This is a genomic window from Pseudomonas sp. GW821-FHT10C09 (assembly GCF_059415465.1).
Window position 1 is genome coordinate 56,301 of sequence record NZ_JBWKNG010000015.1, and the last position, 113,361, is coordinate 169,661.

Here is a 113,361-nt window from a genome sequence, read left to right on the forward strand (position 1 = left end):
CCAGATCCTATCGGGTCTGGCGTTTTTTTATGCCTGTCATTTTCTTCCAGGCGACACGCCTCAGCCTGCCTTTGCGCCTTGCACCTGTTGGTCTGCATGGTAGGACGAACGCACCAGCGGGCCGGAGGCGACGTTTTTGAAGCCCATTTTTGTGCCTTCTTCAGCGAACCAGGCGAACACGTCCGGGTGCACGAAACGCTGGACCGGCAAATGGCTGCGCGACGGTTGCAGGTACTGGCCGAGGGTGAGCATATCGACGTCGTGCTCACGCATTCGCTGCATGACCTCGATCACTTCCTCGTCGGTTTCGCCAAGGCCGAGCATCAGGCCGGACTTGGTCGGTACGGACGGGACCAACAGCTTGAACTTCTGTAACAGGTCCAGCGACCACTCGAAATCCGAACCCGGCCGCGCGGCTTTGTACAGGCGTGGCACGGTCTCCAGATTGTGGTTGAACACATCCGGCGGCTGCGTCGCGGTGATCGCCAGCGCAACGTCCATGCGCCCACGGTAATCCGGGACCAGGGTTTCCAGCTGCACGCCCGGCGACAGCTTGCGGATCTCGCGCAGGCAATCGACGAAGTGCTGGGCGCCGCCATCGCGCAAATCATCGCGGTCCACTGAAGTGATCACCACGTACTTCAAACGCAGGTCGGCGATGGCCACGGCGAGGTTCATCGGCTCATCAGCGTCCAGCGGTTTGGGCCGACCGTGGCCGACATCGCAGAACGGGCAACGGCGGGTGCAGATGTCGCCCATGATCATGAAGGTTGCGGTGCCGCCGGAGAAACATTCGCCGAGGTTGGGGCAAGAAGCTTCTTCGCAGACGCTGTGCAGCTTGTGTTTGCGCAGCAGTTGCTTGATTCGGTCGACCTCTGGAGAGATCGGCATGCGCACGCGGATCCAGTCGGGTTTGCGTGGGAACTCATCGGTCGGGATGATCTTGACCGGGATCCGCGCGACCTTTTCCGCACCGCGCAGTTTGACCCCGACTTGCATTTTCGCGGGGGCGGGGATGGTTGATTCCACAATTGGGTTCATGAGTGTTTTCTTTCTTCGAGAGGCAATGGCGAGCCAACACACCGTCCAATGTGGGAGCGAGCCTGCTCGCGAATGCTGACTGACATTCAACATTGATGTCGACTGACGCTCCGCATTCGCGAGCAGGCTCGCTCCCACAGGGTTTACGGGGTGGCTGATCAGTCGCGGTAGACCGGGAAGTCGCTGCACATCGCAGCCGCTTGTTTGGCGACTTGTGCCTCGACATCGGCATCACCGAGGTGATCAAGCAAGTCGCAGATCCATCCCGCCAACTCGATACTCTGCGCTTCCTTGAAACCACGGCTGGTGATCGCCGGCGTGCCAATGCGCAACCCTGAGGTCACGAACGGTGATTGCGGGTCATTGGGCACGGCGTTCTTGTTCACGGTAATGCCGGCACGGCCTAGGGCGGCGTCGGCGTCTTTGCCGGTCAGGCCCTGACGGATCAGGCTGACCAGGAACAGGTGGTTGTCGGTCCCGCCGGACACCACGTCGAACCCACGGTCGATAAACACCTTGGCCATGGCCTGGGCATTGCGAATCACCTGCGCCTGATAGGTTTTGAAAGCGGGCTCAAGCGCTTCCTTGAAGCACACCGCTTTGGCCGCGATCACATGCATCAGCGGGCCGCCCTGGCTGCCGGGGAACACCGCGGCGTTGAGTTTTTTCTCCAGTTCCGGATTGGCCTTGGCCAGGATCAGGCCGCCACGGGGACCGCGCAGGGTCTTGTGCGTGGTGGTGGTGACAACGTCGGCGAAGGGGATCGGGTTCGGGTACAAACCGGTCGCCACCAGCCCGGCGACGTGGGCCATGTCGACGAACAGCAGGGCACCGACTTTGTCGGCGATCTGACGGAAACGTGGGAAGTCGAGGGTCTTGGAGTAAGCCGAGAAGCCGGCAACGATCATCTTCGGCTTGCACTCGATGGCCAGGCGTTCGACTTCGTCGTAATCGATCAGCCCGGTTTTAGTGTCGATGCCGTACTGCACGGCGTTGTACAGCTTGCCCGAGGACGACACTTTGGCGCCGTGGGTCAAGTGACCACCGTGGGCCAGACTCATGCCGAGGATAGTGTCGCCAGGCTGGATCAGGGCCAGATATACCGCACTGTTAGCCGAAGAGCCCGAGTGCGGCTGGACGTTGGCGTAATCGGCGCCGAACAGTTGTTTGGCGCGATCAATGGCCAGCTGCTCGACCACGTCAACGTGTTCACAACCGCCGTAATAACGCTTGCCCGGATAGCCTTCGGCGTACTTGTTGGTGAGGCCGCTGCCTTGCGCTTCCATCACTCGTTGGCTGGTGTAGTTCTCGGAGGCGATCAACTCGATGTGGTGTTCCTGCCGTGCGTCTTCGGCGTTCATCGCTGCCAGCAGTTCGTCGTCGTAGCCTTTGATCTGGTCGTGTTTGCTGAACATGGTGGTGTCCTTTTTCGGATTCGGGAAATGCGTGGGGAGATTCAAGCGTCGGCGTGTTCTGCGGTCAGGCGTTCATAGGCGTCTTGATTCAGCAAATCGCTCAACGCCTCGACATCGACCGGTTTGAAGCGAAAGAACCAGCCTTCGCCCAGTGAGTCTTCGTTGACCAATTCCGGTGAGGATTCCAGCGTCGCGTTGACCTCGACCACTTCACCGTCCAGCGGCATGCTGATACTGCTGGCCGCTTTTACCGATTCCAGTACCGACACTTCAGCGCCTGCATCGAAGACGCCCAGTTCAGGCACCTGAACAAACACCACATCCCCCAGCGCCTGCTGGGCAAACACAGTGATGCCCACGGTGACCAGGCCATTGCTCTCAAGGCGCAGCCATTCGTGATCAACGGTAAAACGCAATTCGCTCATACCAACTCCTCATTGTTCAGACCCATCCGCTGCTGGTGGCGGATGACGTTTACAGGCTCGTGCGGGGCAGCGAGCGCGGTTGGGAGAGTGATAGCAAGGGCGGTGCCAATGTTGGTTAGGTGTTTTAAATCAATGGTTTAGTAGGCTTTTGAGTGAAAGGACTGACGCCGTCTGTATTGAAATCAATACGGGCAGGAGAGGTGTAGCGAGCAGGGCAAGAAAACACGGGGTGGAAGGGGTGCGTCTTGAATTCGATACGCTGTATCGATTTGCAAACACTACGTCTGCCACACCCCACAACCCTGTGGGAGCGAGCCTGCTCGCGAAAGCGGTCTGTCAGTCGACAGTGATGTTGACTGTGACATCGCATTCGCGAGCAGGCTCGCTCCCACAGGGGACGTGTGTTGTATTCAGGATTTGGCGGGAATGCCGTATTTGCGCAGCCGAATGGCGATGGCGCTGTGGGAGGTTTGCAGGCGGGCGGCGAGCAAGCGGCTGGACGGGTAGCTGCGGTAGAGCTGTTCCAGCAGGTTCTTTTCAAACCCTTCGACGGCTTCTTCCAGGCTGCCGACTTCACCGTCATTCTGGCGCTCCACCGCCGTCCTCGCGATGTCCAGATCGTCGATGTCCACCAGCGGGTTTTCGCAGATCGCCGCCGCGCGGAAAATCACGTTTTGCAGCTGACGCACGTTACCCGGCCAGCGGTTGCCGAGCAGGGCGGCGAAGGTACTTGGGGCCAAACGGCAGACCGGGCGCTGGATCTGTGCGCAGGCCTGTTGCATGAAGTGATTGGCCATCAACAGGATGTCGTGACCACGCTCGCGCAGCGGCGGTACTTGCAGGTTGAGCACGTTGAGTCGATAGAACAGGTCTTCGCGAAAGTGGCCTTCGCTGACCATTTTTTCCAGATCGCGGTGGGTCGCACTCAGCACCCGAACGTTGACCTTGACCTCGCGATCACCCCCCACCCGGCGGAAGCAGCCGTCGCTCAAAAAACGCAGCAACTTGGCTTGCAAGTAGGGCGACATCTCACCGACTTCATCGAGAAACACCGTGCCCTGGTCCGCCAGTTCCAGCAGGCCGAGTTTGCCGCCGCGCTGGGCGCCGGTGAACGCGCCGGCGGCGTAGCCGAACAGTTCGCTTTCGGCGAGGCTCTCAGGGAGCGCCGCGCAGTTGAGGGCGAGAAACGGCGCCTCCCGACGTGTGCTGATCGCGTGGCAGGCGCGGGCCACCAGCTCTTTGCCGGTGCCGGTTTCGCCCTGGATCAACAGCGGCGCATCGAGAGTGGCCACGCGTTGGGCGCGGGCCTTCAGCGTGCGGATCGCCGGGGACTCGCCCAGCAGCGCATCGAACCCTTCGGCATGGTCATGGTGCAACGCCGACAGGCGTTCACCGATGCGGTTCGGGTGATACAGGGTCAACAGCGCGCCGGCGTCGGTGATCGGCATCGCGTCCAGCAGCAACGTCTGGCCGCCGAGGCTGACCTCGTGCATCGGCAGGCGGAAATGGTGTTCGATCAGCGTGTGGTGCAAGGACGGATCATCAAACAACGTGGTCAGCGATTCACCGGCCGGTTCGCGCCCACACAACGCAATCAGCGCCGGGTTGGCCAGCAGCACGAAACCGCGTTTATCCACGGCCAAAACAGCGTCGGTGCTGGCGGCGAGCAAGGCATCGAGCTGCAAACTGCGGCGTTGCCCCGGGAGGATGTCGACCATCGTTACCGCTTGCACGCCCTGTACGCCGAGAAAGGCCTCGCGCAACTCTTCCAGCACCTCGGCACCGAGGGTCGGCGCATCGATGTAGACGTTCGGCGGCACCATCTCGACGGCGTCCAGATTGAACCGGCGCCCACCGAGCAGGGCCAGCACTTCCTGGGTGATGCCGACGCGATCGATGAAGGTGACGTGGATGCGCATAACGGGCCTGCAAGGGTGGTGAGCGGGGTGGTTACGTCAATGAGTATGCCGGGCGCTGCTCGGGTGTGGCGAGCGGAGATCAGCCATTGGCGGTTTTGCGCGCACTGGCCGCCAGATCCTCAAGGAAGGCCTGGAGGATCGGTGGCGGGGCCGTGCCGCGTCGGGTAATCACGTCAAACGGCGACACCAGTTGCAGGCTGTTCGGTGCCAGTTGGTGCATCTCCCCGGTCTTGATCCACTGGGCGGCGAAGTGCGCCGGCAGAAAGCCCAGGTAGGCCCCGGAGATCAGCAAAATGGCCAGCGCCTCGATGTTGTCCACGGTTGCGGCGGCTTTGCTGACACCCAAATGTTCGAGGTCGTATTGCTGCATGTAGCCACGCACGACAATCCGGCTCGCGGCGATTTCTTCGAGCAGTTCATCACCTTCGGCCTTGTTGCCATACAGCGGATGCCGGCGCCCGCAATACAAGCCCAATGCCTCTTGATACAGCGGTGTGTGCAGCAGCCCCGGCACATGGATCGGGAAGTGCCCGATGGCCAAGTGCAGTCGGCCGTCTAGCACCCGTTCTTCGAGTTCGGCGGGGGTGCCGACGTAGACGTTGAGGTGCACGTCATGTCCCCGGGACACGAAGCGCTGAGTGGTGCGCGGCAGCGGTGAATCGGGGTCGGTGATGGTGGTGTCGATGATCCCCAGGTTGAGCTTGCCGCTGATGTGCTGCTTGAGCACGTCGGCGTCCATGCAGAAATTTTCCACCGCCGACAGCAGGCGCTGCGTCGCTTCATGAATCGCCACACCTTGTTCGGTCAGGCGAAACCCGCTGCGCCCGCGCTGGCAGAGTTTGACCCCGAGCCGGGTTTCCAGATGAGTCATCTGTTCGCTGATCGTCGACTGGCCGGCGTTCAACGCCGCCTGCGCGGCGGAAAAGCCCCCGCACCGGACAATCGTCGCAAACACCCTGAGCAGTTTCAGATCGACATCGTGTAGCTGGATCACCTTGGACCTCCCGCACGTGGATGCATCGGTAATGCCGATATGAGTATCTGATGTTTAGCATTTTTTCCACGAAAACCTGCGCCCATAGTCATTCCAACGGCGGTCGCCTTGCAGTCCGCCCAGCCGATAACAAAAAGTGGAGAGGCTTGAAATGTCGAATAACGGTTATGAATCCGGTCGCCTGAACCTGCCATTCGTAGGTCATTGCACCTTTGGCAAATCCCCGGTGTGCACCGATTGGGACGCACTGGATGCCGACGTCGCGGTACTCGGCGTGCCCAACGACATGGGCACCCAGTGGCGCTCCGGCGCACGCTTCGGACCACGCGGGATTCGCGAAGCATCGACGCTGTTTTCCTTCGGCCACGCCGGCGCTTATGACCATGAAGACGACGTGATGTACCTGACCGCCGCCGACGTGCGCATGGTCGACGTCGGTGACGCCGACATCGTGCACACCGACATGGTCACCAGTAACGAAAACACCGAATACGCCGTGCGCAAGATCCTCGATGCCGGCGTCATGCCGGTGGTGCTCGGCGGCGACCACTCGGTACACGCACCAGTGATCAAGGCCTTCGAGGGCCGCGGTCCGATCCACATCATCCACTTCGATGCCCACCTCGATTTTGTCGACGAACGCCACGGTGTGCGCTACGGCCACGGCAACCCGCTGCGCCGCGCCTCGGAAATGAACCACATTGTCGGCATGACCCAGATGGGCATTCGCAACGTCTCGTCGTCCAACCGCGATGACTACGAAGCGGCCCACGCCGCCGGTTCGAAAATCCTCTCTGTACGTGATGTTCGTCGCCTCGGCGTCGAGGGTGTATTGGCGCTGATCCCGCAGAACATCAACTACTACATCACCATCGACATCGACGGTTTCGACCCGTCCATCGCCCCTGGCACTGGCACCCCGAGCCACGGCGGTTTCCTCTACTACGAAGTGCTGGAAATCATCCAGGCCCTGGCCAAACGCAGCAAAGGCAACATCGTCGGCATGGACCTGGTGGAGGTTGCACCGGTGTATGACCCGAGCGGCATGACCTCGATTCTGGCGGCGCAACTGCTGCTTAACAGTATCGGTTTCATCTTCCATGAACGGGCTCAGGCGAAGCACGCCGTGAGCGCAACCACCACCGAATCGGCGTGAACTGACCGCCGCACAGAGGGCATGAAAAATGGACGCGAGTGTTAAGCAGTACCTGCAGAAATTTGGTGTTTCCGAAGCAACCCAGACCTTCCTCAGCAAGGTGCAGAAAATGTTCATCGGTGGCGCTTTTGTCGAGGCCAGCGATGGACAGACTTCCGACGTCATCGAGCCGTCGACCGAGGGCCTGATCACACGGATTCCGATGGGCACCACCGAGGATCTCGACCGCGCCGTGCAAGCCGCTCGCGCGCAGTTTGACGGCGGCGCCTGGAGCCAGGCCAAACCGGTGGAGCGCGAGCGCTTGATGCAACGCCTGGCGGACCTGATCGAGCAGAACGCCGCAGAACTGGCGGAAATCGAATCGATCGACATGGGCAAGTCGGTCGCGTTTGCCAAGGACGTCGATATCCAGGGCACCGTCGATACCCTGCGCTATTTCGCCGGGTGGGCGACCAAGCTGCACGGGCGCACCGTCGAGCCTTCGCTGCCGGGCAACTACCTGGCGTATACACGCAAGGAAGCGGTGGGGGTGGTCGGCGCGATCGTACCGTGGAACTTCCCGCTGCAAACCATGGCCTGGAAGCTCGGCGCTGCGCTGGCCACCGGTTGCACCGTGGTGGTCAAACCCGCTGAACTGACTTCGCTGTCAGCCCTGCGGTTTGCCGAACTGGTGCAAGAAGCCGGGATTCCCGACGGCGTGATCAACATCGTTTCGGGGCGCGGCAGCGTGGTCGGCGCGGCGATGGCCACGCACCCTGGTATCGACAAATTGACCTTTACCGGCTCGACCCCGGTCGGCCGTACCGTCGGGCGCGCGGCGCTGGACGAAATGAAGCGACTAACCCTGGAACTGGGAGGAAAATCACCGGTAATCGTGTTGGCCGATGCAGACATTCCAGCGGCGGCGCAAGCGGTCGCCAACGGTGTGTTTTTCAACTCGGGCCAGGTGTGCGACGCCGGTACACGCGCCTATATTCATCGCAGTGTCTACGACGAATTCCTGCGCGAACTGATCGCCTACACGCGCACGCTGAAGATTGCGCCGGGCCTGGATCCAGACTGCTTCATCGGCCCGCTGGTCTCGGCACTGCAAAAGCAGCGGGTCACCGAGTACATCGAAACCGGCAAGCAGGAAGGCGCCGAACTGGTTTACGGCGGCCAGCCCGTCGATGGCCCTGGCTTCTTCGTCGAGCCGACCATCTTCGCCCATTGCCGCAACGACATGCGCATTGTCCAGGAAGAGATTTTTGGCCCGGTGCTGGTCACCGCACCGTTCGACGATGAGGAAGAGGCGCTGGCCCTGGCCAATGACTCGGTGTACGGCCTGGCCGCCGCGCTGTACTCCAATGACCTGGGCAAGGTGCACAGCCTGATCCCACGGTTGAAGGCTGGTTCGGTCTACGTCAACGCCCACGGCACCCTCGACCCGTCGATGCCGTTCGGTGGCTACAAACAGTCCGGTTTCGGCAAGGACTTGGGCGCCGAGCAGCTCGATTACCTGCTCGAGACCAAAGCCGTCTGGATCACGTTGCCTTAAGCACGCAGCACCAGTAGTGAGGGAGCAAGCTCCCTCGCCACAAGGTGCTCATCGCAGGGAATGCAGTTCCGTCATGATCTTCCAACAATAAGAGTCCATCATGAACACTGACGCCAAAGCCGCTCCTAGCGTGTCGCTTCTCGACGACAAACCGATCGTCGAAAGCCATTCGATCGACTTCATCCCGGAACACGAACGCACCGACAAACTGTCGAGCCAAGGCCCGTTCTGGTTCCTCGGCAATTTCACTTTCTTCACCATGACCATCGGCTTCGTCGGCCCAAGCGTCGGCCTGACCGCGCTTTGGACCACACTCGCCGGCACGCTGGGCATCATGTTCGGCACGCTGTTCATGGCGTTCCATGGTTCACAGGGCCCGCACCTGGGCTTGCCGCAAATGATCCAGTCGCGGGCGCAGTTCGGCTATCGCGGTGTGATCCTCGTATTGCTGGCGACGCTGTTTGTGTTTGCCGGGTTCAACATCGTCAACCTGGTGTTGATGATGCAGGGGTTGCACACGCTATTCGGCTTCCATCCCTGGGCGATTGCGGTGGCGGTGACGATCCCGGCAGCGGTCCTGGCGATCCTCGGTCATGACTGGATGCACCGCAGCTTCAAATGGGCGTTGTACCTGTCGATTCCGCTGTATGGCCTGGTGACGCTGGCGGTGATGATGGGCTGGGTGCCGGATGCCGCGATGCCGGTACTGGCTGCCGGTGAAGTCGCGCCGGCGCCGTTGGGCTTCAACTGGACCGGTTTCATCGCCCAGTTTGCGGCGGCGGCGAGTTACAACATCGCCTACGCCCCGTACGTGTCCGATTATTCCCGTTACCTGCCGAAGAACACCTCCAGCGGCAAGCTGATTGCCGTGGTGTTTCTTGGCGCATCGTTGTCCGGCGCATGGATGATTTCGGTCGGTGGCTGGTTGGCTGATCACCTGCATTCCACGGACGTGCTGGTCGCCCTCGGACAGGTCGGCAACGTCGTCTCGCCACTGATCGGCACCGCGGTGGTGGTGATCACCATCCTCGCGTTCCTGCCGGTGATCGCGATGAACATCTACAGTGCGAAACTGACCACGCTGACCTGCGTCGACTCCATCAAGCACATCGAACCGACCCGCAAGGCACGCATCCTGGCGATCGGTTTTGTGATCCTGCTGCAGCTCGGCGTGGCCCTGAGCATCCAGAGTTCGGGCAAAGGCTTGTCGGTGCTGGGGATCTACCTGGTGGTGATGCTGTACTTCCTGGTGCCCTGGACCTCGGTCAACCTGACGGACTACTTCTTCGTGCGCAAAGGCCGCTACGCCATCCCGCACTTCTTCATGCCCCACGGCAACATCTATGGCAGCTGGGGCCTGCGTGGCATCGCCGCGTACGCCATCGGTTTCGTGTCGATGATCCCGTTCTTCTACATCTACGACGGCGTCGAGCAGCGCGAAGTTTATGTCGGCCCGCTCGCCAAAGCGTTGGGCAGCATCGACATCGCCTGGCTGGTCGGGCTGATCGTCTCGGGGTTGGTCTACTACTGGTTCAGCCGCTCGATTGATCTCAAGCGCGAAGAAACCGTGATCCAGCACATCGAGAAAACCTCTCCGCAATACACCACTGGCGACTCGCTGACCTTTCGCTCGACGCCTGTTTTCAACGAATCGGAAGCCGGGAGATAACCATGGCGACGCAAAAATACGACTACATCATCATTGGCGCCGGCTCCGCAGGTTGTGTGTTGGCCAACCGCTTGAGCGAAGACCCGGCGACTTCGGTGTTGGTGCTGGAATTCGGTGGCAGTGACCGCAGCGTGGTAATCCAGATGCCGAGCGCCTTCTCGATCCCGATGAACACCAAGAAATACAACTGGCGCTACGAAACCGAGCCAGAGCCGTACCTCAACGGACGGCGCATCCATTGCCCACGAGGCAAGGTGCTGGGCGGTTCGTCGTCGATCAACGGCCTGGTCTACATCCGTGGCCACGCCTATGACTTCGACGAGTGGGAATCCCTCGGTGCGCAAGGCTGGGGCTACCGCAATTGCCTGCCGTACTTCAAACGGGCAGAGCATTACGAGGAGGGAGGCGACGGCTATCGCGGCGGCACCGGGCCGCTGCACACCACCAACGGCAACCACATGAAAAACCCTTTGTATGGGGCGTGGGTCGATGCCGGTGCCGAAGCCGGTTACATCAAGACCGAAGACTGCAACGGCTACATGCAGGAAGGGTTCGGCGCCATGCACATGACCGTGAAAAACGGCGTGCGCTGCTCCACGGCCAACGCCTATTTGCGCCCGGCCATGGGCCGTCCGAACTTGACGGTGATCACCCACGCGATGACCCGGCAGATCATCCTTGAAGGCAAACGCGCTGTCGGTGTCATGTATGACCACGATGGCCAGACCCACCAGGTTTACTGCAACCGCGAAGTGCTGATTTCCTCGGGCCCTATCGGTTCGCCGCACTTGCTGCAACGCTCCGGTATCGGCCCGGCCGACGTCCTGCGCAAAGCCGGGATCGGCGTGCGCCATGACCTGCCGGGGGTAGGGGAGAACCTGCAGGATCACGCCGAGGTGTACATCCAGTTCGGCTGCAAGGAACCGGTGACCCTCAACAGCAAAATGGACCCGCTGAGCAAACTGATGATCGGCCTGCGCTGGCTGCTGTTCAAGGACGGGCTCGGCGCCACCAACCATTTCGAGGCCGGTGGTTTCATTCGCTCGGACAAGGGCCTGCGCTGGCCGGACATCCAGTTCCACTTCCTGCCCGCCGCCATGCGTTACGACGGCAACAAACCGATCAAGGGCCACGGCTTCATGGTGCTCACCGGGCCGAACAAACCCAAGAGCCGCGGCTATGTGCGCGCGGTGTCGGCCGACCCGTACGAGCATCCGCAGATCCAGTTCAACTACCTGCAACGGGAAGAGGATCGCGAAGGCTTCCGCCGCTGTATCCGCCTGACCCGGGAGATCATCGGCCAAAAAGCCATGGACCGTTTCCGCGACGGCGAAATCGCCCCCGGCCCGCTGGTGAACACCGATGAAGAGCTCGACGCCTTCGTGCGTGACAACCTCGAAAGCACCTACCATCCCTGCGGCTCGTGCCGCATGGGCGAGGACGACATGGCGGTGGTGGATTCCGAATTGCGTGTGCATGGCATCGCCGGGTTGCGCGTGATCGACTCGTCAGTGTTCCCGACAGAGCCGAATGGCAACCTCAACGCGCCGACCATCATGCTCGCCGAGCGCGCCAGCGATCTGGTGCGCGGGCGCAACATGCTGCCGGCCTCGGATGCACCGGTCGGTCTGGTGCAGGATTGGGAAAACAGCCAGCGCTCGACGCTGCCGGGGCGCAACGTCCGGGTTTAATGACGTTGTTTTTTGCTCAACAACAGCCAGATCGACGCAGTGTCGATCTGGCTGTTTTGTGTTTTTGAGGCTGGTTTTAGCGGTAACGGCCTTGTCTCGCATCGTCTCCTATACTGTTGCGCGTTGGCAGGTTCAACACCGATCCTGAATGCCGTTGGAGACGCACCCAGTACTCCGACGGTTTTCCCTACGACCCCACAGTAAGGAGAACGAACATGGCAATCCGCATTGGCGACGAGGCACCGGACTTTACCGTCGAGAGCACCGAAGGCACGCTGCATTTCCACGAATGGATTGGCGACAAGTGGGCCATCCTGTTTTCGCACCCCAAGGACTTCACCCCGGTTTGCACCACCGAACTGGGCTATATGGCCGGGCTCAAGCCCGAGTTCGACAAGCGCAACACCAAGATCGTCGGCCTCAGCGTCGACCCGGTCAGCAACCATGCAAGCTGGGCCAAGGACATCGAAGAAACCCAGGGGCACGCGGTCAATTACCCGATGATCGGTGACGAAAACCTGGTGGTGGCGAAGCTCTACGACATGATCCACCCGAATGCCAGTGGCGGCACCCGCACTGCCGTCGACAACGCCACCGTGCGTTCGGTGTTCATCATCGGCCCGGACAAAAAGGTCAAGGCCATGCTCATCTACCCGATGAGTGCCGGGCGTAACTTCGATGAAGTACTGCGTCTGCTCGATTCCCTGCAATTGAACGCCAGGCACACCGTCGCCACACCGGTGAACTGGCGTCCGGGAGAAGACGTGATCATCCCTACCTCAGTGTCCGATGAAGACGCGCGGAAAAAATACCCGGACGGTTTCAAAACCATCAAGCCGTACTTGCGCACTGTGGCGCAGCCGAAGTAATCCAACTGTCGAGGGATCTCCAAAATGGTCGTACAAGCCCTGCGCGTCGACGCCAGTCATCTCGACAAGGTGGCGCGCCTTTTCGACGCCTACCGAGGTTTCTACGGCCAGCCTTCGAACCTGACCCAGTCCCGGGATTTCATCGCCGAACGCATTACCCGCGACGAATCGGTGATTTTTCTCGCCGAAGACGCCACGGGCCACGCGTTGGGTTTCGTGCAGTTGTACCCGACGTTTTCCTCCATCGACGCCCACCGCACCTGGTTGCTCAGCGACCTGTTCACCACCCCCGAGGCCCGTGGGTCAGGGGTGGGGACGTTACTGATGAACACCGCCCGTGAGTTTGCGGTGTTGAGCGGTGCCAAGGGCATGGTGCTGGAAACCGCCACGGACAATGTGGGTGCGCAGCGGTTGTATGAGGCGTTGGGGTATGTGCGTGATGGGGGGTATTACACGTATTTCCTTGATTTGAAGGGCAGACTATAGAGGCACAGGCCGGTGGATTCAGGCGATGTCGTAGGTAAAGGCCTAAGTCCTTGTAGCTGGCGGGAAGAATGTAATTAAACAAGCACCGTAAGACATGTGACGGTTTTCAGAAAATCCAAGAACCATCCCACAAGGTTTGAGGGTTGGCACTCGGAAGCGAGGCGGGTAGGGTGTTGGCTGCAACCCTGTAAAAGAGAGTCGACTGTCTGGGGGGTAGAGGTGCCCTTCATCTTGCCAGCAACGACAGCGAGCCACTTACCGATTAAACTGCTAAACATCGGACCCGGAGGTCACAATGAGCGCCGAACTTTCCCCTATCGTTTCAGAGTTTGAAACCGAAGAAAAAGCTGTCAGTTATGACCATTGGTTTCGTGCCAAAGTGCAAGCCTCGCTCGATGATCCACGCCCGAATGTCCCACACGATCAGGTGATGGCTGATATGCGAGCTTTGATCGAATCCAAGCGCAATAAACGCGATGCTGGTTGAGTGGCGGCCCGAAGCTCGGGCTGAACTCTGGCAAATCCTGGATTACATCGGCGACCGCCACTTTGTAGCAGCAAGTGAGTTGTACCAGGCCATTGAAGTTGCTACCTCAGCGCTTCCCCAACATCCCTACCTTTATCGATTTGGTCGTGTACCCGGTACGCGGGAAATTGTTGTACACCCCAATTACTTGGTGGTCTATCGAGTGACGGATCGAATTGAGATTGTGACCGTATTACATGCCAGACAGGAATACCCCTGACATTTGATCAGGTTGTTTTCTATGGCCGTTGCACTCAATAGTTCCGTTAATTTGGCTGCCCGCAAGTTGTAATAAAAGTGCTTCTCCAGTTGATTCAATCCAACCTCCACCAACATCACGGCAACGCCCACTCCTCACGAAACTGCTCGTACTGCACCTCCGGCATCTGCACCAGCAGCGGCGACTCGCGAGGGTCGAGCCACTTGAGCAACGCAGCAATATCCCCCTGATCCATGGCCGTACAGCCCGCCGTCGGCGAAGCGGGGCCGCGCCAGATGTGGAAGAAAATGCATGAGCCCGAACCCGCCGTGGCCGGGGTGTTGTGCTCGATGAAAATGCCTTGGCGATAACCCTCTTCGTTGCGCATGTGCTCCGAGCTGTTCCAGTCTGTAGCCATCGCTGCGCCGTCGACCAGTTTGTTGTACTGACTGGATTGGCTGTCATCCACGCATTCGAGGGTCGGTGTCAGCGCGAGGTAAGGCAGGTGGCTGTCGACAGTGGTGTCGAAACCAAACGCCGTCCCCAGTTTGAAGATCCCCGCGGGTGCTTTTCCATCGCCTTCGCGTTTGATCGGGCCTTCAACATCACCCAGCCTGCTCACGCCTTTGCCCCAGCCCATACCGTTTTTGCCGACGACGACGGGAAAGGCATCGCCGTACTTTCGAAAGGTTTTCCCCTCACGTTCATAGCGCTGCGCGGTGCCCTGAATGTCATCCCAGTTTTTGCTGGTCACCACAATCAACTGACCGCTGCTGCCGATAGTGTCGCTGGCGCTCATCGGTGTAATCGGGAAGTCCATCACATCCTTCGGCGCGCCCTCGCCACTTAACGTGAAGTGCCACCATTCCTTCGAATACCCGGCAAACCCTTCTTTCTCCATGGCGCTGCTCAAGCGTTGGCGGTTGTCCTTGGCGGTGGCGTTGATCGTCGGGTTGGCGGTATGTGCGCGCTCGTCGAAGCAATCGAAACCGGTGCCCATATCCAGGGCGCCGTCGTGCCAGCGCTGTTCATAGGGCGCGGTGCAATCAACTTGTGTCGCCGTCGCAGTCCAGATGTCGGCCGGCAGCGCATCGGGGCCGATCAGCGTCAGGTCCACGGTTGAGCCCTTGGAGTGTCCCGACACCCGCGCCACATAACCCAGGCGCCAGAAGTCCTGCTTGTCCACGCGTGGATAGAACTCGGCCTTGTGCGGGTCACCCGGTTCTGTCGCGAAGCGCCCCATGTCGGCGACGGCGCGGCTGGGTCGATAGCAGTCGAATACCTTCAAACCGTAGCCTTGCGTGCGCAGTTCCGCCTGGACCCGGGCGAGGGCCTTGGCGGTATCCACGGACAACAGGCATTCGGCAGCCTCGTAACCGTCGAGCCGGTGCCCGGTGAAATTGTGGGCGCTGGCGTAGCGCATGTCCTGTTCGATGCTTGGGTCGATGGTGCGCAAATACACCATGTTCGCAGGTCTTGGTTCGGCACTGGCGATGCCGCAAATGACAAGGCTTATCAGTGCCGCCAAGACGCGATTCCGTACGCTTGTCGCCTTCATACAATTTAAATAAATACGTAACAAGATTTCACCATTGGACAGGCAGGGTAACGGGGCGGCGTGTCAACGATGTCACGGGCCTCAAGGACTTATCAATGGCGCCGGGCATGAAGTTGAATCGGGCTTCGAATAATAATGAGGTGCTATGACTGTTCTGGTTACCGGCGCTGCCGGTTTTATTGGTTATCACACGGTTAAACGGCTGTGCCAGCAAGGTCTTGACGTCGTCGGTATCGATAACCTCAACGACTACTACAGCGTAGAGCTCAAACAGGCACGGCTCAAGGAGCTGGAGTCGTTGTCGGGTTTTCGTTTTCAGCGACTGGATATTGTCGATAAAGCGGCCCTGATGGGGCTCTTCCAAGAGCATCGATTCACCGAGGTCGTGCACCTGGCCGCTCAGGCCGGCGTTCGGTATTCGCTGGACAACCCCGATGTCTACGCGCAATCGAATCTGGTGGGCTTTGTGAATGTGCTGGAAGCCTGCCGGCACCATCGCCCCGAGCATTTGATCTATGCGTCGAGCAGCTCGGTGTATGGCACCAACAGCAAGATGCCGTTCAGTGTCGAAGACGCCGTCGAGCATCCGGTTTCGCTGTATGCCGCCAGCAAACGTGCGAATGAACTGCTCGCGCACAGCTATTGCCATCTCTACGGAATTCGCGCCAGTGGGCTGCGGTTTTTCACCGTTTACGGACCCTGGGGCCGGCCGGACATGGCGCTGTTCAAGTTCACCCGAGCGATGCTCAACGACGAACCCATCGACATCTATAACCACGGCGAAATGGCGCGGGATTTCACCTACATCGATGACATCGTCGAAAGCATCGTGCGCCTGCGGCCCAAACCGCCGACGGCGGACAGTGCCGGCGAGGGCGCCAACCGAATCTTCAACATCGGACGGGGCGAACCGATGCCGTTGCTGGCGTTCGTCGAGTGTCTGGAAAACGTGCTGGGCATCAAGGCACGGCGCAACTATTTGCCGCTGCAAGCGGGCGATGTGATCAAGACCTGGGCCGATGTATCGGCGTTGGCAGACTGGGTCGACTTCCGCCCGCGCGTGGCGGTCGAGACCGGTGTGGCGGAGTTTGTGAAGTGGTACCGGCACTTTTATCAGCGATCAAGCGTTCACCCTTGATACCAACCATTAGCGGGGGGGAGAACCCTATGAGCCAAGACATCTTCGTATCGGTCCTGATTCCGGCGAAAAACGAAACCAACAACCTCAAGCCCTTGATTGAGGAAATCCGTGCGGCGTTGGCGGATGAAGCGTACGAAATTATCGTCGTCGACGATGGCAGCACAGATGCCACCCTGCACGAACTGCAGCAGATCAAAAACAGCGGTTTGAGCACGCTGCGCATTCTGTGCCATGAACGTTCGTTGGGCCAAAGCACCTCGCTTTACCATGCCGCACTTGCCGCGCGCGGGCAGTGGCTGGCGACGCTCGACGGTGACGGCCAGAACGACCCGGCGGACATCCCCGGCATGTTGCAACTGGTGCGTGGCGGTCACGGTCCGGTCGACGTTCAACTGGTGGCCGGTCACCGTGTTAATCGCCGCGACACCGCCAGTAAACGCTGGGCCTCGCGCTTCGCCAACGGACTGCGTCGGCGCATGCTCAACGACGCCACACCGGACACCGGTTGCGGGCTCAAGCTGATCGAGCGGGCGGCGTTTCTGCGCTTGCCGTACTTCGACCACATGCACCGGTTTTTGCCGGCGCTGATCCAGCGTCACAACGGCCGAATGATCGTCCACCCGGTCAACCATCGCCCGCGTACCGCCGGGGTGTCCAAGTACGGCAACCTCGACCGGGCGCTGGTGGGCATTCTTGATCTGGTCGGGGTCTGGTGGCTGATCAAACGCACGCGCCTGAACACCAAGGCGCAGGAGATCGAAGGATGAACCTCTCCCGCGAAACCCTGTGGCTGGCGGTCGGTTTCATTGGCCAGATCGCCTTCACCGGCCGCTTTGTCCTGCAATGGTTGTACAGCGAATACCAGAAGCGCAGCGTGATCCCGACGAGTTTCTGGTACTTGAGCATCGTCGGCAGCACGCTGCTGCTCGCGTATGCCATTTACCGCCAGGACCCGGTGTTCATCGCCGGTCAGGCATTTGGCTCGATTGTGTACCTGCGCAATTTACAACTGATTGCCAAAAACACCCCGGCGAAGGAATGAGTCATGCGTAGAACGCTATCACCCGGTGTCGAGTGCCTGGGCCTGATGTTGCTGGCCCTGCTGCTGATCGGCGCAGGGTTGGGGCTGCGTCAGCCGCAGAATGTCGACGAGGAACGGTTCCTCGGCGTCGCTCTGGAAATGTTGCACAACAACGCGTGGCTGATTCCGCACCGGGCGGCAGAGATCTACGGTGACAAGCCGCCGATTTTCATGTGGACCGTGGCGCTCTTCACTTGGCTGACCGGCAAACCTGCAATCGCCCTTTATATTCCTGGCCTGTTGTCCGGCGTGACTGTTACGGCGGTGGTCTACGATTTGGGCCGACGTCTGTGGAACCAGCGCATCGGCCGGATCGCGGCTCTGTTGTATCTCGCTACCTATCAAACCTACAGCATCTTGCAGACCGGCCAGATCGACAGCTTTTTGGTGCTGTTCACCTCGGTCGGCCTCTACGGTCTTGCGCGTCACTTGTTGCTCGGCCCGGCCTGGCGCTGGTTCTACATTGGGTGCGCCGCCATGGGCGTGGGCGTGATCACCAAAGGCGTCGGGTTTGTCCCGGCGCTGATGTTGATTCCGTATGCCTATGCGGTGCGCAAAGACTGGCCCGGCGTGGTGGCGATGCCGGGCGAGGCGCGCAAGTGGTGGCTGGGATTGGCAGTGATGTTGGGCGCCACGGCGATCTGGTTGCTGCCCCTGGCGTTGTCCATCGTGCTCAATGGCGGCGCCGATGAAATCGCCTACGCCAAGGAAATTCTGTTGCGTCAGACTGCGGGGCGATATACCGCGGCCTGGGACCATCGCGAACCGTTCTGGTACTTCTTCGTTTACGTGATCCCGCAATACTGGCTGCCGCTGGTGCTGGCGCTGCCGTGGCTGGTGCCCGCGTGGCGTCGGCAGTTGCAAAAGCACGACGGCCGGGTGTTGGTGCTGCTGGGTTGGGTCCTGCTGGTGGTGCTGTTTTTCTGCATCAGCAGCGGCAAGCGCAAGTTGTACATCTACCCGGCGCTGCCAGGGTTGGTGTTGGTGGCGGCACCGTTGATTCCGTGGTTGCTCAAGCGTTGGTTCAGCCAGCGCCCGCGCGGTCGACAGGTGTTCCAGGCGGTGGCCGTGATCTGGTTTGCGCTGTGGTTCGCCCGTGGTTTCATCGAACCGGTCAGGGATGGGGTCAACCCGCATAACGCGATCATGGCGCAGGCTGCGACCCTGACCGGCGGCGCAGAACTGGTGCTGGTCGACTGGCGTGAGGGTCACTGGCTGTACGCCCGGCAACCGATTGTGCATTTCGGCATGGCCGGCTCCTCGATCGAGCAAGCGGCACAATGGCTGCGCGACCATCCCAAGACGTACGCGCTGGTCCCCGACGAGGAGCTGGAGAAGTGTTTCAACGCCCAGACCGCCCGTGAGTTGGGCGAAACCTCGCGTGCCCAATGGTCGGTTGTGGGGGCCGATGCGGATAACGGTAAATGTCATCCGTTGCCACCCGCCAACGTCTATCACTTCACCTGGAACGAGCGGGTCAATGAGTTGAAAGCGGCGCTGCGCTGACGGCGCCGATCCATTTGTTCACGGTGGGCGCCTGCCACTGCTCAAGCGCATCGATCAGCGCCGCCGGATCGGTGCTGAAGATCAGCATGTCGCGGTGTTCGGTTTTCATGAAACCTTCGTTCACCGCATGCTCGAGCAGGCTGCGCACCGGGTTGAAAAAATCACCAATGTTCAGGCAGGCGACACCTTTGTGGTGTTCGCCCAACTGAGTCAGCGTCGCGACTTCAAACAACTCCTCAAATGTCCCCAAGCCTCCCGGCAATGCGATGAACGCATCGGCGCATTCGCTCATGCGTGCCTTTCGGCTGCGCATGTCCTGGGTGACTTCATGCCGGGTCAGTCCTGGGTGCAGATGCCCGAGGTCGGACAGCAGGCGCGTGATGATGCCGACCACTTCACCACCGCCGGCGAGCACCGTGTCGGCCATCACGCCCATCAGGCCTTTGTCGGTGCCACCGTAGACCAGGCGAATGCCGCGCCTGGCGATTTCCCGGCCCAAGGCTTGGGCGCCCTCGACGTACGCGGGATTGAAACCGGTGTTGGAACCGGAGAACACGGCAATGCTGCGAAGTGGGGGAGGTGTCGGCATCGGATTTTCCTGGGAGCTGGATCAGCGCACAGGGTGTCGTCTCATCGGTCCGGGTAAAAGAGCCAAGAATGACCTGTTGAAGCGGGCCATGTTTGTCGCGACGTCTACAGCAACTCCAAAATACGTTTGCCCAGTTGTTCAGCCACCGCTTGCGAATCGATGTTGGCGAACCCGAGCAGCAGCGCCGATTCGGTCGTTTCATGCAGACGAAAGTCGGACAAGGCTTCGGCGTAGATCCCCGCCTGTTGCAGACGCTCGACCAGTGCGCGGTCGGACGTTGGCGCGGTCAGACGCAGAATCAGGTGCATGCCGCCCGGCAGCGCATCGATGCGAATGCGATCGCCCAGGACTTTCTTCAGCCCGCGCGCCGTGGCCTCGCGGCGTTCACCGTAGAGTTTGCGCATGCGCTGGATATGGCGAGCGAAATGTCCCTCGGTCACAAACGTGGCGACGATGGCCTGGGTCAGTTCCGGGCAACCACCGAGGAAGACCTGACCGACCTGTTCGAAGCGTTCGACCTGCGCCTCCGGCACCACCAGGTACGCGAGGCGGATGCCGGGAAACAACACTTTGCTGAACGTGCCGCAATAGAGCACCCGACCGTCGCGATCCAGGCTCTTGAGCGCCGGCAGCGGACGGCTGATGTAGCGGTACTCACCGTCGTAGTCGTCCTCGACAATCCATGCTTGCTGACGGGAGGCCCACTCCAGCAATTCGAGGCGACGTGGCAACGACAGCGAGACGCACAGCGGGCTTTGATGGGCCGGTGTGACGACAGCCGCGCGGGCGCCGGGTGTGCGCTGAATCCCTTGCGTGACCTGCATGCCGTCCGCATCCACGGGGACCGGGGCAACCTTGATTTGCAGGTATTCCAGCAATTGCCGGGTAGGCAGGTAGCCGGGGTCTTCGACGAGCACGCGGTCACCCGGTTTGAGCAGTGCATGAGTGATCAGCGACAGCGAGTTTCGGTAGCCAGAAGTGACAAACACCTGCGCGGGCGAGCAAGTGATGCCGCGCGCCACTTGCAGGTAAGTGGCAATCGCCGAGCGCAGCGAGTCCAGCCCGTACACCGACGGGTTGGCCATGTCCGCCATCTGCGTGGCGCGAACACAACGAGCGCCGATTTGCGCCCAGACTTTCCTCGGGAAGGCATCCAGCGCGGGCAGGGCCATCTGGAACGGCAGGATAGGCGCCTTGTGCCGGATGGACTGGCTGCTCGCCGGACTGGTGGTTTGCGCCGCCCGCGCAGACAGCGCCTTGACGTTGATGCCCTCCGCCACAACCGTGCCGGCCTGACCGCGAGACTGGAGGAACCCTTCGGCGGTAAGGAGTGAATACGCGGTATCGATGGTGCCCCGCGCCAGTCCCAGTTCCTTGGCCAACGCCCGTGCGGCGGGAATGCGTTCGCCCGGCAGGAGCAAACCGTCGGTAATGGCGCTGCGGAACCGCCAGTAAAGCTGGCGGTAGATCGGTTCGCTGGAGGCCGGGTCTAGGGGTGAAAAGCGCTTGATCTGCTGGTTCATGGCTTCATATACCGCTCTCGATCAATGTGTTGCCTTTCAAAGTGCGCCCCTATTTTTGCCCGAGGAAGTTCAGGGTCATCGAAGCGCGGAAAAATGCGCTTCCACGGCTTGGTCTGTCTTGCTCCTGGCCAGCGCTACAGCCTGCGGACCCAAAGCGGTGCCTTCAACAGAGAAGAACGTTAGTGCATGCAGTCCGATCATGCCCAGAACCGCTTTGAGGTACGTCGTCAGGAAGTCTGGCTGACGCGGGTTTTCCCCTGAGAATCGCCCGCCCGATGACACGCCGATATAGACGGGACGGTCGCGTAGCACACTGGTTTTGCCCTGCGCGCCGACATTGAAGGTGCGGCGAACGCGAGCGATATGGTCGATCCAGACTTTCAGCGCAGCAGGGACGGTGAAGTTATGCATCGGGGTGCCAATGACCACGATGTCGGCACTTTCCAGCTCATCGATCAGCATGTCCGATTGGGCCATGGAACCTTCCCGGGACACATCGGCGGACGATTGTTGGGACAGTGCGTAATGCTCGTCGACTTGCGGTATGGCGTCGCCGCTCACCACCCGGTTGATCACGGTTGCGGTGGGATGGTTCTTCAGCAAATGAGCAATGATGTGGCTGGACAGGCGATAGCTTTCGGAAACCGCCCCGCGAGGGCTGCACGTTACGTGGAGGATGTTCATGGTTGGCCCCTTGATAAATGTACGTAGTCGAGGGGCCATTCTAGGCAGTGGATGACCCAGGCCAAAGGTCCAAGAAATGAGTAATGGAATGGACCATGAGCGGGTGGTTATGGCCCATGACGCAAGGCCGATCATGGACCTTATCAATTAGACCAAGACGCCGCACGATGGAGTCCCTTACAGCACACACGAAGGATTCATCATGAGCAACCGTCTCGACTACTCCAAGGCTGCACCCGATGGCTACAAGGCTTTTGGCGGGGTGTATGTCTACCTGCAAAACAGCGGTCTTTCCCACGAACTGATTGACCTGGTCTATCTGCGAGTGTCGCAAATCAATGGCTGCGCCTACTGCATCGACATGCATTCTCGCGATCTGCTCAAGCTCGGCGTCGCCGTCGAAAAACTGGTGTTGGTGCCGGTTTGGCGCGATGCCGGTGCGGTGTTCACGGCCCGTGAACGTATTGCACTGGGTTGGGCGGAAACGGTCACCCGTGTCGCTGAAACAGGCGTTCCCGATGCTGAGTATGAAGCGGCGGCGGCCGAGTTCAGTGATAAGGAATTGGCGGATCTGACGTACGCAATCGGGCTGATGAACGCCTTTAACCGATTCGGCGTGACGTTCCGTTCCACCCCCGCAGCGGCTCAACAGTAGAGCGCTCTCCCGGTTTCGCCAGGCGAACACGCCTGGCGATTCAACTTCTCTCACAGGACACTCAACATGGCATGGGCACTGCTCGGCATCGCTGGCATTCTCGAAATCGCATTCGCGTTCTACATGAAGGGCTCGGAAGGGTTCACACGGTTAGTCCCTGGACTATTGGCGGCCGCCACGGGCCTGTCGAGTGTCTTTCTGCTTTCACTCTCGCTACGGACATTGCCGGTGGGAACGGCTTACGCAGTCTGGACCGGTATCGGCGCGGCGGGCACCGCGATTCTGGGCATGGCGCTGCTGGGGGATGCCACCACGGCGCTGAGGATCGCGTGCATTGTGCTGATTCTGGCCGGTGTTATCGGGCTCAGGCTGGTTTCTGGAAGCTGAACCCGGTACCGGATTTTTTTCGCGGATAAGGCAAACTGCTGGCCCCGCTGGCGCAAAACAGTCGCCAAAATCACTTTATTTTCAGGTGGTTAGGCGGAATGCAATTGCGCAATGTAGCGATCACGATGATCTCGTTTACCCTGGCGAGCATGGCCGGCGCGGCCCAGGCCAGGGAGTTGGTGGCCAATGACCGATACATGTGCGACTGGGGCGCCGGGACGGCGGCCAGGGCCCAGGAACTGAAGTTGGCCGGGGTGTCGCTGTATGCCGCTCGCAAGAAGGTACAGACCTACAAGTTCAACAAACCGTGGATGCACATGATGGCCATGGGCATCACCGAGCAGACGTACGACAGCCCGTCGCGGTTCAAACCGGCGGCGGTGCGGCAGAGTTTTTATGAAGAGTGCATTCGGTACAAGTTGGCGCGCAAGTAAGTACTTCCGATGAGACGATGATCCTGTGGCGAGGGGGCTTGCCCCCGTTGGACAGCGCAGCTGTCCCATTTTTTTGGGCCGCTTCGCAGCCCAACGGGGACAAGCCCCCTCGCCACAAAAGCTCCCTCGCCACAGATTTGATAGGTGCCGAACCTTTTATGGCGTTACTTCAAGCACTGCGCCCCGGCCCTGGCCACTTGCGCATCCTGTTCGGACTTCACCCCGGACACGCCCACCGCGCCGATCACCTGGCCGTCGTGAACAATCGGCACGCCACCTTCAAGCGACGTCAGCAACGGCGCCGATAAAAAGGCGAACCTTCCCCCGTTGACCATCTCTTCATAACCCTTCGATTCCCGCCGGCCCAACGCCGAAGTACGCGCTTTTTCGGTGGCGATGTAGGCGCTGCTGGCCGCGCACCCGTCAAGGCGTTCGAGCGCCAGGGGATGGCCGCCGTCATCGACAATCACAATGGTCACGGCCCATTGATTGTTCTGTGCTTCAGCGCGGGCGGCGGCGAGGATCTGGCTGACTTCGGCCTGGCTCAGTACGGCTTTACTCTTCATGGCAATGGCTCCTAAGGGTGATCAGGGCAGGGCGGCTTCCACCAGTTCTATCCAGTGCCGGACCGGGGTTCGACCCGCGCCGTCGAGGTGGGACTGACAGCCGATGTTGGCGGTGACAATGATTTCGGGATGCCCGCTCTCCAGCGCATTCAGCTTGTTGTCGCGCAGTTGCCGGGACAGTTCCGGTTGAGTCAGCGAATAGGTGCCCGCCGAGCCGCAACACAAGTGGCCGTCGGGCACGGGTGTGAGGTTGAAACCCAGACGTGTCAGCAGCGCTTCCACCGCGCCACCGAGTTTTTGCGCGTGCTGCAAGGTGCAGGGGCAATGGAACGCCAGGCGCTGGTCGCTGTGGATGCCGAGGGTTTCCAGAGGTTCATCGCGCAGCACTTCGACCAGGTCCCTGGCCAGTGCGCTGACCTTTTTCGCCTTGTCGGCATAGGCCGGATCGCTACGGAGCAAGTGGCCATAGTCCTTGATGAATGCACCGCAACCGCTGGCCGTTTGCACGATGGCTTCAGCACCGTTTTCAATCGCCGGCCACCACGCATCGATATTGTGCCGTGCACGATCGAGGCCGGCCGTCTGGGCGTTGAGGTGATAATCGACGGCGCCGCAGCACCCGGCCTCGCGGCTCGGTAGGACGCCGATGCCGAGGCGATCCAGCACCCGTGCAGTCGCAGCGTTGGTATTGGGTGATAACCCCGGTTGCACGCAACCTTCCAGTATCAACACCTGCCTGGCGTGGCGCACCGTCGGCCGCGGTTTGGCCGGGTACACACGGCGAGGCAACTTGGCCTGCAAGATGTTCGGCAACAAGGCACGGAACACCTGACCGCTGCTGACCAGTACTTTGAACAATCCCGGATTGGGCACCACGCGGCGCAACCCTTCGCGCAACAAGCGTTGCTCGAGCGGGCGCGGTACGGCGGCGTCCACCACTGCGCGACCAATGTCGAGCAAGTTGTGGTAATCGACGCCGGAGGGGCAGGTGGTTTCGCAGTTGCGGCACGACAGGCAACGGTCCAGATGCTGCTGGGTTTTTTGCGTGACTTCATTGCCTTCCAGCACCTGCTTGATCAGGTAGATGCGACCTCTCGGCCCATCCAGTTCATCGCCCAGCAACTGATAGGTCGGACAGGTCGCATTGCAAAAACCGCAGTGCACGCAGGTGCGCAGAATGCTTTCGGCTTCTTCGGCGCGGGGCAGTTGGCGGGCCTGTTCGCTGAGTGTGGTTTGCATGGGTCAACACTCCGCGTACAGGCGACCGGGGTTGAAAATGCCCCGCGGGTCAAGTTGCTGCTTCAAGTTCTGGTGGTAGCGCATCAGTGCAGCCGGCAATGGCTGGAACGGGCTGTCGATCAGGCCGTGGCTGTAACAGGTCACATGCCCGCCGACCTCGCCGACGATCTTGCGAATGAACGCTGCCTGCGCCTCGGACTTGAGCCAGCGTTGTGCGCCGCCCCAATCGATCAGTTGAACGCCGGGCAGGGACAGTCGGGGCGTGTTATGGGGCAGGGACAAGCGCCAAAGGGGTTGGTCCTCATCAAAGAAACTCAGTCGATGTTCGTTGAGGTCCGCCCAATAGCCGGCGTCCAGCAACTCGCCGCCCAATCGGTCATGGGCCGCCGTCACCGAGCCTTCGCCGCCTTCAAGCCGCAGGTGCAGGCGTTGCCCGTCGTGGCACGCGGCGCTGATCGGCAAGGGCTGCTGGCCCCATTCCGCGAGGCGCAGCAAGGCGCGGTCGCTGTCCATGTCCAGGCTGATGCTCAGGCACTGACGCGGTTTGGGCAGCACCTTGAGCGACACTTCAGTCACCACCCCCAGCGATCCATAACTGCCGACCATCAAGCGCGACAGGTCGTAGCCGGCGACGTTCTTCATGACTTCGCCACCGAAGCGCAAATGCTTGCCGTGCCCGGTGATCACCCGCGTGCCGAGGACAAAGTCCCTGACCGATCCCGACCACGGGCGCCGAGGTCCCGACAAGCCGCAGGCAAGCATGCCGCCGACGGTGGCGCCTTCGCCGAAGGAGGGCGGTTCGCACGGCAGCATCTGTTGTGCGTCATCCAATACCTCAGCCAGTTCTGACAACGGTGTGCCGCAGCGGACGGTGATCACCAGTTCGGTCGGATCGTAGCTGACGATGCCTCGGTGGGTGCGCGTGTCGAGCACTTCGCCGGCGACGATGCGTCCAAGGAACGCCTTGCTGTTGGAGCCCTGAATGCGCAACGGCGTGGTGTTTTGCAGCGCCTGGTTGACCTGCTCCAGCAGCGCGGCACTGTCATCCATGTCGTATTCGCTACGCATCAGAAGCGCTCCAGATCAGGGAAGGGCAGTTGCCCCATATGCACGTGCATCGCGCCAAACTCGGCGCAGCGGTGCAGGGTCGGAATGTTCTTGCCGGGGTTGAGCAGGCCGCCCGGATCGAAGGCGGCTTTGACCGCATGGAACACGGTCAGCTCATCGCTATTGAACTGAGCGCACATCTGATTGATTTTCTCGCGACCCACGCCGTGTTCACCGGTAATGCTGCCGCCGACCTTCACGCACAACTCGAGGATCTTGCCGCCCAGGGTTTCGGCGCGGTCGAGTTCGCCCGGTTGATTGGCGTCGAACAAAATCAGCGGGTGCATGTTGCCGTCGCCAGCGTGGAACACGTTGGCCACCCGCAGGCCATATTCATCCGAGAGTGACGCGATAGCGCGCAGTACACCGGGCAGTTCGCGGCGCGGGATCGTGCCGTCCATGCAGTAGTAGTCCGGCGACAGGCGTCCCACGGCCGGGAAGGCATTCTTGCGCCCGGCCCAGAACCGCACGCGCTCGGCTTCATCGCGGGCCTGGCGGACTTCGGTGGCGCCGGCCTGTTCCAGCACCAGGCGCACGCGGTCGCAATCATCGTGGACGTCGGCTTCAACGCCATCGAGTTCACAGAGCAAAATGGCTTCGGCGTCGACGGGGTAGCCAGCGTGGATAAAGTCCTCGGCGGCGCGAATCGCCAGGTTATCCATCATCTCCAGGCCGCCGGGGATGATGCCGGCAGCAATGATGTCACCCACCGCGCGCCCGGCCTTTTCCACGGAATCGAAGGCGGCCAGCAGCACTTTGGCGGTTTGCGGTTTGGGCAGTAGTTTGACCGTGACCTCGGTGATTACCCCGAGCATGCCTTCAGAGCCGGTGAACAAGGCCAGCAGGTCAAGGCCGGGCGAGTCGAGCGCGTCGGAGCCCAGCGTCAGGTGTTCGCCCTCGACGGTCAGGATGTCGACCTTGAGCAGGTTGTGCACGGTCAAGCCGTACTTGAGGCAATGCACACCACCGGCGTTTTCGGCAACGTTGCCGCCAATGGAGCAGGCAATCTGCGAGGACGGGTCCGGCGCGTAGTACAAGCCAAACGGTGCAGAGGCCTGGGAAATGGCCAGGTTGCGTACCCCCGGCTGAACCCGCGCAGTGCGGGCAGCGGGGTCGATGTGCAGGATGTTGTTGAAACGCGCCATCACCAGCAGCACGCCTTTTTCCAGCGGTAATGCACCGCCGGACAACCCGGTGCCGGCGCCACGGGCAACCACCGGGACGTGCCGTTCATGGCAGACGCGAAGGATGCCCTGGACTTCGTCGAGGTGGCGCGGCAACACCACCAGCAGTGGCGTCGTGCGGTACGCGGAGAGCCCGTCGCATTCATACGGTTTGAGTTCTTCTTGCTGATGCAGGATGTCCAGATCCGGCAAGCGCGCTCGTAGCGCCTGGAGCAGGGCGGCTTTGTCGACGTCGGGCAATACGCCGTCGACGCGTTCATCGTAAAGAATATTCATAGCCTGATCGCGACCCTCGGTTGTTTTTATTAGAGGTCAGGTTTCGATGATAAGTCCCTCGCCAACGTTAGCTCAGTTGCGCACCAGAGCCGATTTGATTTTGATCCACCCCAAAAGAAAACGGGCGCCTTCAAGACGCCCGGTTCAATGTTCAATGTTGGACACCGTGAGAAACTCAAGCTTCGTTAGTGGATAAATCCTTGGCCCTGTCCATGACAACGATGGCGTCACCTCCGCCCAAGGACCTTGCCCCATGGGGCCAACGTGCTTTGACGAATCGATCTTTGCCCACCCAGGTCAGGCATACCTTGTCCGTTTGATTGCCACCGAGAATTCGATACGCACCACTGTCCTCACCCGTGTAGAACCCGACGTGCCCCTTGCCGCTGCTTTTCGATTCGCGCCAGAACACCATCACTGCACCCAGTCGCGGCTCCGTGGCGTCGCCAAATTTCTCCCATTGCCGTGCACCCAGAGGATTTGAAGGCAGCACTTCATCGGGCAAGGTCGAACCGATGCAATGCGCGACAAATCGTTTTTAATGGGGTTGGGGTTGCCGGCTCGAGTGCTGTGGCTAGTGGTGCGGGCCGCATATCTCGGTGCTTGTGGGTGGTAGAGGAGAGGGCGCCTGAACGGTAGGTCAGGTTGTTGTTCAGCAGTGTTTTGAGGTTATTTTTGTTGAGTTTTGCAAGTGTCTTGTTGACGTTACAAGTGCGTGATGATGTGTTTCAAGTTTGAACTGTTTTAGTTTGGGTTGCCTCGAACTTGTTCCCGTCGGGATAAACTTTTCTGTGATTGTTAATCGCTGTCTGGATTCAATTCCCGACCTTATCGTGCGACGTGCTGAAAACGGCTCGACTGTCGTGAAAACGACCTGTTTACGCTGATCGCGAAGCATCGCTACTTTTCTGTTGAACGACTGTTCAGCTTCGACTATGTTGATGTCCACCTCCCCGGCTGGTAGCGCGGGCTTGCGTTTCTTCAATTCGAACGAGGCACTGGCATGCGGTTTTCACCTTTTGTTGAGCGGATTTCAGGCGACGGTGTGGCCGCCTGGGATATTCACAATGCAGCCTTTGAAGCCCAGCGCCGTGGCGAGGATGTGATCATTCTCAGTGTCGGTGATCCGGATTTCCCCACGCCCGATTTCATCACCGATGCCGCCATAGAAGCATTGCGCGAGGGCGACACCCACTACACCGAGATCGCCGGTCGCCAGGCCTTGCGCGAAGCCATCGCCAACCGTTACAGCCCATTGTTCGGCCGTGAGGTGCAAGCGTCGAACGTGATCGTTGCGGCCGGGGCGCAGAACGCGCTGTTCATCACCTCGATGTGCCTGCTCAACACGGGCGATGAAGTGATTGCGCTGGACCCGATGTACGTGACGTACGAGGCCACGCTCAAGGCCTCCGGTGCAACGCTGGTGCGGGTGCCCTGCTCGGCGGACTCCGGGTTCAGGCTCGATGCCGCCGTGCTGGCCAAGGCCATTACCCCGCGCACCCGGGCGATTTTCTTCTCCAACCCGAACAACCCCACCGGCGTAGTGCTCAACCGCGAAGAGCTGCAAGCCATCGCCGACCTCTCCATCCAACATGACCTGTGGGTGGTGGTCGACGAAGTCTACGAAAGCCTCGCCTTCGAACGCGAACACCTCAGCCTCGCGGCGTTGCCGGGCATGGCAGAGCGCTGTGTGGTGGTCGGCAGCCTGTCGAAATCCCATGCCATGACCGGCTGGCGGATCGGCTGGATCGTCGCCGCGCCAGCCCTTATCGCCCACGCGGAAACCTTGGTGCTGAGCATGCTCTATGGCTTGCCGGGGTTTGTCATGGAAGCTGCACTCAAAGCGGTGCAGGCCCACGAAGACGTGACTCACGGCATGCGCGACATCTATCGCCGTCGGCGTGATCTGGTGGTCACGAGCCTGTCGAACTGCCCGGGCATTTCAGTGCTCAACCCTGATGCCGGCATGTTCGTATTGATGGATGTGCGTGACACCGGGCTGACCTCGCTGGAGTTCGCCTGGCGCCTGTTGCGCGAGGCGCGCGTGTCGGTCCTCGATGCAGCCGCGTTTGGCGAGCCGGCGCAGGGTTTTGTGCGGCTCTCGTTCACCCTCGGTGAAGAGCGACTGGCCCAGGCCTGTCAGCGGATTCGCGATTTTGTCCTGGTGCTGAAAGGTGAAGCGCCTCGCCCCGTAATCAGCCCCGTGACCAGCCGTGTTACCTGCGAGGCCACCGTTGCTCCGGTCACCACCAAGACCATGATTGAAGTCGATGGCCTGCACAAACGCTTCGGCAATATCGAAGTGCTCAAGGGCGTCTCGCTGACGGCCCGCGAAGGCGATGTGATCTCGCTGATCGGCGCCAGCGGCTCGGGCAAAAGTACCTTGCTGCGCTGCATCAACATGCTCGAAGTGCCGGACCAGGGACGCATTCTGGTGGACGGCGAAAGCATCAAGCTCAACCACGACCGTCCCGGCGCGCCGCTGGTGTCCGACGCCAAGCAACTGGTGCGGATCCGTTCGAGCCTGGGCATGGTGTTTCAGAATTTCAACCTCTGGCCCCATCGCACGGTGCTGGAAAACCTCATCGAAGCGCCGACCCAGGTCCTGCGTGAAAGCCGAGCCGAAGCCACTGAACGGGCTGAAGCTTTGCTGGAGCGCGTCGGGCTTGCGGCCAAGCGCAACGAGTACCCGGCGTTTCTCTCCGGGGGACAGCAACAACGGGTGGCCATCGCCCGGGCCCTGGCCATGCGGCCCAAGGTCATGCTGTTCGATGAACCCACCTCGGCACTCGACCCGGAACTGGTCGGCGAAGTGCTGCGGGTGATCCGCTCCCTCGCGGAAGAAGGCCGGACCATGATCCTGGTGACCCATGAAATGGCCTTTGCCCGCGATGTTTCGTCCAAAGTCGCCTACTTGCACCAAGGGCTGATCGAGGAAACCGGTTCGCCGGATGAAGTGTTCGTACACCCACGCAGTGAACGTTGCCGACAGTTCGTCAACGCACATCAGACTCGCTAAAAACATCATAAAAAGACGGGGAAAAATCATGGGAAATCGACGTTTGGCAAACTGGTTTACCGGCGCGGCCTGCTTGTTGCTGGCTGGCATGAGCGCGGCGCAAGCCCAACCGATCAGGTTCGCGGTCGCAGCCGAACCCTATCCGCCGTACACCGAGAAGCAGGCCAACGGTGAGTGGAAAGGCTTCGAAGTCGACCTGATCCACAAGCTGTGCAGCGAGATGAAAGCCGAGTGCGAGATCAAGGAAGTGGCGTGGGACGGCATCATCCCTTCATTGCTGGCGAAGAAGATCGACGTGATTTTTTCCTCGATGTCGGTCACCGAAGAGCGCGAAAAACAGATCGCTTTCAGCAAGGCTTACTACGACTCGGTGATCGCGATTGTCGGGCCCAAGGACGCGTCTGTTAAGAAGTACCCGGATGACCTCAAGGGCAAGACCATTGGCGTACAGAACTCCACGGTGAGCGCCAGCTACCTGAAGACGTACTACTCAAACATTGCCGACGTGAAGTATTACGACACCCAGGACTCGGCCAACGCCGACCTGATTGCCGGTCGCATCGACCTGATGATGGCGGACGGCACGGCCATGGCGGCGTTCGTCCAGACCCCGGATGCCAAGGACCTGGCCTACCTCGGCGCAGTGCCTTACGACCCGATTTTCGGCAAAGGCGTGGGCGCCGGTCTGCGCAAGGACGACACCGAACTCAAAGCCAAACTCGACACGGCCATCAAGACTTTGCTGGCGAGCAAGGACTATGACGACCTGTCCCAACACTACTTCGGCACCAGCGTGAAACCGGCGTTCTGACCTGAATAAAGATCCTGTGGCAGATGCAAAACCCTGTGGGAGTGAGCCTGCTCGCGAAAGCGGTATGACATTCACTAATGATGTCGACTGACACATCGCCTTCGCGAGCAGGCTCGCTCCCACTAGGTCCGGTGGTGCTTTAACTGGAGAGTGAAATGCCGGCAATGTTCGATTTGATCAATTTCAGCGAACAAGGATGGGGCAGTGCGCTGTTGAAAGGGCTCTGGATGACCCTGCAGATTTCCGCCGGGGCGTTTGTGCTTGGGCTCCTGATCGGGCTGGTGGTGGCCTGCCTCAAGCTGGGCGCACCCAAACCGATCGCGGCACTGATGCGCGGCTACACCACATTATTCCGCGCAGTGCCGGAGTTGTTGCTGATCCTGCTGCTGTACTACGTCGGTTCGATGCTGCTCAATTCGCTGATGGCGCAAATGGGCTACGACAGCGTGAATGTCAGCGGTCCGCTGGCGGCGATAGTGGTGCTGGGGCTGGTGCAGGGCGCGTACGCCTCGGAGATTTTCCGGGCGGCGATCCAGGCCATTCCGTTCGGTCAGATCGAGGCGGCCAAGGCGTTCGGCTTGAGCGGCTTCGGCCTGTTCCGGCGGGTCACGCTGCCGATCATGGCGCCTTACGCCATGGCCGGGATGGCCAACCTGTGGATCAACCTGATCAAGGACAGCGCCTTGATCAGCGTGGTCGGCACCAACGAGCTGCTGTACACCGCCAAGCAAGGCGCGGGCTCGACGCGTCACTACCTGTTGTTCTACCTCACCGCCGCGGCGCTCTATTACGCGGTGACACTGGTGTCCAACTACCTGTCTGGACGGCTTGAGCGACGGATCCGTCGCTGGATGCCTTTGGCTGAGTAAATGAAATGATTCCAGCGTGGATAGTTGAATACGCGGCGCTGTTGGGCCGGGGGCTGCAAACGACCATCACCATTTTGTTGATTTCCAGCGTGTTCGGTTATGCGCTCGCGGTGCTGGTGGCGCTGGCGCGGATCTCGAAGAACCGGGTGATCGCCAAGGTCAGCCTGTTCTACACCAGCGTGACCCGCGGTACGCCGTTGCTGATCCAAATCTACATCTTCTACTACGGCCTCGGCAGCCTGTTTGCGCAGTTCCCGTTGATTCGCGGCAGCTTCCTCTGGCCGTACCTGCGCGACGGTTACTGGTACATCGTGTTTGCCTTGGTGGTGTCGGTGGGCGCCTATGTCGGCGAAGTGATTCGCGGCGGGCTGCTGGCGGTGCCCAAAGGTGAGATGGAAGCCGCGTCGGCGTTTGGCATGACCCCGCGCCAGTCGTTGCTGCGGGTGCGTTTGCCCAGGGCGTTGCGTCTGCTGTTGCCGACGCTGGCCGGGGAGACGGTGATGCTGCTGAAGTCCACCGCACTGGCCTCGACCATTGCCATTGTCGATCTGTTGGGCGCCGCCAATGTGGTGCGGGCGCAAACGCTGCAAGTGTATCAACCGTTGCTGTTGGTGGCCGGCGTGTATGTTTGCCTGACGTTCATGATCGAAGCGTTGTTTGCCTTTGCCGAACGGCGCGGCACGCCCGTGCGCAGGTCGGTGTAATGAGTACGCCACGGATTGTCGACCGGTCGTTGCAAGGCATTGGCCTGTGCACCTTGGGTTATACGTTCCTGGCCCTGCAGGACGCCGCCATCAAGTGGCTGGTGGCGGATTATTCGGTGGTCAGCATTCTGTTCTGGCGCGCCCTTGTGGTGGTGCTGGCCTGTCTGTTGGCGGGGCGCTTGCGTCTGGTCCAGCGCGCCTGGCACTCGCCGAGCCGACGCTTGCTGGTGGTGCGCGGATTGTTGTCGATTGTTGCCTGGGTGCTGTATTACACGGCGGCCCGGGACCTGACCCTGGCGGAGATGACCACGCTGTATTTCTCGGCACCGATCATGGTCACGGTGCTGGCGGCGGTGATTCTCAAGGAGCGCGCGAGCGGCTGGCAGTGGTTCAGCCTGATCATCGGTTTTGTCGGCGTGATCATCGCTTGCCGCCCGAGCAACCTGGTCGATCCGGTGCCGGTGGTGCTGACGTTGTTGGCGGCGATGTGCTGGGCGTTCACCTACATTCAGTTGCGCCAGGTGGATGAGCAGACGTCCGTGCTGGAGCAGATGTTGATCACCAACGTGGTGTTCGTCATTTGCATGGCGGTGGCGTTGCCCTGGACCTACACCCCGGCCCCGACCCCGGCCTGGCTAGGGATGCTCGGCGCCGGACTGGTTGGCGGCATTGGCCAGTTTCTGCTGTTCGCCAGTTTTCAGCGGGCCACCGCTACCTTGCTTGCGCCGTTCGAATACACCGGCCTGATCTGGGCGTTCCTGTTGTCGAGCCTGATCTGGGGCACGCTGATGGACGTGTCGCTGATGGTCGGTGCCGGGCTGATCGCCGTCAGCGGCACCCTGGCGATGATCTTCGGCCGTCATCCCTCACAAGACGTCGTCGGTGCTGAATGCTCCGTGTCGCAGCCCCTTTATCCAGCAGCGACAGATGTGGAGGCCGTTGGCGGGGCTAAAAGTTTCGGGGTTCAGGCACCACTCGATCCAGAGTCCGTCGAGCATCGCCGATAAACCGATGGCGGCCAGGCGCGTGTCGTGGATCACGAAGCCTTCGCTGGCGGCCATGTCGTCCAGCAGTTGGCGGAGCAGATCGAGGTAAGCGCGGTAGCTTTTTTCGTGGGACTGGCTGACATGTTCGGAGTGCCGGATCAGGCTCCAGAACACCACCCAGACCCCGAGCAATTGCGGGTCCATGACTCGAGGCGAGAACGAGCCGGTGAGGAACGCGTCCATCTTCTGCGCGGGTGTGCCGGCCCGCTGGATTTCCTGGAGCAGGGCAGTGGTCAGTTCGCTGGCGATCTTTTGGTAGGTGTCGGCAATCAACGCATCAATGCTGCCGAAATGGTGATTGAGCAACCCCACGGACACGCCGGCCTCGGTGGCGATGCGGCGCACGGAAATCCCGGCGTGACCGTCGCGCACCAGGCAGCGCAGGGTGGCGGCCACCAGCATTTCGCGACGCTCGTCCGGTTCGGCGCGGCGGTTTTTTGTGGAGGGGATTGTCAAAAGGAATCCTTGGGTGCGTTGCCTGGTGGCGAGCTTAGTTGAACGTGCGTTCAATCTCCAGTTCGACCTGGGCAATGTGTCGGTTTTTAACGTTCGTGACGCAGGAGGACAAGCAGATGGCGCAGGATGTTTCGTTCAGTGTGCGCAACAACAACGGTGACGCGGTGCAGGTCAGCGCGTGGCGCTACGGCGGCAATGGCAGCGGTCCGACCGTGCACCTCCAGGCCGGAGTACATGCCGATGAGATCGCCGGGATGCTGGTGTTGCATCTGCTGATGCACAAGCTTGAAATCGCCCGGGCCCAGGGTCGTCTCAACGGCAGCGTGACAGTGGTGCCGCAAGCCAATCCGCTGGGCATCGGGCAGTTTCGCCAGGGACGCCTTCTCGGTCGTTATCACGACGCTACCGGGCATAACTTCAACCGCGGGTTCGACCAATCGGCCGCCATGACCCAACCCTCGACCAATGTCCAGGAATGGCAAAAGAAACTTGTTGAGCTCGCGGCCCCGGCAGACGTGATGCTCGACCTGCACACCGATGACGAAGCATTGCCCTACCTCTACGTTCACCGCCGTTTCTGGCCCCGTGGCCGCGAACTGGCCGCTGCGATGAAGATGGACGTGGCGATCATCTGGGATGACGGCGGCGATGGCTCTTTCGAAGAGACCATCATTGCGCCGTGGCTGCGCGACGGCGGCACCGAGCAGCGCATGGCGGCGACGCTGGAGTTGCGCGGGCAGGGTGACGTCAGCGACCGCTTTGCCGAGCAGGACGCCGAAGGGTTGTACGTTTGGCTATGCGGCTGCGGGGTCATCGATGAGGCGCAGGCACCCGCTGACTGGCCCGTCGAGGCCATGGAAATGGGCCACATGGAAACCATTCTGGCGCCGCAGCCCGGCGTGTTGATCTTTGAAAAAGAACTGGGGGATTTCGTCGAAGAAGGGCAGCGCTTTGCGCGGATACTGCGGCGACCGGGCGATCCATCGTCCGAGGTGGTTTTGGTGGCCGAACAAGCGGGGCGCATGGTCACCCGCTATCGCGATCGGCTGGTGTCGCAAGGCATGGTGGTGGCGAAATTCACCGGCAGCCGGGTCTCGCGCAACTGGAGCGGCGGGTTGCTCGATCCGAACTAACAGTGGGCAGCCGTCATGGATGACGGCTGCGTCTGAGGCCTAAGGCTTGCGGTCCGCCAGTTGTTCCAGCAAGTCGGCCGACGGGATGAAAAACAAGCCGCCAGTGACCGCGGTGCTGAAGTCCAGCAAGCGGTCATAATTGCCCGGTGGTCGGCCGACAAACATGTTCTCCAGCATCTGTTCAAGGGGCTCGGGTGAACGGGCGTAGCCAATGAAGTACGTGCCAAACTCGCCCGCACCGGGTCGGCCAAAGGGCATGTTGTCGCGCAGGATCTTCACTTCTTCACCGTCCTTGGTAATCGTCGTCAAGGCACTGTGCGAAGACGTCGGTTTGACCGCGTCATCGAGCTCGATGTCGGACAGTTTGGTTCGCCCGATAATGCGCTCCTGTGCCTCGACCGACAGCGAGTTCCACGCGGTCATGTTGTGCAGGTACTTCTGCACCAGCACATAGCTGCCGCCACTGAACGCCGGATCTTCATTGCCCACCAGCGTGAAGTCGAGCGCCTTGCGGCCGACCGGATTTTCGGTGCCGTCGACAAAGCCAATGATGCTGCGCATATCGAAATAGCGAAAACCCTGCACTTCATCGACCACTGAGATGGCGTCTGCGAGGGCGGCGCGCAGCTGCGTCGCCAGTTCGAAACAGAGGTCCATCCGTTCAGCCCGAATGTGCAACAACAGGTCGCCGGGGGTTGCCATCGCGTGACGTCCCGGCGCACCAAATTCGCGAAAGGCGTGCAGTGAGGCCGGGCGAGGGTTGCCGAACAGGCTGTCCCACGCGCTGGAGCTGAATCCACAGATGCACGACAAATTGCCCGAAGGCACCCGTTTGCCCACCGAGCGTGTCAGGGCCGCGATGTCTGCGCACCAGCCCCGCACTTGATCGGCAGAGTCATCACCGGGCGCCAAGGTTGCCACCATGAAAATCGCACTGCTGGTGATGGGGCTACAGACCGATTGAGGCTCTGGCGTTTGATTGTTCATTGGGGTCAGGGGTGTCATTTGAGCTCCGGTCCCGAGGCATTCAAATACGCGGCATCGCTGCCGAGCGTGGTGGCGAGAAAGTCGGCGAACGCACGCGCCGCCATGCGCGTCGTGCGTCCCAGTGGAAAGTAGGCGTGTACGGGCAAGTCTGCCATTTTCCACTCCGGCAGCAATTGCACCAGATCACCGCTGGCCAGTTCCAGGGCGCTGGCCCAGGACGTCGTTGACACGATGCCGAGGCTGCCGGCGGCCGCAGCCAAGGCGCCTGCGGTGTCATTCGTTGAAAACTGTGGCGTGAGATCGACGGAGGCAACGTTACCGTCACGTTCAAACTGCCAGGACGAGGCCTGCGCACCGGCCGGACCACCGACGATCCGGTGATGGGCAAGGTCGCTCGGCAGGGTTGGGGTTCCGTGGCGCGCGAGGTAGGCCGGGGACGCGACGATCACCCGATGCATGGTGCCAATCAATTTGGCGGTTCCAGCGAGGTCAGGCAGGTGCCCGACACGGATGCCGACGTCGACGGCTTCCTTGACCATGTCCTGCCATTGGTCTTCCAGCAGGAACTCCAGGTGCAGCAAAGGATGGCGTTCAGTAAATGCCGCCAGCCTCGGAATGACCACGCGAATGCCCATCGTCGACGGCATCCCGATGCGCAGCAACCCGCGTAACTCGCCGGTCTCGCGCACGCTGTTCTCGGCATCGTCGACGGCGGCGAGGATCGGCTCCATGCGCGCCAGAAATTCCAGTCCGGCTTCAGTCGGCACCACCGCCCGAGTGGTACGCGACAGCAGCCGTGCGCCCAGGTTGGCCTCCAGTTCGGCAATCATTCGCGACACCTGCGACTGCGCCAGCCCGCTTTCACGCGCGGCCGCCGAGAAGCTGCCGAGCCGTGCGACGCGGGTGTACAGCCTCAGGGAGAGGATGTCTTTCAAGGGCATGGCAGCGTTCCTGTTGTGGCGAGCAAAGGCATTAATGCTGATTCGAGATAAATCTTAGCTTGATTCGACGGCTACCGGAGGATCTGGCCGGGCGGGATAGTGAGACACCTGCTGCCGCAACGCGGCTAATTCCACAGCTGATTGATGGAGATGACCATGGACTTCCTACAGACCCTGACCCAACGCAATGTGGCGTTCGCCGCGGACGGTTTCGCTGCCGATTTGAAGATCATTCCTTCGCAACAGACGCTGATCCTCGGTTGCGTCGATCCCCGCGTCGACCCGATGGATGTGCTCCAGCTTGAGCCCGGTGAGGCCGCGGTGATCCGTAACGTCGGTGGCCGCGTGAACCCGGCGCTGTTTGAGACGATGGCCATTCTTGGCACCGTTTCGCGTGTTGGCGGCGCGGCAGTGGGGCAAGGCTGGAACCTGATCGTTCTGCACCATACCGATTGCGGCATTCGCGGTTGCTACCACCATGCGCCGCAATTGCTGGCCAAACACATGGGCGTCGCTCCACAAGAGTTGGCGGCGCTGGAAATTGATGATCCCTATAAGGCAGTAGCCATCGACGTGGCAGCACTGAAGGCCAATCCGAACCTGCCGGGTGGTTTCACGGTGACGGGGTTGGTGTACGACGTGACGACCGGGCTGATCGAAACGGTGGTTCCTTCAGGGTTGCTGCGCCCCGAGTAATGGAGATGGATGTAAACTGCGCGCCTGATACGCAACAGCCCCTTTTCACCTCAAGCGCGAGAACCCCATGGCTAACCAAGACATCACGTTCATCCCTGATCCAGACCAGGATTCCATCTCCTCCGACGTTGCCGGTTTTGGTGGGCTGTTGGTCTCCACTCAGATCCCAACCCGCGCTGACGGCAGTCTGGAACTGGGCGGCATCGTCGAGCAGAGCGAATGCACGCTGCAAGCGCTCAAGTCAGCACTGGAAGGTGCCGGCAGTTCGATGGATCGGGTGTTGCACCTGACCATCTACCTCACCGACATGGCCGACCGCGCCGCGTTCAACGAAGTCTACAAGCGTTTCTTCGCCAAGCCTTGGCCGGTTCGCGCCGCTGTGGGCGTGGCCGCTTTGGCGGTCGAAGGCATGCGTGTGGAAGTCACCGCGATGGCGGCGAAGGCCTGAATGATTGAGCGGGATTGAAGGCTGTAGCTTTCCAATCCCGCTCAATGTTTACGGCTGGTTTGGCAGCGGCGGGGTGCGCGGCGGGATCATGCGTTTCGACCCGGTGGCTTCAAACGCCGACGCCAGGCGCAGCAGCGACGAATCGTCATAAGCACGACCGGCGAACGTCAGCCCGACGGGCATGCCGATGTCCGGCATCACGCCCATCGGCACGGTGACCGTCGGAACGCCGAGGTGGCGGATGGCGAGGTTGCCGTTGGCGACCCAGATGCCATTGCTCCAGGCAATGTCCGCAGATGCCGGATCGACATCGGCATTCGCCGGGCCAACGTCAGCAACCGTCGGGAACAGCACCGCGTCCAGCCCCAAGCGATCCATCCATTCCTCAAGATCGATACGCCGCGTGTGTTCCAGCCCGCGCAGGCCATCAGGCACCGTGGTGATCTCGTTCCACGGCGTAATCCCGCGCTCGGCCATCCGCACATATTCGTCCATGCCGGCCGCCAGGTCGCCCTCACGGTTGGGCAGCGTGCCGGGGTCGTGCGGGAAAATCAGCGGTCCGTCGACGTCGACCAGGCGGTTCAGTTTCGGGTCGCCATTGGCCTGAAGGAAATCATCGAACGCCCAGGCCGTCAGGTCCCACAACTCATGGTGCAGGAACTCCTTGGAGACGATGCCGCGATTGAACACGGTCGGCGCACCCGGACGATCGCCTTCGCAATTGGAGACCAGCGGGAAGTCGACTTCGACGACTTCGGCGCCGGCCGCTTCGAGGGCCTTGCGAGCTGCTTCCCAAAGACCGATCACCGAGTCGCGGGTGTTGATGCGCTGCCCGGTCGGCCCGCCGATACCCGGTGCCTTACTGGTGCCCGCTTCGAGATCTTTGTTGATGTACATGCGCGGCACGCCAAAACGCTTGCCGGCCAGTGCCTTGGGTTGCGCGGCCAGTTCATGGTAGGAGGCAGGACGCACCGAAGTGACACTCGGAATCGGCACCCAGGGTTGCATCCGCCACAGATCGCCGCGGGTGTCCGGGTCTTCTGCCACGACCACGTCGAGCACTTCAAGCAGGTCCGCCATGGTCCGGGCAAACGGCACGACGACGTCCATGGTCGGCGTCAGCGGCCAGTTGCCGCGCACCGAAATCACCCCGCGCGAGGGCGTATAGGCGCACAACCCATTGTTCGACGCCGGGCCGCGTCCACTCGACCAGGTCTCTTCCGCAAGGCCAAATGCTGCGAAGCTGGCGGCGGTTGCAGTGCCGGCACCGTTCGACGAGCCCGAGGCGAACGGCGCGGTGAGGTAGTCCGCGTTGTACGGGCTCTCGGCACGGCCATAGACCCCGCGCTGCATGCCGCCATTGGCCATGGGCGGCATGTTGGTCTTGCCCAGGCAGATGGCGCCGGCACCGCGCAGGCGTTCGATGGTGAACGCATCGCGATAGGCAATCAGGTTGGCGAAGGCCGGACTTCCGGACGCGGCGGTCAGCCCCTTCACCAGATAACTGTCCTTGGCTGTGTAGGGGATGCCATCGAGCGGGCCCAGTGTCTCGCCTTTGGCCCGGCGGGCGTCGGACGCTTGCGCTTCCTGGAGCGCGTCGGGGTTGCGCACCACCACCGCGTTGAGAGCGGTGGATGTGTCGGCGCCGTCGTAGGCATTGATCCGGGCGAGATAAGCCTGCACCAACTCGACTGCCGTGGTCTGGCCGGATTCAAGCGCAGCACGCAGTTGCGCAATGGAAACCTCAGTGACTTCAATCATGCTGTGACCGCCGGCGGCTGATGGGAGACGTGGAATTCAGGGGCATCACTTATCTGAAAACGGGTGTTCATATTCGATTCTCATTGCACTGCATGACGCGGGGCAGGGGCTGGACGGGTGACCTGAGCGTTGCATTTTGGCATTAAGCCGGTGGCAGAGGAAACGCCGTCTCGGGCAAGTGAAACTAAATCGGGATAACACCGGCGCAAGTTTTTTGTAGGTGGTACCAATTGGCCATCATCTCCATTAGAGTGTGCGCCGCCCGAGAGACGGATCCCGGGCACATTCTCATGGAGTTTTTCAGTGAAGTACCTCAGTAAAGTTGTTGCCGTTGCTCTGTTCGGTCTGGTTTTGGCGGGTTGCACCGGTGCCCCGATGAAAACCCAGCACTATGAAGCCAGCCAATACACTGTCATCGGCCACAGTGAAGCAACTGCCACCGGCCTGTTGCTGTTCGGCGTCATCCCGATCCAGCAGAACAGCCGTTTTGTTCGCGCGCAAGACGCAGCGATCAAAGCCAAGGGCGGCGACGCGATGATCAACACTCAAGTGCAGGAAAACTGGTTCTGGGCCTGGGTCCTGACCGGTTACACCACCAAGATCTCCGGTGATGTGGTCAAGCTGAAAAACGTTCAGTAAGCGCAGAACCCTGCCGATTGGCGGGGAGGCATTGACGTGAAAAAGCCCGGTTTGGCCGCAATTTTGTTCACTCAAGAAAATCTTGAGACAAACGCAAACGTGTGGCGAGGGAGCAAGCTCCCTCGCCACAGATTCGGTGCGTGAACAGCATCACGGTTTATCCGGGCTTTTTCGTGGGTGGCGTTTGGCAGCAGATGCGCGACTGAATAACAGGTTGAACGCAACTTTGGTCCCATGGCCTATGCTGACGGTTTTTCGACAAGCCGTTAACGGACCAGGGGGCATGGATGGAACATCGGTGTGAAGTGGCGGTACTTGGCTTGGGCGCGATGGGGGCTGCCACGCTGTACCAGTTGGCAAAAGCCGGGATCAAGGTGACTGGCGTCGACCGCCACCATCCGCCTCACACCCAGGGTTCGAGCCATGGCGATACGCGGATCACCCGCCTTTCGGTTGGCGAGGGCGCCGAGTATTTGCCCATCGTGCGCAATTCTCACCGGATCTGGCGGGAACTCGAAGCGCTGTCCGGCGAGTCGTTGTTCGAACAGTGTGGCGTACTGGTCATGACCTCCAGCCCCGACTATGACGCAGACGATCAACACGACTTCACCCACCGCACCCTTCGTCTGGCGAAAACCCATGGCATCGAGCATGAAGTGTTGTCGGCCGAGCAGATTCGCCAACGCTTCCCGCAGTTTTCTCCTGTGCTGGACACGGCTGTCGGCTACTTCGAACCGAGCGGCGGGTTTGTCCGGCCTGAGCGTTGTATCGCGGTGCAACTCAAGCTTGCCGAGGAACGTGGCGCGACGCTGTTCAAGGGTGAAACCGTTCTGCAGATCACCTCGGATGAGCGCGGCGTCACCGTCATCACCGACCAGCGTACGATCCTCGCCGACAAAGTGGTGATCAGCGCGGGCATGTGGTCGGCAGGTTTGCTCGGCAAGCCGTTCGACCGGTTGCTGAGGGTGTGTCGCCAGAAGCTGTTCTGGTTTGAGTTGGAGGAGGGCGCCCGGTTTGCACCGGTGTCACCGACCTTTATCTGTTATCACGGTGCCGGCGATGAAGCCTCGAACTACGGCTTTCCACCGTTACCCGGCGAGGGCAGTCTGAAGGTTGCCACGGAGCAATATCGCGAAGAGTCCTCACCCGATACGCTGGACAGAACCGTCAGCGACGCCGACGCGCGAGCCATGTTCGACACCCACGTGCGCGGCAAGATTGCGGGTGTCAGCTCGCGGCTCGTCAAGTCGGCGGTATGTACCTATACCGTCACCCCGGACAGCCATTTCATCATCGATGAACATCCGACACTGAAAAACACGCTGGTGGTTTCTGCCTGCTCGGGGCATGGCTTCAAGCACTCCGCGGCATTGGGAGAGGCGTTTGCGCAGTGGTGCATTCGGGGCCACAGTGATCTGGATTTATCGGCGTTTTCGTTGAAGCGGTTTGAGAAGGCTATGGGTTGAGGCTGCGTCAGCTCCCGGTCAGTAGCCGCTCGACCTGAGCCAGTTCCCACGCGCTGAGAAAACTGACCGGGTCGGTGCCGAAACGTTGCCAGCTGTCGAGATCACCCTCGCGGCCATCGGGGCTGTGGCAACGTTGGCACCGACGCAAATGGACGCCGTCGACGTCGAGGGTCAGGCGCCAGCCTTCGATGTCGATCTGCACCTGGCCGGGCCCGGAAGGTTCATCGAGGCGCCGCAAAGGGTGGATGCCCAAGGCGGCATCGCGCAATGTCTGGTAAACCTCGCGGGCGGTGAGAGGGGGCACAGGTGTCTCCAGTGAGCTATGGGGCAGGCGCTGATGTGTTCGGCACAGGATAAAGACTGCGCCGGAGGCTGTCAGCGGATACCCCGCAGTTTCCTAGGCGACGGTGTGCGGGTGCCGCGTCGATTGACCCTCTTCCTCCCGGAGCTGAGCGCTCATGTCGTTGCAGCTTTGTGACCAGTCTGTCAGCCATGCCGGCATCGGTGGCGACTGCTCCGCCAATCCTAGCTCCCGGGCAAATTCACCCGGTGCAACCGTGCTTTTGCCCGCGCGAAACAGACCGCGCATCACCACCACGCCGACCACCTGTCCTTTGCTCACGAAGCGGTGCTCCATAAAGCTCCACTTATCGTCCCAGCCCAGCATCCGCGTGTGGATCTGGAACGCTTCGAACAGCCGCAACTCACGACGGAATTTGCCCCAGGTGTCGCCAACGATCGGCACCGCCTTGTGACGCAACGCCACACGAAATGCCCCGCTGCGCAGCACATAATCCATGCGCCCGATATCGGCCAGGGTGAAATAGCGTCCATTGGTGACATGACGGTTGAGGTCGAGATCGAGCGGCCAGACGCGCATCTGCACAACGGTGGTGGTCATCGCGCCGACCGGCTTGCGCCACGGACGACGAAACAACATGAGGAACAATCGAAACCAGAGATTCATAAGTACGCCGATGATTGAGTGACCGGTGCACTGTAGGCAGCAGAGATCGAGTAAGGTAGGTGCACAAATGACTTTTTTCATGCGATATGCGCATTCGGATCATTTATGCACGTCACGCTTTTACTGGCCAATCAATGCTCTGCCGCCAGCGCTACGATGGCGCTGGAAGTGCTCAGCGCCGCCAACCTGTTTGCGGACACTGCCGAGGCGCCGTTTCAAGTGGTCATTGCCTCGCTGGACGGTGAAGAGGTTGGCGCGTGGGGAGGACAATCGCTGCGCGTGGACCGGTCCATCGACCAGATTGCGCGAACCGATCTGGTGCTGATCCCCGGTTTCCTCTTCACCCTGAAGGACGCCTTGCCGGCCTTTGGTGCCTATGGTCCATGGCTGCGTCAACAACACGCCCGGGGCGCGGTGGTCGCGTCGATGTGTACGGCAGCGTTCATGCTGGCCGAAGCGGGCATGCTCCACGGCATTCGGGCAACCACACACTGGGCCTTTGCGGACTTGTTTCGGCGTCGCTATGCCGACGTCTGCCTGGAGGACACGCAGATTATCTGTGAGGACAATCGCGTGGTCACCAGCGGCGGAGCGAGTGCCGCCATGGATTTGTTGCTGCACCTGGTGCGCCGGTTCGCTTCACTGGAACTGGCGCAGAAATGCGGCAAGTACTTGCTGGTCGACAGTGTGCGCAGTGAGCAGTCGGTGTATGTGATGTGGTCATTGCCGAAGAACCACGGCGACGTCGACATCCTGCAGGTTCAAAACTGGCTGGAACAACACTTCGACCAGCCACTGCTGATTGATGAAGTCGCCCGGCAGTTCGGGTTTGGCGTCAGAAACTTCAAGCGGCGTTTCAAGGACGCCACGGGGTACACGCCCATCACTTACCTGCAAACGCTGAGGCTGGAGAAGGCAAAACAGTTGCTGGAGACCACCCGAATGACCCAGGACAGCATCACGTACGCCGTGGGCTACGAAGATGGCAATTCTTTCCGTAGACTTTTCCGCCAGCGAGTCGGTTTGCTGCCGGCGGCCTACCGGAAGAAATTTCAACCGGGTGCGCATTGATTCTCTCGCGCCGGGCCATAAAAGATTAGGAACAGAAGATGAAGAAAGCCGCCGTACTCACTTTTACCTTGCTGCTCACTGCAGGGCTGCCCAGTGTCCAGGCACACGCGGCCGGCGATGCTGAAGCGGGTGCGACACTGTTCAAACGAATTTGCGGGGGCTGTCATCAGGTCGGGGAGTCGGCGCGAGGTTCATTTGGTCCGCAGCTCAACGGCATTTTTGGCCGGCACTCCGGTAGCACCACGGATTACCAGTATTCCGACGCGATGAAATCCGCCGGCATCGTCTGGACCCGTGAAACACTGACCGCATACCTCGAAGCGCCGAAAAAAGTGGTCCCCGGCACTCGCATGATTTTCTGGGGGCTCAGTGATCCGGAGAAGATCGAAAATTTGCTGGCTTACTTGCAAACTTTTCAGCCGCAGTGACGCATTCCGGCTTTTATTGCGCAACCTGTTGAGGCAACTATCGATTGTGGAATCAACCGTCGTCCGGAAGGTCATGCGCTAATTCAAGCATCTTTTCCCACATTTCTATTTGTTCTGTTTTCTCTTCATGTCTGTAAAAGTAGATTAATTTTTTTATGACTTCTTTGTTATGTCTTGCGATGTTGAGAGCTATGTGCAAGAGGATGCTGTCATGCTCCTCTCCCGTGTTGTCTTTGTAGATTCTCATGGCGAACCAATACAGGTGTTCGGCGAATTCTATTACCCACTGCACCCCATGCAGCCCCGGTATTTCGGTTGCGAACTGGGGATAGAGTATTTTTTCAAATGTTTGTGTGCGGAGGTTTTTCAGTATTTCCGTGGAGGTTTCCTGAGTGAGTTCCTTGTTTTTTATCAGGTTGTTGATTTCCTCGTTGAGTTTTTCAAACCAAGGGCTCTGTGTAATGAGGGGGTTACATCATAGGATGAATTTGCCTGGCCTCGAAATACGGGTGTGGGAGGGAATAATGGTGGGTCGTGACGATGCTTGGTGATTTCAATGCCTAGCTGTTGCCATTGATGAAGGGCGACCCATGCATGCCATGGTGAGTCCATTTTGATAGTTAATTTTTCTTGCGCCAAAAAGTTAACAAATAGCTTGTTGATATTGTTTTTATGTTTGTTGAGGCGGTTTTGAAATTTTTTGTCTACGGTTTTTGGGACATGCACATCGGGCCCAGTTGTTCCAGGTTGAGGTTGTGATAGTCAACATAAAAATCTTTTTCCCAGTTTCCACTGTTCATGATCAATCCCTCACCCCCGCGGATCTCCTGGCAAATAATGCCCCGTTACCTTGAAATACGCTGCAGATGTCCTGTCTCCCGGCGCACCGTCTACCTTGACAAATATTCCCGGGAACGTGTTGAGCCAGCGCTGCAGGTTTTCTGCCTTGGCCTCGGCCTCAGGGTTGCCCGGCCTGGTGGCCGAATATTCAACGATGATTGGGCCGTCCTGCGGAGCAGGAGAGGGCTGATCCGGGAAATCGATATAGCCATTCTCAGCCATGCGCCGTAGCAACACCGCTGCACCGCATTGCGCCGACTTTGCGGTCTCCGACCAAGTACCGTCACCCACATACTTGCCGCCTTGGTAGTGGTTGCTGAAGCTCCACAGGTAGGGCGTCAGCACATGGGGGTGATACAGCCGATAACCGATGCCGTTATACAACTCCAGTTGATAGAGCGTACCGGGCAGCGTCCAGTCGGTCCTCGCGTTCTGCTTGCGTAGCGTCAAGGCATCAACGGCACTGGTTTCCCACGTGAAAGGCGGTGGACCAAGAGGCCTGCCTGCGGGCACGTGGACCGTGCGTGCTTTCAACGGGTCGCCATTATGCAAGTGCTTTTGGAAGTTTTGGCTGGACTCCATGTTGTGTACGACTGCGATAAAACCCCACGGAATGTCCATGCTTTCGGCCACACCCTGATACTGTTCGCGGTGTTCGTAAAGACTGTTTACCAGTGCATTGACGTCATTAAAACGTGTCGGGTTTATCAGGCAGCTATTAAACAGCTGCTCATATTCCATTTTTAGCGCAGGGGTAAGGCTGAGTTTGGCCATGGTCTATACCTGCTTCACTTCATGGTTTTGAATGGTATGAGTCCAACCCGGAGGATAGCGAGTTCCTGGAATAGAGATGGAACTGAAGAGAAGTAGCTATTTAGCCCTCGGTCGGCTTGGCTAGCATAGCGTGTACTTCATCAAGTTCCAGTCGGGTTATCTGTTTTGTTTGTTATCGGCTTTATGTGTGTCAGGACGTTTACACATAAACGTGTTTTTCATCGGATTCAAACTTTCGGCTCTAACGTATTTAGCGAAAAAGTATAAATGTGCCTGCGTGCTCGCCTATTGTGGATGAACACTATTACGAATAGCTCGCGCCAGGGATATAAAAAATGAGCATTACGTTTGTTGTTTCGGGCCATGGGAATAATGCCTCCAACAGCGGTGCAATGTTGCAACTGCCTGCCGGATTAACCGAGGGTACGGTGAGGTATTCAGTTCAGGTTGCGGTGCGTCGTGGTACCGGTAGCGAAGTATCCCTCAACGTCGATCCGGAAAAAGACGTAATGGCTGTGCATATCGCCAACGGCCCCGTGCTGATATTGAATCCGGAGACCGCGCGCGAATTGTTTCTTTCACAGCAGAGCTCAGCATCTCGCGGCGCTCAGGGCACTGATAGTGTGCGCATACCCGTGCAACTGGCATGGGATGGCCAGGACGAAATCCAGGGGCAGACCCGCGGCCCCTCGCGGGGGCCGCTGGGCAAAGTGCTGGTGAAGCTGATTCAGATCATCACCGGTGTTGGCAAGGACTCCGTCGCGAATGCTGCCGCCACGCTGGCAGCGGACAGGGTCGACAAGCAGGTTGACCCAGGTCTCTACCGGCTCAATGCCAAGGTGCTTGACTCACTCAAGGGCAGCGCGCCGGCCACCGGGATCGTCATCGACGATAAACCGCTGTTGGTACTGTTGCATGGCACCTTCTCCAATACACAGGGCACCTTCGGAAAACTCTGGACCGGCCATCCGTCGAAGGTCGTGCGAATCTTCGGCGCCTACAGCGGCGTCTATGCACTGGACCATCCAACCTTGACCGCCAGTCCCATTCAGAACGCGATGGAATTGGCCAACGCGTTGCCCAAAGGCGCGGTCCTGCATTTGCTTTCGCACTCGCGGGGAGGGTTGATCGGCGAGGTACTGGCCAAAGTCTGCAGTGGCGGTGCGGATCTACTGCAAAGCTTCGAGGACCTGGCCAAGGGCGATGAGTACAAGGCTCAACGCGAAGACCTGCAACTGTTGATCAGTCTGGTCAGCGACAAACGGATCAAAGTCTCGCGTTTCGTGCGGGTAGCCTGCCCTGCACGCGGTACGCTGCTGGCGTCGAACAGGTTGGATGCCTACCTTTCGGTGCTCAAATGGAGCATGGAACTGAGCGGCGTGCCTGTGGTGCCCGAACTCATCGATTTATTGGCTGAAGTGGCCCGCCGTCGCTCCGATCCATTGCTCATGCCCGGGTTGGCCGCACAGATGCCCGACAGCCCGCTGGTTCAGTGGCTGCACCTGATTCGTGCGCCGGTCGACAGTGAGTTGCGAGTCATTGCCGGTGACATGGAAGGGGACTCGGTAGTCAGTTGGCTCAAGACCTTACTCTCTGACACTTTTTTCTGGACCGATAACGACCTGGTGGTGCAAACCAGCTCGATGTACGGCGGTGCGCCGAGGGCCAGGTCGGCGAGTTTCCTGCTCAACCAGGGCGGCACCGTTTCGCACTTCTCCTATTTCAGCAACGAGCGCACCGCGTCAGCCATTGTCGAGGGCCTGACGCTGGACGAACCAAGGGATTTCACGCCCATCGGACCGCTGTCCTGGCAAGGCCGGGATGCCAGTGGACGGCGCGGTGGAGGCAGCGACATACCTGCGGCGCAGAAGCCGGCGGTATTCGTGTTACCGGGCATTCTGGGCAGTAATCTCAAAGCAGGCGACCGACGTATCTGGCTGGGGCCCTGGTTAATCAATGGCCTCGATGAACTGAGCTACAAGCAAGGCATGGAGGACGATGTAGAACCCGATGGCGCAGTGGGCATGGTCTACGAGGACTTGATTAAATTCCTTGAGGCAACACACCAGGTGATTGTGTTTGCTTACGATTGGCGCGTGCCGATGGAACGGGAGGCCAAACGACTCGGGGATGCCGTGGAAAACGCGCTCGACGCCAGGTCCGCTACGCGGCAACCGGTAAGGATGCTGGCGCACTCGATGGGCGGCTTGCTGGCACGGACGATGTTGCTCAAGTGCCCGCAAGTCTGGGCGCGAATGATGGCCGATCCACAAGCTCGGCTGTTGATGCTTGGCACACCCAATGGTGGTTCCTGGGCACCGATGCAGGTGCTGTCGGGGGACGATACCTTCGGCAACAGCCTGGCGTTCGCCGGGGCGCCGTTTACACCGCAGAAGTCCCGGGCACTCATGGCAACCTTTCCCGGATTTATTCAATTGCAGGCCAATCTGCTCGACCCGGTGCTCAACCTGACCGATGCCGGGGTCTGGGCCGATCTGTCCAGCAAGGACCAGCAGTGGCTGAAGGCGCACAGCTTTTGGCACAAGCTGCGCATCCAGCAGGATTATTACGACTGGGGCGTGCCAAGCAGTGATGTTCTGAAGGTCGCGGCAGCGTTGCGCAAGGCATTGGATGATCAGGATCTAAGCGCCTGGAAGGACAAGCTGTCTATGGTTGTGGGCGAAGCGAAATTTACCCCCGATGGGTATACCGTCAGTGCCGAAAAGGGTTTCGGTTATCAAGATGCGGAGGACGGCGGCGATGGCAGGGTAACGTTGCACAGCGCTCTGTTACCTGGGGTGCAAGCCTATCGATTGGCCTGTGCTCACGGTGACTTGCCAAAGCAGAGTGCGGCATTTCCGGCATTTCTTTCCTTGCTGCAAACCGGTCGTACCACCGAACTCACGGTGTTGGATCAGGCAGTCAGCCGAGGTGGCGTCCCTCAGCGGTCGTTGCCCTACGTGACGAGCAGGCCGGTGCGCGGTGACCGGATCACTCTGCCGGTCAGCGTCGAGGATGTCTTCACATTGTACAGCCCGACGATCACCCCGACTGCGCGCGAAGAACTGCCGCCGCTGCCCGTGACCGTGATCAACTGCAACCTGAAGTTCACCCGCGATCCGCTGATCGTCGGTCACTACGCCAGCGCCGGCCTTACTGGCAGCGAACGGGTAGTCGATGAAATGGTTGGCGGCTTGCTTGGCGATGCCTTGAAAATGAGCCTCTACCCCTCGGCTCCTTGCAGCAATCAGGTGTTCATGAATATCGCCGCGAATGGCGAAAATCCACTGCAACTGCCGCGTCCGGAAGCGGTTGTCGTGGTGGGCCTGGGACAAGAGGGCAAATTGAGTTCCAACAACCTGCTGGAGACGGTTCGCCAGGGTGTTCTGGCCTGGGCCCAGCGCCTGGCCGAACAGCACCGCGGTGCACCGGTGCAGTTCGAAATCGCCGCTGCGTTGATTGGCAGCGGCGGGGCCGGTATGTCCCCGGGGCAGTCAGCGGGGTTAATTGCCCAAGGGGTACGCGACGCTAATAACCGGCTCAAGCAGAAGGGCTGGCCGACTGTCAGTCACCTGCACCTGACCGAACTTTACCTGGATCGCGCCACCGACGCCTGGCGCGCCGTGCAGGTGCTGGGTGTGTCACGGCCAAAAGATTTCCTGGTGACGCCGACCATCAAGTCCGGCACCGGATGGCTGCGTCGGCCGCTGGAGGGCGGCTACCGAAGCACTCGCTACGACTTCATTTCCGCCGTCACGCAGTACGATGAAAATCAGCTGCCGATGATTGCCTATACCCTGGACACTCGGCGCGCCCGCGCCGAAGTGCGGGCGCAGTCGATGCAAGTGGCGTTGCTGCATGAGTTGGTCGGCGCCTCGTCCAACCAGCCCTCCGCCGGCGGCGCTATCGGTCAGACCCTGTTCAAATTGCTGGTGCCACTGGAGATGGACGCTTACCTCGGTGGCACCACGGAAATGCAAATCGAGTTGGACAGTTCCACGGCGGCCATCCCCTGGGAGTTGCTCAATACCGAGCGTGATCCGGATCGATCCACCTCAGAAGAACAGGTCCCCTGGGCGATCCGCAGCAAACTGCTGCGCAAGCTACGGACCGAGAGCTATCGTGAACAGGTGCTGGACGCCACAACCGACGCCTACGTTTTGATCATTGGCGAGCCGGTCACCGATATCACGCGCTATCCGAGACTGCCTGGTGCGCGTGCCGAAGCCCACGCCATCACGGCCCTGATGGAAAACTCCCTGCCGACTGGCAAAGTGCATTCGTTGATCGCCGAGGACACCGAACCCAGCGTCACAGTCGATGCCTTGGCAGTGACCAGTGCCTTGCTGGCTCACGACTGGCGAATCGTGCATATCGCGGGCCACGGTGAGCCGCCCAAGTTCCAGGCGTTGCCCTTGTCGGACATTGATGCGCCGGCCCAGGCAGGGGAAACCCAGCCCAAGATGCTGGATCCGCGGGGGATCGTATTGTCCAACAACATTTTCCTCGGCCCGCGAGAGATGAAAAGCATGCGCGTGGTGCCCGAGCTGGTATTCATCAACTGCTGTTATTTGGGGGCGATCGACCCGACCCAGTTGTTGAAGACGGCGCACCTGAGTTACGACCGTACTCGTTTCGCCGCTACGGTGGCCGAGGAGCTGATCGCGATGGGCGTGCGTTGCGTTGTCGTCGCGGGCTGGGCGGTGGATGACCGGGCGGCCAGTCTGTTTGCAACCCAGTTTTATAGCCAGTTGCTCAACGGCATCAGATTCATCGATGCCGTGGCATCGGCGCGCAAGGAGGCTTGGCGGGCGGCCCCGGAAAGTAATACCTGGGCAGCTTTCCAGTGTTACGGCGACCCGGACTGGGTGTTCGCACGCGTACAGGAAGATGCCAATCAACCTGCTGCTGCACCCGACCAAGGCTTCGACAGCATCGCCTCACCACAGGCCTTGGTACTGGCATTGGAAATCGCCATCGATGACAGCCGCTACAAGAAGGTACCCAAGGTGCAGGTCATCAACATGATCGAAATCCTGGAAAGCCGTTTCGGCCACCTATGGAACGAGATGGGCGCAGTGTGTGAGGCGTTCGCTCAGGCCTGGGCCGAAGCCGGGGAAACCGAACGGGCGATCGACTGGTTCGAGCGCGCCATCGGTGCCAACGACGGCGGTGCCAGCTTCAAGGCCAGCGAGCAGCTGGGCGATTTGCGGGCACGTCGAGCCTGGTTGCAAGTGAATGCCGCGGCGAAAAAATCCCCCCAGGAGTTAAGTTCGGCGCTGAACTCGGCGCGCAAGCAGACGGGTGGTGCGATCAATCTGCTGACCCGCGTGTGCAAGTTGCAACCGACCTTGGGGCGTATCAGCCTTTGCGGTACGGCGTACAAGCGACTGGCCTGGATCGAGGTGCTGTCCAACGACCCGCAGGCAGAGAAAACGGCCTTGCAAAAGATGGAGGAATATTTTGCCGAGGCTGAGCAGCGTGCCACTGTCAGTGACCCGAGCCGCGCCTATGAGCCGGCCCTGGAACGCGTCGCTGCACATCTGTTTATCGCTGCGCCAGCGTCAGTCGAAGCTGACATCCTGCGAGTCCAGGCGCAACTCAAGCCCTGGGTGGAAAGCAGTCCGGATTTCCAGAATGTGGCCGCGTTGATCCTCTCCGGTCTTTACCTGGCCTTGGCAAACGGCAAGCTGAAGATCAATAGCGCCCGGCTGCTCAATGAGTTTGCTGATTTGAAGCGCAGAGTGCCGGCCGTGCTGAAGTGGCGAGAGGTGCAGATGCAGGTCGATTTCGTTTTGGACCGCTACACGTCCAAGGCCGGTAAAGCGGAAAAATCGGCAGTGACGGCGTTCAAGGAAAAGATGATGGATTGGGTGATCGCGCAGGATTGAAGTGCTCGATCGCCTCGAACGTGAATCCGGCGCTCACGCGCCCCGGCTCATTGACGGCTATCACTTCGGCCGCTCGGCCACCAACAGCAACGACTGCGGTACCGGGCTTTGCGGGTGCTGCGGCTCCTGCAAGGCAACCAGCCGAAAACCGGCCATGTCCAGCGCGTTGAGCCAACTGGACAAGGTGCGAAAGTACCAGGGCATGGGTTGCCACTGCCCCTCGAACCCGGCGAAGGTCTCTTCCCGCCAACCATCCTGATAATCGCCGGCCGCTGCGGTCCACGGATGCAGCGTCTGGATCACCAGCGTGCCGCCAGGGACGAGCAGGGCGTTCATGGCCGCGAGCAGCGGGATGATGTCCTGGTGCAGCAGTGCGAAGTTGGCGCAGATCAGGTCGTAGTCGCTGCCGACGTCGACCTTCGCCTCCGCCAATTCTTCATAACTCGCCACATGGACTGGCGAAGATCCCGCCGCCCGCGCCGCCTCGACCAGTGTTGAATCACCGTCCACGCCGACCGCCTCGATGCCCCGGTCCGCCAGCGCACGCAACAACCAGCCCTCGCCACAACCCAGGTCGAGCACGCGCTCAGGCTGACGGCCCATCACCGCCAACAGAATGGCCTGGTCGGTAACCTGCTGGCGGCTTTCGATGGCGCCGGTCCGTATGGCCTCGATCCAGGATCGGGCGTTGTGGTGCCAGCTTTGGAGGAGGGTGGATTCGGGGGCGGGCATGTTGATGTCCGGAGCTGTGGATTGGATGAGAGGATAGAACATGTGCTTTACGTTAGGGATGCTAGTGTCTGCTGTCGGGTGTGGGCTCGATCGGTCGTTCGGGTTCGTTAACGCTTTGCATGCATCAAACCAAGGGAGCCTCAGGATCATTTATGGACAATAAACTCACCTCAAAGACAGCGATCATCACAGGGGCAGCCCAAGGAATCGGCGCCGCGATTGCACAACTCTTCGTGCAGGAGGGCTGCTTTGTTTACGTCACGGATATAAACGACGAACTCGGCAGAACGCTTGCAGACACTCTCGGTGATCGTGCCAGTTATCTGCGTCTTGATGTGCGGCGGGAAGATGATTGGCAGCGAGTGACCGCGCACATTTTGAAGGAGCGCGGCAGGCTGGACGTCCTGGTGAACAACGCCGGGATTACCGGGCTTGAAAAAGGTGCCGTGCGGCACGACCCGGAACATGCGCGACTGGAAGACTGGCACGCCGTGCATCAGACCAATCTCGACGGTGTATTCCTCGGTTGCAAGTACGCCATCCGTTCAATGCGAAATACAGGATCAGGCTCCATTATCAATATCTCCTCTCGCTCAGGCCTGGTCGGCATTCCGGGCGCTGCAGCGTACGCATCGTCCAAGGGCGCGGTTCGCAATCATACAAAAACGGTGGCGCTCTACTGCGCCGAGCAAGGCCTCACAGTTCGGTGCAACTCGATTCATCCGGCAGCCATCCTCACGCCAATGTGGGAGCCGATGTTAGGCACCAACGAAGGTCGTGAAGGACGAATGGCCGCACTGGTCCGGGATACTCCGCTTAGACGGTTTGGCATGCCCGAAGAGGTGGCAGCCATGGCGTTGTTGCTCGCCTCGGATGAAGCGACGTACATCACTGGCAGTGAGTTCAATATTGACGGCGGGCTATTGGCAGGTTCGGCGGTGACGCCAACTCAAGTGGATGACGGCGCAGACTAGCGCCGTGCATGGAGGGTCGAACTCATCCGAGAATCAGACGACTGGATAGGGGGGGCAGCCCGTACGTCAACGCAAAACTCCAAGGCCGGTGACAAGGGGTATAACTATCAGAACAAAGACCCGATCATCAGACCAGGCCTCCAAAGGCTGTGCCCCGGCACGGAGCGATGTGATGAGTTCCAGAGCATGGCGATGGGCTCGCAAGAGCCTTCTTGGCTACATCGAGCTGGCCTTGCTGGCCGCTCCACTGTGCGCCAGCGCCATGTTCAAGTGCCAAGCCGAGGACGGCGCCATCAGCTACACCAGCCAAGCCATCACCAACGCCCGCTGCACTCGCCAGAATGACAAGGCCGGCGCCGGTGTCAGCGCCAAGGCAAGTGCCCTGCCACAGCTTGCGCAGGACGACGATTCAGGCGCAGTGCGGGTTCGGGTGTTCACCTTCATGCACAAGGGTATTCGTCAATATGTGAGCCGACGCCCTGTCGGGACCTCCGCACGGGTCGATGTCCTTGAGCTCTATGTCATCAAGGGCTGCTACCTGTGCATGGCACCGAAGGATTTCAAGGTCGCCTCACTGCGCCTGGACACTGATTCCTATCGGCGGGAGATCGAAGCCGCTTCGGGTCTTTATGGTGTCGACAGGGCACTGGTCCGCGCAGTGATACATGCCGAATCGGCGTTTCGCCCCAACGCCATTTCCGAGGCCGGCGCCCAGGGGCTGATGCAGTTGATGCCCGCCACCGCCGAGCGCTTCGCTGTAAACAATCCGTTCGACGCGCGACAGAACATTCGTGGCGGCGTGCGCTACCTGGCCTGGCTGCTCAAGCGCTTCAACGGCAACCAGATGCTGGCGTTGGCAGGTTACAACGCTGGCGAAGCGTCCGTGGTCGAGTACAACGGGGTGCCTCCCTATGCCGAGACGCAATCCTACGTCACCCGCGTGCAGTCCTTGACCGAACGCTATCGCAACCATCGCTAGTACCGTCGGCCAGAAACAACGGTGAAAGGGCTCGGCAGCCATTGCGGGTTCGCAGCGCCTGTATCCCATAAATGCGGACCGTCTGTGTCTATCGGCACGACTGCCAGATTGTTACGGTCTGCATTTATGGTATTTCGCTGAGGCAACAATGGATCTCACTGCAATCCCGTTCGGTACCACCGATTGGTCAACGATAGAGCCGGTGGCACATGCCGGTCAGACGGGCACAGCCTATTGGCGGACCTGCCAGTTTGGTTCAGCGCGTGTGCGGATGGTCGAGTACAGCCCTGGTTATTTGGCCGATCACTGGTGCTGGAGGGGGCACATCCTGTTGTGCCTGGAGGGGCAGTTGCATACAGAACTGGAGGATGGTCGTCAGTTCACATTGACGCCGGGCATGAGTTATCAGGTGGGTAATAATGCTGAGGGACATCGGTCATTCACCACCACCGGGGCGAAGTTGTTCATTGTGGATTAGTCGCGGGGGTGGACTTGCTGACGCACTACCTCAGGCAAATGAAATCCTGTGGGAGCGAGCCTGCTCGCGAAAGCGGTGTGTCAGCCAACATCAATGTTGAATGGGCTACCGCCTTCGCGAGCAGGCTCGCTCCCACGGGTTCTTTGTGTTTTTGGAGAATTAAACCGTAATCTTTATCGGTTAAATCGCTCTGCCAATCCGTGCAGATACTCCGCCATTTCCTCCAGATCCTGGCTGATCGCAGCGCCTTGTTTGGCCTGTCCGGCGCTGTGATCACACAGTTGAGCGATCCGCGTGATCTGTTGATTGATGTCTTCCGTCACGTGGCTTTGTTCTTCCGAGGCCGACGCCATCTGTTGGCTCATGCCGGTGATTCGGCTGACGGCTTCACTGATGCCGACCAGCGCCGACTGCACCGCTTCGACACGCTGCATGCTGTCGCGGGAAATCTGCTCACCCCGGCTGGCAGTTGATACGGCGCGATCGGCGCCGATGTTCAGTGACGCGATGATGCCGTGAATCTGTTCAGTCGAGGTGCGGGTGCGTTGTGCCAGGGAGCGCACCTCATCGGCCACCACGGCAAAGCCTCGCCCTTGTTCACCTGCCCGGGCCGCCTCGATCGCCGCATTGAGCGCCAGCAGGTTGGTCTGTTCGGCGATGGACGTGATGACATCCACGACACTGCCGATGGCTTGCGTCTCGATCGCCAATGCGTTGACTGCCTGGCCGATTTCGTTGACGGCGTCGTTCATGGCCTGCATAGCGCTCAGGCTTTGCCCGGCAAGCTCACTGCCTTCCCGAGTCAACTGGTCGGCTTCGGACGCGGCATTCGCCGTGTTCATGACGTTTTGCGTGACTTCCTGGTTCGTTGCCGCCATCTGCGAAATGGCCGCGGCGGACTGATCCGTTTCACTGCGCTGGCGGTCCAGCGACTGCGCTTGCGCACCCGAGAGTTCGGAGGACTGGGCGGCTTTGGCTTTTACATTGATCCCGGCATCGACCAGTCGGGTCAAGGCTGTTTGCAAACGTGCTTCCTCGCTCAGCATGGCCATGTCCAGTCGACCCTGGGGGCCGTGGTTGTCGCTGAAGGTGAGCGCGACCAATGGATCGGAAAATGCTTTCGGGTGCTCGGCCAGGGTGCGTTCGATGGCTTTGCGGTGACGGGATTCGATCAGGTACCAGGCAACTATCAGGCTCGCCACCAGAACACCCTGGGCCGCCGATTTCGGTAGCCACTGGTCACCCAGCATAGAAACCACGCCAGCCATCAATAATGGCCAGCCGTGTTGTATTGGCCGGAAAATCTTCGCGCTCAGTGAAACGATCGGCTTGCCGGCCCGCATCCTGGCATAGAGTTCCGAGGACCGACGGACCTGATCGCGGGTGGGCACCGAGCGAACCGACTCGTAACCACTCATGCGCCCGTTTTCGTAGATGGGGGTGACGTAGGTACTGACCCAATAGAAATCACCATTTTTCGCGCGGTTTTTCACAATACCCATCCAGGGTTTGCCTTGCTTGATGGTGTGCCACATATGAATGAATACCCCGGGTGGCATATCGGGGTGTCGGATCAGGTTATGCGGCTGGCCGATCAGCTCGTCGTTGGTGAAACCGCTGATGGCAACAAACGCTTCATTGCAGTAAGTGATTCGACTATCAAGGTCGGTAATGGAGATCAACCGTTGTTCGGCAGGGAAGACTCTTTCTTGCTCGGTTACGGGCAAATTCACACGCATAAAACGCGATCCTTCTTCGGATTATTATTATGTTTTGGAGGTACGAAAGAGGCGTAGCGCCACTACGGTCAATGACGTGTTTTACGCGTATTCATGTGTGACCGACCATTCATTCGACGACACCTTCTTTTCATTTCATGACACGCCTGAACCGCTGATCGATCCTTCGTCGCCCCCCGAGTGCGGGCACGCTTCAAGGGTGTTTACTGCCAGTCAGGCCCGGTCAGTACAGAGAGGAATTCGTGATGAACAACGAGCAGCCAGCACCCGAGACAAAAGGCGTTGCGGTGCAGTTACTGGCAACGATTGATTTGGGTCCTGAGATCGAAGGCATGGCAGGGCGCCAACTCAGAATGCGCAAAGTGACCATCGAGCCTGGAGGCGTTTTCGGGCCGATTCATAACCATATAGACCGACCCGGCACTGTCTACATCCTGCAAGGAACGATCACCGATCATCGCAATGGCGTCGCCACGGACTACGGGCCGGGAGTGGGCTGGCCCGAAGACAGAAACACCACGCATTGGCTCGAGAACAGAGGAACGATGACGGCGGTGGAGATCTCGGTCGACCTTGTGCGGCAGGACTAAGCTCTGCTCCGCCATCCTCAAAACGTTGCAGAAGTGAGGTCTTGGGCCGCTATTGATTTTTGCACTCCGCCACCACCACCTGGCAGGTCTTCGGCGTGCCACCGGAGCGGCCGGCATAGCGTATGCAATTGTCCATGGATTTCTTGCGCGCCATGTTCAGGGTGTCGCCCCAGGCCAGCCCACCCTCGCCGGAAGAGGGTAGTGCTTTTGCATAGCAATTTGAGCCAAAGCTTGAGAGCGCATAGGGATCCCTGTGCACTTTTCTTGAACATCCTGTTGTCAGCGCCAGGCTGATGGCGAGCAGGGAGAGCAGGACCCATGACCAGCAGTGGCGCGCTGTTTTTTTGGTCATCCTGTTTCCCCTGATCGAGAGGCGTGTTTAGGGTCTTGCTCTATTCAGATTAGACGGTGTAGCACCCTTGGTGTTGCCTTATGCCCGTTTCAGCTCATCGTCCGTGAGTCCCAGTTCTTCCAGAATGTCAGGGCGCAACCGTTGCACCGGCGATTTGCTCATGTGCTCCTTGAGATCGGCCACGGCAGTGCTATCAACGCTTGAGGGATTTGCCGCTTGCAGTGCCACGCGGGTTTTCGCGAACGCTTCATCAACGTTGTCGGCGATCTTGTTGGCGCCGCTCACATCTTTGAGGTGCTGTTCGGCCATGACCGCCAGTGTCCGCTCAGACACTTTTACGGTTTGCATCTGCATTTTGGGGGCTTCGGGTTCACCACTTAAAGTGGTGGCGTCTTTTACTGGCTTGTCGTCGGTGCGCCTTGAAAGCGGTGCAGTTGGAGGGTTCTTTGCACTGATCAACATGATGAGTAAATCCCTGATTGTTGTTGGTAGAAGGGCCAGGGCAATTAGCGTGCCGCCGCTTTCAGTCGCCTGTTTGCAGGTTGCGAGGGGAGTTTTCAGCGACTGCGCGGTCAACCCTTGCCGCAATGCGGCATGCGCTGGCAGTAAATTTCGACAGGCTGCCTGAACCGGGCTTTACTGGAGCAAGGTGTGCAGATTGCCTGCAACCGGCAAGTACTGACTGGCTCCCAAGGTCAGCACTCCCCCCGTCGAGGTTGAGGACGAGCCCTTTGTCCATGCCCTGGTTCTTCGCCGCACTGTTTCTCGCACTGCTGGTCGTCGGCTGTACTCCCACGCGCTTGCCCCACGAATTCAGCGAGGCAATTCCTGCCAGCGAATCGGCGTTCGGACGCTCCCTCCAGACCCAGGCCGCCCCGCACGAGGGGCGCTCGGGTTTTCGCTTGCTGCCTAACAGCAGCGAAGCGTTCCGGGCGCGCGCCGAGCTGATTCGCAATGCGCAGAAAAGCGTCGATCTGCAGTACTACATCGTGCACAACGGTCTCAGCACCCGGGCACTGGTGCGCGAATTATTGCTGGCCGCCGATCGCGGCGTACGGGTGCGCATATTGCTCGATGACACTGCCAGCGACGGCCAGGAAGAAGTCATCGCGACCCTGGCCGCGCACCCCAACATCTATATCCGCGTCTTCAACCCCCTGCATCTGGGGCGCAGCACGATGGTCACCCGAACCATGGGCCGTCTGCTGAACCTGTCCCAACAGCACCGGCGCATGCACAACAAACTGTGGCTGGCCGACAACAGCGCAGCCATCGTCGGCGGACGCAATCTGGGCGATGAATATTTCGATGCCAAGGCCGATCGCAACTTCACCGACATGGACCTGCTGTGCGTCGGCCCGGTCGCCGCGCAGTTGGGCCGCAGCTTCGATCTGTACTGGAACAGCGCCCTGAGCCAGCCGATCAGTGACCTGGTGCTCAGCAAGCCAACCGCCGAAGACTTGCTCAAGAGCCGGCAACGCCTCGAGCAATCGCTGCAGAACACCCGCATCGAGAACCGGGCTTTGTACGATCACCTCATGACCTACCGGACTCAGCCGCAGCTCGAGACCTGGCGCAAGCAGCTGATCTGGGCGCACAGCAAGGCGATGTGGGACGCACCGAGCAAGGTCCTGGCCGACGACGAACCGGACCGTGCGTTACTGATGACCACACAACTGCGACCTGAGCTCGATACCGTTCATAAAGAGCTGATCCTGATATCCGCCTATTTCGTCCCGCAAAAGGCGGGCATGCGCTACCTCCTCGGGCGTGCCGATGCCGGTGTTGATGTGCGCTTGCTGACCAACTCGCTGGAAGCCACCGACGTGCCGGCGGTGCATGGCGGCTATGCGCCTTACCGCAAGACCCTGCTCGAGCATGGCGTGAAGCTCTATGAACTGCGGCTCCAGCCGGACGACCCCAGCGGAGGTTCTTCCCGTGGCTTCAGCGGTGGCTCGGACTCCAGCCTGCACACCAAGGCCATGATCCTGGACAAGCAGAAGGTGTTCATCGGCTCCTTCAATTTCGATCCGCGCTCGGTGCTGTGGAATACCGAAGTCGGGGTGCTGGTCGACAGCCCTGAGCTGGCCGGCTACATGCGCGAGCTAGCACTTGAAGGCATGGCGCCCGCCGTGAGCTACCAGGCTCGCCTGGAAAACGGCGAAGTCGTCTGGCTCACTGAAGACGACGGCCGCCTGCATACGTTGCGAACGGAGCCGGGCGGTCGTTGGCGCAGCTTCAAGGCCTGGCTCAGCGACAAGATTGGCCTGGAGAAAATGCTCTAGATCGAGGGCGCAACATCCTTGTAGGGCCGCCAATGTCGTCCTATCGTTAACTTTCACATTCCGGGGGGGGCGTTCTGTGTGCGTTGTACAACTGCGCCACTCCACCGTGTGCGGTGATGACAGTGGTGCGAAGTGATGGAAACTCAGGAAGGAGGTGGATCATGAATCGCAAGTATTCTTTGTCTGTCCTGACCACACTGGTCATTGCCGTTGGCGGCTACTGGGTGCCGACGCTGGTCCATGCGACGGACCAGGCTGACCAGCGACAGGAGTCGCGCGATACCAAGCAGGAAGGGCGAGATGCTGCCCGGGAAACCAAGGAAGCGTGCAAGGAGGGTGATGAAAAGAGTCGCAACGATTGCCGTCAGGACAAGCGCGACACCAAGCAGGACACCCGCGATACAGCGCGTGATATCAAATACTGACCGCTGACGGAAATCCTGTTTCCGTTCATCCGGTAACGACTGCCCCGGCGTTAGTTTGGCGTTTGACGCCGGACGGCAGCCCCGCAGAACTGCAGCTAAGCTTCCTTGCGCCGGGGCGTAAATGTCGCCTCGGGATGTCAATGCCTGGCAAAGGGAGCCGCCCGCCATGAGTGTCGAACAGCGTCGCTACAGTCCGCCTACCATCCTGGTGGTCGATGACACACCCGATAACCTGATGCTGATGACAGATTTGCTCAAGGATCGCTACCGGGTCAAGGCCGCCCATAGCGGTGAGAAAGCGTTGCGAATTCTGCAGGGCGACACACTCCCGGACCTGATCCTGCTGGATGTAATGATGCCCGGGCTGTCCGGCCACGAAGTGGCGGACCAGATCAAGCGCGACCCGCGCATCCGCGACATTCCGATCATTTTCCTGACGGCCATGGCCGGGACCGAGGACGAGATCCATGGCCTGGAACTGGGGGCCGTCGACTACATCACCAAACCAATCCGGCCGGCGCTGGTTTTGGCGCGGGTGGATACCCAGCTCAAGATCAAGGCAGCGGCCGACTTTCTGCGCGATCACAACGACTACCTTGAGCAGGAAGTGCAGCGCCGGACGCGTGAAGTGATTGCGATCCAGGATGTGGCCATCCAGGCCATGGCGTCACTGGCGGAGACGCGCGATAACGAAACGGGCAACCACATCCGGCGGACCCAGCATTACGTCAAGGTGCTGGCAGACCATCTGCGTGATCATCCGCGTTTCAGTCACTTTCTCAGCGACGAGACCATCCTGTTGCTGTTCAAGTCGGCGCCCCTGCACGACATCGGCAAGATCGGCATTCCCGACCATATCCTCCTCAAGCCGGGACGCTTCACCGAGGAAGAGTTCGAGATCATGAAGACCCATACCACGCTGGGACGTGACGCGATCCAGCATGCCGAGGATGCGCTGGGTATTCGCGCCGACTTCCTCAGTCTGGCCAAGGAGATTGCCTACAGTCATCAGGAAAAATGGGATGGCAGCGGCTATCCGCAGGGGCTGGCTGGCGACGACATCCCCATCAGCGCCCGGATGATGGCGGTGGCCGACGTCTATGACGCGCTGATCAGCCGTCGTGTCTATAAATCGGGGATGCCCCACGCGCAGGCTGTCGAGATTATCCGGCAGGGGCGAGGCACGCACTTCGACCCGGACATCTGCGATGCCTTCCTGGTTTGCGTTGAACAGTTCCAGGCCATTGCCGAGCGTTTCGCCGATACCGATCAGGACATGGCCGTCCAGCGCGCAGCGCTGGAACGCATCGGCCAGACCCCGTGAGTCCGCGACTGCACGTCCGCTTTGCCAGTGTTTTCATCAGGTTCACGAGGTTAGGTCATGGCTGGATTGCGTACCCTGCTTGAGCGTCTTGCGCTGCTGCACAAACTGATCCTGGGGTTCGCCGCGCTGCTGCTGTTGGTGTTGGTACTCGGTGTGCAAAGCCTGCGTACCCAGCAGTCGCTCAAGCACGACATGCAGAACCTCTATCTTCAAGAATTGGTCGGCATGGAGCACTTGTATGAGGCACGGGTGCAACTGCCTCATATGCTGCAAGCCTTGCAGCGAGCGGTGGGCACCGACAGCGCGCAGATCCGTGTCGAATCCCTGCAGCGCATGCGCGACACCCAGAATCGTCTGCAACAGGCACTGGCCCAAGCCAAAGTGACCCTCAGACGCCCGGAAAACCTGGCGCGCCTGGCGGAGCTGGACGTGCTGCTGCAACAGTTGCAGCGTGATAGAGAGCAGGCCTTTGTCATGATCGATCAGGGCCGGCAGGCGCAGGCGTTGTTGCTGCTCAATAGCAATGAATTCCAGCAACTTGACCAGCAGGCCGACGCACTGTTGAACACGGTTGCGCAGATCAAGGGCGACACGATTCGCGACACGGCCAAGGACATTGCCGATTATGCCGAGCGCAGTACCAAGCTGACCTACGTGCTGTTGTTCGGTGGCTTGTCGCTGGCGCTGCTGTTGTCCTGGCTGGTCAGCCAGTCGATCCGCAATCCGCTCAACCGGGTGCGGGTGGCGGTGGATCAGTTGGCTGCCGGGGAGCTCGATAAGCCGATTCCCCATACCGACCTGAACAACGAAACGGGCGATCTGGCGCGGGCCATTGCCACGCTGCAGACGCAGTCCCGACAACTGGAGCGTCAGCGCTGGATCAAGGCGCATACCGCTCAATTGCAGGTCGATTTGCAGCAGGCAGAAACGCCGGCCGAGCTGGCGCAGGTATTCCTGCAACACATGGCCAGCCCGCAGGGCATCTGCCAAGGGGTGCTTTACAGCGCACACGAGGAGGCCGGCAAGCTGCTGCTGATGGGGCGCTATGCCACCGATTCCGAACGCCCGCCGGAGGAAGAAGTTCTGTTCGGCGATGGCCTGTTGGGTCAGTGCGCGGTGGATCGCCAGCCACGTCAGCTTCAGGCGCTGCCCGAACATTACTGGCGTTTGCACTCGCCGCTTGGCGAAACCCCGGCCAGTTGCTTGCTGTTGCAACCCATCATGCGTGGCGAGCGGCTGCTGGGCGTACTCGAGCTGGCCGGACTGGTGCCGCTGGACGAGCGCGAGATGCAGTTGTTGCAGGAAGCCATCCCGCGTCTGGCGGCGAACATGGCGATTCTGGAGCGTAATCAGGCGGTCAAGACCCTGTTGGCAGAAACCCGTCGCCAGGCCAGTGAAGTGGCGGAACAAGCGTTGCAACTGGAGGAACAGGCGCAGGCGCTCGAATCCCAACAAGTGGCGTTGCGCGCGACCGAGGCCTGGTATCGCGGGATTATCGAAGCGGCGCCGGACGGCATGCTGGTGGTGGATGCCGACGGGCATATCCTGCGAACCAATCGTCAACTGGATCAGCTGTTCGGCTACAACGCCGGTGAGTTGATCGGCGAGGCCATCGAACGCCTGGTGCCGGTGGCCAGTCGCGGGCGTCACGTGGCGCTGCGCCAGGGATTCACCGCCCACGGCGACACTCGCCAGATGGGGGCCAACCTGGACGACCTGCAAGGCGTGCGCAAGGACGGCAGCTTCTTCTCGGCAGAAATCAGTCTGTCGCATTTACCGAGTCTGGAAGGAGGCGGAATCTGCGTGTGCGCTTCGGTGCGCGACGTCAGTGAGCGCCGTCAGTTGCAGGCGGCGCTGAAGGCCAGCGAGGCACAGTTGCGCGCCGTACTCGACAACAGCCCGGTGGCCATGGTGATCAGAGATGTCGATGGCCGTCCGACTTACTGTAATCCGCAGTTCGACAGTCTGTTCGGGACCCGCCTCGATGAACTCGGGGGGGCGGACCCTGCGCTGTTCTGGGTCGATCCGCAGGCACACCAGCGCTTTCTCGAGGCGGCGTCGCAAGGCGCGGTGCTGAACTTCGAGGCCCGGCTGCAGCGTGCCGGGGGCGAACACTTTGACGTACTGGTGTCGGCCATCACGCTGACGCTGGGGGAGCGGGGCATGGGGGCCAACTGGTACTTCGATATCACCGACCGCAAGATCGCCGAGGCCGAGGTGCAGCGCGCACGCGAGGCCGCAGAAGAGGCGACCCGGGCCAAGAGCAACTTTCTGGCGACGATGAGCCACGAGATCCGTACGCCGATGAATGCCATCATTGGCATGAGCCACCTGGCCTTGCGCACCGAGCTCGACTCGCGCCAGCGCAATTACATTGAAAAGGTCCATCGCTCGGCGGAATACCTGTTGGTGATCATCAACGACATCCTCGATTTCTCCAGAATCGAGGCCGGCAAAATGCACCTCGAGCACATTCCCTTCCACCTTGAAAACGTGCTCGACGGCTTTGCCAACATGATTGGCCTGAAAGCTGAGGACAAAGGGCTGGAACTGCTCTTCAACATCGCGCCCGAACTGCCGACCGCGTTGATCGGCGATCCGTTACGCCTGGGGCAGGTGCTGGTCAACCTGGGCAACAACGCGACGAAGTTCACCGAGCAGGGCGAGATCGTACTCGGGGTAGAGCAGCGGGGCGCCGTAGGAGAGCAGGTGCAACTGCATTTCTGGGTGCGTGACAGCGGAATAGGCATGAGCGCCGAGCAATGCTCGCGCCTGTTCCAGCCGTTCAGTCAGGCCGATAGCTCCACGACCCGTAAATACGGTGGCACCGGGTTGGGGCTGGCCATCTCCCGGCATCTGGTGGAGTTGATGGGCGGGAACATTTGGCTGGAGAGCGAGCCGGGCCAAGGCTCCACGTTTCATTTCGAGGTGAGCCTGGGCGTGCAGCGCGACGGCTCGTTGCGGCGCATGATGACCGCCGACGAACTGGTGGGTAAACGTGTGTTGGTGGTCGACGACAACGCCAGCGCACGTGAGATTTTGTCTGACATGACGCGCAGTTTTGGCGTGGAAGTGGACGTTGCGCACAGTGGTCGGGCCGCACTGGACTTGTTGGTGGAGGCCGAAGCCAAGGCGCTGCCCTATGACCTGGTGCTGATGGATTGGCGCATGCCAGGCATGGACGGCGTGGCGACGGTGCGGCAGATGCACGCGGCCAAACTGGCGCAAACGCCGTCGGTGATCATGGTCACCGCGTTCGGTCGCGAGGAGGCCCGAGAAGAGGCCATCCGGCACGGCATTCAATTGCCGGTGGTGCTGACCAAACCGGTGACGCCGTCGACGTTACTTGAGGCGTTGGGCAGCGTACTGGGCAACCGTCCTCAGACCGATAGCCGGGCCAGCGAGCGCCTCGGCCAGAGCGCCAGCGCCATGGCCAGCCTGCGTGGCGCGCGCCTGCTGCTGGTCGAGGACAATGAGCTGAACCGTGAACTGGCGTGTGAACTGCTGGAGAGTGCCGGGATCGAGCTGCGTCTGGCCATTCACGGCGCAGAGGCGCTCGAACAGCTGGCGCGTGATGACGACTTCGATGGTGTGTTGATGGACTGCCAGATGCCGGTAATGGATGGCTATACCGCGACCCGCAAGATACGCGAGCAGCCACGTTGGGCGAATTTGCCGGTGATCGCGATGACGGCCGACGCGATGGCGGGGGACCGTGAGCGGGCGCTTGATTGCGGGATGAACGATCACATTTCCAAACCGTTGAACGTCGAGGACATGTTCGCCACATTGGCCAAGTGGATACACCCAGGACCTGGCCGTGGCGCGCCGTCGGCCGACGTTTCACCGGGCACCCCGTTGACGGCGGGCCTGCCAGCCAGTCTTCCTGGCATTGATTTGAACGCGGGCCTCGGCACGTGCATGGGCAAGGTCGAACTCTACCTGCGCCTGCTGCGCAAGTTTCACGCCAGCCAACAGGCTTTTTGCGCCGAGTTTCAGGCTGCCCGAGGGCAGGGCGATTCTTCGGTAACGGTCAGGCTGGCGCATACCTTGCGGGGCACGGCGGGCAACATCGGTGCCGTTGGCGTGGCCAATGCCGCCGGCCAACTGGAACAGGTGTGTCTGAGCGCAGGCGTGGAACAGGACGTGTCGGATCGACTGGCCGAGGTCGAACGCTGCCTGACACCCGTGCTGGAAGGGCTCTCGGTGCTCACAGAACCGCCGTTGGCGGAAGAAACCACGGTGCCACTCGACAGCGAATGGCATGCGCAATTGGCCCACGTCCGTTATCTGCTGGCCGAGAGTGACACCCAGGCGCTGACAGCCTTGCACAAGCTCCAGGCGCTGACGTCCGGTTCGCGGATGACCGAGCAGTTGCATCGGGTGGTCCAGCAAGCCGAGTGCTTCGATTTCGATCAGGCGCTGGAGTTACTTGAAAACCTGCCCTGATCATCCGCTGCCCAGCACTAAAAGTATTTATGGCGGTCAATAACCCCCGCATGACCCACATCGGTATTTTGATCAAGGACTGTGAACGCATGCTCACCGCACTATAATCCGCCATCGCCTCCATCTGGTTCCGTAAATCGGGACTCGCCATTCGTTTATCCCTTAATAAAATCGAAGAACTAACGCATGTACCTACGCAAAATTGCAGTTGGGCTGTCAGCCCTTGTTTTGCTCTCGACCGGGGCGCAAGCCCGCAGCCTGCTGGATCTCCTCAAGCCGCCCGCCCAGCATCAGGAGCAAGTGTCCCGCTCGGGTTCGATCAGCCAGGGCGCGGCGCTGGACCTCTATTCAAACAAACAGAAACAGGCCTCGTTCGACGGCTGCGCCGACCTGTTTCCGGCCGCAAGGCCGATCAACATCGCCACGGTGCCTGCCACCATGAACCCATTGGCGTTGTGTTCCGACAACTTCGCGGTGCTGTACTCGCAAACCAGCAAGACGCCATTGGTGGTGGTTGAGCGACTGAATGCCGCCCAGCTGCAGGACGCCAAAGGGGAGGAACGCACCAACCAGTTCTACCCCGACCCACGCATCCCAAAGGGTGGGCGGGCAGAGTTGAGTGACTACCGCAGCCAACACCCGGCCGTGGACCGTGGTCATCAATCCCCGGCCGCCGATGCGCCGAACCCCAATGCCATGGCCCAATCCTTTGCGCTGTCAAACATGGTGCCGCAAGACCCGACCAACAACCGCAAGATCTGGAGCAAGGTCGAGTCGGATGTCAGGAAGTTTGCCAAGCGCGCCGATGGCAACGTCTTTGTCTTTACCGGTCCGATCTTTGACTCGGGCCACAGCACCATTGGCGACAACAAGGTCTGGGTGCCGACGCGCCTGTTCAAGCTGGTTTATGACGCCTCGTCGAAGCGCGCCTGGGCGTACGTTCTGCCCAACGCAGAAACCCGTATCGAAAGACCGATGGACTACGAGACGTTCGTGAAAACCACGGGGCTTAAGTTGCTCGGTAACTTGCCGGTCACAGGTTCCGTCGGGCGCACTTGATCGCTTGCGTTAGACCGTTAACCCTTGCTGTTCGATGATGGACGCTGACTGCAAAGAATGAACATGTCACTGCCGTCATCGAACAGGTAGCGCGTTTCGGACACTGAACGCATCCAGTAACTGACGCTGTTGTCCGAGCGAAAAATAAACATCCCCAGCGCGCCCGACAGTTCAGGAATCGGACTCTCCGCTTCGCCCTTGGCGGAGCGCTCCACAGTGATCTGCAGGCGCTGGTCCTGTTGTTGCACCCCAAAGGCACTGTTGCGGCGCAGCGCGCCGATTTCAGCTCCCGAGTCGGCATCGATCAGTCGGGCCACCATGCGCATGTGGCTGAGGCCGGACGGCCGCAAGTCCAGCCTGAAGCGCGTCGTCAACCACGCAGGACGCACTTCGGACGGCACTTGATGCGCGCTTTCTCCCGTGCACCAAAGGTCCGGATTGGCCTTGTGTTCGCCGGTCAGGCGCCCAAGCGCCACACCCGACAGACCGACGAGGACGAAGGCCAGGCACCAAATTGTGTTTGCGGTGCGTCTAGTCATGTTGTTGGACGCCAATGCAGCGACTGCTGGCCGTTTCCAGCTCGCCATCGCAGAGAATCTGATCCGCCCCTTGACGCGACGGCAACAGGTACAGGTGGATGTTTTGCGCCGAGAGGCCTAATAACCCCGCGAGTTTTCGACTGTCCTGCACCATCAGTTGCAGATGTGATGTTGCCGGAGGTTGTACGTCCTGAGCCGACAGATGCACGCGCACGTCATCGACGGTGACGGGCGCGGCGAATGCAGGTGGTGCCGCCTCGGGAGAGGGTGCCAGCCAGGTTTTTCCCGACAGAAATGCAAGCACGCCCCAAAGCGGCAGTGCGAGCCACAGGCCCCAACGCTTTTGTGATGTGATCGGGAGCACGGACAGCGGCCGTGAATCGGGTCTGGCTGATGCAGGCAATGGCGGTTTGTCCGGTTCGTCCTCTGCATCGGCCATAGTCGATTCAGGAGGCGCAGCAGGGACGGGCGCCTCATCGCCAGCCACCACCTCGCTCTGGGCAGGCGCCGTTTTCGCTACGGCTGACAACTCCTCGACCCTCACGCCATCGGCGAGCTTGTAACCAATGCGTGGCAAAGTCTGGATGAATTCGCGATCGGGCTGCAGTTTCTCCAGGGCCAGGCGCAATTGCCGGACCACTTGGGCCAGGCTGTTGTCGGTCACCTCCAGGCCATATTGCCCCCATGCCCCTGCCATCAATTCGCGCTTGCGCACCACCGCGCCATCCGACCGGAGCAACATGGCCAGGCAGCGGCTGGCGATTGCACCGATGCGCAACGGCTCTTCATCGGCGTCGACGCGAAACAACAGGAAGTTGTTCTCGTCGAACACCAGGTGTTCATCAATCAGCAATTGGCCCATGGCGAGCTTCCGTGCGTGGCAGGACGGCAAGTCGGATATGCGTCGTCGACCTCTAGAGTTAAGCGGCCATTCCTTGCTTTGGCCAACCTCTGCGCGAAACAGATACCGAAATCACCGCCTCAGGACCAAATTCAGGCCAGCGCAGAATCGGGCAGGGTCTCACTGGCAAAGCGGTCGCGCCCTTGCTGCTTGGCGTGATACAGCAGCCGATCCGCACGGATCAGCAGGTTTTGAACGCTTTCGCCGGGGCCGCTCCAGGCGCTGACACCCAGGCTGCAGGTGATGCCAAATTGCTTCCCGGCGTACTCGATCGTCGAGGTGCGCAACGCGTGCAGTAAACGATTGGCCATCTGTTGTGCGCCCGGCAGATCGGTGTCCGGCAGCATGATGAGGAACTCCTCTCCGCCGATACGGGCCACCAGATCCTGTTGCCGTACTGTCCGGCTCAGCAACTGCGCGAGAAACTTCAACACCTGATCTCCGCCGTCATGGCCGTGGGTATCGTTGATCTGCTTGAAGTGGTCGATGTCCAGCATCAATACGCAGACCGAACCCGGTTTGCGCGTGGCGCGCGCCAACTCCATTTCAGCCCGTGTCATCGCCGCACGGCGGTTGTAAAGGCCGGTGAGAAAGTCGCGGGTGGCCGCCCGATGTTGCTCCACGCTGGCGTCCATCAGATACGCCACCAGCGTGCAGATCAGCAGCAAACAGGCCAGTACTGCAATGGTCAAAAACAATCCGAGGCCGTTCAGGCTCAGGAACTGCGACATAAAATCCGGAGCCAGCGGATCACTGTAGATCCGCATTTGCAGCCCGTGGTGCAGGTTTGCAAAGTAGCGAAAGAAACGCTCTTCGCCTTGCGCCTGAGCAGGCAACGAAATCGACCAGGCCGCCTCCGTGGCCGGCAGGTACGTTGCCTTGCCGGCGGTGAAGTGGATGTCGAAATACAAGGTTGGCCCCTGACCCTGCGACAGGGCGACATGCACGACAAGTCCCTTGGCAATCGCTGAGCCCATCGCCTGGGGCGGCAGCAGCGGCTGCGGCTCCAAGCGGGTTTGCGTTTCCTGGATCACCGCGTAACGCCCGTCGCAGGTATAGCCCAACTGTTGGCGGCTGGTCATGTGGATGCCGCCGTCCTTGAGGCGGATGCGTGGCGCCTGTGGCTTGGGCATCGGCGCCAACTGGTGAATCGGCACCCGCAATGTGTACTGCGAAAGCCCTTCGACATCCGCCGACTGGGTCGCCGTCGAGCGCTGCTGCCCGGCAATGAATTCGTCTGACAGGCAGCCTTTTGGCGGCGGATTGGCCATCAGCATCGACTGCTGCAATTTATGGGTTTGCAGACTGTTCAACAGACTGGAATAACCCCAGGCGCTGCGTTGCGCGAGCAGTGCTTGCTGACTTTCCAGCAGCATGAGGTATTGGCGCTGATAGCGATCGACCACGGCAACCACGATAAGCAACGACAAAACGGCCACCGTTATCCAGCAAATGCGCTTGATAGCCTGCGCGTGCCTGACGACCCAGCTCATGATCTTTACTCCGATGTGCCAAACGGCACCGTTTGTATCGCCTTGGAAGCCGTCAACCGACCCTTGCCTCGAGGGACTCCTCGGCAACGGGGTCGGCATAGCGTTCGGCGATCTGTTCAAACTCTTTTTCAATGACGATGAAGGCGGCCGCCACATCCGGATCGAAATGCCGGCCGGCACCGTCGCGGATGATCGTTGCCGCTGTCTCGTGGCACATTTGCGACTTGTACACCCGTCGACTGATGACCGCGTCGTAGACATCGGCGACCGCCATCAGCCGGGCGCTGACCGGAATGGCCTCGCCGGCCAGGCCATTGGGGTAACCGCTGCCATCCCATTTTTCGTGGTGGCACAGCGCAATTTCCTTGGCGATGCGCAGGAAGGGCACTTGCGCCCCCAACATGTCCTCGGCATGCACCAGCGCTTGATAACCGAGCTGCGCGTGGGTCTTCATGATTTCGAATTCGGCGGGCTCAAAGCGTCCCGGCTTGAGCAGAATATGGTCGGCAATACCGACCTTGCCGATATCATGCAGGGGCGCCGACTTGAACATCAGCTCAATGCTCTGATCATCCAGATGCGCGCTGAATCGCGGGTGATCGCGCAATTTCTCCGCCAGCAACCGGACATAATGCTGCGTGCGTCGCAGGTGGTTGCCGGTCTCGTTGTCGCGGGTCTCGGCCAGCGACGCCAGGGCCAGGATAGTCACGTCATGGGTGGCTTGCAGTTCACGGGTTCGCGCCAGGACTTCCTGATCTAGGTAAGTATTCTGCGAACGCAACAGGTCGGCTGTGGCCTTGAAGCGCAACTGCGTCTGCACCCGCGCCAGCAGTGTGGGCGGGTTGATCGGCTTGAACAGGTAGTCGGTCGCGCCAAGCTCGAACCCCAGGCACTCATCTTCGTCCTGATTCCGCGCGCTTAAAAACAGGACCGGCACATCACGTGTCTTGGGATCAGCCTTGAGACGACGGCAGACCTCATAGCCATCGAGGTCGGGCATCATCACATCCAGCAGAATCAGATCGGGAATCGCCCGATCGATGATCTGCAACGCCTGGGCACCGCTGGTCGCCACGCGCACGTGATAGAGCTCAAACAACAGCTCACTGATCAGCTGCAGATTGGCCGGCATGTCGTCGACTACCAGCACGGTGGGTCTAGGGGTTGAGCTGTTCAAATGGACGTCCTCGTGACGGGGTCACCGGCTGGGTCGGTCAAGCAGTCGGGCGCAATCCCGAAAGCGCGACGGGAATGCACGGTCCGTCGCTTCTGCCAAGTGACTGCAGTAACGCATGCCGCCCACACCGCTGCTCTGAAATGGCCTGAACTGAAGCCGCCGGGCGCTGAAAAACGCTGAAAACTTCTGATCAGCCCGTGTTAGCCGGCGGTTGCACAGCCCGTAGGGCCTCTCTCAGGCAGGCCTGGGCCCGGCCGAAATCGAATTGTTTGATCGCGCCTTCCAGTGACGCAAAGCGATAGGCAAACACGCCGCGCAACACGCTGGCATGGGCGGAAAAGTAGGGCACTGCCTGCGCATCAAAATCCCCCAGCAGGGCGTCGAGGTCTTGGCAGATCCGCTGCAACTCGACAACGTCGACCGCTGTCGGCGCAGCCTCGACTGCGCATGGCAACTTCTGCTGCAGTTGCCCCAGCAATGCCTTCAAGGGGACGGACAACGTCTGCAAACCGATGCGCAACTCATCGATCGGGCGCTTTGCGCGCAGTGCCAACTCCAATGCATTGGCCGCTTGTGCGACGGCGTCGGCGCCGATGGTCGCGGAGGCGCCTTTGCAGCTATGGGCCAACAACTCGGCTTTGACCAGCTCGCCCGCCGCCAGCGCTGCACTCAACTGATCCAGCAACGGGCTCTGGTGGTCCAGGTAGCGGTGCAACAGATCCACATACAGGTTGTGCCGGCCGAGTACCCGTCGGAGTCCGGCCACCGTATCTACGTCATCGAGTTTCAAACCCGCATCGGCGTCGCTCATCCCGGACTGCGGCGTGACGGCGCGTTGTGGCTGGGCCGGCGTTTTCGTCAGCCAGCGTCGGAGTAGGGCGTAGAGCGTCTGCGGCTCGAAGGGCTTGCTGACAAAGTCATTCATGCCAGCGGCCAGACAGGCGTCATGATCACGCTGGCTGGCGTTGGCCGTCATTGCGATCACCGGCAGTGTGCCCAGCCCCGGCCGTTGGCGCAGCAGACGGGTGGCCGCCAGTCCATCGAGCACCGGCATCTGCATGTCCATGAACACCAGGTCATAGCGAACGTCCGACAACCGGTTCAGCGCCTGACGGCCATCCGTCGCGATATCAACCCCACACCCCACCGCCTGCAGCAATTCGGCGGCCACCTGCTGGTTCAGTTCGTTGTCTTCAACCAGCAAGACACGGGTCCCTTCGGGCGCACTCCAATCGCTGAAAGGCTCCCGTGCGGTCGGGCCATCAATGACAGTGCTGCGGGACAACTGCAGGCGAACCTCAAACCAGAAGTTGCTGCCTTCGCCCAACACGCTCTGGACGCCGACCTGGCCACTCATCAACCCGGCCAGTTGTTTGGCAATTGCCAGCCCCAGGCCCGTACCACCAAAGCGGCGTGTGGTGGAGGCGTCAGCCTGCTGGAAGCTCTGGAACATGTGTTTTTGCTGCTCGGACGAGAGCCCGATGCCGCTGTCGGTCACGCTGAAATAAAACAAAGCGTCATCCGCGCCGGCCTGACGCAGGCTCACCTCAACCCGGATCTGCCCACGTTCGGTGAATTTCACCGCATTACTGAGGTAGTTGAGCAGTATTTGCCGCAGTCGAAGCGAATCGCCACGCAAGCATTCGGGCACGTCGGCACCGATGTTCAAGCGCATATCCAGGCCTTTCTCGGCAATGCGCGGGCGCACCTGATCGAGCGCTTCCTCCAGCAACTGGACCAGGCTGAAGTCGCGGACCTCCAGCTGAAGCTTGCCGGCCTCGATCTTGGAAAAATCCAGAATGTCGTCAATGACCCCCAGCAAATGCCGGCTGGAACGTTGGACTTTGTGCAGGTAGTCGCGCTGACGTTCGTTCAGTTCTGTCTTCAACGTCAGGTGCGTCATGCCGATGATGGCGTTCATCGGCGTGCGAATCTCGTGGCTCATGTTGGCGAGGAATTCGGCTTTGATGCGTGCACTTTCCTCGGCCAGTTGCCGCGCCTGCAGCATCTCGTCGGCGGCTGCTTGTTGTGCGGAAATGTCTTCGATGATCCATATCGAACCGCGCGACTGGTTTCCGGACGCGATGGCGCGGGCACTGACGCTGGCCCAGAAGCATTGGGCGTCCTTGCGACGAAGTTGAATTTGCTGCTGATAAATGTCGCCGCGTTCCAGCGCCTCGCGGACCTGCGTTTCCAGCGTCATCAGTGTGTGCGCCGACATGACCTGATCCAGCCAGATCAGCGGGGAGCACTGCAGCTGCTCGCCCGGCACGTATCCCAGGAGTTCATCCAGCCGTGAATTGGCCTGCGTGATCAACCCGCCCTGTACCAGTGCAATGCCATACGGCGCCGAGCTCACAATGGCCTGCTGCAGTTCGTGAGCTTCACGCAGGCTACGTTCTTCAGTTTTGCGCTGGCTGAGATCGCGAAACGCCACGCACAGGCATTGCCCGCGATCTTCGCGCGCGGGCAACAGGCACAGGCGCATCTCGGCAGGAAACTCGCCACCATCGGCACGACGGGCAACCAGCTCGACGGTGTCGAGCACGTTGTTGATACGCACCCGCTCAAGCAAGTGATCAATCGCCTCGAGTTGGTTGTCGGGCACCAGCGTGCGGTAACTCTGGCCCAGCAAGCTGCCGGGGGCATAACCAAAGGTCGCTTCGCTTTCCTGATTGGCGAGGATCACGCCGTGCTCGTCGAACACCAGTAGCGCTTTGGGGGCAAACTCGACAATGCCGCGATACCAGCTTTCAGTGGCTTCCAGGGACTGTTGGCGCTGTTGCAGTTCTAACGCCTGTATTTCCAGTTGCCGGGTCTGCCGATGAGCCTGCAGCAACAACTGCAGATTGTGAGTTCGCTGCTGCAGCAAACTGAGCAAGGTGCCGAGCCGGTTGGGCAAGTTGTCGAGTAACGTCAGCTGGGCGGGATCCGGGCGATGAGCGAAATCGAGCTCCAGGCTGGCCAACTGTTGCCCTTCTTGCAGCAGTGGCAAACTGAAATGCACCTGGCCAGTACGGGGCGTGAAGGGCACGGCGTCGAATAGCAACACGGCCTTGCAACCCAGGTATTCGCCCAGCTTTTGCTGCAACGTTTCGGCAAAAGCCTCCCGACTGGCACATAACTGCAAGGCTTGCACCAGCTCGCCGAGGTGCCCCTTGACCCAATGCTGGCGGCGCAGTTCTTCATTGACCTCGACATAGGCATCGAAAGCGTCGGCGAGGGTCACGACTTCGGCAAGCCCCTGGCGGTGCGGTGGTTCCCCGAGGGCTTCGCCGGCATGCAGGCGGCGCATGCGCTCGGAAAGACGCAACAACGGCATCACCAACTGGCGGCGCAGGATGACCAGAAAGGCCAATCCTGCGCCCAACGAGATCAGTTGCATCAGGACATTGATGTGGCTGGCCAGCTCGGCATTGTGCCGGGCTGTCTCAAAGTCGCTATTAAAACGTTCGGTGATCGAGAGTCTCAGCTGATTAAGCGCGACGGCAAAATTCCACTCGGAGTTGATGTAGGAAGTCGTGGCAAGCAGTGACACGCCCCCTCTGTGGAAACTCTCCTCCATGGCCGCGCGCTCCATGCCCGTCTGCTTGAGATCCATGTCCTCGACCTTGGCCAGTAATCGGTCCTCTGAGTCAGTCAGGCCAATTGCTCGAAAATCCATCGCCGCGTCGTGGAATGTCCGGCCGTTTTGCCACTTTTGGTTGTATTGGGTGAGAAACAGCTCATCGCCGGTGCCGACATAGAGCCTCGCCAGTTGCGTCAGTTCGCGGTTGAGGGTCGACATTCTGGCAACGCCGGTGATCGTCTGGTGGCGTCGATCAGTGGCTTGCTCGGCCTGTTTGCCGAAGTACTCATCCAGAGCCACAGTCGTCAGGCAGGCCACAAGTGCCATGCCAAATCCTATCGAGATGAGTTTGCTCAGACGTTCCAGGCTCATGGGGTCTCCTGCGACAACAGCCCCGGACATGCGCCGCAAGCTTGGGTGTGCAGTAAACCGCCACGCCTTCAGCGGTGCTGTGAAAACAGCTGATTCAATCGTATCGGTTTGATGAAAAACGCTGAAAAGGTGTGAAGTGCCGGGTTGGCAGTGCTAAAGCCACGTATTCACCACCCGCCGATCCAGTTCCTCCCAATCCGCCATGCCCAGCACCCGCATGGTGTTCAATCCGCGTAAATAACCGCGCAACTGATTGGCCGTGGCCCGCGCGAGCTCCGGCTCGGGCGGGATTTCGCCCATCAGCACGGTTTCGTATTGGACCAGGTAATCGGCCACCCGCTCACGGAAGTCGGGTAAAACCGCGTCGCGGATCAGGTCAAAAGTTCTCAAGGCGTGATCCTCATCAATCTTTGCTGGTGGTAATTGAGTGTGCATCCATCTGCGTGGCGCGCAACTATCGCTAGACGTAATAGTGACCATTACCAAACACAAGTTCTTCTTTGTCGACAATAGCCGGAAAATCGCCTCCATCGAACACGCGGCTGAAAAAAAGCGCGTGATGAACCGAACATTTGTTTTCAGGAAGAGACCGATGCGTCCTTTATTCGTATTTGCCACGGCAGTTGCTTCAGTGTTACTCGCCGGTTGTGCGTCCGCACCGAACGACCCGACCCTGACCTTGCAGACCCGCAAGACCCCAGCGCAATACGCTGACTGCGTCGTCCCGAAATTGCAGGGCAGTGCGTTGAGCCCGACCGTCTCGCAGACCTCGCGCAGCTACCGGATCGTGGTGCCGAGCAAAGTCTCGACGGACAACGTGCTGGAAGCCTACAAGGCCGGTGACGGCGGCAAAGTGTTCATCTATGAACGCCATTTGCTGGCGTCGAGCTTCCTGCCATCAAGTTTTGAACGCGCCGCACAGGATTGCATCTGACCCGGATTGAAAGCGTTTTTTACAGAGCTCCTTTGGTTGGCCGCAACCAACCAATTTTCTTGCCCCGCACCGCATTTCGGTGACGGGGCTTTTTTTGGTCTGAAATTGAATAACCCCGTGAGTGAAATAATAGCGTTCACCCCCGTGCTGCTATCTTCTTATCACCTTGCGAATGTGTGATTTCAGAGGAGGTGCAGCATGGATCGATTCACGGGCGGCTGCGTGTGCGGCAATGTCAGGATTGTGGCCTCGGGCCGTCCTTACCGGGTTGGTCTTTGCCACTGTCTCGATTGCCGCAAACACCATGGGGCACTTTTCCATGCCTCGGCGATATTCCCTCAGGAGGCGGTGACGATCGAGGGCCAGACAGGCGATTACGCCGGTCGGTTTTTCTGTCCTCGCTGCGGTTCGTCGGTTTTCGCCCGCTCGGGCGATGAAGTCGAAGTGAACCTGGGGTCGCTGGATGCCCCTGACCAACTGAAGCCCACTTACGAAAGCTGGACCGTGCGTCGCGAGTCCTGGTTGCCGGCGTTCCCGCTCATCAGACGCTATGAACACGATCGGGAAGGCACGGGGCGCGCGGAGGAGTAGGGTTGAGGCGATACACAACAAAAAGCCCGCTTCGGCGGGCTCTCTGTTTGGGGTCAAATCCATTTGTGATTTCAATCTGCGCTACGTTTTGTAAGCGTTTCGTGAAAAACATGTTGTCGAAATGAAAAAGCCTGTCGGGACGCTTACGACACGATGCCGATATGAATCTGAACTTCGTCTGGGCCGCCATACGATTCAAAATCCGTGGCGTAACTGCGTTGCACCAGTGGATGCGCTTCAAAGTAGGCCCAGATGGTCCCCCAGGCCTGGATAACGGCCGCCGGCATGGGGCCGCGGGCCTCGAAGACCATGTACTTGCCTGCCTGAATCTCGACGTAATCGAAGTCGCGGTTCGGCGTATTGACGCAGACCCCCGCCGTCACATCGTAAGCACCGCTCGCGTCAGATTCGTAGGCCGAATACACGCCGACAATCGGCGCGTCGGGCACTCGTTGCGGGATCTTCTCGGCGACGCTGTCGGAAAAAAAGCGACCCCACACATCGGGGATTTTTGCGTTGTCCTGCGTGGACTCATCGCGGTTGTTCGTACGTACGGTCAGACCCGCTACGTGGAAACTGGACAGGTGTGCGATGTTGGGTTCCATTCCGGGACTCTCACTTTGTTGAAGAACCCGGATTAAAGCACACCCTGACGCCAATTAAGGGATGGCTACTTCGCCGTGCTGCCTTGCTTGATATCCCCACAGAAAATATCGACGTTGCCATCCGTTGCAGTTGTTCGCAGGACGATGGAATACCCGCCCGCCAGCAGCACCGACATCGCAACAGGCGCGGTTCTGGATAACGTCCAGCCGCGTATGGGCTGGCGTTCGGTGTTGACCTGATCATTCATGGCATAGGCGACGGCCCCGGGTTTCTCGCAACTGCCTTTATAGATGAAGGTGTAGAGGCGCAAGGGCAGGACAATGCCGCTTGGAGCACCGCTGATGAAGAAACTGAGCCCGGTTTTATTGTCAAAACTGGTCAGCGTTACATCGCCGATCTGGCCGGCATTCTGTCGCGTGGCAACTAACGGAACGGTCACGCTTTTGCTTGATGATGTGGCGCAGCCGAAAAGGGTGGCGCTGACCAGTAGCGCTGCCAGTGAGTGTCTGAACTTCATGGCCAAACTCCTGTGTCGAAGAACTGCGGGGGTGATTAGCCGGTATAGCTCATTAATGGCATTTCTGATGTTCTCCGCACGAAATTGTGCACACTCGTTGGATTGGAGAACTAAATTTCAGTACAGCGTCCTGCCACTAAGAAGGAACGACCCATGTTCAGATCTCGTTTAATGATTTCAGCCGTTACGTGCCTTGCGTTGATCGTCGGCTCAACAACGGCATTGGCCGACCCTGGCAATGGAAAGGGGCAGGGTAACGGCAAGGGAAACCCGCACAACAACCAGGCTCATGGAAACCAAGGCAAGGGCAGCGATTGGGACAACGGCCCAAGCATTGATCGCGGCAATGTCCTGGGAATTATTGGCGGGTATCCGGGCTACTGGAATCCAGGGCCTGCATTGCCACCAGGTATTCAAAAGAACCTTGCGCGAGGCAAACCGTTGCCACCTGGTATTGCCAAAAAACTGGACGGTCGGTTAGTCGGCAGGCTGCCTCATTACGAGGGGTATGAATGGCAACAAGCGGGTACCGACTTGATATTGGTAGCACTCGCAACCGGGCTAATTTACGAAGTGCTCAACGGTGCTTTTGATTAGTGTTTGAGTCTTGTTTTCAATAGCGCAGTAAAGGCATTCCGTCTATCGCGGGACTTGAACCGACTGGGGTCTGACGCGTCTTAAAACACGTGATATCAACCCTATGGAAGCAATCATGCTTTTAAAAAACAAGAGTCTCGTTGCTGTAATGTCATGCGCCTTGATGCTTGCAGCCGCCCCATTACTGCCTGCTGATCTGTCCATCATGAACTCCGCTTATGCGAAGGACGGTGGTGGTGGTGGTGGTGGTGGTGGTGGTGGTGGTGGTGGTGGCGGCGGTAATGGTGGAGGTCACGGAGGTGGCGGTGGTGTTGGTGGTGGTGGCCATGGTGGCGGTACAGCCGGCGGCCACAGCGGATCAGATCACGCCGGCGGCATTAGCAGTAACGGGCACGGCAACGGGCTCAGCAGTGACCATGCCGGCAAAGCTGTTCGCGATCATGGTGAAAGCGGAAACCACTATGGCAGTGATCGCAATGGTGATCGCGGTCATGGCTCAACGACTTCGGGCATCGCTCACTCCAAAGACACTCGCGGCGTAGCCAAAGCCCGGGCGGTTGCGACTTCGACGCCCGGAGATCACAACACCAAAGGCTTGAGTAAAGTCGGGACGTCGGTATCGCCCAAGACGCATTGATCAGCCGCACTTCGAACTGGGCGCCTGTTTGAATCCGATCTTCAGGCGCCGCATTCGGCAACCATTAATACCCCACAGCTTTATCGCTGACCTCCCATATCCGGCATAAATTTCTGTCTTGTCCCGAGTAGCGGACAGATTCCTCGTCTACCCTCTGCGAGAGCATTGTGAACGGCCACGCGCAAAATCAGGTTGTTCATTAGTTCGCTGATACAGCCGATAACGTGGTGTACAACCCTCTTGCATCAACGACCAGCGGGAAATTATGCCGAATAGCCTCGCCTCTATCGTCCACTCCCTCTCTCATCGTTCGAGCGTGTCGCTGGCACGAACTTCACTGTTCAAGTTTGTCGGTCTATTGGCTGGTGTGTTTTTACTGGCCAGCTTTTCACTGGTTTATCTGGCAAACGATTTAGACCGGACAGAGGAAGTCGAAAGTGCGTTTTACACAAAGAAGGCTGTGCAATCGCTGGAAAAATCGCTGCGCTCAGTCGTCAAGGACTATGCATTTTGGGGGGATGCCTACAAGCACTTGCATGCTCAAGTAGACCCGGAGTGGGCTTATGTACGGCAAAACGCCGGGCCAACGCTTTACAGCGATTTTGGATTTCAGGGACTGTTTGTCGTCAACGACGTCAATCAAACGGTTTACTCCGTGATCAAGGGTGAGCTGAAACCCGTTGACGCTTCAGAGTGGCTGGGGAATGTCATTGCGCCGCTTCTCGAAAAGGCCCGTGCAGGCGCGGAATCAGAAACACCGACAACCGCGTTTATCAATATTGGAGGCGAACCCGCCCTGGTCGCGGCAGCCGCCATTACACCGGGAACCGACCCAACCGTGGTGTCTGACGCCCGGCTGCCGTCGGTGTTGATTTTCGTCGACATTCTCGACAGCGCCAAACTTCAGCTATTAGGTAATGATTTCGGGGTCGAAGACCTTCATGTCGCCACGGCTGATGATAGTGACGCAAGGTCTTTCTTGCCGCTGGGCGAGAACGGTGCTGCCGGCAATCTGTCCTGGAGTCCGTCTAGCCCAAGTCTGCGGTTACTGGCAGTGGGGCTGCCTTTGATCGGCATTGCCGCGTTGTTGGTGTGCCTCATGACCTGGGTTATTTTGCGGCGCACCACCGCCAGTGCGGTTGCGCTGGACGCCAGCTACACCTCGCTTCAGGACAGCCAGGATGCCCTCGGCATCAGCGAAGCGCGCTTTCGCGATGTCGTTGAAGCCATCTCGGATTGGGTATGGGAAGTAGGCGATAGCGGGCGTTTCACCTATTTATCCGATCGATTTGAAAACGTCACCGGACTCTCCCGGGACGCCTGGCTCGGTGCGCCGATCAATGACCTGTTGAGCACCGAATTAGGTTTGCTGACCCAGTGGTTGAGTATTCCGAACCGTCGTCCGGACATCAGCATCCAGTGTCGGTATGTCGATGCCAAGGGGCGGGAGCGCATCACGCGTATCTCCGCCCGGGACATGACGGGCGCAGGGTTCCGGGGCACCGCAACGGATGTGACGGATGAAGTCGAAGCCCGTCGGCGCATCGAGTTCCTTTCCCAGCATGATGCCCTCACCGGGCTACCCAACAGGACCCGTCTTCAAGAGTTCCTCGACGGGAAACTCAAGGCATTGCCGACGGTGGAACAACCGCTGGTCATGCTCTGCCTGGACCTCGATCGCTTTAAACCGGTCAATGACTTGCTCGGCCATGCCGCTGGTGACCGCGTGCTCAATGAAGTGTCGAGCCGCCTGGCTGACTGCGTGCGCCACGGCGACCTTGTCGCCCGGGTCGGCGGGGATGAATTTGTACTGATCCTCAGTGACGTGAGTTCCCAGGAAGAAGTCGAGACCCTGTGTCATCGCCTGATCGAGTCCGTTGAGCGACCGATAGAGATTGATCAGCAGGAAGTGTTTGTCAGCGCCAGTATCGGCATCGCGATGGCGCCCAATGACGCGTGCGAAGCGACCGAGTTGCTGCGCTATGCGGACATTGCGTTGTACGAAGCCAAGACGGGCGGGCGTAACACCTGGCGCTTTTATGCCGGCGACATGAACGCCAAAATCATTGAGCGCCGGCGTCTGGAAAACGACCTGCGTTTCGCCATCAAACACGGTGAACTGCGCCTGCATTTCCAGCCACGCTATCGTATTTCGGACGGTCAGATGGTCGGTGCCGAAGCACTGGTCCGGTGGCAACATCCCGAGCGCGGTTTAATCCCTCCCGACACGTTTATCCCGATCGCCGAGGAGTCCGGGCTGATCCTTTCCCTGAGCAACTGGGTGATCCTGACCGCGTGCCGTTGCGCCGCGCAGTGGCCGTCGAATCTGTTCGTCTCCGTCAACCTGTCATCGACTGAATTCAAGCGCGGCAACCTGGTCGAGCGCATTCAGAAAACCCTGCACGACACCGGAATCGACCCTGCCCGGGTAGAGCTGGAAATTACCGAAAGCGTGATGCTCGAAGATGCTGCGGGCGCACTTGAGATAATGCGCACACTCAAACGCCTCGGCGTGCGGATCTCCATGGACGACTTTGGAACCGGATATTCATCGTTGAGTTACCTGCGCGCGTTTCCTTTCGACGGCCTGAAAATAGACCGCAGCTTCTTGAACAGGCTGGATGAAAGCGAGGATGACCGGGCCATTATCCAGGCGATCGTCGGCTTGGGGCGCGCGCTGGCGCTCACCGTGACGGCTGAGGGCATTGAAAGTGCCGAACAGCTGAGCTTGCTGAAAGCGGTGGCGTGCGATGAAGGCCAGGGTTATTTCCTGAGCCGGCCGCTTGATGTGAATGCGTTTAACGCGTTGGTCGGTGTCAGAGGCAGTGCGGGAAGCGTCAGCAACGTTTAAAAGTCGGGAAATACAGACCAAAAACGCGCGATCCGGACCAATCGCGCACCGATTTTCATCCGGTACCAATCTGTCATATTCGGTATTACTTCCTTGCAGATAGTGGTCAGCCCAATGCGTATGAATGAGGCTGTACCGTGTTTCCACGTCTTCTGTGTTCGCTGTCCGTTTTGAGCCTGTCCATCGCCGCTGCCCAGGCTGCCGAGACCACCAACCTCGACACTCCGCGCTTGCGCAGCATCGACAACTTCCGCGATATCGCCGGCATTACTACCGCGTATTCCACGGCCAACGACGGCACGATGCGTGGTGGTGTGTTCTACCGCTCCAACGCGCTGACCCCGTCGGCGGCGGATCTGGCGACCTTGAACGGCCTCGGTATCAAGGCCGTCTACGACCTGCGCACGCCGAGTGAAATCGCCGCGACGCCCGATACCCTGCTGACCGGGGCGACCTATACGAATATCGACATTATTGGCAGCGCCACGTCCGGTGCCAACATCACCACGGTCTCGTTCAGAAGTGCCGCCGATGCCGTCGCCATGATGCAGCAGACCAACCGGGCGTTCGTCAGTGATGCGGGGATGCGTGGTCAACTCAGCACGCTGTTCAATGAGCTGGCCAGTGTCGATGGCGCGCAGCTGTTCCATTGCACGGCCGGCAAGGACCGGACGGGCTGGACCGCCGCTGTGTTGCAGAGCATTGCCGGGGTCGACAGCGCCACCATCATGAGCAACTACCTGGCGACCAACGATTACACCGCCGCGCGTGTGAAGGCGACGCTGGCGGCCATGCCGCCGAGCATGGCGGCGATTTATGCGCCGCTCCTCGGTGTGGAAGCGAGTTTCCTGCAAGCCGGCCTGGATCAGGTGGCCGCGCAGTACGGCAGCATGGACAACTACCTCAAGCAAGGCCTCGGGCTGTCCCAGGAAACCATTTACGTGCTGCGCGGCAAGATGGTTTTCTACAACAGCCTGCCGGGCCAGGCCGGTCTCGTCGGCAACGCCGCGGCGGGTGCCGGGCTGCTGCAACAGTTGCAGAACAGCAACCTGTCCGGCACTTACAGCGCTTACAACTATTACCTGCAATCGGCGATCGATGCCCGCAGTCTTGGCGGCGTCGAGTCCACCGTCGGTGGCCAGGTGCATGCCGATGCGGCCAGCTACTTGCTGCGCCAAGGGGCGATGGTCGAGCAGGCCGCCGCGCCCTTCGCCAGCGGCACGGATCTGAAGATCGGCCAATATCGTTTGTGGAGCACTGCGCTCGCAGGTTATCTGGGCACTGATGGGTCGTCCCAGGCTGCCAGCAGCAACGAACACAGCCAAGGCTTGATGATCGGCCTGACCCAGCGCTTCTCCGAACAACTCAGCGCCCATGCAGGTTTTGGCTACAGCAATGGCAATGTCGGCGGGGCGGGCGGCGAAGTGGATACCGACTGGACCTTTTTCACCGGTGGCGCACGCTATGCGTTTGACGGTTTGGAACGTGGCTTGTTTGTCGAAGGCAAGGCCAACGCTGGCTGGCTCGACTACGAAAGCAAGCGCGACCTCGGTGGCGGACTAGGCACGGCCAAGGGCGATAGCCATGGCACGCTGTCCGGTGCAACCGTCGCGGTGGGCTACCGTGTGCCGGCGAGCACTATGATTCTCGAACCGAGCCTTGGCGTACGCGTCAGTCACCTGGACATATCCGGCTTCCAGGAGAAAGGCAGCGAGTTGGCCCTCGACGTCGACAGCACAGAGGAAACCCGCCGCAGTGCAGTGGCCAATCTCAATGTGGCATTTGCCCCGGTAGGCCTAGGCGCCTGGCAACTGGTGCCGGGTGTTCAGGTGGGTTACGAGCATGTGCTGGGCGATAACGACGTCTATAGCGAAGGACACCTGCTGGGTCTGGACGTCGAGCAGCGCGCGGCTTTCGACAACAGGGATCAGTTCACTGGCGGGGTGAATGTCATGGCCAATCTGGGCCCGCTGAGCCTGGGTGCCGAAGTCGGTGCCAGCGGTGGCGGGGACAGTCACGGTTTCAGCGGCGGTCTCAAGGCCAGCTATCTGTTCTGACCCAGAGGCACATGGAAACTTGTGGTGAGGGATCAAGCTCCCTTGCCACTAACGCCGGGCTCGTGTGCACCCGGATTTCACGTCAGCGGGACTGACGCCATAGGCATTCTTGAAATATTGGCAAAACCTGCCGACATTGCTGAAGCCGAATCGCAAGGCCACCTCGGTCACAGACGTCGGGACATCCTGCGCCAGCGCATCGTAGGCGCGTTCCAGACGCACTTGCCGTTGATAGTCAACGATCGAAAGACCCACGAACCGTCGAAAACCTTCCTGCAACGCACGCTGGCTGACGTTACTCAGCCGCGCCAGGTCCGTGCCGCTGACCATGTGCTCGGGATGCTCCTGAATGTAGTCGACTGCCAGCTTCACATGCCGTGGCGCGATCAGCGGAGCCGGTTGCCGCAGGGCTTCGGTGAAGTTGTGCGGCCAGGCCTCCAGCACCGTGTCGATCAGCATTTCCCGAAGCCGCGAAGGCATCAGCGTACCGCTGTTAATCAGTTGATCGAATTCAGTGCCGGTCGCCAGATCGATCAAGGCCTTGATGCCCTGGAACGCCGGGACATTCAAATCGACCGTCGGCTGGAAGTGCAGCTTTTCCATGATCGGCTTGTCCAGCAGCGTCGACAGTCGCTCGGTGAGGTGAGCGCGCCTGATCGACATCCCGTGCTGGGCATGATTGTCCAGAAAACGCATCGAGCGGATGTCGGCTTTATCAATCGCCAGGCCAACGTGGGTGACGCCGACCGACTCGGTCACGTGATTGAAGACGATCTTGCCGGCAGTAGGAATGACAAAAGTGATTTCGTCATGGGGGTCGGGAAACACGACCGTGAAGTCTCCGTGGTAATGCATCCGGCGAAAACTCACGCCTTCATGCCGGCCGTAGACGCCGCCGATGATGATGTTTGACGGCGGGGGTGGCGTGTCGGAATAGCGGTTGCCGAACATCGTCGAGAACAACGCGCCGAAGTCATCGCAACGCATGCCATCGGACCTGAGGATGATTTGCTGGCGTGTCGGGGCTGAGTACACCTTGAGTGGCACCTTGGGTCGGGGAAACTTGGGTACAGGGGCGAACGGGGTAGGCGGGGAACGCGAAGACGTTAGCAGGCGGGGGTGACAGGATTGTGACGGCGTGGGCATCAGCATGTCATCAATGACTTCCACGCTAGACAAACGTAATCTTGCCGGTTCGCGTTCCATGACAAGACAAAAAAAACAGGAGTCATTGATGCAACCGATTCGTCTCGGCCTGGTGGGCTACGGCAAGATTGCCCAGGATCAACACGTCCCCGCTATCAACGCCAACCCCGCGTTCCAGTTGATGTCTGTCGCCACCCAAGGGCAGCCGTGCGCCGGGGTGGAGAATTTTCAGTCCTTGAGCGAGCTGCTCGACAAGGGCCCGCACGTCGATGCGATTGCGTTTTGCACACCGCCGCAAGGTCGATTCGCACTGGTGCAACAAGCGCTGGCCGCCGGCAAACATGTGCTGGTCGAAAAACCGCCGTGCGCCACGTTGGGTGAAGCCATGGCGTTGGTCAGTCAGGCCGCAGAGCAAGGTGTCAGCGGTTTGTTCGCTTGGCACTCACGCTACGCGCCTGGCATCGAGGCCGCTCGTGACTGGCTGGCCACCCGCACCTTGCAAAGCGTTCAGATCGACTGGAAGGAAGACGTGCGCAAGTGGCACCCCGGCCAGGCCTGGATCTGGCAGCCCGGTGGCCTGGGCGTGTTCGATCCCGGCATCAATGCCTTGTCGATCGTCACCCATCTGCTGGCGCTGCCGCTGTTTGTCGAGTCTGCCGAACTGCGCGTCCCCGATAACTGCCAATCGCCGATTGCCGCGTCGATCAAAATGTCTGATGCACGCCACCTCGATGTCCGCGCGGAATTCGATTTCGACCACGGTCACGACGAACTCTGGAGCATCGAGATTCGCTGCGCCGAAGGCATCCTGCGTCTGGACAACGGCGGCGCCCTGTTGAGCATTGACGGCGTGCGCCAGGCTGTATCGGAGGAGGGTGAATACGCGGCGGTGTATCGACATTTCCAACAGCTGATTGGCGATAACGCCAGTGACCTCGACCTCCAGCCGCTGCGATTGGTGGCCGATAGTTTTTTTGTCGGCAGTCGAGTGTCGGTTGAGCCGTTCTACGACTAACGACCATTCTTTCTACCTGACATGACGACCTGCACCTGGGGATTGCGCATCTCCCCATGGCAGGTGATCATGCGCGCCTGCATAGGTAGGGGGGGGATGGTATGTCGCACACTCATGAGCAAAAAGACGATCTATTAAAACGGGTAAGACGCATCGCCGGGCAGGTTCAGGCGATAGAACGCGCACTGGAATCAGAGGCTGAATGCGGCAAAACCCTGCATCTCGTCGCGGCCACTCGCGGCGCAATCAACGGTTTGATGGATGAAATCATCGAGGCTCACGTCCACGCTCACGTTGCCAACCCGGAGTTGAGCGATGAGGAGCGGGCCAAGGGTGTCGAAGAACTGCTCGAAGCCATCCGTCGTTATTCCAAATAGGTCCTGTCATGCCAAATTTCGCAGAACTGCTGCAACAGGGCGGCGCCCACGCGTGGCTCTATTTCCCTAGCGCGATATTGCTGGGTGCCTTGCACGGGCTTGAGCCCGGACATTCGAAAACCATGATGGCGGCGTTCATCGTGGCCATTCGTGGCTCGGTCAAACAAGCGGTGTTGCTGGGCCTGGCCGCAACGCTGTCGCACACGGCGGTGGTGTGGCTGGTCGCAATCGGTGGCATGTACCTGGGCAAGGGAATGGATGCGCAAACCACAGAGCCGTATTTCCAGCTTGCCTCCGCTGCGATGATTATCTTGATTGCGCTCTGGATGCTGTGGCGCACCTGGCGTGGCGAACAGATGTTCAAGCTCGAGCAAGGTGAAGACCACCACCACGGCGAACATGACCACGCTCACCACGACGAAACCCAGCGAATCGATACCGGTCATGGCCGCATCGAACTGTCGATTTTCGAAACCGGTATGCCGCCGCACTGGCGCCTCAAAGCGTTGAGCGGGCATGCCTGGGGGGCTGCGGATGTCCGCGTGGTGACTACGCGTCCGGATGGCAGCACCCAGGCGTTCACGTTTATCGAGCAGGAAGGTTTTCTGCAGTCGACGGCCGACATTCCCGAACCCCACGAATTCAGCGCTCGCCTGAGTCTTGGGCATGCCGGGCACTCGCATGACTACGACCTGGAATACTCGGAGCATGACCACGGGCATTCGCACGCGGAACTGCAGGGCCTGGAGTTGTCGATTGACGGTTATCAGGATGCGCATGAGCGTGCCCACGCCAATGACATCCGCAAGCGTTTCACCAACCGTGACGTGACCACCGGCCAGATCATCGTGTTCGGTTTGACGGGAGGGTTGATTCCTTGTCCGGCGGCGATCACTGTTTTGCTGCTGTGCCTTCAGGTCAAGGAAATCGCCCTGGGCGGCATGCTCGTCCTGTGTTTCAGTATCGGTTTGGCGATTACGCTGGTGTCAGTCGGTGCGGCCGCAGCCATCGGTGCGCGGCAAGCCAGCAACCGCTGGCCGTGGCTGGGGGCGGTGGCGCGTCGGGCACCTTATTTGTCCGGGGTGTTGATTATCGCTGTGGGCTTGTACGTCGGCATTCATGGCTGGATCGGGTTGAATGCTTAAGTCGCTTTGAATGGCGTGCGCAAAAAAGCCCGGCTGATAAGGCCGGGCTTTTCATTGAGTACTGCGGTAAAGCCCTGCATTTATGCAGCGCGGCTTTCGATCAGACGGTCGGAACCACCTTCGGCAACGCGGTTCTGCATCAGATGGTCGGAACCATCAGCGGCTACGCGGTTTTCCATCAGATGGTCAGAGCCATCAGCGGCTACGCGGTTTTCCATCAGATGGTCAGAACCATCAGCGGCTACACGGTTTTCGATCAGACGGTCAGAACCATCAGCGGCTACACGGTTTTCGATCAAACGATCCGAACCACCTTCAGCTACACGGCTTTCAATCAGACGATCCGAGCCGCCTTCAGCGACCACAGGTTGAGCAGAGGTTGCGGCAAAAGCGTTAACTGCAAAGACCGAGAAAGCGATAGCGAGGAGGGTTTGGCGTTTCATGGTGGTGTGCTCCGGGGTGTTTATTGGTTGGTATGGAGCTGATGTTACGCCTCGGATTTTTTAAGAGAACTTCATTGAATTGATGGTGACTATTGACTCCGTCAATGGTTGACAACCAGTCATTGCGCCACGACACACAGCTCCCCGGTAGCGCGGATCAGGGCCTGGCCGTGCAGTTGATCCTTGATCAGGCTGGCTCGCTCGGTCCCTAGCCAGTCCTGGCAGTTGGGATCATTGCGATAGGGCGCGAAGTCGGCGTATTGCTGCAGCAGGCGGTTTTGCAGCTCATCCAACTGTGGCCGGATTTGATTGACGAGGTCTGGCCGTGGCGTGTCCGGTGCTTTGGACGCTGCGCGCCATTGAGCCAGCAGGCCGTACTGCACCAGCTTGTTGGCTTCGATTTGTGCTGCCGTCAGATCGGCAACTTCGTCCGGATCCAGTTTCCGGCTCGTGGCCATCTTCCTGGCGTTATCGATGACCTGAGTTTCCCGGGTCGTATCCTGGATCGGTTTGCCACTGTCCCATTTGGTCAACGCCACCAGGTCAGCAATGTTCAAGCGCTCGTTGATCGTCACCAGCAACGGCAACAAGCTGGCGGGTGCCGGGGAGGGCGTACCGGCCTGGGCGCCGCACGCGAATAAGCCGAACAGGGCGCAGGTCAGCAGTTGTGGCAGACGTGGCGAATGGAGCATGGGCAAACCTCATTGAGCGCAGAATTCACAATCAGGTCTTATGTACCACAGGTGCGGCAGGGGCTTTAAGTGGGGGCTGATTTATTTTGCGCATGAAAAAACCCGGCGGTTAGGGCCGGGCTTTTTGTTGAGTGTTGCGTGAAGACTATTCATTCATGCAGCGCGGCTTTCGATCAGACGGTCCGAGCCACCTTCAGCGACGCGTTTTTCGTTCAGACGGTCAGAGCCACCTTCGGCGACGCGGTTCTCGATCAGACGGTCAGAACCATCAGCGGCCACACGATTCTCGATCAAACGATCAGAACCACCTTCAGCCACACGGCTTTCAATCAGGCGATCCGAGCCGCCTTCAGCGACTACAGGTTGAGCAGAAGTTGCGGCAAAAGCGTTAACTGCAAAAACCGAGAAAGCGATAGCGAGGAGGGTTTGGCGTTTCATGATGGTGTGCTCCGGGGTGTTTATTGGTTGGTATGGAGCTGATGTTACGCCAGGGATTTTTTATGAGAACTTCATTGAGTTGATGGTGACTATCGATGTCGGCAATGGATCATCGCGCGCGGTGATATCACCGCGCGGAACGTGAGTTTCAGGCGTTTAGAATCAGGCTTTACTGGCCGCCAGATAAGCCCCAAGGCGCTGGCCCATTTGCTCGCCCAAGGCTTGCAAGCCGCTCAACGGACGGACCATCACCTCAAACTCGACGATTTTCCCGGCTTCGTTGAAGCGGATCATGTCGATGCCTTTCAACTGTTTCCCGCCGACATGGGCGCTGAACTCCAGGACCACGTTCAAGCCGTCTGCGGTCGCCAGCTCGCGGTGGTAGGCGAAGTCCTCGAACACATTGACAACGGTGTTGAGAATCATCGAAACCACGGCCGCACCCGGATAAGGCGTGTGGGCCATTGGTGAGCGGAACACGGCTTGCGGGTCCAGCAAACCGGGCAGGGCGCTCAAGTCCGCCGTGCGAATCATCTCGTGCCATTGCTTCAAGGACGCCGCGGCGTTGGGGTGCAGGTTCAGTTCAGACATTTTCTACTCCTGTATTTTTATTGTGGGTTGTGCGATGTCGAGGGGCGTGTTTTTGCGAAAGTGCTGACCGCCGCCGCATCCTCCGCCCACTGACTGTATATCGCAGGACCCGGATGGAAGCCATCCCGTGCCATCGAACCGTTCACCGGGGCCAACCGGGTCGTCAGCAGTGTGCAGTGATCAATACGTTCCGCCAGTTCGGCAAGGCGCGTGTTGAACGCGCTGGCCATGAGCCCCAGGTACCAACGCAGCGGTTGCGGCAGCGCGGGAAACAGGTGCATGGGGGGCAGCGGGGACAGCACGATCTGCTTGACCGCGTACTTCTCGCGCAGCAGGCCAATCAATCGATGTTGTCGAGCGACCCACTCGTCAGCCGCCAATGGCGCTGGTGTCTATCGGCGTCAACGATGTTACCAGCCCGAGTTTACCTAATGGTTGTCAGCGATAGATGTACAACCCCGCGTGGCGAGTGCACTAAAAACAGCTCACGAAAAAGCCCGGCTGATAAGGCCGGGCTTTTCATTGAGTACCGCGGTAAAGCCCTGCATTTATGCAGCGCGGCTTTCGATCAAACGGTCGGAACCCCCTTCGGCAACGCGGTTCTGCATCAGGTGATCGGAGCCGTCAGCGGCTACGCGGTTTTCCATCAGATGGTCAGAACCATCAGCGGCTACGCGGTTTTCGATCAGATGATCCGAACCATCTGCGGCAACGCGGTTTTCCATCAGATGGTCAGAACCATCAGCGGCAACGCGATTCTCGATCAAACGATCCGAACCACCTTCAGCCACACGGCTTTCAATCAGACGATCCGAGCCGCCTTCAGCGACCACAGGTTGAACCGAAGTAGCGGCAAAAGCATTAACTGCGAAAACCGAGAAAGCGATAGCGAGAAGGGTTTGGCGTTTCATGATGGTGTGCTCCGGGGTGTTTATTGGTTGGTATGGAGCGGATGTTACGCCGAGGATTTTTTATGAGAACTTCATTGGGTCAATGGTGACTATCGATGCCAGCAATGGATGCCTCTGGCCCCCGTTTTAGACGCATTCACGCTTCACTGATCTTGCTGACACTGGTGATCTGCCCGTTCCAGACCATCTCGTAATGAGCCGTCTGAACAATCGATGCAACCGGTCGCGGTGTCATCAAAGCCCAGCAATAACTGCCTGGCATGCGCACCGAGTGGTAACGAATACCGGGGCATCGCGCTTTTTTGATCAAGCTGCCCAGTTGACGGGAATGCGTGTAGTCGTCGGGCGCGTAGACCGGGTCAGTCAGCGCAATGGACATCGCATCTTTCATCGCCACGTCATCAAAGGAACAGGAAAGCCCGCGAAAAACAAAGCGCTCATAGTTCAAGCTACGGACATTCGACCAATACAGACTCTGGTGATGCCGCACTTCAGCCAGCGCCGTTTCCATGGTGTCCGCTAGGTACAACACCCCAAAGCTGCCATCGCTGAACCGCGAACCCGCCGGGTTAACGTGGGTAAACGGCGCGATTGCATAAGAGCAGCCCGGAATGCCGAACGGAATCTGATCCCGCGCAATCAACTCAAGACGACCGACTTCGTTGTGCAACCGGGGATTGGTCAGTGCCTGTATCTGATACAGCACATCAAATTCGTCCGCGTCCGCCACGTCATCAAACAGCGCGATGGGCGGGTACTTCGAATTGACCAGTCGGTAGGCTTTCAACCGCTCACCGGCACACTCCGCCAGTTCACTCACCCTTACCATTGCGCGCCCCGCAGCACATCGATGCGCCGAAAGGTTTCATACAGCGAAATCATATCGCCCTGGGCCATGATCTCGAGCGGGGTTCGCCCGTTGAAAAACTCGTTGTCGTTGGCCATCGAGACAAACCCGTAGACGTTTTCCGGATTGTCGAAAACCAGGCGCAACGTCGCGTGGATGTTGAGGACAAAACTGATGCGCTGCATCTGGTCCGCGTCCAGCGCCACCGCCCATTCGGGGTCCTGCTGCCGGGCGCGGGTGTAGGTGCTGCGGGAAATGCGCAGGATGCGACAGGCCTGCTCGCTGGAAGCAGACCATTTTTCGAGAATGCCCACGGCTGCCCGCAAGCCCGTGACGCATTGGCTCTTGGTGAATGCTGGTTCCTGAAGGGGGACTGCCATGTGTCAAACCTCTATTGATCCGTAGACTCAAAACTATATAGATTGAGTCTACGGATCAATAGGGCGTCGACCAGTGGCACCCAGCGATCAAATCGACCGTTGATTCACCCGCTGACTCAACTCGTGCGCGGACTCCTTGCGCTCCGAATAACGGTCAACCAGATCCGGGCGATCCCGCAACAGCAATGTGAACTTCACCAACTCTTCCATGACATCGACGACCCGGTCGTACAGCGCGGAGGGTTTCATGCGATTCCCCTCATCAAACTCCAGAAAGGCTTTCGGCACGGAAGACTGGTTGGGGATCGTGAACATGCGCATCCAGCGCCCCAGCACGCGCAACTGGTTGACCACGTTGAACGATTGGGAGCCACCGCAGACCTGCATCACCGCGAGCGTTTTCCCCTGGGTCGGGCGAACGGCTCCCAATGCCAGCGGCACCCAGTCAATCTGAGCCTTGAACACGGCTGACATGGAACCGTGGCGCTCGGGCGAACACCAGACCTGCCCCTCAGACCACTGCATCAGCTCAAGCAGTTCCTGGATTTTCGGGTGATCGTTCGGCGCATCGTCCGGCAGCGGCAGCCCCGAGGGATTGAAGATTCGCGTTTCTGCACCGAAGTGTTCGAGCAGACGGGCGGCTTCTTCGACCAGCAGCCGACTGAACGACCGCGGACGGGTCGATCCGTACAGCAACAGGATTCGTGGTTTGTGTTGGCCGTCGTGATTTTTGGCGATGGGCTCAATCAAAGACGCATCGAGATTAGGTAGAGGGTGGCTCATGGGGGCTCCGGTCACAGGGTGCTGATGCGGTCGAGTTCGCGCTTCAATGCGTCGCGATCGAGTTCGGCGAAGGGCAGGGCGAGGAAGGCCCGGCAGCGCGTTTCGATGCGCGTCAGGGTCGAGTGAAAGGCAGCGGAGACGGCCGCCTCATCGCCCTTCACCTCGGAGGGATCCTCCAGTCCCCAATGGGCTTTCAACGCCGGCCCGAAGTAGACCGGGCACGCTTCGCCGGCAGCCTTGTCACAGACGGTGATGACAATATCCGGCGGGTTGGCTTCGAAGGCGTCGTTGCCTTTGCTGCTTAACCCGTCGATGGCAATCCCGGCTTCTTGCAGCGTGGTCAGGCTGCGCGGCAGCACCCGTCCTTTGGGAAAGCTGCCGGCGCTGACAGCCTCGAAACCGTCCGGCGCAAGATGATTGAACATCGCTTCGGACAGGATGCTGCGGCAACTATTGGCAGTACACATAAACAGGACGCGCATGGGGGCTCCAGGGTGATGAACAGAATCAGCAGCAGGCAGTGGTGTTGAGAGGGCGGTCGCCCATCGCGTCGAGTCGAGCGCTGTTTTGCTCAAGCCAGGCAGTGTTGGCCGCCAGCGTGGTCTCAAGAACGGTGCGCACCCAACCCGGCAAATCAGGATTGAGCCGGTAATAGACCCACTGACCCTGACGCCGATCGAGCAGCAACCCACACGCACGGAGCTGCGCCAGATGGCGGGAGATTTTCGGTTGACTGTCGTCCAGAGCGCAGACCAGTTCGCAAACGCACAGCTCTCCCTCGCGGGTGATGAGCAACGTGGCCCGCGCGCGGGTCTCGTCGGAAAGGCATTTGAAGACGGCGGCAGGGGTCAGCATGGACACGGCTCGATACATATGGTTATCCGAATATACGGTTATCCATATGTATTGAGCAAGCCTCAACGCTGACGGGCGGGCTGATGTCCTGAAAAATCACGGCCTAATGCCAATCAGTCAGGGAGCGAAAAACCTGTGGGAGCGAGCCTGCTCGCGATGACGGCGGGTCAGTCAACTCTTGTATTGCCTGACAGTCCGCCATCGCGAGCAAGCTCACTCCCACAAAAATCGCGGTATTCAGCGTCTTAACTGATCGGCATTAGCATTCAGGCGCCCGTTTTTTTACTCCGATACCTGTGCGCGCAAACGTCGACCGATCACGTCCATCAAGTCACAGCCATCGCGCAAAGGAATGGCCAGCAGTTTGGAAAAGTCCGACAGCACCACCGTGTCGCAACCGAGCTCGGCGCGGAAGGCGATGTTTTCCAGCACTTGGGTGACGGTGCGAATACGGTAGTCAGCCATGGCTTGCAGGACGTCGAGCGGGGCGTGGGTGTCGATGAGCAGGGAGGCCGGGATCAGGTCGATTCCGGTGAGGGGCATATATCTGTTCATTTGAAGATCTCTGTTTGATTGGCTCAATGCCGTCACTCAGTCGTCGCCAAACGATTGGGTGGCAGCTGTGCGCAGGTTGGCGAACCGGCACAGAGAAAACCGGCAGACCCGAAGGTCTCCCGCGCACAGCCGCCATTAAAGGCGGCTTTGCGGGTGCGTGAGCTCCTGCAATAAAGCGGATAGCCCTCGCATTCTCTGTGATCAGGTCGCCAAACCTGAATCGCCATTATGGGCGACGGGGCGGACTATAAGCTTCATCGGAACGACGGGCAAGGTGAGGGTTTCCGAGATAAGTGTAGGACCAGATCCGCATCCTTTGTCAGTAAACGGCTGACCTTTACTGAGCCAGCGTCACCTGTGCCGCAGCGCCAGATTGAGCTCCAAACGGGCTCATTGCGCAACATCCGCTAAGGTGATGTAACGCGGTCTCTCCTTGAAGGTGCGCCATGAACACCTATGTAACGCTGTTTGTCGGCATGTTTACCACGTTACTGGCCATCATCAACCCACTGGAGGCGATCCCCGTGTTCCTTGGCATGTTGCAAGGCAAGGACACTGCCGAGCTCCGCCGGGTAGCCCGCAGAGCCTGTTTCTTCGCGTTATTGCTGATGTTCTTTTTCCTGATCTTCGGCAACCTGCTGCTGCGTCTGTTCGACGTGCCATTGAGCATGATCCGAGTGGTCGGTGGGGTGATTCTGATGCGGATCGGTTTCGAGCTGTTCGCCCCCACGCCCAACAGCAGCCTGATTCCCACTGGGCACGACACCGATCAGGACGTGTCTTTCATCCCCCTGGCCATGCCCATCATGTTTGGCCCCGGTGCGATTGCCACCGTGATCGGACTGACCAGCACCATCAAGGACGCCAGTCATGCGGTGCTGTCTTTCGCCGTCGTGGCGCTGGCCATCTGCGCCACGATGTTCACCACCTATTTGTCACTGGCTTACGCCCAAGTCATCCTCAAGACGATCGGCCCGCAAGGTATCGATGCCGCCACGCGAATTGTCGGGTTCTTTGTCTCTGCCATGGGGGTTGGTTTGATCTTTCATGGCACGGTGGAGTTTTTGCAATCGTATGGGGTGTTGCTGCATGGCGGGGTGGGGTAGGGCTGGATCGTTGTCTTTGCATTGAACGTGTGATTTCGGCCAGAAGTGTCCCACTGGACAGTCTGCCTTCGGATGAGTAGCGTGCAATCGAATATCATCTAGTTAGAGTTAGCACATGGTTTCTACGGCTGTTCAGGAAGAGGTTCGAGGCCGCCTACGTCGCGCTGAGGACGAGCATGACGTGAAAATGCTTTTAGCGGTTGAGTCTGGCAGTCGCGCCTGGGGATTTGCCTCTCCCAACAGTGACTACGACGCACGCTTTATCTACGTAAATAAACCTGAGTGGTATCTCTCGGTCGGCCTTGAGGAGCAACGCGACGTCATCGAGTATCCGATCATTGACGACATGGACATCAATGGTTGGGATCTACGAAAAGCGCTTAGGCTATTCTGGAAGTCAAACCCAGGCTTTGTGGAGTGGGTGCAGTCGACCATCATTTACGAATACTCAGGATCCTTTCACGAGCGAGCTAAGGAGTTATTGCCGCATGTGTATTCGGTAGAGAGTGGCATTTACCATTATCGCAGCATGGCCAAAACCAACTACAGGGGGTATTTGCAGACCCCCCAGGTACCGCTGAAAAAATATTTTTACGTCCTGCGCCCCTTGTTATCGGTGCGGTGGCTGGAACAGTTTGGTACGCCCGCCCCCATAGAGTTTGACAAGCTACTCGGTGTCATCGAAAAACAGCCTGAGCTCCAACAAGCCATTGATGATTTACTTGCGATTAAGCGCGCGTCTCCGGAGATGGGTCTATCGCCCCAGATTACCCCCATCCAGCAATTTATTGAGCGTGAACTGCATCGACTTGAAAGCATCTCGCCGACCCGTAGCGAGCGCAAAGAAGTTGAACCATTACTTTCCGAACTGTTTCGCTCTGTGCTGAAAGAAATTTGGGGGTGAAAGGCTGCGTCGGAACGCTCTGTAGTAGTCAGGCACATCTGGCTACCTACTCAGACGACGAAGCCAAACAATCACCGAGCGCTTCGCGAGCCTGCGCCATTTCTTCGCCTGATTTGAAGTAACGAGCGCTCATCCAAGCGTTGAATCGAGTGGTGCCAAACATCATCGACGCGCTTACCTTGCCAAGGTCTCCGAACTCCCTAAGCTGCTCGTTCGACAAGTTTATAGGTGCGTCTGCACGATCATAGAATGCTTCATCGGCGGCATCTGGCATTGCTGGTTACCTATCAATCATTGCCAGGCCAACATTAGTAAAAACCGGCATTGTTCAAGACGTTTGATACCTCCAAAGACGCCAGTCTGTCGGTGGACGAGTTCGTGGTTCGGATTCGCTCCATCAGCGCGCTGGCAACCAAGTATTAGGACAGCCGCTCGTTATAAAACGGACAACGGACTGCGTCGTTAGAGGCAGTCCGTTGGTGCGTTTTTGCTAGGAAGTGTTACTGACTGCGACCCGCCGCTGCCAGAATCAGATCGGTAATTTCTTTAGGGTGCGATACCAGCGAAAGATGACTGGAGTCGAGCTCGATGGTCGTGGCGTTCATTCGCTTGGCGAGGAAGCGCTCAAGGTCCGGTGATGTAGTTTGGTCATTCTTCGAGACAGCATACCAGGAAGGCTTGGTGTGCCATGCAGCAGCGGTCGTTCGGCCGTTGAACAGGGTCTTGGCAATCGGCTGCTGAGTTGCATACAGCGACAGGGCCTTGTCCCGCGGCAAGTCGCCCCCAAAGAACTTGAGGTAAGCGTCTTGAGTCAACGAAACGTATCCTTCATGTTCAACGGCACCGGCACGCACAGGCATCGTCGGATATTTCGCCGCGAGTGCAACAAAGTCTTCACCGGCGTCCGGAGCTCGTGCTGCCACATATACCAGCGAGCTCACTTTAGGATCGACCCCGGCTTCGCTGACGATCGTACCTGCGTATGAATGTCCGACCAGCACCGTCGGCCCTTGCAACTGATCCAGTACACGCTTTGTAGCGGCGACGTCATCGTCAACAGAGGTCAGCGGGTTCTGAACAGAGACTACATTCAAACCGGCGGCCTGCAACCGTGGAATGACTTCTGACCAACTCGACCCATCAGCCCAAGCACCGTGCACCAATACGACGTTAACGGCTTTAACGGTGGCGACCGGCCCAGCCATTGCCTGAGTGGCACAAGCCATAGCAGAGATTAGGCTTACGGCGATTCCGAGTGTGCTCAACATTTTCATGTGTTGTCTCTCTTGTGTAGTTCACTAGTGGGATTGATTTTATTTCAGGTTGTGTATTAGACGCTTCACTACTGACGACTTAATCGTTGCAGCCACCACCCAGCAATTGATAGTCGAGTTCGTGTTTCGAACCGGTAGAATCCAGGTAAATCATTTGTCCAGGAACAACGCCACAACTAATGGCAGGGGTTGCAACGGACAGCACTTTGGCAATATCCAAGTGGGTGCCATATTTGTAGTTGTCAACTATAGTGGTCGTCGTATTAGGGGCCGTGCCGGAACCCGCTGCCATTGCGGTATTGAGGAAAGCCAGGACCGCTGCGCCTACGAGCAAATATTTCATGAGTGCACCTCTTCATATATGTTTAGTGAATAGCTGCAAGTCAGTGTGCACAGTTACAACTGCACTTGCGTTAGACATAAATTACGGGAGCGCCCGAAATCTATCAATTGTACGTAGGTATTTAGGGGTAATACGTAGAGCTCAGAATCCTATACGTTGGTTTAAATTGGCTTGTCGCCTGCTCATAAGCACTGAAAAACCCCAGTGGTACGCCCCATATAAACACGCGACAAATAATCATTTGCGTGCGAAATTTGTTTGTTAGTCCTATACGCCCAGAATAAAGTTTATTTCTTTAGATATTCTATTAGTGGGAATGTAATGGGTGAAGGAAGACGTCGCGCTTAGCCGATTGAGGGCCGGGCATCATCTGAACTCGAGGATCATTAGGCTTTGCCTGTTACGGGCTACGACTACTATCAGTACGAACTGGGCCAATCATCCGCGACACGATAAACAGCAATTTCTAAAAGATGCCATCCACTATGTCTTTACGTTTCAGGACCCTTCCCGTGGGATGCATCGCAACTGAGGGCAGTTCTGGTATCCAAAGTACAAATTTTTTTTCTTCGGAGCAGAAAGCAAGGGATGTCTGGCGACAATTGATAAGAGACGTGGGTGCATAATCCCCATAGTTGCGTCTAGCCAAGCCAGTTTCCAAAATACCAAATTCCACCTCCAGGGTAGGAAAGGTGTGGATACCGGTCCACTACGTTTACTCCTTATATCGTCCGTAGTAGGCAGCAATCGGCCGTTGCGTCGCTTAACTGTTTCACCCTCGCTAAAGGACTAGCCGAGTGATATACCGTGGTTGGGTCCAATGCATGACAAAAAAACTAGGCAGTCCCATGATGCGATTCTCAATTTATAGCGGATTGGTTTTGGTGGGCTACTCGGCGCTCGACTACGGAGATCCCCCAATGGGCGTTGCTTTCGGCCAGTTCGAACCTGCCGATGGGTACGCAGCTATCCAGAACCAATGCTCCACGAACCATCACGACCAGACCGTTCTGGAACTTTCTGTTCGGACCGAAGCGGGTCTGGTAATTCCATGTGCAGGATTGGCCATCCTGGATTACTCCGGAGAGCTCCCGCCGCCGTGCATCGAAGTGAATGTTTTCGGCATTCCACATCCTCTCTATGGCGAGCTGTTTCCTAAGCAGGTCACTCTGTATGAGCGTCAGTTCAGCTAATCGGAGTGTCCCGCGTATGTCCGCTGTGGGTTGTGGATTCCTGCCCTTCGCAACGGTCAGCAATCGGCTGGATTGCCGCCATACATTTCTCACACCCTATAAATTTTCCAAATAGCAGCGGTCTCGGAACAAGGCCCTGGCGTAGAATCCCCATACCGCGCCCACACCCGAGACGGACCCTCAATGCAAACCCCCACCCATCCCATCCCCCTCTGGAAAACCTACCTGCTTTTCCTCGCCCCGATGGTCCTGTCGAACTTCCTCCAGTCCATGTCTGGCACGGTCAACAGCATCTACATCGGCCAAATGCTCGGCACCCAGGCCCTGGCCGCCGTGTCCGGCATGTTCCCCATCGTTTTCTTCTTCATAGCCCTGGTCATCGGCCTCGGCGCGGGGGCGGGTGTGCTCATCGGTCAAGCGTGGGGCGCACGCGAACCGCATCTGGTGAAAACCATCGCCGGTACGACCTTGCTGCTGGGCGCAATGATCGGCCTGACTGCCGCCGCCCTCGGCAGTGTGTTCGCGCGGCCGGCCTTGCAGGGTTTGGGCACACCCGCCGACGTATTGGACGACGCGGTGGCCTATGCCCACGTGATGATGTGGATCATGCCGTCGCTGCTGGTCTACGTGCTGTTCACCCAGCTGCTGCGCGGGGTCAGCGATACGGTGTCGCCGCTGATTGCGTTGGTGGTATCGACCTGTATCGGCTTGGCGCTGACGCCGGCGTTGATTCGGGGTTGGTTCGGGTTGCCGATGATGGGGATTCAGAGTGCGGCGTATGCCGGGCTAGCGGGTAACTTGTCGGCGATGGGGTGGCTGGCGTGGCGGTTGATTCGCAAGGGGCATCCGCTGGCGCCGGATCGGGAGATGTTTGCGGCGATGAAGCTGGACCGGGAGATTCTTGGCAAGGTGTTGCGCATCGGGTTGCCAACCGGGTTGCAGATGGTGGTGTTGTCGGTGTCGGAGCTGGTGATTCTGGCGCTGGTGAACCAGCACGGTTCGCAGGCGACGGCGGCGTATGGGGCGGTGACGCAGATCGTCAATTACGTGCAATTTCCGGCGCTGTCGATTGCGATCACCGCGTCGATCCTCGGGGCTCAGGCAATCGGGGCAGGGCGCCTTGAGCGCATGGGGCCGATTTTGCGCACGGGGCTGCTGATCAACGTGTGCCTGACCGGTGGATTGGTGGTGCTGGGTTATCTGTTGTCGCACTGGTTGTTGGGGCTATTCCTCACCGATGACTCGACGCGGGCGATGGCCGAGCACCTGTTGCACATCATGCTCTGGAGCTTGTTGGTGTTTGGCTTCCAGGCGATTGTCGGCGGCATCATGCGCGCGAGCGGCACGGTGTTGGTGCCGATGGCGGTGTCGATTTTCTGCGTGGTGCTGGTGCAGTTGCCGGTGGCGTATGTGCTGGATGGGCACTTCGGTTTGCAGGGCGTGTGGATGGCGTTTCCGGTGGCGTATCTGGGGATGCTGGCGTTGCAGACGGCGTATTACCGGTTTGTCTGGCGGCATCAGCGGATCGAACGCTTGGTGTGAGCCAGCGGCTTGCTGTCGGCCACGGTCAGGCCGACAATTCCTCGGGACTGCGTGATGAAACCGGCAGGCGTGCTCGCCTGAGGAGGTTTTCTAATGAGTCCCTCATCGCACATGATTTTGCAGGACCGGCCGGCGGCGGGGCGGCGTCTGGTGGCGCCGTTGCTTGCTTACGCCAACCGCCCGGATGTGATCGTTCTAGCCTTGCCCCGAGGCGGCGTGCCGGTGGCTTACGAAGTGGCCACGGCGCTGGATGTTCGTCTCGACCTGATGCTGGTGCGCAAGCTTGGCGTGCCGTCGCACGAGGAGTTCGCGATGGGCGCGATTGCCAGCGGCGGCATCCAGATTCTCAATCAACAGGCGCTGAGGGCACACCCGATTGATAAGGCTGCGTTCGACACGGTGGTGGCGCGGGAGACGCGGGAGTTGCTGCGGCGCGAGCAGGTTTACCGGGGAACACGTGCGAAGGTGCAGCTCAAGGATCAGGTGGTGATTCTGATCGACGATGGGCTGGCGACGGGCGCTTCGATGCTGGCGGCGATTCATGCGGTGCGGGTGCACGGGCCATCCCGGATTGTGGTCGCAGTGCCGGTGGGGCCACCCGAAACGGTCGAGGCGTTGCGCAGTGAAGTCGATGAACTGGTGTGCCCGATCATGCCGGAGTGGCTGATGGCGATCGGGCATTGGTACATGGATTTTTCCCAGACGTCGGATGCAGAGGTCATCCGGCTGTTACAGCGGGCGTGGCAGAAAGAGGCTGACGTTCATTGAGGTTTCTTAGTGGGTCTTGAGCCAGTCCTGGAACCGCGTCGCGCCAATGATCGGGTTGGCGCCCGGTGTCAGTGACTGGTCGTTGATCGGCGCACCAAAGTAGGGAACCGAGTCGTCCGCTATGGGTTGGCGCGGGTCCTGGGTGTGCGTGAGGTAATCGCTGGCGAACTCGACGAGAGGGCGGTTCTCAGGTCCGGCCACTTCGAGGGTCTGATTGACCGGCGCTTTCAGCGCAATATCCGTCAGCGTCGCCGCGACATCGTCCGAGGCCACCGGTTGCAACGCGGCGGACGTCAGGTGAAGGGTGTCGCCTTCCTCACGCCCGGAGTGAGCGATGGCGTGGATAAACTCGAAGAACTGCGTAGCCCGCAGGATGGTGTAAGGGATGCCCGACTTCTTGATCAGTGCTTCCTGGGCCATTTTTGCCCGAAAATAACCGCTGTCGAGCATCCGCTCGGTGCCAACGACGGACAGGGCGACATGGTGTTTGACCCCGTCGAGCTTCTCCGCCGCAAACAGGTTGTGCCCGGCGGTTTCAAAGAAGTGCAACGCGGCGTGGTCTTCGAAAGAAGGTGAGTTCGCCACATCGACCACCACGTCGGCGCCTTTTAGTGCCTCTTTGAGGCCTTCGCCGCTGATGACATTGACGCCGGTACTCGGTGATGCCGCAAAGGCTTCATGGCCCAGTTCCTGCAGGTTTTTGCAGACCTTGCTGCCGATCAGTCCGGTGCCTCCGATGACGACGACTTTCATGACCCTTCTCCCGAAGCGGTGAGTGCAGCGGTTATTAAACACCCGCCAAGGTGGCAATATCGGACGCTGACTCGGGAAGGCCGACAGATGGTCGAAAGTCCGGCAGCCAGTGGAAGAAACGCGAGTTGTTTGCTTTAGTCCTCCTATCGCCCGCCCACGTGTGCGGGCAGTTCGCTTCATAACGGGAGCCCTCACCGGAGAATCCCATGACTGTTCGATTCCCGCGGCTCGCTGTTCTGGCCGTCGTGCTGACTGTTGGCTGCTTGCCCTGCGCGCAAGCGGTGCAATACAAACAAGTCAATCAAGCCGCGAGCAAGATCTCCTTCACGTACAACCAATTCACCTCGCGGGTGTACGGCACGTTTGGCGTGTTCGAGGCCAAGCTGGATTTCGACACGACCAACCCCGCAGCGGCCCATGCATCGCTCACCATCCAGCTCGACAGCATCGATGCCGGCAGCAGTGACGCCAACACGGAACTGCAAAAGCCCGCCTGGTTCGATTCGGCGGCCTATCCAGTGGCGACCTTTGAATCGACCGATGTGAAGGCGCTTGGCGACAACAAGTACACGATCATCGGCAAACTGACGCTCAGGGGCGTTACCCGTGACGTGGCGGTTCCGGTCCTGCTGAAAGCCGAGAACACCATCGGCATCTTCGACGGCGAGTTAACGCTCAAACGCAGCGATTTCAAGATCGGCGAAGGTGAATATGCCGATACCGTGGTGTCCGACGACATCAATATCCGGTTCAAGATGGTTGCGCCGCAGCAGTAATCCCGGAGATTGCCTGACGGGTGTCCATTTCAGATGAGTGCCAGGAAAGTGTTGAACACGAGCGATGAGACTGAGCGTCAGCCTCATGCTCAGTGACGCGTTCAAACGTAGGTCAGTGGGCCTTTGCCGCCGTTTCGATCAGGTCGGCAACGGCTTTTGGGTGAGAAACCATCACTACGTGAGACGCGCCTTTGACCACCACCGTTTGTTTGGCGTTAGCCCGCTCAGCCATGAATTTCATCGCCTGTGGCGGGATGTTCTTGTCTTTGTCGCCATACACCCACCACGACGGGATCGTCTTCCAGGCCGGATCAGTGGCCTCTTCCTTGAGTGCCGCTTCAGTCACCGGGCGCTGCGTCGCGGCCATCAGGCGCGCGTCTGCGTTGGGCACGTCAGCGGCGAACTGGTCGTGGAACTTGTCTTGCTGGATGTAAAAGTCCTTGCCACCGTCAGCCAGGTCGACCGGTTTTGCCAGGGTAGGGCCCAGCGTGCTGCCCGGGAATTTACCGGTCAGTGCAAAGGCGCTTTCGCCTTTTTCCGGGGCGAAGGCCGCGACGTACACCAGTGCTTTGACGTTGGCTTGGCCATAAGCGGCTTCGCTGATGACCGGGCCGCCATAGGAGTGCCCAACCAGTACAACCGGACTGCCGACACCTTTGAGCACGTCGGTCACTGATTGCGCATCGCCTTTAAGGCTGCGCAGCGGGTTCGCCGCCGCTAACACCGTATAGCCATCCTTTTCCAGAATCTTGATCACACCGTTCCAACTGGTTGAATCGGCGAAAGCGCCGTGAACCAGCACAATGGTTGGTTTGGCGGTTTCAGCCATGGCTGAAATCGGAGTGGCAAGCGCCGCCGCGAGGGCCAGTCCCGCGACTAAAGTATTCATGTTCATACAGGGTTCCTTCCAACTGAGTGCATTGAGATGTTTATGGAAAACACCGAGCATGAATGTGAAGATCGGACAGTGATGGACCCGTAGAGCTCTTCGGCACGCCAAGCGCTCCATAGATTGAGCACGCCGACCGCAAAACGATTGTGTTCATGTGCTATTACTTCGCAATGGTTTATTGCAAACGCCCATCAGTTCGATTCGTTTGTTTGCTTGGCTAGCCGGATGGCACAATCGCTTTTTTGTCGCAGCATCATGATCAGGCGGTTCACATGGATGGCCCAGGATTTCGGTACGACCAGGAGACGTTCATCGCGGCCCAAGTACGCGGTGACCGATTGCGACAGCTGTTCAACCAATCCGTGTCCGCTGTGTTCGGCAGTTACCTGGCCGCGCTGATGCTGTGCGGGCTGTGCTGGGAGCGCATGGATCACAGCGTCATGTATGGCTGGATTGGCCTGCTGAGCGCCTCGTCGTTACTGCGCATCCTGATGTTTGTGGTCTATTTTCGCAGCCCGGACAGTGAGCGCACGCCGCAACGCTGGGAGCGGATCTATTGGGTGACGCTGGTGTTGTCTGCCGGTATTTGGGGCGCTGGCGCATTAGCCGTCATGCCGGCAGATGACCCGCTGGCCCAGGCGCTGGTCATGCTGTTTGCCGTTGGCATGTCGGTCAGCGCGGTGTCGTGTTACTCGTCCTATCGGTCCATGACGCTGGTGTCGATTGGCCTGGTGTTGTTGCCGTGTACCACGTGGCTGTTGTTTCAGCACTCGACCTTGCAAGTCGGTATGGCCCTGGCCGTCGTGGTGTTCGCGTCATTTGTTGCCAGGGCAACCCGCAAACTGTCCGAAGCCCTGGAGACTGCGTTTCGCCTGACCCGTGAAATGGAACTGGCGCACCGCATCGCCACGCATGCTGCGCAAACCGATGAGCTCACGGGGCTGAAAAACCGCCGGGCTTTTTTTGAACACGCGCAGCAGTTGTTCAACAACTGCCAGTACCATCGGTTGCCGCTGTGCGCGGTCATGCTGGATATGGATCACTTCAAGCACATCAATGACACTTACGGCCATCAGGTCGGTGATCAGGTGCTGCGTCAGATGGGAGTGGTCATCAGCACCTGTTTTCGCGAAACGGACATCTACGGCCGACTGGGCGGCGAGGAGTTCGCCGTCCTGCTGCCGGACACGTCCATTGAGGTCGCCCTCGAAATTGCCGAGCAACTGATCCAGTCCATCGGTGGGTTGATGACAGGGCCGGTTTATCGCGTTTCGGCCAGCCTTGGTGTCGCGGCAATGGAAATCCACGACCATGATCTGCAAAGTCTTATGAACAATGCGGACAAAGCGCTTTATCGGGCCAAGGCGCGTGGGCGTAATCAAGTGGCGGTTTCGGAGTAACGGTGGGGACGGGTTAATAAAACCGGTCTTCCTCTTTCATCGCATAAATCCGGCCCAGCGTCCTGGCCGATATCCCCAGGAACAACAACGTCAGCAATACGCCCCCCATCATGATGTAAAACCCCGGGCGGTTGCCGTTCAGCTCGCGCGCGATGCTGCTTTGCGCCGGCAGCCAGCGGGAGTAGATCAGGGGAATGCTGCCGCCGGTTTCATAGGCGGTTTTTGTAGCATAACGTTCGTCGACGTATTGGTTGTCGTGCACCTGGCCGTCGAGATCGGTGTAGCGGTAATGGATCACTTTGCCGTCGCGGTTCATCCGGATGTCGTCGAGTTGCGTCACTGTGCCGACAGTCTCGACAGGGCCCAACTGGATGGCGGCATAGCGGATGCCTTCATGCCGGGCCATGCCGGCCAGGATCAGCACCACACAGCAGGCCACGGTGAGCAGGATCACCCGGTTGAACAGGTGATCTTTTTCAGCTTCGCGGGGGTAATACATCTCACGGTCCTTCGTTGATTAATTCACAGAAGGAGTCGGCGAGCGGCGTGACAACTTTAGGCACGTATTATTTCAGGGCTGTCCGGCGCCCGTCCCGGGCCGCGTCCAGCAACCGATGCAAGCGCACCGCATCGTCAAACGTCGCCGCGCCATGGCTGTCGTCAACCACGTCCTGCGCATACACGTAATACAGCTCTGCCAGTTCCAGCACCGCCGAAGGCAATGTCGATTCGGGCAGGCGCTGATAGCTGGCAGGCAGCGGCAGTGATTGCATCGGCAGATTGTCGCCGTGAGCACCCTCGATCACGTAGTCATCGCCCACGTCGCCGAATGCCGAGCGGTTGCTGATTTTCAGGTCGCCCTGGTCGCCGGTGATGTCGATCTGTACGCCCGAGCCGTTGCGTTTGCCGCCTTCGATGTGGATCGAAATGACGCCGCCGTCTTCGAGCATGCCGCTGAGGACGAGTTGGTCGGGGGCGGTGCTGTCCAGCACTTCGCCGGTTTCCTTGATGGTCACTTTCGGGAACTGGTTGACCATCAACCCCGAGACGCTTACTGGCCAGCCGGTGGCGGTGAAGAGCATGTCGAGGAAGTGTCCGGCGTAGATGGCGATGACGCTGGAGAAGTTTTCCTCGGGGGCGGTCCAGCGCAGGGCGTTGGGGCGCAGGGCCTGGAAGTAATTCATGCTGACGTGCATCCGCACGGAGCGCACCTTGCCGACATAGCCTTGTTGCAGCAGGTCTTGCAGGTAGCGGTTATGCGGCGCGTGGCGGCGTTGCAGGCCGACGATGTGGCGCACGCCGGCGTCCTTGGCCAGGTGCAGCAGTTGTTCGGAGTCTGCGGTGGTGGTGGTCAGCGGCCATTCGCAGTAGACGTCTTTGCCGGCGGCGATGGCGGCGCGCACGGTTTTTTCGTGTTGCGGGGCGGTGTTGAGCACCACGACCAGGTCGACTTCAGGGTTGTTGACCAACGCGTCGACCGAGTCGGCGACCTGGCTGATGGCGTACTCGCTGGCCGCGGCTTCGGCGCGTTCACGGCGTTCGCTGTACACCGCTTGCAGGTGATATTGCGGCAGCAGGTTCAGCACGCGCAGATGGCCGTGGCGAGCCCAGTTGCCAACGCCGATGATGCCGACGCGAATAGGGGAGTGTGCAGTTGTCATGGGAATGTCCTCGTAGGGTTTGGCTGACGAGGTGAAGTCTAGGGAGCGCGGCCCCGCAGAAAAACCGGCCAAAGGGCCGAACACTGCGGACAGGAAAGGCGCTAATGGCTACGCGTCGGTTCGATTGCGGAACGATTGATCCGCAGTGATCGGAGCCGCGCACCATTTTTCCGCAGGGCTCGGATACCTAGCATGGCGCCACTCATTACTGTGGAGCTTTGCCATGAACGATCTGTCTGCATCACCGGCCACCGCTGCGCTCGCGCCAGCGCAGCCGTCCTCCTGGCGCGACTGGCTGTCGGTGTACGCGGTGGCGCTGGGCGCTTTTGCCTTTGTCACCACCGAATACCTGCCGGTCGGCGTCCTGCCGCAAATTGCCAATAGCCTGAGCATCACCGATGGGGTGGCTGGATTGATGGTCACCGTGCCGGGCATGGTGGCGGCGGTGTCGGCGCCGGCGATCATGCTTGGCGCGGGGCGAATGAACCGGCGACATTTGTTGCTGCTGCTAACCCTGTTGCTGGTGGCTTCCAACGTCGTCTCGGCGTTGGCGCCGTCATTGCCGGTCATGTTGTTGGGGCGCGGGCTTCTCGGTGTTGCTTTAGGGGGCTTTTGGGCTGTGGCCATTGCGGCGGCGGGGCGGTTGGTCAGCCAGTCGAAGGCAGCGAAGGCCACTGCTTTGATCTTCGCCGGGATCACCCTGGCAACCGTATTCGGAGTGCCGTTCGGGACGTTTGTCAGCACGCTGTTTTCGTGGCGGATGTCGTTTGCCGTGACAGCAGGGCTCGCGTTGCTGGCGCTGATTGCGCAAGCGTTGACCTTGCCGTCATTGCCATCCAGTGAAGGCTTGAAGTGGCGCGCCCTCGTGGCATTTCTGTCGCGCAGCAATGCCCGCCGCAGCATGTTGTTGCTCGGCACAGTGGTGGCGGCGCACTTCACGGCGTACACCTACATTGCGCCGTTCCTTGGGCATGACGCGGGTTTCTCGCCGAGTGCGATCACCGCGATTCTGTTGGGCTTTGGCCTGGTCGGCATGTTGGCGAACTTCGCCATGGCCGGGAGCATCACCACGCACCTGCGTGCGTCGCTCGGCGCCGTGGTGTTGCTGATGGTGATTGCGCAACTGGCCTTGCCCGGATTACAGGGTTGGGGCGTGACGTTGGCGGTGCTGGTGTGGGGTGTTGCCTACGGCGCGATTCCGCTGGGCGTGAGCAGTTGGATGCAGCTGACGTCGCCGCAATTGCCGGAAGCCAGTTCCGCCATGTTGGTGACCACGTTTCAGGTGGCGATTGCTTCGGGTTCGCTGTTTGGCGGCTTGATGGTTGATCACGCCGGCGTGTCTTCGGCGTTGTGGCTGGGCGCGGCGATTGGTGTGCTCGGCTTGGCGGTGATGCTCAGTTTCGGCATCAGCAAGGCCCCAATTGCCGAGGCCCTGCAACGCTAGACCTTGAGAATGTTGTCTTTGAAAAAATCGATCAACACTCGCAACCTCGGTGCCGTCTGCTTCGACGCAGGCCAGAGCATCCACAGGTTGCCGGTGTGGTCGGTGTAGTCCTCCAGCACCACCTTCAGCCTGCCGTCGGCCAATGGCTGACGGATTGAAAAATCCGGCAGGCAGGCAATCCCCACTCCATCGATCGCCAGGTACGTCAGCGGGTCCATCGTGGTGCAGGTCAACGCCCGCGTCAGGTTCGGCTCGATGTGCGTATCGTCGACGCGCAGCGGCCAACGCTCGATCATCCCGGTGGCCGGAAACTTGTGCAGCAGGCACACGTGGCGGATCAAATCGTCCGGGTGTGTCGGATCACCATGACGCTCCAGATACGCCGGCGACGCCACCAACTGCAATTGATACCCCCCCAGCTTGCGCGCCATCAGCCGCGAATCCTGCGGCGCGCCCGTGCGGATCACCGCGTCGAAGCCTTCCTCGATCACGTCCACCATGCGGTCGGACATGTCCACGTCTAGCTCGATGTCCGGGTAGGCACGCATGAACCCGGCCAGCACCGGCATGATCAACACGTTCTGGATCGGCACGCTGATGCGCACCTTGCCGCGCGGGGTGGCGGACAATTCCAGCAGTTCCATTTCTGCCGCTTCCACTTCACTGAGGATGCGCTTGCAACGGTCCAGAAACAGTTCGCCTTCGGTGGTCAGGGTGACACTGCGGGTGCTGCGATGAAACAGCCGCACACCCAGGCGTTCTTCCATGCGCGCCACGCTCTTGCCGACGGCGGAAGAGGAGATCTCCAACAGGCGACCGGCTTCGGTAAAGCTGCGGGTTTCGGCCACATGAATGAAGGCCGTGATGCCGCTGAGGCTGTCCATCATTTGAGGTGAGCTCGGTGCTGGGAGAGGGTTAAGGCAGAGTAGAGGCGGGCGGGGGAATTGGGAAGGGAAGTCTCGGGGACCGGGGGCGCCATTCGCGAGCAGGCTCGCTCCCACATTTGATCTTCGGTGAACACAAATTTTGTGTCTGACACAGATCCAGTGTGGGAGCGAGCCTGCTCGCGAAGGCGGCCTTACATTCAGCGCAACATTCCGACAGGCACCCGGTCCGCAATGAGCAGACCGGGCGCCATCGATAACGCTTTAGTGCGCGGCTATCGGTGCCGTGACCGACTTGCCGAACGCTGAGGTGACCGTGATGGTCGGGCTCGGTGTCGGCCCGCTACCGGTCGTCGTCACCGACACCCGCCACCGCGCACCGGTGCCAATCGGCGTGAGCGTGGCGGCCCCCAGGTTAAGCGGCCCGGCGGTGGTGGTCGCGGTCACTGTCACCGTGTTGCCCGCCGCCTTCGAAGTAGTCCCGGCAATGTCCCAGGTGTAGCGACTGTTGCTGCGACCGGTGACGGAAGCGCTGGTCACCACCAGGTCCTCGTTGACTGCCGCGGCGCCGCTGACGGCCACGGACACCGTCGCCGGGGCAGAGACCGCGTCCTTGGCGTCGCTGGCCTGATAGGTGAACGTCGCAGTGAATGGCGCAGGGACAATCGCCGGAGGCGTGTAGATCACGCGCACACCATCGGTGCTGACCGTGCCCTTACCGGAATCCGGCTGGCTCAGGCCCACCACTTTGAGCGGCACATTGCCGTCCGGGTCGGTGTCGTTGGCCAACACGTTGATGGTCAGCGGCTGACCATTGCTGCTGGTCGCGACGTCCGGGTTGGCCAAGGGTTTTTTGTTCTCGCCTTCATTGTCGTCGTCATCACCGTTACCGCCGGTGCGGAAGGTTGGCAGCGCCACGGAGGCCACGTAGGTCACACCGTCCCAACCCGGCAGCGGTGTTGGCATCAACTGGAACTGACCCGGATGCTCGATATCCCAACGCAAGAGCATTGAGTTGTCCTCGTGCTGGGTGTTGTGGCAGTGCTCCATGTAAGTCCCGGCGAATTCGCGGAAGTGGATAGCCATTTCCACATCCACGGAACTGTCGATGCCTTCGCCAATGCGATAGACGTCCTTGCGCGCCCATTTTTCCCAATCCGGCGGCGCCTTGCCGTCGCGACTGAGGATCACGCCTTCCTCGAAATGCACGTGCACCGGATGGTTCCAGCCGTTGCCGCCATTTTTGATTTTCCATACTTCGAGGGTGCCGTCGCCGGAGTACCCGCCATCGGTCGGGCCATTGGCCAATTGCGGTGCGGCGCTGAGCCGGCGTGGGTCCATGTTGTAGCCGAAACCGCCATCGGTCTTGACCGTCCACGGTGCGGCGTCGGTACCGTCGGAACGCCCAAAAACAAACTCGCGGTGCCGTGCGGCGGTGAGTTTGGCCTGGTCGGTCGGGTTATCGCGGTCGATGGTCAGCGGGATCATGACCTTGCCGGCGGCCTTGCCAGGCTTGGCCGGTTCATAGGCGACCGGGTCCATGCTCAGGTCCTGGCCAGAGTAGGGCTGTACCAGCAACTCGAGGAATTTGCCCACGGCCGGGTCGCCCTTGTCCCATTCCGGACCTTTGCTGCCTTGCTTGATCACGGCTTTGTATTTTTCCGACAGCACATCGGCCAGGGACAGTTCGTCTTTCTCCGGGCCCTTGCCGGTCTGGTGTGCCATCAGATTGATGAAGAACAGCTTGTCGCCAACGCTAATCCCGTTTTTCGCGAAGTTGACGATGATGTCGTAGCGTTCGGCGATGCCCTGGGTCGGCAGGATGGCGTTGTGATCCTGGAAGTTACCGTCGCCATCGAGGTCCATGGTGCCGTCGAACGGAATGCTGTGGGCCATGATGTTGCCGTCGTTGCCGATCAAGTGGAACGGCACGCGGTTATAGGACACCCCGGAACCCGCCGGCCCCGGAAACTCGCCACCATTGCCGCTGACCTGGCGGACCAGCGCCATTTTGAAGTAGCGCGACACCGAGCCATTGAGGATGCGGAAGCGATAGCTGCGCGCCCGCACTTTCAGCACCGGTTGGTACTGCCAGTTGACCAGAATCTGGTCGCCGAGAAAGCCGTCGGTGTTGAACGGGTTGAACCACAACTGGCCGTTCGCGTCCCAGGCCTTGTCGGCGACCACCAGGTTCACATCGTAATCACGGTTGCCCCACGGCATGGCCGAACCGCTGGGGAAGCGCAAGTTGACACCGTCCTCGATCGCCTCGTTCCCGCGATCCAGCGCGCTGTAGTAATTCATCATCACCGCGTTGCCCTTGTAGACGTTCTGCGCGGTGAAATCGAGCATGTGGTCGTGGAACCAGTGGGTGCTCATGGTTTCGCGCCAGTCGCCACGAATCTTGATGGTGCCGTTGTCGCAGGTTTTCAGGCCGGGACTGGCGTCGTTGACGTAGAGGGTTTCACCGGGCGCGCAAGGGAAGGCGGCGCGCGGATCCTGCGCGGTGGTGTTGATGGTGTCGTAGCCGGCCAATTGCACGGGCCAGCGATAGTCGTAGTACTGACCCGGAAAGAAAAACGCGTTGGCATAGCCGTCGCTTTCGGCCGGGGAGTGCCCGTTGTGTTCGTGGGTGCTGATGGTGTGCAGGCCGAAGCCCATGTTGGCCGCCGGGTCGATCGGCAGGGCGTTGTAGTGACGCATCACCAGAGGTTGGCCGTAGCGCACCATGAGCAATTTGGGCGGCACGGTGCCGTCGAAAGTCCACAGCGCATTGTGATTCTGGATTGGCATTTTCGAGTGGAAACGCACGTCGATGCCCTTGGTGGTACCGGCGGTGGCCGGGATGTCCGAGGTTTGGTAGTAGAGCCCGCCGGGGGCAAATTCACCCTTGGCGTAGTTGTGCAATTGCTTGCGGTCACGCAGGCCCAGGTTGGTCCGCGCGCCGGCTTGCACGGTCTTGAAATCCGCCTGCGGGTAGAACTCGTTCCAGCGCTGATGCGACCAGCCTTTTCCCGGTGGCCGACCTTCAGCGGGTGAACCGACTGGATGGCGGTTGAGGAACGATTCGATCTGCGCCTGCCAGGGGTTGCGATCCAGCACATTGGAAAACTGCGACGGGAACGGAAACAAGCCCGGTTGACGCATGAACGCATCCAGCGCGGCACTTGACGGGCCACTGCGAGCGACGAGGTTCGGGTCCTGCTGCGGCGC

At 59.6% G+C, this 113,361-nt stretch carries 105 protein-coding genes and 5 pseudogenes (1 of these 110 cut by a window edge); 54 read left to right on the plus strand and 56 right to left on the minus strand.

The genetic code is table 11. The features are described 5' to 3' along the window. Positions 1 to 60: 60 nt before the first annotated feature. From lipA to AC07N8_RS17060, 5 genes are all read right to left on the minus strand, one after another. A complete protein-coding gene (lipA, locus tag AC07N8_RS17040) occupies positions 61 to 1,041 on the minus strand; it encodes a lipoyl synthase (RefSeq protein WP_493144936.1) in 981 nt (326 codons plus the stop codon). A 158-nt stretch (positions 1,042 to 1,199) separates the two neighbouring features. Further along, entirely contained in the window at positions 1,200 to 2,456 is a 1,257-nt protein-coding gene (gene glyA / locus AC07N8_RS17045) for a serine hydroxymethyltransferase (RefSeq protein ID WP_493144938.1), read from the minus strand. Between the two features lie 41 nt (positions 2,457 to 2,497). Then, positions 2,498 to 2,881 carry a glycine cleavage system protein GcvH gene (gene gcvH, locus AC07N8_RS17050; protein WP_483843275.1) on the minus strand — a complete coding sequence of 128 codons (384 nt, stop codon included), beginning with the start codon at positions 2,879 to 2,881 and terminating at the stop codon, positions 2,498 to 2,500. A 410-nt stretch (positions 2,882 to 3,291) separates the two neighbouring features. Further along, positions 3,292 to 4,800, minus strand: a complete 1,509-nt coding sequence (gcsR, locus tag AC07N8_RS17055; protein WP_483843276.1) for a transcriptional regulator GcsR — start codon at positions 4,798 to 4,800, stop codon at positions 3,292 to 3,294. A gap of 79 nt (positions 4,801 to 4,879) precedes the next feature. Then, entirely contained in the window at positions 4,880 to 5,794 is a 915-nt protein-coding gene (locus AC07N8_RS17060; RefSeq protein ID WP_140669086.1) for a LysR family transcriptional regulator, read from the minus strand. Positions 5,795 to 5,945: 151 nt separating this feature from the next. On the opposite strand from AC07N8_RS17060, the gene speB reads away from it, so the two are divergent. The 8 genes from speB (at position 5,946) to AC07N8_RS17100 (ending at position 13,948) form a co-directional block, all read left to right on the plus strand. Next, positions 5,946 to 6,950, plus strand: coding sequence for an agmatinase (gene speB / locus AC07N8_RS17065; protein ID WP_027924755.1), 1,005 nt, complete (start codon positions 5,946 to 5,948; stop codon positions 6,948 to 6,950). Between the two features lie 28 nt (positions 6,951 to 6,978). Next, complete coding sequence (locus AC07N8_RS17070; RefSeq protein WP_483843277.1) at positions 6,979 to 8,487, plus strand: aldehyde dehydrogenase family protein; 1,509 nt, start codon at positions 6,979 to 6,981, stop codon at positions 8,485 to 8,487. Positions 8,488 to 8,587: 100 nt separating this feature from the next. Continuing rightward, on the plus strand, positions 8,588 to 10,156 hold the full coding sequence (locus AC07N8_RS17075) for a purine-cytosine permease family protein (protein ID WP_483843278.1): 1,569 nt from the start codon (positions 8,588 to 8,590) through the stop codon (positions 10,154 to 10,156). A 2-nt stretch (positions 10,157 to 10,158) separates the two neighbouring features. After that, entirely contained in the window at positions 10,159 to 11,847 is a 1,689-nt protein-coding gene (gene betA / locus AC07N8_RS17080; protein ID WP_483843279.1) for a choline dehydrogenase, read from the plus strand. Positions 11,848 to 12,062: 215 nt separating this feature from the next. Continuing rightward, positions 12,063 to 12,716: a peroxiredoxin gene (locus AC07N8_RS17085; RefSeq protein ID WP_483843280.1), complete on the plus strand. Its 654-nt coding sequence runs from the start codon at positions 12,063 to 12,065 to the stop codon at positions 12,714 to 12,716. Between the two features lie 24 nt (positions 12,717 to 12,740). Next, complete coding sequence (locus tag AC07N8_RS17090) at positions 12,741 to 13,202, plus strand: GNAT family N-acetyltransferase (protein ID WP_493144943.1); 462 nt, start codon at positions 12,741 to 12,743, stop codon at positions 13,200 to 13,202. A gap of 295 nt (positions 13,203 to 13,497) precedes the next feature. Further along, entirely contained in the window at positions 13,498 to 13,689 is a 192-nt protein-coding gene (gene relB / locus AC07N8_RS17095; RefSeq protein WP_483843282.1) for a type II toxin-antitoxin system RelB family antitoxin, read from the plus strand. Further along, positions 13,679 to 13,948, plus strand: a complete 270-nt coding sequence (locus AC07N8_RS17100; protein ID WP_483843283.1) for a type II toxin-antitoxin system RelE/ParE family toxin — start codon at positions 13,679 to 13,681, stop codon at positions 13,946 to 13,948. Before relB ends, AC07N8_RS17100 begins: the two co-directional genes overlap by 11 nt. 115 nt (positions 13,949 to 14,063) lie before the next feature. Here the strand turns inward: AC07N8_RS17100 and AC07N8_RS17105 are convergent, their stop codons facing one another. Then, on the minus strand, positions 14,064 to 15,485 hold the full coding sequence (locus AC07N8_RS17105) for a M15 family metallopeptidase (protein ID WP_493144946.1): 1,422 nt from the start codon (positions 15,483 to 15,485) through the stop codon (positions 14,064 to 14,066). Positions 15,486 to 15,630: 145 nt separating this feature from the next. Here AC07N8_RS17105 and AC07N8_RS17110 point away from each other — a divergent pair, with 145 nt between their 5' ends. The 4 genes from AC07N8_RS17110 to AC07N8_RS17125 are packed head-to-tail and all read left to right on the plus strand — an operon-like array spanning position 15,631 to position 19,213. Further along, positions 15,631 to 16,623, plus strand: coding sequence for an NAD-dependent epimerase (locus AC07N8_RS17110; RefSeq protein ID WP_493144948.1), 993 nt, complete (start codon positions 15,631 to 15,633; stop codon positions 16,621 to 16,623). 29 nt (positions 16,624 to 16,652) lie between these two features. Next, positions 16,653 to 17,393, plus strand: coding sequence for a glycosyltransferase (locus AC07N8_RS17115; RefSeq protein WP_483843286.1), 741 nt, complete (start codon positions 16,653 to 16,655; stop codon positions 17,391 to 17,393). Further along, positions 17,390 to 17,668: a lipid-A-disaccharide synthase N-terminal domain-containing protein gene (locus AC07N8_RS17120; protein WP_483843287.1), complete on the plus strand. Its 279-nt coding sequence runs from the start codon at positions 17,390 to 17,392 to the stop codon at positions 17,666 to 17,668. The genes AC07N8_RS17115 and AC07N8_RS17120 overlap by 4 nt, the downstream gene beginning before the upstream one ends. Before the next feature lie 3 nt (positions 17,669 to 17,671). Further along, positions 17,672 to 19,213, plus strand: a complete 1,542-nt coding sequence (locus AC07N8_RS17125; protein WP_493144951.1) for an ArnT family glycosyltransferase — start codon at positions 17,672 to 17,674, stop codon at positions 19,211 to 19,213. Here the strand turns inward: AC07N8_RS17125 and AC07N8_RS17130 are convergent. The 3 genes from AC07N8_RS17130 to AC07N8_RS17140 form a co-directional block, all read right to left on the minus strand. Continuing rightward, entirely contained in the window at positions 19,185 to 19,802 is a 618-nt protein-coding gene (locus tag AC07N8_RS17130) for an LOG family protein (RefSeq protein ID WP_493144953.1), read from the minus strand. The two genes, AC07N8_RS17125 and AC07N8_RS17130, sit on opposite strands and share 29 nt — an antisense overlap. A 104-nt stretch (positions 19,803 to 19,906) precedes the next feature. Further along, positions 19,907 to 21,325, minus strand: a complete 1,419-nt coding sequence (gene pdxR, locus AC07N8_RS17135) for a MocR-like pyridoxine biosynthesis transcription factor PdxR (protein ID WP_493144955.1) — start codon at positions 21,323 to 21,325, stop codon at positions 19,907 to 19,909. Positions 21,326 to 21,400: 75 nt separating this feature from the next. Beyond that, positions 21,401 to 22,009 (minus strand): FMN-dependent NADH-azoreductase, encoded by a 609-nt coding sequence (locus AC07N8_RS17140; protein WP_493144957.1) that lies wholly within the window; start codon positions 22,007 to 22,009, stop codon positions 21,401 to 21,403. 202 nt (positions 22,010 to 22,211) lie between these two features. On the opposite strand from AC07N8_RS17140, the gene AC07N8_RS17145 reads away from it, so the two are divergent. The 3 genes from AC07N8_RS17145 (at position 22,212) to AC07N8_RS17155 (ending at position 23,485) form a co-directional block, all read left to right on the plus strand. Next, complete coding sequence (locus AC07N8_RS17145; RefSeq protein WP_483843291.1) at positions 22,212 to 22,664, plus strand: carboxymuconolactone decarboxylase family protein; 453 nt, start codon at positions 22,212 to 22,214, stop codon at positions 22,662 to 22,664. Positions 22,665 to 22,730: 66 nt separating this feature from the next. Further along, positions 22,731 to 23,051, plus strand: a complete 321-nt coding sequence (locus tag AC07N8_RS17150; protein WP_483843292.1) for a DMT family transporter — start codon at positions 22,731 to 22,733, stop codon at positions 23,049 to 23,051. Positions 23,052 to 23,155: 104 nt separating this feature from the next. Further along, on the plus strand, positions 23,156 to 23,485 hold the full coding sequence (locus tag AC07N8_RS17155) for a hypothetical protein (protein ID WP_483843320.1): 330 nt from the start codon (positions 23,156 to 23,158) through the stop codon (positions 23,483 to 23,485). 164 nt (positions 23,486 to 23,649) lie between these two features. On the opposite strand, the gene AC07N8_RS17160 is transcribed toward AC07N8_RS17155, so the two are convergent. The 5 genes from AC07N8_RS17160 to AC07N8_RS17180 form a co-directional block, all read right to left on the minus strand. Then, complete coding sequence (locus tag AC07N8_RS17160; RefSeq protein WP_483843293.1) at positions 23,650 to 24,051, minus strand: heme-binding protein; 402 nt, start codon at positions 24,049 to 24,051, stop codon at positions 23,650 to 23,652. A gap of 21 nt (positions 24,052 to 24,072) precedes the next feature. Next, complete coding sequence (gene glcF, locus AC07N8_RS17165; RefSeq protein WP_493144959.1) at positions 24,073 to 25,290, minus strand: glycolate oxidase subunit GlcF; 1,218 nt, start codon at positions 25,288 to 25,290, stop codon at positions 24,073 to 24,075. 3 nt (positions 25,291 to 25,293) lie between these two features. Further along, positions 25,294 to 26,358, minus strand: coding sequence for a glycolate oxidase subunit GlcE (gene glcE / locus AC07N8_RS17170; protein WP_493144961.1), 1,065 nt, complete (start codon positions 26,356 to 26,358; stop codon positions 25,294 to 25,296). Further along, complete coding sequence (gene glcD / locus AC07N8_RS17175; protein WP_483843296.1) at positions 26,358 to 27,857, minus strand: glycolate oxidase subunit GlcD; 1,500 nt, start codon at positions 27,855 to 27,857, stop codon at positions 26,358 to 26,360. The genes glcE and glcD overlap by 1 nt, the downstream gene beginning before the upstream one ends. A gap of 175 nt (positions 27,858 to 28,032) precedes the next feature. After that, the gene (locus AC07N8_RS17180) at positions 28,033 to 28,362 is read right to left on the minus strand and encodes a C40 family peptidase (RefSeq protein WP_493144963.1); all 330 of its coding nucleotides are present in this window, start codon (positions 28,360 to 28,362) and stop codon (positions 28,033 to 28,035) included. A gap of 498 nt (positions 28,363 to 28,860) precedes the next feature. Here AC07N8_RS17180 and AC07N8_RS17185 point away from each other — a divergent pair, with 498 nt between their 5' ends. The 5 genes from AC07N8_RS17185 to AC07N8_RS17205 all read left to right on the plus strand — a co-directional run bounded on the left by AC07N8_RS17185 (position 28,861) and on the right by AC07N8_RS17205 (position 34,267). After that, positions 28,861 to 30,876, plus strand: coding sequence for an aminotransferase class I/II-fold pyridoxal phosphate-dependent enzyme (locus AC07N8_RS17185; protein WP_483843298.1), 2,016 nt, complete (start codon positions 28,861 to 28,863; stop codon positions 30,874 to 30,876). Between the two features lie 28 nt (positions 30,877 to 30,904). Continuing rightward, on the plus strand, positions 30,905 to 31,687 hold the full coding sequence (locus tag AC07N8_RS17190; RefSeq protein ID WP_310265121.1) for a transporter substrate-binding domain-containing protein: 783 nt from the start codon (positions 30,905 to 30,907) through the stop codon (positions 31,685 to 31,687). A 155-nt stretch (positions 31,688 to 31,842) separates the two neighbouring features. After that, positions 31,843 to 32,556: an ABC transporter permease gene (locus AC07N8_RS17195; protein WP_483843299.1), complete on the plus strand. Its 714-nt coding sequence runs from the start codon at positions 31,843 to 31,845 to the stop codon at positions 32,554 to 32,556. Positions 32,557 to 32,561: 5 nt separating this feature from the next. Beyond that, a complete protein-coding gene (locus tag AC07N8_RS17200; protein WP_483843321.1) occupies positions 32,562 to 33,260 on the plus strand; it encodes an ABC transporter permease subunit in 699 nt (232 codons plus the stop codon). Next, entirely contained in the window at positions 33,260 to 34,267 is a 1,008-nt protein-coding gene (locus AC07N8_RS17205) for a DMT family transporter (protein WP_493144966.1), read from the plus strand. Before AC07N8_RS17200 ends, AC07N8_RS17205 begins: the two co-directional genes overlap by 1 nt. Here the strand turns inward: AC07N8_RS17205 and AC07N8_RS17210 are convergent. After that, a pseudogene (locus AC07N8_RS17210) lies at positions 34,223 to 34,708 on the minus strand (TetR family transcriptional regulator C-terminal domain-containing protein); the annotation flags it as partial. The gene AC07N8_RS17205 and the pseudogene AC07N8_RS17210 overlap by 45 nt on opposite strands. 128 nt (positions 34,709 to 34,836) lie before the next feature. Here AC07N8_RS17210 and AC07N8_RS17215 point away from each other — a divergent pair. Then, a complete protein-coding gene (locus AC07N8_RS17215; RefSeq protein WP_493145107.1) occupies positions 34,837 to 35,895 on the plus strand; it encodes a M14 family zinc carboxypeptidase in 1,059 nt (352 codons plus the stop codon). A gap of 39 nt (positions 35,896 to 35,934) precedes the next feature. On the opposite strand, the gene AC07N8_RS17220 is transcribed toward AC07N8_RS17215, so the two are convergent. Then, positions 35,935 to 36,882 (minus strand): Dyp-type peroxidase, encoded by a 948-nt coding sequence (locus AC07N8_RS17220; RefSeq protein WP_493145109.1) that lies wholly within the window; start codon positions 36,880 to 36,882, stop codon positions 35,935 to 35,937. A 14-nt stretch (positions 36,883 to 36,896) separates the two neighbouring features. Then, complete coding sequence (locus AC07N8_RS17225) at positions 36,897 to 37,823, minus strand: LysR family transcriptional regulator (RefSeq protein ID WP_493144968.1); 927 nt, start codon at positions 37,821 to 37,823, stop codon at positions 36,897 to 36,899. 156 nt (positions 37,824 to 37,979) lie between these two features. Between AC07N8_RS17225 and AC07N8_RS17230 the strand changes: the two genes are divergently transcribed. Together AC07N8_RS17230 and AC07N8_RS17235 are read left to right on the plus strand one after the other, a co-directional pair. Beyond that, positions 37,980 to 38,519, plus strand: coding sequence for a carbonic anhydrase (locus AC07N8_RS17230; RefSeq protein ID WP_493144970.1), 540 nt, complete (start codon positions 37,980 to 37,982; stop codon positions 38,517 to 38,519). 67 nt (positions 38,520 to 38,586) lie between these two features. Beyond that, the gene (locus tag AC07N8_RS17235; RefSeq protein ID WP_483843305.1) at positions 38,587 to 38,967 is read left to right on the plus strand and encodes a RidA family protein; all 381 of its coding nucleotides are present in this window, start codon (positions 38,587 to 38,589) and stop codon (positions 38,965 to 38,967) included. Positions 38,968 to 39,015: 48 nt separating this feature from the next. Here the strand turns inward: AC07N8_RS17235 and AC07N8_RS17240 are convergent, their stop codons facing one another. Continuing rightward, the gene (locus AC07N8_RS17240; RefSeq protein ID WP_493144973.1) at positions 39,016 to 40,728 is read right to left on the minus strand and encodes an amidase; all 1,713 of its coding nucleotides are present in this window, start codon (positions 40,726 to 40,728) and stop codon (positions 39,016 to 39,018) included. A gap of 303 nt (positions 40,729 to 41,031) precedes the next feature. Here AC07N8_RS17240 and AC07N8_RS17245 point away from each other — a divergent pair, with 303 nt between their 5' ends. Both AC07N8_RS17245 and solA read left to right on the plus strand, forming a co-directional pair. Next, positions 41,032 to 41,367, plus strand: a complete 336-nt coding sequence (locus AC07N8_RS17245) for a hypothetical protein (RefSeq protein ID WP_483843307.1) — start codon at positions 41,032 to 41,034, stop codon at positions 41,365 to 41,367. A 287-nt stretch (positions 41,368 to 41,654) separates the two neighbouring features. Continuing rightward, positions 41,655 to 42,833 (plus strand): N-methyl-L-tryptophan oxidase, encoded by a 1,179-nt coding sequence (gene solA, locus AC07N8_RS17250; protein WP_493144975.1) that lies wholly within the window; start codon positions 41,655 to 41,657, stop codon positions 42,831 to 42,833. A gap of 7 nt (positions 42,834 to 42,840) precedes the next feature. On the opposite strand, the gene AC07N8_RS17255 is transcribed toward solA, so the two are convergent. Both AC07N8_RS17255 and AC07N8_RS17260 read right to left on the minus strand, forming a co-directional pair. Continuing rightward, entirely contained in the window at positions 42,841 to 43,137 is a 297-nt protein-coding gene (locus AC07N8_RS17255) for a DUF7693 family protein (RefSeq protein WP_493144977.1), read from the minus strand. Between the two features lie 93 nt (positions 43,138 to 43,230). After that, positions 43,231 to 43,800 (minus strand): thioesterase family protein, encoded by a 570-nt coding sequence (locus tag AC07N8_RS17260; protein WP_493145111.1) that lies wholly within the window; start codon positions 43,798 to 43,800, stop codon positions 43,231 to 43,233. Positions 43,801 to 43,905: 105 nt separating this feature from the next. Between AC07N8_RS17260 and AC07N8_RS17265 the strand changes: the two genes are divergently transcribed. Together AC07N8_RS17265 and AC07N8_RS17270 are read left to right on the plus strand one after the other, a co-directional pair. Then, entirely contained in the window at positions 43,906 to 44,871 is a 966-nt protein-coding gene (locus tag AC07N8_RS17265; RefSeq protein WP_493144979.1) for a GlxA family transcriptional regulator, read from the plus strand. A gap of 38 nt (positions 44,872 to 44,909) precedes the next feature. Continuing rightward, positions 44,910 to 45,299 (plus strand): c-type cytochrome, encoded by a 390-nt coding sequence (locus tag AC07N8_RS17270; RefSeq protein WP_493144981.1) that lies wholly within the window; start codon positions 44,910 to 44,912, stop codon positions 45,297 to 45,299. Between the two features lie 810 nt (positions 45,300 to 46,109). Here AC07N8_RS17270 and AC07N8_RS17275 read toward each other — a convergent pair. Next, on the minus strand, positions 46,110 to 46,913 hold the full coding sequence (locus tag AC07N8_RS17275) for a hypothetical protein (RefSeq protein WP_493144984.1): 804 nt from the start codon (positions 46,911 to 46,913) through the stop codon (positions 46,110 to 46,112). Between the two features lie 335 nt (positions 46,914 to 47,248). Here AC07N8_RS17275 and AC07N8_RS17280 point away from each other — a divergent pair, with 335 nt between their 5' ends. Beyond that, complete coding sequence (locus tag AC07N8_RS17280; RefSeq protein WP_493144987.1) at positions 47,249 to 52,804, plus strand: DUF7379 domain-containing protein; 5,556 nt, start codon at positions 47,249 to 47,251, stop codon at positions 52,802 to 52,804. Between the two features lie 60 nt (positions 52,805 to 52,864). Here the strand turns inward: AC07N8_RS17280 and AC07N8_RS17285 are convergent, their stop codons facing one another. Continuing rightward, positions 52,865 to 53,536 (minus strand): class I SAM-dependent methyltransferase, encoded by a 672-nt coding sequence (locus tag AC07N8_RS17285; RefSeq protein ID WP_493144989.1) that lies wholly within the window; start codon positions 53,534 to 53,536, stop codon positions 52,865 to 52,867. Between the two features lie 152 nt (positions 53,537 to 53,688). Here AC07N8_RS17285 and AC07N8_RS17290 point away from each other — a divergent pair, with 152 nt between their 5' ends. The 3 genes from AC07N8_RS17290 to AC07N8_RS17300 all read left to right on the plus strand — a co-directional run bounded on the left by AC07N8_RS17290 (position 53,689) and on the right by AC07N8_RS17300 (position 55,967). Next, positions 53,689 to 54,510 (plus strand): SDR family oxidoreductase, encoded by an 822-nt coding sequence (locus AC07N8_RS17290; RefSeq protein ID WP_493144991.1) that lies wholly within the window; start codon positions 53,689 to 53,691, stop codon positions 54,508 to 54,510. A 172-nt stretch (positions 54,511 to 54,682) separates the two neighbouring features. Beyond that, on the plus strand, positions 54,683 to 55,489 hold the full coding sequence (locus AC07N8_RS17295; protein WP_493144994.1) for a lytic transglycosylase domain-containing protein: 807 nt from the start codon (positions 54,683 to 54,685) through the stop codon (positions 55,487 to 55,489). 148 nt (positions 55,490 to 55,637) lie between these two features. Next, positions 55,638 to 55,967: a DHCW motif cupin fold protein gene (locus AC07N8_RS17300; RefSeq protein ID WP_007992577.1), complete on the plus strand. Its 330-nt coding sequence runs from the start codon at positions 55,638 to 55,640 to the stop codon at positions 55,965 to 55,967. A 173-nt stretch (positions 55,968 to 56,140) separates the two neighbouring features. On the opposite strand, the pseudogene AC07N8_RS17305 reads toward AC07N8_RS17300, so the two are convergent. Together AC07N8_RS17305 and AC07N8_RS17310 are read right to left on the minus strand one after the other, a co-directional pair. Further along, a pseudogene (locus AC07N8_RS17305) lies at positions 56,141 to 57,115 on the minus strand (methyl-accepting chemotaxis protein); the annotation flags it as partial. Positions 57,116 to 57,424: 309 nt separating this feature from the next. Continuing rightward, positions 57,425 to 57,706 (minus strand): annotated as a pseudogene (locus tag AC07N8_RS17310) (PAS domain-containing protein); the annotation flags it as partial. 245 nt (positions 57,707 to 57,951) lie between these two features. On the opposite strand from AC07N8_RS17310, the gene AC07N8_RS17315 reads away from it, so the two are divergent. After that, on the plus strand, positions 57,952 to 58,296 hold the full coding sequence (locus AC07N8_RS17315) for a cupin domain-containing protein (RefSeq protein WP_493144997.1): 345 nt from the start codon (positions 57,952 to 57,954) through the stop codon (positions 58,294 to 58,296). A gap of 49 nt (positions 58,297 to 58,345) precedes the next feature. Here AC07N8_RS17315 and AC07N8_RS17320 read toward each other — a convergent pair whose 3' ends face one another. Both AC07N8_RS17320 and AC07N8_RS17325 read right to left on the minus strand, forming a co-directional pair. Beyond that, positions 58,346 to 58,648: a hypothetical protein gene (locus AC07N8_RS17320; RefSeq protein WP_493144999.1), complete on the minus strand. Its 303-nt coding sequence runs from the start codon at positions 58,646 to 58,648 to the stop codon at positions 58,346 to 58,348. Positions 58,649 to 58,726: 78 nt separating this feature from the next. After that, positions 58,727 to 59,224: a hypothetical protein gene (locus AC07N8_RS17325; RefSeq protein ID WP_483843902.1), complete on the minus strand. Its 498-nt coding sequence runs from the start codon at positions 59,222 to 59,224 to the stop codon at positions 58,727 to 58,729. A gap of 161 nt (positions 59,225 to 59,385) precedes the next feature. Between AC07N8_RS17325 and AC07N8_RS17330 the strand changes: the two genes are divergently transcribed. The 5 genes from AC07N8_RS17330 to AC07N8_RS17350 all read left to right on the plus strand — a co-directional run bounded on the left by AC07N8_RS17330 (position 59,386) and on the right by AC07N8_RS17350 (position 68,190). Beyond that, positions 59,386 to 60,933, plus strand: a complete 1,548-nt coding sequence (locus tag AC07N8_RS17330) for a phospholipase D family protein (RefSeq protein ID WP_493145114.1) — start codon at positions 59,386 to 59,388, stop codon at positions 60,931 to 60,933. Between the two features lie 161 nt (positions 60,934 to 61,094). Further along, entirely contained in the window at positions 61,095 to 61,358 is a 264-nt protein-coding gene (locus AC07N8_RS17335; RefSeq protein WP_483843901.1) for a hypothetical protein, read from the plus strand. Between the two features lie 166 nt (positions 61,359 to 61,524). Next, positions 61,525 to 62,682 (plus strand): HD-GYP domain-containing protein, encoded by a 1,158-nt coding sequence (locus AC07N8_RS17340; RefSeq protein WP_483843900.1) that lies wholly within the window; start codon positions 61,525 to 61,527, stop codon positions 62,680 to 62,682. Positions 62,683 to 62,739: 57 nt separating this feature from the next. Beyond that, positions 62,740 to 67,131 carry a response regulator gene (locus tag AC07N8_RS17345; RefSeq protein WP_493145004.1) on the plus strand — a complete coding sequence of 1,464 codons (4,392 nt, stop codon included), beginning with the start codon at positions 62,740 to 62,742 and terminating at the stop codon, positions 67,129 to 67,131. A 186-nt stretch (positions 67,132 to 67,317) separates the two neighbouring features. Beyond that, positions 67,318 to 68,190, plus strand: coding sequence for a DNA/RNA non-specific endonuclease (locus AC07N8_RS17350; RefSeq protein ID WP_483843894.1), 873 nt, complete (start codon positions 67,318 to 67,320; stop codon positions 68,188 to 68,190). 17 nt (positions 68,191 to 68,207) lie between these two features. On the opposite strand, the gene AC07N8_RS17355 is transcribed toward AC07N8_RS17350, so the two are convergent. The 6 genes from AC07N8_RS17355 to AC07N8_RS17380 all read right to left on the minus strand — a co-directional run bounded on the left by AC07N8_RS17355 (position 68,208) and on the right by AC07N8_RS17380 (position 76,630). Then, the gene (locus AC07N8_RS17355) at positions 68,208 to 68,729 is read right to left on the minus strand and encodes a hypothetical protein (protein WP_493145006.1); all 522 of its coding nucleotides are present in this window, start codon (positions 68,727 to 68,729) and stop codon (positions 68,208 to 68,210) included. Then, a complete protein-coding gene (locus AC07N8_RS17360) occupies positions 68,722 to 69,591 on the minus strand; it encodes a winged helix-turn-helix domain-containing protein (protein WP_493145008.1) in 870 nt (289 codons plus the stop codon). Before AC07N8_RS17360 ends, AC07N8_RS17355 begins: the two co-directional genes overlap by 8 nt. Positions 69,592 to 69,722: 131 nt before the next feature. After that, complete coding sequence (locus tag AC07N8_RS17365; RefSeq protein ID WP_493145010.1) at positions 69,723 to 71,123, minus strand: GGDEF domain-containing protein; 1,401 nt, start codon at positions 71,121 to 71,123, stop codon at positions 69,723 to 69,725. A gap of 52 nt (positions 71,124 to 71,175) precedes the next feature. Next, complete coding sequence (locus tag AC07N8_RS17370; RefSeq protein ID WP_493145012.1) at positions 71,176 to 72,300, minus strand: response regulator; 1,125 nt, start codon at positions 72,298 to 72,300, stop codon at positions 71,176 to 71,178. 190 nt (positions 72,301 to 72,490) lie between these two features. Then, positions 72,491 to 76,240, minus strand: coding sequence for a response regulator (locus AC07N8_RS17375; protein ID WP_493145014.1), 3,750 nt, complete (start codon positions 76,238 to 76,240; stop codon positions 72,491 to 72,493). A 153-nt stretch (positions 76,241 to 76,393) separates the two neighbouring features. Further along, complete coding sequence (locus tag AC07N8_RS17380; protein WP_483843888.1) at positions 76,394 to 76,630, minus strand: hypothetical protein; 237 nt, start codon at positions 76,628 to 76,630, stop codon at positions 76,394 to 76,396. A gap of 202 nt (positions 76,631 to 76,832) precedes the next feature. Between AC07N8_RS17380 and AC07N8_RS17385 the strand changes: the two genes are divergently transcribed. After that, a complete protein-coding gene (locus AC07N8_RS17385; RefSeq protein ID WP_493145018.1) occupies positions 76,833 to 77,174 on the plus strand; it encodes a hypothetical protein in 342 nt (113 codons plus the stop codon). Positions 77,175 to 77,372: 198 nt separating this feature from the next. Further along, positions 77,373 to 77,765: a GFA family protein gene (locus AC07N8_RS17390; protein ID WP_493145020.1), complete on the plus strand. Its 393-nt coding sequence runs from the start codon at positions 77,373 to 77,375 to the stop codon at positions 77,763 to 77,765. A 143-nt stretch (positions 77,766 to 77,908) separates the two neighbouring features. Here AC07N8_RS17390 and AC07N8_RS17395 read toward each other — a convergent pair whose 3' ends face one another. Beyond that, entirely contained in the window at positions 77,909 to 78,370 is a 462-nt protein-coding gene (locus AC07N8_RS17395; RefSeq protein ID WP_493145023.1) for a GyrI-like domain-containing protein, read from the minus strand. Between the two features lie 65 nt (positions 78,371 to 78,435). After that, a complete protein-coding gene (locus AC07N8_RS17400) occupies positions 78,436 to 78,888 on the minus strand; it encodes a hypothetical protein (protein ID WP_483843884.1) in 453 nt (150 codons plus the stop codon). Positions 78,889 to 79,041: 153 nt separating this feature from the next. On the opposite strand from AC07N8_RS17400, the gene AC07N8_RS17405 reads away from it, so the two are divergent. The 4 genes from AC07N8_RS17405 (at position 79,042) to AC07N8_RS17420 (ending at position 85,030) form a co-directional block, all read left to right on the plus strand. Further along, entirely contained in the window at positions 79,042 to 79,485 is a 444-nt protein-coding gene (locus AC07N8_RS17405; protein WP_493145025.1) for an anti-virulence regulator CigR family protein, read from the plus strand. 115 nt (positions 79,486 to 79,600) lie between these two features. Next, complete coding sequence (locus tag AC07N8_RS17410) at positions 79,601 to 80,122, plus strand: hypothetical protein (RefSeq protein ID WP_493145027.1); 522 nt, start codon at positions 79,601 to 79,603, stop codon at positions 80,120 to 80,122. Positions 80,123 to 80,387: 265 nt separating this feature from the next. Further along, positions 80,388 to 82,973, plus strand: coding sequence for a bifunctional diguanylate cyclase/phosphodiesterase (locus AC07N8_RS17415; RefSeq protein ID WP_493145029.1), 2,586 nt, complete (start codon positions 80,388 to 80,390; stop codon positions 82,971 to 82,973). A 137-nt stretch (positions 82,974 to 83,110) separates the two neighbouring features. Beyond that, positions 83,111 to 85,030 carry a tyrosine-protein phosphatase gene (locus AC07N8_RS17420; RefSeq protein WP_493145031.1) on the plus strand — a complete coding sequence of 640 codons (1,920 nt, stop codon included), beginning with the start codon at positions 83,111 to 83,113 and terminating at the stop codon, positions 85,028 to 85,030. Positions 85,031 to 85,078: 48 nt separating this feature from the next. On the opposite strand, the gene AC07N8_RS17425 is transcribed toward AC07N8_RS17420, so the two are convergent. Then, positions 85,079 to 86,017, minus strand: a complete 939-nt coding sequence (locus AC07N8_RS17425; RefSeq protein WP_493145033.1) for an AraC family transcriptional regulator — start codon at positions 86,015 to 86,017, stop codon at positions 85,079 to 85,081. Between the two features lie 247 nt (positions 86,018 to 86,264). Here AC07N8_RS17425 and AC07N8_RS17430 point away from each other — a divergent pair, with 247 nt between their 5' ends. The 3 genes from AC07N8_RS17430 (at position 86,265) to AC07N8_RS17440 (ending at position 88,713) form a co-directional block, all read left to right on the plus strand. Continuing rightward, positions 86,265 to 87,191, plus strand: coding sequence for a Gfo/Idh/MocA family protein (locus AC07N8_RS17430; protein WP_493145035.1), 927 nt, complete (start codon positions 86,265 to 86,267; stop codon positions 87,189 to 87,191). Between the two features lie 101 nt (positions 87,192 to 87,292). After that, complete coding sequence (locus AC07N8_RS17435; protein ID WP_493145037.1) at positions 87,293 to 87,568, plus strand: metal/formaldehyde-sensitive transcriptional repressor; 276 nt, start codon at positions 87,293 to 87,295, stop codon at positions 87,566 to 87,568. Positions 87,569 to 87,576: 8 nt separating this feature from the next. Beyond that, positions 87,577 to 88,713: a nickel/cobalt efflux protein RcnA gene (locus AC07N8_RS17440; protein ID WP_493145039.1), complete on the plus strand. Its 1,137-nt coding sequence runs from the start codon at positions 87,577 to 87,579 to the stop codon at positions 88,711 to 88,713. Between the two features lie 80 nt (positions 88,714 to 88,793). Here the strand turns inward: AC07N8_RS17440 and AC07N8_RS17445 are convergent, their stop codons facing one another. The 12 genes and pseudogenes from AC07N8_RS17445 to AC07N8_RS17500 all read right to left on the minus strand — a co-directional run bounded on the left by AC07N8_RS17445 (position 88,794) and on the right by AC07N8_RS17500 (position 95,208). Continuing rightward, positions 88,794 to 89,156, minus strand: coding sequence for a hypothetical protein (locus AC07N8_RS17445; RefSeq protein ID WP_493145041.1), 363 nt, complete (start codon positions 89,154 to 89,156; stop codon positions 88,794 to 88,796). Positions 89,157 to 89,275: 119 nt separating this feature from the next. Beyond that, positions 89,276 to 89,848 carry a chorismate mutase gene (locus AC07N8_RS17450; protein WP_493145043.1) on the minus strand — a complete coding sequence of 191 codons (573 nt, stop codon included), beginning with the start codon at positions 89,846 to 89,848 and terminating at the stop codon, positions 89,276 to 89,278. 156 nt (positions 89,849 to 90,004) lie between these two features. Continuing rightward, positions 90,005 to 90,286 (minus strand): annotated as a pseudogene (locus AC07N8_RS17455) (phage infection protein); the annotation flags it as partial. A gap of 162 nt (positions 90,287 to 90,448) precedes the next feature. Beyond that, complete coding sequence (locus AC07N8_RS17460; protein ID WP_483843874.1) at positions 90,449 to 90,877, minus strand: nuclear transport factor 2 family protein; 429 nt, start codon at positions 90,875 to 90,877, stop codon at positions 90,449 to 90,451. A gap of 17 nt (positions 90,878 to 90,894) precedes the next feature. Further along, the gene (locus AC07N8_RS17465; RefSeq protein ID WP_493145045.1) at positions 90,895 to 91,221 is read right to left on the minus strand and encodes an SGNH/GDSL hydrolase family protein; all 327 of its coding nucleotides are present in this window, start codon (positions 91,219 to 91,221) and stop codon (positions 90,895 to 90,897) included. 204 nt (positions 91,222 to 91,425) lie between these two features. Further along, entirely contained in the window at positions 91,426 to 91,788 is a 363-nt protein-coding gene (locus AC07N8_RS17470; protein ID WP_493145047.1) for a hypothetical protein, read from the minus strand. A gap of 136 nt (positions 91,789 to 91,924) precedes the next feature. Then, positions 91,925 to 92,617 carry an RES family NAD+ phosphorylase gene (locus tag AC07N8_RS17475; RefSeq protein WP_493145048.1) on the minus strand — a complete coding sequence of 231 codons (693 nt, stop codon included), beginning with the start codon at positions 92,615 to 92,617 and terminating at the stop codon, positions 91,925 to 91,927. Beyond that, a complete protein-coding gene (locus tag AC07N8_RS17480) occupies positions 92,611 to 93,015 on the minus strand; it encodes an antitoxin Xre-like helix-turn-helix domain-containing protein (protein WP_027924615.1) in 405 nt (134 codons plus the stop codon). The genes AC07N8_RS17475 and AC07N8_RS17480 overlap by 7 nt, the downstream gene beginning before the upstream one ends. Before the next feature lie 87 nt (positions 93,016 to 93,102). Beyond that, positions 93,103 to 93,798: an arsenical resistance protein ArsH gene (gene arsH / locus AC07N8_RS17485; protein ID WP_493145051.1), complete on the minus strand. Its 696-nt coding sequence runs from the start codon at positions 93,796 to 93,798 to the stop codon at positions 93,103 to 93,105. A gap of 11 nt (positions 93,799 to 93,809) precedes the next feature. Further along, positions 93,810 to 94,280: an arsenate reductase ArsC gene (locus tag AC07N8_RS17490; RefSeq protein WP_493145054.1), complete on the minus strand. Its 471-nt coding sequence runs from the start codon at positions 94,278 to 94,280 to the stop codon at positions 93,810 to 93,812. Between the two features lie 25 nt (positions 94,281 to 94,305). Next, a complete protein-coding gene (locus AC07N8_RS17495) occupies positions 94,306 to 94,653 on the minus strand; it encodes a metalloregulator ArsR/SmtB family transcription factor (protein WP_483843868.1) in 348 nt (115 codons plus the stop codon). Between the two features lie 282 nt (positions 94,654 to 94,935). Continuing rightward, positions 94,936 to 95,208 carry a hypothetical protein gene (locus AC07N8_RS17500; protein ID WP_483843867.1) on the minus strand — a complete coding sequence of 91 codons (273 nt, stop codon included), beginning with the start codon at positions 95,206 to 95,208 and terminating at the stop codon, positions 94,936 to 94,938. A 446-nt stretch (positions 95,209 to 95,654) separates the two neighbouring features. Between AC07N8_RS17500 and AC07N8_RS17505 the strand changes: the two genes are divergently transcribed. Both AC07N8_RS17505 and AC07N8_RS17510 read left to right on the plus strand, forming a co-directional pair. Further along, on the plus strand, positions 95,655 to 96,314 hold the full coding sequence (locus tag AC07N8_RS17505; protein ID WP_483843866.1) for a MarC family protein: 660 nt from the start codon (positions 95,655 to 95,657) through the stop codon (positions 96,312 to 96,314). A 115-nt stretch (positions 96,315 to 96,429) separates the two neighbouring features. Further along, positions 96,430 to 97,218, plus strand: coding sequence for a nucleotidyltransferase domain-containing protein (locus AC07N8_RS17510; protein WP_493145056.1), 789 nt, complete (start codon positions 96,430 to 96,432; stop codon positions 97,216 to 97,218). A gap of 76 nt (positions 97,219 to 97,294) precedes the next feature. Here the strand turns inward: AC07N8_RS17510 and AC07N8_RS17515 are convergent. The 3 genes and pseudogenes from AC07N8_RS17515 to AC07N8_RS17525 all read right to left on the minus strand — a co-directional run. Then, positions 97,295 to 97,492: pseudogene (locus AC07N8_RS17515) on the minus strand (DUF3144 domain-containing protein); the annotation flags it as partial. Positions 97,493 to 97,718: 226 nt separating this feature from the next. Next, entirely contained in the window at positions 97,719 to 98,486 is a 768-nt protein-coding gene (locus tag AC07N8_RS17520) for an alpha/beta fold hydrolase (RefSeq protein ID WP_493145115.1), read from the minus strand. Positions 98,487 to 98,571: 85 nt separating this feature from the next. Continuing rightward, on the minus strand, positions 98,572 to 98,835 hold the full coding sequence (locus AC07N8_RS17525; RefSeq protein ID WP_493145058.1) for a DUF2790 domain-containing protein: 264 nt from the start codon (positions 98,833 to 98,835) through the stop codon (positions 98,572 to 98,574). A gap of 920 nt (positions 98,836 to 99,755) precedes the next feature. Here AC07N8_RS17525 and AC07N8_RS17530 point away from each other — a divergent pair. The 3 genes from AC07N8_RS17530 (at position 99,756) to AC07N8_RS17540 (ending at position 102,338) form a co-directional block, all read left to right on the plus strand. Beyond that, positions 99,756 to 100,028: a hypothetical protein gene (locus AC07N8_RS17530; protein ID WP_493145060.1), complete on the plus strand. Its 273-nt coding sequence runs from the start codon at positions 99,756 to 99,758 to the stop codon at positions 100,026 to 100,028. A gap of 183 nt (positions 100,029 to 100,211) precedes the next feature. After that, complete coding sequence (locus tag AC07N8_RS17535; protein ID WP_483843863.1) at positions 100,212 to 101,570, plus strand: MATE family efflux transporter; 1,359 nt, start codon at positions 100,212 to 100,214, stop codon at positions 101,568 to 101,570. A gap of 93 nt (positions 101,571 to 101,663) precedes the next feature. Continuing rightward, on the plus strand, positions 101,664 to 102,338 hold the full coding sequence (locus AC07N8_RS17540; protein WP_493145063.1) for a phosphoribosyltransferase: 675 nt from the start codon (positions 101,664 to 101,666) through the stop codon (positions 102,336 to 102,338). Between the two features lie 6 nt (positions 102,339 to 102,344). Here AC07N8_RS17540 and AC07N8_RS17545 read toward each other — a convergent pair whose 3' ends face one another. Further along, entirely contained in the window at positions 102,345 to 103,091 is a 747-nt protein-coding gene (locus AC07N8_RS17545; protein ID WP_483843861.1) for an SDR family oxidoreductase, read from the minus strand. A 206-nt stretch (positions 103,092 to 103,297) separates the two neighbouring features. On the opposite strand from AC07N8_RS17545, the gene AC07N8_RS17550 reads away from it, so the two are divergent. Then, positions 103,298 to 103,867 (plus strand): YceI family protein, encoded by a 570-nt coding sequence (locus AC07N8_RS17550; protein ID WP_483843860.1) that lies wholly within the window; start codon positions 103,298 to 103,300, stop codon positions 103,865 to 103,867. Positions 103,868 to 103,979: 112 nt separating this feature from the next. On the opposite strand, the gene AC07N8_RS17555 is transcribed toward AC07N8_RS17550, so the two are convergent. Then, complete coding sequence (locus AC07N8_RS17555) at positions 103,980 to 104,756, minus strand: alpha/beta fold hydrolase (protein WP_483843859.1); 777 nt, start codon at positions 104,754 to 104,756, stop codon at positions 103,980 to 103,982. 275 nt (positions 104,757 to 105,031) lie between these two features. Here AC07N8_RS17555 and AC07N8_RS17560 point away from each other — a divergent pair, with 275 nt between their 5' ends. Next, positions 105,032 to 106,159, plus strand: coding sequence for a GGDEF domain-containing protein (locus AC07N8_RS17560; RefSeq protein ID WP_493145065.1), 1,128 nt, complete (start codon positions 105,032 to 105,034; stop codon positions 106,157 to 106,159). A gap of 13 nt (positions 106,160 to 106,172) precedes the next feature. On the opposite strand, the gene AC07N8_RS17565 is transcribed toward AC07N8_RS17560, so the two are convergent. Both AC07N8_RS17565 and AC07N8_RS17570 read right to left on the minus strand, forming a co-directional pair. Beyond that, positions 106,173 to 106,658 (minus strand): hypothetical protein, encoded by a 486-nt coding sequence (locus AC07N8_RS17565; protein ID WP_493145067.1) that lies wholly within the window; start codon positions 106,656 to 106,658, stop codon positions 106,173 to 106,175. Positions 106,659 to 106,725: 67 nt separating this feature from the next. Beyond that, complete coding sequence (locus AC07N8_RS17570; RefSeq protein WP_493145071.1) at positions 106,726 to 107,820, minus strand: Gfo/Idh/MocA family protein; 1,095 nt, start codon at positions 107,818 to 107,820, stop codon at positions 106,726 to 106,728. Positions 107,821 to 108,043: 223 nt separating this feature from the next. On the opposite strand from AC07N8_RS17570, the gene AC07N8_RS17575 reads away from it, so the two are divergent. After that, positions 108,044 to 109,264, plus strand: coding sequence for an MFS transporter (locus tag AC07N8_RS17575; protein WP_493145073.1), 1,221 nt, complete (start codon positions 108,044 to 108,046; stop codon positions 109,262 to 109,264). On the opposite strand, the gene AC07N8_RS17580 is transcribed toward AC07N8_RS17575, so the two are convergent. Continuing rightward, a complete protein-coding gene (locus AC07N8_RS17580) occupies positions 109,261 to 110,148 on the minus strand; it encodes a LysR family transcriptional regulator (RefSeq protein WP_483844145.1) in 888 nt (295 codons plus the stop codon). The two genes, AC07N8_RS17575 and AC07N8_RS17580, sit on opposite strands and share 4 nt — an antisense overlap. A 264-nt stretch (positions 110,149 to 110,412) precedes the next feature. Next, positions 110,413 to 113,361: the 3' portion of an Ig-like domain-containing protein gene (locus tag AC07N8_RS17585; protein WP_493145075.1), read on the minus strand. Its footprint extends 459 nt past the window's final position; only the last 2,949 of its 3,408 coding nucleotides appear in the window; the start codon falls outside the window, past its right edge; its stop codon occupies positions 110,413 to 110,415.

Excerpts from the sequence above, each read along its gene's own strand:
- AC07N8_RS17280 (WP_493144987.1), top strand. The coding sequence starts at position 47,249 with ATGAGCATTACGTTTGTTGTTTCGGGCCATGGGAATAATGCCTCCAAC.
- AC07N8_RS17495 (WP_483843868.1), bottom strand. The coding sequence starts at position 94,653 with ATGCTGACCCCTGCCGCCGTCTTCAAATGCCTTTCCGACGAGACCCGC.
- AC07N8_RS17560 (WP_493145065.1), top strand. The coding sequence starts at position 105,032 with ATGGATGGCCCAGGATTTCGGTACGACCAGGAGACGTTCATCGCGGCC.
- AC07N8_RS17540 (WP_493145063.1), top strand. The coding sequence starts at position 101,664 with ATGAGTCCCTCATCGCACATGATTTTGCAGGACCGGCCGGCGGCGGGG.
- AC07N8_RS17315 (WP_493144997.1), top strand. The coding sequence starts at position 57,952 with ATGAACAACGAGCAGCCAGCACCCGAGACAAAAGGCGTTGCGGTGCAG.
- AC07N8_RS17220 (WP_493145109.1), bottom strand. The coding sequence starts at position 36,882 with ATGAACAATCAAACGCCAGAGCCTCAATCGGTCTGTAGCCCCATCACC.
- AC07N8_RS17440 (WP_493145039.1), top strand. The coding sequence starts at position 87,577 with ATGCCAAATTTCGCAGAACTGCTGCAACAGGGCGGCGCCCACGCGTGG.
- AC07N8_RS17185 (WP_483843298.1), top strand. The coding sequence starts at position 28,861 with ATGCGGTTTTCACCTTTTGTTGAGCGGATTTCAGGCGACGGTGTGGCC.
- AC07N8_RS17235 (WP_483843305.1), top strand. The coding sequence starts at position 38,587 with ATGGCTAACCAAGACATCACGTTCATCCCTGATCCAGACCAGGATTCC.
- AC07N8_RS17270 (WP_493144981.1), top strand. The coding sequence starts at position 44,910 with ATGAAGAAAGCCGCCGTACTCACTTTTACCTTGCTGCTCACTGCAGGG.
- AC07N8_RS17475 (WP_493145048.1), bottom strand. The coding sequence starts at position 92,617 with ATGGTAAGGGTGAGTGAACTGGCGGAGTGTGCCGGTGAGCGGTTGAAA.
- AC07N8_RS17200 (WP_483843321.1), top strand. The coding sequence starts at position 32,562 with ATGATTCCAGCGTGGATAGTTGAATACGCGGCGCTGTTGGGCCGGGGG.
- AC07N8_RS17530 (WP_493145060.1), top strand. The coding sequence starts at position 99,756 with ATGGGCGTTGCTTTCGGCCAGTTCGAACCTGCCGATGGGTACGCAGCT.
- AC07N8_RS17525 (WP_493145058.1), bottom strand. The coding sequence starts at position 98,835 with ATGAAATATTTGCTCGTAGGCGCAGCGGTCCTGGCTTTCCTCAATACC.
- AC07N8_RS17445 (WP_493145041.1), bottom strand. The coding sequence starts at position 89,156 with ATGAAACGCCAAACCCTCCTCGCTATCGCTTTCTCGGTCTTTGCAGTT.
- AC07N8_RS17565 (WP_493145067.1), bottom strand. The coding sequence starts at position 106,658 with ATGTATTACCCCCGCGAAGCTGAAAAAGATCACCTGTTCAACCGGGTG.
- glyA (WP_493144938.1), bottom strand. The coding sequence starts at position 2,456 with ATGTTCAGCAAACACGACCAGATCAAAGGCTACGACGACGAACTGCTG.
- glcE (WP_493144961.1), bottom strand. The coding sequence starts at position 26,358 with ATGCGTAGCGAATACGACATGGATGACAGTGCCGCGCTGCTGGAGCAG.
- pdxR (WP_493144955.1), bottom strand. The coding sequence starts at position 21,325 with ATGAACCAGCAGATCAAGCGCTTTTCACCCCTAGACCCGGCCTCCAGC.
- AC07N8_RS17320 (WP_493144999.1), bottom strand. The coding sequence starts at position 58,648 with ATGACCAAAAAAACAGCGCGCCACTGCTGGTCATGGGTCCTGCTCTCC.
- AC07N8_RS17460 (WP_483843874.1), bottom strand. The coding sequence starts at position 90,877 with ATGTCTGAACTGAACCTGCACCCCAACGCCGCGGCGTCCTTGAAGCAA.
- AC07N8_RS17160 (WP_483843293.1), bottom strand. The coding sequence starts at position 24,051 with ATGAAGAGTAAAGCCGTACTGAGCCAGGCCGAAGTCAGCCAGATCCTC.
- betA (WP_483843279.1), top strand. The coding sequence starts at position 10,159 with ATGGCGACGCAAAAATACGACTACATCATCATTGGCGCCGGCTCCGCA.
- AC07N8_RS17400 (WP_483843884.1), bottom strand. The coding sequence starts at position 78,888 with ATGAAGTTCAGACACTCACTGGCAGCGCTACTGGTCAGCGCCACCCTT.
- AC07N8_RS17535 (WP_483843863.1), top strand. The coding sequence starts at position 100,212 with ATGCAAACCCCCACCCATCCCATCCCCCTCTGGAAAACCTACCTGCTT.
- AC07N8_RS17545 (WP_483843861.1), bottom strand. The coding sequence starts at position 103,091 with ATGAAAGTCGTCGTCATCGGAGGCACCGGACTGATCGGCAGCAAGGTC.
- AC07N8_RS17130 (WP_493144953.1), bottom strand. The coding sequence starts at position 19,802 with ATGCCGACACCTCCCCCACTTCGCAGCATTGCCGTGTTCTCCGGTTCC.
- AC07N8_RS17265 (WP_493144979.1), top strand. The coding sequence starts at position 43,906 with ATGCACGTCACGCTTTTACTGGCCAATCAATGCTCTGCCGCCAGCGCT.
- relB (WP_483843282.1), top strand. The coding sequence starts at position 13,498 with ATGAGCGCCGAACTTTCCCCTATCGTTTCAGAGTTTGAAACCGAAGAA.
- AC07N8_RS17195 (WP_483843299.1), top strand. The coding sequence starts at position 31,843 with ATGCCGGCAATGTTCGATTTGATCAATTTCAGCGAACAAGGATGGGGC.
- AC07N8_RS17355 (WP_493145006.1), bottom strand. The coding sequence starts at position 68,729 with ATGACTAGACGCACCGCAAACACAATTTGGTGCCTGGCCTTCGTCCTC.
- AC07N8_RS17275 (WP_493144984.1), bottom strand. The coding sequence starts at position 46,913 with ATGGCCAAACTCAGCCTTACCCCTGCGCTAAAAATGGAATATGAGCAG.
- solA (WP_493144975.1), top strand. The coding sequence starts at position 41,655 with ATGGAACATCGGTGTGAAGTGGCGGTACTTGGCTTGGGCGCGATGGGG.
- gcvH (WP_483843275.1), bottom strand. The coding sequence starts at position 2,881 with ATGAGCGAATTGCGTTTTACCGTTGATCACGAATGGCTGCGCCTTGAG.
- AC07N8_RS17450 (WP_493145043.1), bottom strand. The coding sequence starts at position 89,848 with ATGCTCCATTCGCCACGTCTGCCACAACTGCTGACCTGCGCCCTGTTC.
- AC07N8_RS17385 (WP_493145018.1), top strand. The coding sequence starts at position 76,833 with ATGCGTCCTTTATTCGTATTTGCCACGGCAGTTGCTTCAGTGTTACTC.
- AC07N8_RS17285 (WP_493144989.1), bottom strand. The coding sequence starts at position 53,536 with ATGCCCGCCCCCGAATCCACCCTCCTCCAAAGCTGGCACCACAACGCC.
- AC07N8_RS17075 (WP_483843278.1), top strand. The coding sequence starts at position 8,588 with ATGAACACTGACGCCAAAGCCGCTCCTAGCGTGTCGCTTCTCGACGAC.
- AC07N8_RS17100 (WP_483843283.1), top strand. The coding sequence starts at position 13,679 with ATGCTGGTTGAGTGGCGGCCCGAAGCTCGGGCTGAACTCTGGCAAATC.
- lipA (WP_493144936.1), bottom strand. The coding sequence starts at position 1,041 with ATGAACCCAATTGTGGAATCAACCATCCCCGCCCCCGCGAAAATGCAA.
- AC07N8_RS17330 (WP_493145114.1), top strand. The coding sequence starts at position 59,386 with ATGCCCTGGTTCTTCGCCGCACTGTTTCTCGCACTGCTGGTCGTCGGC.
- AC07N8_RS17365 (WP_493145010.1), bottom strand. The coding sequence starts at position 71,123 with ATGAGCTGGGTCGTCAGGCACGCGCAGGCTATCAAGCGCATTTGCTGG.
- AC07N8_RS17300 (WP_007992577.1), top strand. The coding sequence starts at position 55,638 with ATGGATCTCACTGCAATCCCGTTCGGTACCACCGATTGGTCAACGATA.
- gcsR (WP_483843276.1), bottom strand. The coding sequence starts at position 4,800 with ATGCGCATCCACGTCACCTTCATCGATCGCGTCGGCATCACCCAGGAA.
- AC07N8_RS17085 (WP_483843280.1), top strand. The coding sequence starts at position 12,063 with ATGGCAATCCGCATTGGCGACGAGGCACCGGACTTTACCGTCGAGAGC.
- AC07N8_RS17390 (WP_493145020.1), top strand. The coding sequence starts at position 77,373 with ATGGATCGATTCACGGGCGGCTGCGTGTGCGGCAATGTCAGGATTGTG.
- AC07N8_RS17490 (WP_493145054.1), bottom strand. The coding sequence starts at position 94,280 with ATGCGCGTCCTGTTTATGTGTACTGCCAATAGTTGCCGCAGCATCCTG.
- AC07N8_RS17350 (WP_483843894.1), top strand. The coding sequence starts at position 67,318 with ATGTACCTACGCAAAATTGCAGTTGGGCTGTCAGCCCTTGTTTTGCTC.
- AC07N8_RS17500 (WP_483843867.1), bottom strand. The coding sequence starts at position 95,208 with ATGAACAGATATATGCCCCTCACCGGAATCGACCTGATCCCGGCCTCC.
- AC07N8_RS17395 (WP_493145023.1), bottom strand. The coding sequence starts at position 78,370 with ATGGAACCCAACATCGCACACCTGTCCAGTTTCCACGTAGCGGGTCTG.
- AC07N8_RS17110 (WP_493144948.1), top strand. The coding sequence starts at position 15,631 with ATGACTGTTCTGGTTACCGGCGCTGCCGGTTTTATTGGTTATCACACG.
- AC07N8_RS17125 (WP_493144951.1), top strand. The coding sequence starts at position 17,672 with ATGCGTAGAACGCTATCACCCGGTGTCGAGTGCCTGGGCCTGATGTTG.
- AC07N8_RS17205 (WP_493144966.1), top strand. The coding sequence starts at position 33,260 with ATGAGTACGCCACGGATTGTCGACCGGTCGTTGCAAGGCATTGGCCTG.
- AC07N8_RS17140 (WP_493144957.1), bottom strand. The coding sequence starts at position 22,009 with ATGAACATCCTCCACGTAACGTGCAGCCCTCGCGGGGCGGTTTCCGAA.
- AC07N8_RS17550 (WP_483843860.1), top strand. The coding sequence starts at position 103,298 with ATGACTGTTCGATTCCCGCGGCTCGCTGTTCTGGCCGTCGTGCTGACT.
- AC07N8_RS17150 (WP_483843292.1), top strand. The coding sequence starts at position 22,731 with ATGGCATGGGCACTGCTCGGCATCGCTGGCATTCTCGAAATCGCATTC.
- arsH (WP_493145051.1), bottom strand. The coding sequence starts at position 93,798 with ATGAGCCACCCTCTACCTAATCTCGATGCGTCTTTGATTGAGCCCATC.
- glcF (WP_493144959.1), bottom strand. The coding sequence starts at position 25,290 with ATGCAAACCACACTCAGCGAACAGGCCCGCCAACTGCCCCGCGCCGAA.
- AC07N8_RS17230 (WP_493144970.1), top strand. The coding sequence starts at position 37,980 with ATGGACTTCCTACAGACCCTGACCCAACGCAATGTGGCGTTCGCCGCG.
- AC07N8_RS17215 (WP_493145107.1), top strand. The coding sequence starts at position 34,837 with ATGTGTCGGTTTTTAACGTTCGTGACGCAGGAGGACAAGCAGATGGCG.
- AC07N8_RS17335 (WP_483843901.1), top strand. The coding sequence starts at position 61,095 with ATGAATCGCAAGTATTCTTTGTCTGTCCTGACCACACTGGTCATTGCC.
- AC07N8_RS17510 (WP_493145056.1), top strand. The coding sequence starts at position 96,430 with ATGGTTTCTACGGCTGTTCAGGAAGAGGTTCGAGGCCGCCTACGTCGC.
- speB (WP_027924755.1), top strand. The coding sequence starts at position 5,946 with ATGTCGAATAACGGTTATGAATCCGGTCGCCTGAACCTGCCATTCGTA.
- AC07N8_RS17480 (WP_027924615.1), bottom strand. The coding sequence starts at position 93,015 with ATGGCAGTCCCCCTTCAGGAACCAGCATTCACCAAGAGCCAATGCGTC.
- AC07N8_RS17415 (WP_493145029.1), top strand. The coding sequence starts at position 80,388 with ATGCCGAATAGCCTCGCCTCTATCGTCCACTCCCTCTCTCATCGTTCG.
- AC07N8_RS17470 (WP_493145047.1), bottom strand. The coding sequence starts at position 91,788 with ATGAAACGCCAAACCCTTCTCGCTATCGCTTTCTCGGTTTTCGCAGTT.
- AC07N8_RS17070 (WP_483843277.1), top strand. The coding sequence starts at position 6,979 with ATGGACGCGAGTGTTAAGCAGTACCTGCAGAAATTTGGTGTTTCCGAA.
- AC07N8_RS17410 (WP_493145027.1), top strand. The coding sequence starts at position 79,601 with ATGCTTTTAAAAAACAAGAGTCTCGTTGCTGTAATGTCATGCGCCTTG.
- AC07N8_RS17425 (WP_493145033.1), bottom strand. The coding sequence starts at position 86,017 with ATGCGTTGCGATGACTTCGGCGCGTTGTTCTCGACGATGTTCGGCAAC.
- AC07N8_RS17295 (WP_493144994.1), top strand. The coding sequence starts at position 54,683 with ATGAGTTCCAGAGCATGGCGATGGGCTCGCAAGAGCCTTCTTGGCTAC.
- AC07N8_RS17225 (WP_493144968.1), bottom strand. The coding sequence starts at position 37,823 with ATGCCCTTGAAAGACATCCTCTCCCTGAGGCTGTACACCCGCGTCGCA.
- AC07N8_RS17090 (WP_493144943.1), top strand. The coding sequence starts at position 12,741 with ATGGTCGTACAAGCCCTGCGCGTCGACGCCAGTCATCTCGACAAGGTG.
- AC07N8_RS17405 (WP_493145025.1), top strand. The coding sequence starts at position 79,042 with ATGTTCAGATCTCGTTTAATGATTTCAGCCGTTACGTGCCTTGCGTTG.
- AC07N8_RS17505 (WP_483843866.1), top strand. The coding sequence starts at position 95,655 with ATGAACACCTATGTAACGCTGTTTGTCGGCATGTTTACCACGTTACTG.
- AC07N8_RS17555 (WP_483843859.1), bottom strand. The coding sequence starts at position 104,756 with ATGAATACTTTAGTCGCGGGACTGGCCCTCGCGGCGGCGCTTGCCACT.
- AC07N8_RS17120 (WP_483843287.1), top strand. The coding sequence starts at position 17,390 with ATGAACCTCTCCCGCGAAACCCTGTGGCTGGCGGTCGGTTTCATTGGC.
- AC07N8_RS17570 (WP_493145071.1), bottom strand. The coding sequence starts at position 107,820 with ATGACAACTGCACACTCCCCTATTCGCGTCGGCATCATCGGCGTTGGC.
- AC07N8_RS17340 (WP_483843900.1), top strand. The coding sequence starts at position 61,525 with ATGAGTGTCGAACAGCGTCGCTACAGTCCGCCTACCATCCTGGTGGTC.
- AC07N8_RS17105 (WP_493144946.1), bottom strand. The coding sequence starts at position 15,485 with ATGAAGGCGACAAGCGTACGGAATCGCGTCTTGGCGGCACTGATAAGC.
- glcD (WP_483843296.1), bottom strand. The coding sequence starts at position 27,857 with ATGAATATTCTTTACGATGAACGCGTCGACGGCGTATTGCCCGACGTC.
- AC07N8_RS17430 (WP_493145035.1), top strand. The coding sequence starts at position 86,265 with ATGCAACCGATTCGTCTCGGCCTGGTGGGCTACGGCAAGATTGCCCAG.
- AC07N8_RS17260 (WP_493145111.1), bottom strand. The coding sequence starts at position 43,800 with ATGAATCTCTGGTTTCGATTGTTCCTCATGTTGTTTCGTCGTCCGTGG.
- AC07N8_RS17520 (WP_493145115.1), bottom strand. The coding sequence starts at position 98,486 with ATGTTGAGCACACTCGGAATCGCCGTAAGCCTAATCTCTGCTATGGCT.
- AC07N8_RS17145 (WP_483843291.1), top strand. The coding sequence starts at position 22,212 with ATGAGCAACCGTCTCGACTACTCCAAGGCTGCACCCGATGGCTACAAG.
- AC07N8_RS17435 (WP_493145037.1), top strand. The coding sequence starts at position 87,293 with ATGTCGCACACTCATGAGCAAAAAGACGATCTATTAAAACGGGTAAGA.
- AC07N8_RS17345 (WP_493145004.1), top strand. The coding sequence starts at position 62,740 with ATGGCTGGATTGCGTACCCTGCTTGAGCGTCTTGCGCTGCTGCACAAA.
- AC07N8_RS17290 (WP_493144991.1), top strand. The coding sequence starts at position 53,689 with ATGGACAATAAACTCACCTCAAAGACAGCGATCATCACAGGGGCAGCC.
- AC07N8_RS17375 (WP_493145014.1), bottom strand. The coding sequence starts at position 76,240 with ATGAGCCTGGAACGTCTGAGCAAACTCATCTCGATAGGATTTGGCATG.
- AC07N8_RS17115 (WP_483843286.1), top strand. The coding sequence starts at position 16,653 with ATGAGCCAAGACATCTTCGTATCGGTCCTGATTCCGGCGAAAAACGAA.
- AC07N8_RS17580 (WP_483844145.1), bottom strand. The coding sequence starts at position 110,148 with ATGGACAGCCTCAGCGGCATCACGGCCTTCATTCATGTGGCCGAAACC.
- AC07N8_RS17360 (WP_493145008.1), bottom strand. The coding sequence starts at position 69,591 with ATGGGCCAATTGCTGATTGATGAACACCTGGTGTTCGACGAGAACAAC.
- AC07N8_RS17190 (WP_310265121.1), top strand. The coding sequence starts at position 30,905 with ATGGGAAATCGACGTTTGGCAAACTGGTTTACCGGCGCGGCCTGCTTG.
- AC07N8_RS17575 (WP_493145073.1), top strand. The coding sequence starts at position 108,044 with ATGAACGATCTGTCTGCATCACCGGCCACCGCTGCGCTCGCGCCAGCG.
- AC07N8_RS17240 (WP_493144973.1), bottom strand. The coding sequence starts at position 40,728 with ATGATTGAAGTCACTGAGGTTTCCATTGCGCAACTGCGTGCTGCGCTT.